Raw genomic sequence first — 111,432 nt, 5'->3', positions numbered from 1 at the left:
TGGAACGGGGGAGCAGTGGTCTGGGTGGCGTTGTGTGGATGTGGGGGGGTTTGCGGAGGGGGGGAGTTGAGGTACCGGTGCGGGCACTACCGCCCGCACCGCCGCCGGACAAGCACTGGTCTGCGAGGACGGCACCTGGGCGTTATGGGTCTCCTGAATCGAGTCCACGACGGACGCCGCCGGCACGCGCCGAGTCCGCCCGGGTCGGGAACGGCCACCGCTGATGAGGCCCACCTGTGGATTTACCGTGGTCTCTCCGGGAGGGCCCGCGCGCGGCTACCCGGCTGGATCCGCGTGCAGCTGTCCGGCCGGGCCTGTCCGTGACCCACCCGCGCGGGGCTGGTCCGTGAGCGACTACCGGCTGGACGTGTCTGTGGCCTACCCGGCTGGACGTGCCCGCGGCTAGTAGGACGTGGACTATCCGGCCGGATCCGGTTTGCGGGCGCGGCTGGGCTGGACCCGCGGTGGTTCGTTCGGCATCTTCGGGTACTGCGGCGGCCACGGCGCGTCCATGAGCCCGCTCGCCAGATCGCGTTCGGACCATTCCAGCAGCGGTTCGATGGATTGCGGCGGGCGTTCGGCCCACGGATCGCCGGTGTCGGCGAGCCGCGCCGGCACGGCCGCGATCGTCAGCTCCTCGGGCACGACGGTATCCAGTTCGGACCAGTGCAGCGGGGTCGACACCTGCGCACCGACCTTCGGCCGCACACACCACGCCCCGAATACAGTTTTGTGCGGGGCATTCTGGTTGTAGTCCACGAAAACCCGCCGGCCACGTTCCTCTTTCCACCAGTGGGCGGTGATCTCGTCCGGATACCGGCGTTCCAGTTCCCGCGCCAGCGCCACGGCGGCGGCCCGCACCTGGTAGCCGTCCCAGCGCGGTTGTAGCGCGATATACAGGTGTAACCCGCGGGAACCCGAGGTCTTCACCCATGTCTCGATACCGAGCTCGGTACACAGTTCACGGGTACGCAGCGCCGCGGAACGCAGTTCGTGGAAGCCGATACCGGGTGAGGGATCGAGATCGATCCGGAGCTCGTCGGCGATGCCCAGCTCCGCGGCCCGATTGGGCCAGACGTGGAAGCCCAGGCAGCCCTGGTTCACCGCCCACAGCACATGCGCCATATCGTGGGCCACCAGCGCATCGCTGGTGGTGCCGTTCGGCGTGGAAACCTCGACAGTGTGCAGCCAGTCCGGCGCCGATTTCGGCACCCGCTTCTGGAACCAGGATTTCCCCGACGCACCGTCGGGATAGCGTTCCAGCAGCAGCGGCCGTCCGCCGTTCACGCGCAGGAATGCCTCGGCGACGCTTTGGTAGTAGCGCACCAGATCGAGTTTGGTCTCGCCGCGGCGGGAGAAATACACCTTGCCGGGGTTACTGATGGTCAGCACCCGCCCCGCGACCTCGATATCGACGGATTCGCTCATTTCGCCACCGGGGTCCCGAAGATTTCGTGCAGTTCGGCGGGGGCCACTTCCTCGAGCTGAGCGTAGGTACACGATTCGGGGGTGCGGTCGGCGCGGAAACGCACCAGGCGGCCGCCGTGCCGGAATCGGCCGGACTGCACATGTTCGTACCGGACCTCGGCCACCAGTTCGGTACGCAGCGGTTCCCAGGACAGGTCCTTACCGGCACTCCACCGGCTGATCCCGCCCGGCATCGAACCACCGGATGCGGCCTGCGCCGCGGCATCGGCCCAGTCACGCCACGGGTGGTTGTCCAGCGCGCGCTCCCGGTAGGGCGCGAGTTCGTCGACCAGTTCTTTGCGGCGGGCGGCGGTGAAACTACTGGCGACCCCGACGTGATGCAGACCGCCCTTGTCGTCGAAGAGGCCGAGCAGCAGTGATCCGACTCCCGCGCCGTCCTTGTGCCAGCGGAATCCGGCGACCACACAGTCGGCCGTGCGCTCGTGCTTGACCTTGAGCATCACCCGTTTGTTCTGCTGATAGGGCTGGTCGTCGGCCTTCACCATCACCCCGTCGAAACCGGCGCCCTCGAACCGGGTGAACCAGTCCCGGGCCAGCGCCGGATCACCGGTGAGCGGGGTGAGGTGAACCCGGCCCGGCGCGGTATCCAGGATCGATTCGAGTAGTCCGCGGCGTTCGGTGAACGGCGCGCCGGTGAGATCACGGTCGCCGAGTGCGAGCAGGTCGAACGCGACGAAACTCGCGGGTGTCTCGGCGGCCAGTTTGGTGACGCGCGACGCCGCCGGATGCAGGCGCTGCTGCAGAACATCGAAATCGAGCCCGTGCTCGGTGACGACCACGATTTCCCCGTCCACCACGCACCGCTGGGGCAACGCCGCCTTCAACAGTTCGGCGACCTCGGGAAAATACCTGGTCAGTGGCCGGTCGTTACGGGATCCGAGTTCGATGTCGTCGCCGTCGCGGAAGACCACGCAGCGGAACCCGTCCCATTTGGGTTCATAGCTGAGCCCGGGGCCGGGCGGGATCTCGGGCGCGGTTTTGGCCAGCATGGGCCGGACGGGCGGCATCACCGGTAGATCCACGCGGTCCTCCTGGGGTCGATCCTCACCCGTATCGACGTCGCGGCCGACGCCGATTCATCGCCCCCGAGCATAAGAGTTCCCGCCGACAAGTCGGCGGATCCGCGCGTCAGTCCGTGATCCAGCCCTGAACTCCGGCGAAATCGGTGAGTCGTTCGCGGATCACGACGATCTCCCCGGCGGTGAGCGCCGGGGAGGCGTCGAGCAGCAGTTCGGTGACCAGCCGCGTGTATTCGCCGGCGGTGAGCGGGGAGCCGCCGGCACCGGCGGGTTCGGGGCGGGGCCCGGCTGCCCGCGGCGACCGGAGATTGACCGCCTTCGGCCCGCGGTCGCCCTCGGTGACCTCGAATTCGAAGATCCGTCCCTGACGCAGTTCGTCCTCGCCGAGGCCGATATCGTTGACGTGGACGAATACATCGGGACCACCGTCTTCGGGCCGGATGAAACCGAATCCCCGCGATCCGTCGAACGACACCAATTTCCCGCTGGCCACCACACGCTCCTCGCCGCAGTTACGCGGTCACTCTATATCCCGCTTTTCCTCATCGTCGGTTATCAGCGCCTTTTGCAGGGAGTTGAACACGGTGAGCCCCTGCCCGACCATGCCGTTGAGCAGTTCGCCCACCCCGTCGGGCCCGTTGAGCACGGTCAGATTCGCATTCGACAGCCCGCGCGCGGCCTGTTCCACGATCAGCGGCAGCTGTTCGATCAGCATCTGGTCGAGCGCGATCCGGTTGTTCGACGCCGCGGCCTCGGCCTGGATCCGGGTCCGGTTCGCCTCGGCCTCGGCCAGGATCCGGACCCGGTCGGCCTCGGCCTGTGCGGGTTTGACCACTTCGGCCTGCAACTGCTGTTCGCGCAGGTCGGCTTCCTTGCGGGCCTGCGCGGCCTGCGCGCTGAGCACTTCCTGCTGGGCCAACGCCGCGGCCAGCGGACCGGCCGCGGCCGCTTCCGCCTCGGCCTTGTCGATATCGCGCTGGTAGCTCGCCTTGAGGATCGAGGTCTCACGCGAGTATTCGGCCTGTTTGCGCAGCGATTCCTGCTCGGCTTCGGCCGACCGCTGAGCCGCCTGCGATTTGGCGATCTGGGCGTCGCGGTGCACGGCGGCATTGTGCGGTGCGGCCAGGGCGGAGATATAGCCGAGGTCGCCGTCGTCGATGGACTGGATCTGGAAGGAATCGACCCACAGGCCGATATTGCTCATCTCCACCTTGGAGGCCACCAGCACTTCATCGGCGAGACGCTGGCGTTCGCGGATGATCTCCTCGACCGTCATCGACCCGACGATCGACCGCAGATGCCCGGAGAAGATCCGCCCGGTGAGCACCGACATCTCCTGCTCCTGCTCGGAGAGGAAACGTTGCGCGGCATTCACGATCGAGGCGGTGTCGTTGGCGACCTTGAAGGCGATCACTGCCCGCACCTGCAGTTGAATGGCCTGTTTGGTGACGCAGCGTTCGGAGATCTCGGCCTCGAACATCGCCAGCGACAGATACCGGACCTTGCGGAAGAACGGTACAACCCAGGAACCGCGGCCGATGATCACCCGGAACGGTGCCGCATCGCTGCTCTTGGCGCCGCTGACCAGCATCGCCTCGTCGGGATCCGGGACGTGATAACCCAGCACGGTATGACTCCTCGCGTTCGCCTACTCGGATGCCGGGTCCGCGGCGAGGGGTATCCAGGGCACCACATCGGCGATACGGCCGGAATCGACCGCGATGACCAGCACGGTGCTCCCGGCCGCAATGGCTTCGGTCGCCCGCGCGATGTAGCCTTCGGTTCCCCCTCGGACGGCGACCAGGACCTCACCCAGCATCCCGGGGCCGCGGATCGGCGAGATCAGCTTACCCGTCGACCCGACCACTTCGTCTTGCAATTTCCCCGAACCTCCAAGCCGTGCGGCGGATTCCGCCTCCGTGAGGTTACTGGTAGAGCGTGCGGTAGGCGCCGAGCATCGCGACAAGGTGATCGACGATCTCTTCGCGCGTCGCCCGCAGCGAACCGTTCAACCAGGCCGAGAACATCCCGGCGTTTCCGCTGGCCATGGTGACGGCCGCGAGCCGGCGCCGTACGGGGTCGTCGATCCGGGCGAAGAGGTGGTCCTGGATGAGCCGGGTGAAGGCGGGCATCACCGAGATGGTGGTCTGGCCGAGGCCGGTGCTGGAATAGGGTTCGACCAGGAACAGGCGGGATTTGCGGGGGTCGTCGAGTACCTTGTTCACCAGTGCCTCCGACAGCGCCCGATCGCGAGAGGAATCGTCGGCCACCGCGAACGCGGTCATCGGTTCCAGGAAATCCTCGGCCGTCTGCCGGTAGAGCACATCGAGCAATTCGTCGCGGCTGGCGAAACTTTCGTAGAAGTACCGGTCGGTGAGGTTGGCGCGGCGGCACACCGCCCGCATGGTGACCCCGCCCGCACCGGCCTCACCGATCAGATCGAGCGCCGCCTCGAGCAGCGCACTGCGCCGTGCCTGCCGGCGCTCCGAAAGCGTGGTGCCGCCCCAGATCCGGGGCCCGCTGTCGTCCGATCGCTGGTCTGCATGCACCCGTCCACAGTAATCTGCCGCCGCACGCTGCCCGGCCGGGTGGTCGCGGGCGGCGACCGGCACACGAACTGCGAGCGGTCGGTCAGGTATTCGCGGCTTCCCTGGGCGGCCGGGCGATCAGTACGGCGTGACTCTGGTCGAGGTCGATCAGATCCCGCGGCGGTGCACCGTCGCTGTGGTCCTCGCGCAGCATGGACTGCGCCGCCCGCTGGTCCAGTTCCTGGCGTTTGCTGCCGTACCAGAAGGCCGTGATCTCCTCGACCCCTGCCGCCGCGAGGCGGGTGGAGGTATGCCCGGCCGGCGCGCGCCCGGTTTTCGGGAACCGGGTGTAGACCCAGCGGACCGCTGCCGCCGCACCCAGCAGCATCATGACACCCGGAGCACCGAGGAAGAGGAGTTCCTTGAGTTCACGATAGACGCCGTCCGCGCTGTCCGCCGGGTGCGGCAGCCCACCCTGCGGTGGGCCGGGGAGCGGCCCTGGCCCACCGTGTCCGCTTTGCGGCAAATGTCCAGCAGCTATCGTGAAATACATGGTCTTGTTCGCTGTGCTGCTGCTCGCCGCATTCGCCGCGTTGACCGGTTCGGTGCTCTCCGGGGCCGTGACCGGGGTCGATACGGCGATACACGAGTGGTTCCTCGGCTTACGGGACGACCCTCTGACCACCGGCGCGGTGGCGATCACGCACGCCGGTGGGTCGGCGGTCATGTGGATGCTGGCCCTGGCGGCCTGCGCGGGGTTGCTGTGGCGTGGCCGGCGAACGGATGCGGCGCTTGTGGCAGGTGTGGGCGCGGCGGCCGCCGTCCTGGTGCCGGTGTCCAAGAATCTGATCGGCCGGGACCGTCCACCTCTCGACGGCAGGCTGGTCACCGTCGACAGCCCGGCGTTCCCGTCCGGGCACAGCACCGGTGTGGCGGCGGTGATCGGTGTGCTGGCGGTGCTGGGCTACCTACGGTTCGGACATCGGATCGCGGCGCGGATCACCGTGGTGCTTGCCGCGATATTCGTGGGCCTGGTCGGCTTGTCCCGTGTCTATCTGGGTGTGCACTGGGCGACCGATGTCCTGGCCGGCTGGTCGCTCGGCGCGCTGCTGGTACTGCTCGGTGTGCTGATACATCGTCGTACCGGCCGATCCGCGCGCCCCGGTGACACCGTCGCCGCGGACCGGGCCGCCTCCCGGCCGACGGCCGCCACCGGTACCGCGGCCTGAGACCCCGGATCACCCGCGTTCCAGCTCGAAACCGGCCGCCCGCCAGCCCGCGATCCCACCGTCGAGGCTGTAGGCGAGATGCCCCGTCTGCTGCGCGGTGGCGGCGAACTGCCGGGAGATATCGCCGGTGGGGCAGGTGAACACCACCGGATGTGCCCGGGAGAACGGCGTGCCGTGTGTGAACAGGTCGGTGAGCCGGTCGTCGGGGATATTGATCGCGCCCGGTATATGCGCGATGCGGTAGGCCATCGCGCCGCGGGTATCGACCACCACGGTGTGCTGCGCCCGGGTCATCTCGGCGAGCTCGGCGGGTCCGAGTACCGCCACCGCGGCGATCTCCGCGGCCCCGGGGGCGCGGCGCCCGGTATCGCGGCCGAACAGTTCCGGGCGCCGCTGCCGGATATAGGACAGGTACGGTTCGAGCCGATCGCACACGATGACCACGGCGACCACGGACCCACCGCGGGCGGGGCGCGCGAGGACCTCGCGGGCGGCGGCGTAGGCCGCGCCACTGGTGGGTCCGGCGAGGATGCCGTAGCCGGCGGCGAGTTCCAGGGTGCCCTCGATGGCGGGTCCGGATTCGACGGTGACGATTTCGTCGTAGAAATCGGGCTGGAACAGCCCCACCTCCCACATCTCCCGTTCCGACCGGATACCGGGAATGAAATCGGCGCGGTCGGACACCACGGCCACCGTCCGCAGCTCGGGATGCGATGTGCGCAGATAGCTTCCCGCGCCCCGGCTCGATCCGGTGGTGCCCAGGCCGCCGATCAGGTAGTCGATGCGGTCGATACCGGCGGCGGCGAGATCCTCGTGGATTTCCCGGCCGGTACCGTCGTGATGCGCGGCGATGTTCTTTTCGCTCGTGTACTGCGACAGATGCCGGAATCGCTCCGGTTCCGCCGCCATGGCGTTCTCGATCGCGGAATAGACGTCGTCGGGGGTGGTGGGGTCCGGGCATTCGGACAGCCCGGGTAGTTCGACGATATCGGTGCCGAGAAGCCGGAGCAGATCGCGTACCTCGCCGACCTTGATCCGGTTGGTCATGGCCCGCAGCCCGATACCGTGCACCGCTCCCAGGACGCGCAGTGCCTTGGCGGTGTTTCCGCTGGAGGCCTCGATCAGGGTCCGGCCCTCGGCGCGTACGGTGTCGAGCTCATCGCGCAGCATCGCCCAGGCGACCCGGTCCTTCACCGAACCGAACGGATTATGCGATTCGAGTTTCGCGTAGAGGTCGACGCCGTCGAGCCGGTGCACGGCCGGGTCGAGGCGCAACAGGGGAGTGTCACCGATCAGTTCGGTGATGTGCTGATAGATCGTCACGAGTCCTCGGGAGATAGGGGTTCGCCGCCCGGTGGTGTCGGGCGGAACTCGGCATCCGGCGTGGCGCGGAAAGTACCGTCCCGCCACTCGATCGCTACCTTGTGCGCCGGGGGATGCATGGCCGCGGCGGCGGCCGACAGATCGGAGTGGTAGGCGGCCGTATTGGGGAATACGACGAGATCGCCCGGCCGGGGCAGCCACGGCAGCCATATCTTGTGTGCCGTGACGAGGTCGCGCTCCAGGCACAGCCGTCCCGCCAGATAGACACCCACCGGGGTCGTGGCCGGCGCCGGTGGATATCGGGGCAACAGCAGCGGGTCGGCCATCACCTCCTGATCCGCCGGTGTCACCGAATCCCGGCTCAGATCGAGGTGGACGAGCACACTGCCGTCGGCGGACTCCTTGACGAATTCGACCCGGGCCAGCGTGATTCCGGCGAGATCGGCGAGGGCTTTCCCCGGTTCGAGCCAGATCTCCAGCAGGTTGTCCGCCGCGACCCGGCCGATTCCGCGCCCACCGTGCCCTTCGAGCGGTGCGGCCAGCAGGTCGGCGAGCATTTCTTCGGCCGCGACGGTATTGGCGTATTTGTGGAAGACCGGCGTACCACGCACCGAGGTACCGTCCACCTGGTATCCGAACGTAGTGGCGCCCCAGCTCATCCGGGGCCCGCGACCGCTCAGCCCGTCGCGCAGGCGGTGCACGTACTCGTCGAACCGGCGCTCGTCGGCCGTGAAAACCTGACGCAGGCCGCCGCCGATATTCAGCACCGACGGCAGCAGATCCCGTGCGTACGCCTGTTCGAGCAGACCGAAACAGGTCTCCGCGGCCCGCAGCCGTTCCGCGATATCGCCGGTATCGAGATGGAAGGCGAGCCCGCGGAAATCGAGCCGATCACCACTGGCCCTGAGCACATCGAGGGCACGGTCCACGGAATCCACCGGTATGCCGAACCGGCTCGGGCGGGAGTCGGGGAATCCACTGATCCGCAGCAGCACCGGGACGGGCGCCGTCGGACGGGCGAGGCCGGCGAGGGTCTCGAGTTCCCACTGGTTGTCGATATTGACCGTGACCCCGCTGCCCGCCAGGGTCCGCAGGAACACCTCGCCTTTCGGTCCGGTGACCTCTATCCGATCCGGTGTGAACCCCGCCTGCCGCGCCGATTCCAGCTCCCCGGCCGACGCCACATCCACGGAAGTGCGCAGTGCCGCGGCGGTGCGCACCAGGGTGGCCGAACGATTCACCTTGTGCGCGTAGCAGATCCGGTACCCCACCGCCGCGGCGTCGAGTACCTCCGTCAAGCGGGCGAGGTTATCGGTGAACACCTGAGGGAAGAGCAGGTGCAGCGGAGTCCCGAACCGTTCGATCACCCGGTCGAGCGCCGCCCGGTCGGCCAGGAAATCCTGTACCAGCGAATCCCAGCGTGCCGGTAATGCAGGCGGCCGGGCACTCCCGGCCGTGGTCCCGGTGGCGGGATCCGGCGTGGTCGGTCGCACGGTCACCGTCCGGGTTTCGCCGGTGCCGTGCCGTCCCGCCGGTCCACCGGGTTGTATCCGCCGTCGCGCAGCGCTTCGAACGCCCGGGCCCGGTTGCGCGGGCTGCGGAATTCGGCGATCACCCGTTTACTGTCGAGGTCGATATCCACGACCTGGATATCCATCGATTCCAAGACACCGCCGATGGTTCGCACACAGTGTTTACAGGTCATATCGGGTACATAGAAGACCCGGTCCTCGGCGGCCACGGGCATATCCTCGGGTGCGTCGGCGGCAGTCGGCGCCGCCACCGGTTCGCACCGGACCACGAGGTCGCCGAACACTTCCACGAAACGCCGGGCGACGAGTGGAAGCAGGCTGTAGTTCTCCCCGCCGGCGCGGTGGGGGACCGCCGCCAGGCATACCGGATGTTCGTCCGCCGGTAGCAGCGCGTACTGGCGGGAGATGAGGTCGAGATCGTCGTGATAGCGGGCGATGGCTTCGCCCACGGACAGTCCCTCTTCCGTGGTGGCCCGGCGCATCACGCGGTGGGCGTCGCCGATGGTCGCGTCCTTCATCGCCCGCAAGGTCGCGACCGTCTGCTCCGGATAGCGGAGCGTGCCGTCGGCGGTGACCCGCAGCTGCACCGGGATCATGCCGCGCCGGTAGGTCGAGGCCTGGAGTTCCCAGAACCAGCGGGTCGCGACCGCGGTGAAGATCCCGGAATCGAGGAGCCCGCGCGCGAACTCGGCCGCGGACGGGTACGGGGTCCGGCCTGCGAGCAGCGCATGCTGGGCGAGCGCTCGCCCCGCGGATTCGACGCCGACCCGGAAGATATCGATCGGTTCGTGATCGGTGGTGGTGGCCGCCAGCACATCCCGCGCCGCGGCCCCGAGCGCGGCGATACGCTCGGCCAGCGCATCCTCGGCGTCGATCTGTTCCCAGAGCACGAGCACCGCCTCCCGGGCGGCGATGGGGACCTGCGGCCCGAACCCGTCGTCGCGATAGAAGCCGGTGTTGGGTATGCCGGCGCTGTCGGTCCAGGTCATCCGGTGGGTCGCCGACGTGACCTCGCCGGCGGTGCACGGCCGCATGAACCGTTGCAGGTACAGCCGTTGCGAGAAGGTGAGGTGGCTGCCCGGTTCGGGCTGTAGGTCGGTCGCGGTGTATTCGAAACGCCGTGCGGGACGCGTCGCGGTGGGACCGAAGAGCCCGGGCCGGGCGAGCCCGGACAGGATCTGCGCGGCGGTACGCCGGTGGTAGCGGGCCGCCGTCTCGGTACTACCGGTGGATGTACCGGTCTCGATGGTCATGCAATCTCCTCGGCCAGGGCGCGGACACGGTCGGTGAAGCGGTCGATATCGTCGGGACCGGTGTAGATCTGGGTGCTGACCCGTACGCCGTCACCGGCGGCGCCACCCGGGACGCAGTGCGCGCCGGTGCGGACCAGGAAGCCGTACTCGGCGAGCACGAAACCCAGATCGGCCGCGGAGATACCGTCGAGGGTGAACGAGACGATGCCGTGGCCGCTCCCGTGCCCGCCGTACGCCGGGCCGGGCAGGAAATCCACTCCGCGGACCGCACGCAGACCGGTCAGCAATCGATGCGTCAACGCGGTGTTGTGGGCCGCGACCGCGTCCATCCCGTACGACTCGAGGACCTCGAGGGCGGTGCCGAGGGCGAGGATGCCCGGAATGTTCGGGGTGCCGCCCTCGAGCAGCCCCGGCATCCGCCCGGATTCGAATCCGCCGGCGGTGAGCCGCACGTCTGTGGTTCCGCCGGGCAGGAACGGGCGCAGTTCCGGGTGGACCCGGCGGTGGCAGTACAGGACGCCGGTGCCGGGCGCGGCGAACATCTTGTGTGCCGCGAACACCGCGAAATCGGCCGCGAGTGCGGTGACATCGACCGGGAGATGACCGCCGCTCTGGCTGCAGTCGTAGCACAGCAGCACCCGCTCGGGCAGTAGCGCACGGATATCACCCAGGACGGTGGCGCTGCCGAACACATGGTGCAGATGGGTGACGGTGACCAGCCGGGTGCGCGGCCCGGCCTTCGCGGCGATATCGGCGAGGTCGGCGGCGCCTGTTGCGGTCAGCCGGTAGGGCACGAGCTCGATCTGCCGCCCGAAGCGGGCGAGGGTGTCGCGCAGGAGATGCCAGGGGTGGACGTTGGCGGCGTGGTCGCGGGGACTGTAGAGGATCTCGTCTCCGTCGCGGAGGGCGGTGAGCCCCCAGCAGAGCGCGACGGCGTTGAGGGCAGCGGTCGCGCCGCCGGTGAAGACGATCTCGTCGGGGTGGGCGGCGCCGACGAACCGGGCGGTATGTACCCGGACCTCGGCGATCCGCTGGGTCAGCGCGGTTGCCCACGGATAGGTTCCGCGGGCGGCGTTGGCCGTCGCGGACGCGTGATACTTCCGCACGGTCTCGATGACGGCGTGCGGTTTCTGCGTGGTGGCCGCACTGTCGAGGTATACCTCGCCGGCCTCTGCCAGGGCGGGAAAAGATTCCCGTACGTGCGGCGGGAGCAGTGTCCCGGCCGAGGCTGGGCGGGTGTGGGCCGGATGATCCCGGCCGGGCAGGGAGGACTGCATCCTGCTCGCTCCCTCCGCCGGTTCGCCGGACTGCCACAACGATACCGATCACAGCAGGCCACGCCCAGTGCCTTTGGCAGGCAATCGGTTTCGGTGGCCGGCAAGCGGGCTGTCGTCGCCTCCTCGGTTTTGTCGGTGGCGCGCGTTAGGGTGCGCGTATGCCCCTGACTTCCGAAGAACGACAGTCGTTCCTGGCCGAACCACATATCGGTGCCCTGTCGGTATCCGCCGGTGCGGATCGGGGGCCGCTGACGGTCCCGATCTGGTACCAGTACACGCCGGGCGAAGACCTGTGGGTGATCACCGGTCCGGAATCGGTGAAGATGCGCCACATCCGCGCCGCGGGCCGGTTCAGCCTGATGGTGCAGCGGGTGCAGCCGTCGGTCCGCTATGTGAGCGTGGAAGGACCCGTCACTGCCGTGGAGCCGATGCCGGATGCCCGGCACCGCGAAATGGTGGCGCGTTACCTTCCGCCGGATCAGGTGGAGGGCTACCTGGCCTTTGCCGAGGCCGAGCTGGGCGAGCACGTCATCGTCCGGATGCGGCCGGAGCGCTGGCTTTCCGGGGATCTCGGCTGAGGCGAGTCAGTACCCGCCCTGCAGGTATCCGACGAGCTGTTCCCGCTCGGTCGTGAGCTCGGACAGCGCGCTCTTGACGACATCGCCGATACTGACGATGCCGGTGAGCCGGCCCTGGTCGACCACGGGGAGATGGCGCACCCGGTGATCGGTCATGATTCCCCGGAGCCCGTCGACGCGGTCATCGGGGCTGCAGGTCCGGACCTCGGTGGTCATGATCCGGGTGACGGGGAATTCCAGCAGCGCCGTGCCGTATCGGTGGAGGCCGCGTACGACATCGCGCTCGGAGACGATCCCGGCGATCCGGTTGCCGTCCGGGGAGACGACGGCGGCGCCGATGTTCTGTTCGGCGAGCAGTGCCAGTAACGCGCGGATATCCGTATCGGGCCGGACGGTCGCTACGGCGCTGCCCTTGGTGTTGAGGATTTCGGCGATACGCATGGTCACCATCCACATGAGCGCGGGATTTCTACAATCCCGCGGCTTGGGGAGGAATACCAGCACGAATCGGCATCGACCGGACGCCGTCGTATCGGCTGGGGAAAGAAACGGCAGCCCCGCGGGGTTATTCGTCGTCCAGCCCCGCCGACAGGTAGGCCGCGGCGGCCAGCCATTGCCGGCACTGGGGGCCGTGGACATCGTGGATGCGCAGGATGGCGCGGGCCTGCCGGTAGGTGAGTACCGGTGGTTCGGCGCTGCAGTCGGCGCCGGCCTCGGGGGCGAAGTGGCGCAGGGGTTCCGGATTGTGCCCCAGAGTGTGCGTACCGGGAACGCTTCCGACAGCGTTCCGGTGGGGACTTCGGAATGGCTGGATCATTCGGTTGCCCCTCACGTGCGATGGTGCGGGGGCGACATTCCGGTCCGGCGAAGCGACCGGAAGATGCTGCGTATCGCCCTCTTGGTGGTGCGAGTCTATGCCGCCGTCGCTTACAAATGCAAGTACATCTGCAAACAACATACGAAAAATCATCCGGGCGCGATCGGCCCCCTTCGGCGGGCCATCGGTCCAGTGGCACTGCACTTCTCGCCGACTGTGGCCCGGGGCGGCTCTCGCCCGGTTACGGTTTGCGGGCCACACCCCCGTACGCCGGGAGCGGCCGGTCGTCGCCGGCCGCCGGGTCTCCGGGGTACCACCGGGCCACCGGGGTGAATCCCGGGTGGACCAGCTCGAGACCATCGAAGAGCGCACGGATTTCGGACTGCGAGCGCGGCACATAGGGCTCACCGCCGATATCGGCGGACGCGGCGCACAGTCGCACGTAGGCGTCATCGTCATCGGTGCCGTCCCACAGTGCGAGGTAGCTGCCGGCGGTGGTCGATTCGAGCACGGTGTGCACGATGCGGCGCATCTCCACGGCGCTGTGGGTGTGGCCGAGGACGCCCATGAACATCACCGCCACCGGCCGGGTGAGGTCCAGAATGTGGCGGGCGTCGGCCACGACGATCTCTGGGTGGTGGTAGTCGGTGTCGATATAGGTGGTGACCCCCTCGTCGGTGGTGCTGGTCAGCAGGGCTCGGGCGTGGGCCAGGACCACCGGGTCGTTGTCCACGTACACAATCCTGGATTCCGGTGCCACGCGCTGTGCGACCTCATGGGTGTTCTGCATGGTGGGCAGTCCGGTGCCGATATCGAGGAACTGGCGAATTCCCTTCTCGGCGGCCAGGTATCGCACGGCGCGGACGAGGAACTCGCGTGACTCCGTCGCCAGTGTCGTGATCCCGGGGTAGACGGCGCTGCCCGCGTCCGCGGCGATCCGGTCCACCTCGTAGTAGTCGCTGCCGCCCATCCAGTAGTTCCAGATCCGGGCGGGATGCGGGATATCGGTTCGGATGGCGCGCTGGTGCTCGTCGGACATGGCGGACTCCTCGGCGATACGGGCCGCAAGCGTGCCGGAGGATGCGCCGCGGCCGGCTCTCGGGGCTGGTGGAACCGGTGTCGGTTTGCGACAGTACAAGGCTCGTCGGTGGGCTCGGAGCAGGCGCGCGGCCCTACAGGATCGTGCGGTGCTCGCCTACGGTGCGGCCGGTTCGGGCGCCGTCGGCAGTGTCGCGCTGGGGTGGTGGAGGGCGCCCGGAGGCTCGTGGGGGCGCGTCGGCGAACTTCGTGCTATCGTCCTGATGTCGGTGCAGATGCAAGAACACTTGCGAGTGCATCTGTAAGGACCGGCGGTATGCGACGAGTGGTGTCAGCAACCATGAGCAAGGAGTAGGTCCTATGTCGGAAGTAACCAATCGGGTGGTCGGAGCTTGGCGCAAGAGCACCTTCAGCAATCCGAGCGGGAACTGTGTCGAGTTCGCCGAAGCGGCCGGCGACCTGGTGGCCGTGCGTAATTCGCGTTTCCCCGACGGCGGTGTGCTCTTCTATACCCGCCCGGAGATCGAGGCGTTCCTGCAGGGCGCGAAAGCCGGAGAGTTCGACGATCTGGCTGTATGAGAGGTAGCATGGGCCGTCGGCGTGGTGCGCCGGGGATTGCACTGTGGCGCACCGTGGGTTAACCCGAAAGCGGAGACGACTCCATGATCGCAGAGCCCGGGAATCGTGGCGGCAAGCAACCCGTCGAGGCGGAGCGTGGCCCCACGGTCCTACGCATCGCTCTGGGCGGCCAGCTACGGAAACTGCGTGAGAGCAAGAAAATCACCCGCGAGGCCGCGGGTGAGGCGATCCGCGGCTCTCATGCCAAGATCAGCCGGCTCGAGCTGGGCCGGTCGAGTTTCAAAGAACGCGATATCCGGGACCTGCTGACGCTGTACGGCATCACCGATCCCGAAGAGCGCGAGAGCTTTCTCGATCTCGCGCGCAAGGCCAACGAACCGGGATGGTGGCATCGCTACGGCGATCTGCTGCCGTCCTGGTTCGGGCAATATCTGGGTCTGGAACAGTCCGCGAGCAAGATCCGCACCTACGAATCACATTTGGTACCGGGGCTTTTGCAGACCCCGGATTATGCGCGTGCGGTCGTAACCCTCGGTTACGAGGACGCCGATACCGATCGGCGGGTGGCTTTCCGGCAGCGCCGGCAGGAGATTCTGCACCGGAACGATCCGCCGGTTGTCTGGGCGGTGATCGACGAGGCGGCCCTGCACCGCCCTGTCGGCGGTCCCGTGGTACACCGGGCGCAGATGGAACATCTGCTCGAACTGACCCGGTTGCCGAATGTGACCATTCAGGTCGTCCCGTTTTCCGCCGGTGAACATCCCGCGGCGGGAAGCTCTTTCACCATTCTGCGTTTCGCCGAGCCGGATCTGCCCGATATCGTCTATCTGGAGCAGTTGACGAGCGCGCTGTATCTGGACCGGCGCGAGGACTTGGCACTGTACCTCTCGGTGATGGACCGATTGAGTGTGCAGGCCGCGACGCCGGAGAATTCCCGGGCGATTATCGCCGAATATACGAAAGGCCTGTAATACCAGGCGAATAGCCGGCGGGGGCAGGGCGGAATCCGGACCGCCCCGGCGCCGAGCCGCCGAGACGGTGGATTACGCGTGTCCGTCAGGCCCGGATGAACGTGGACGCCACGCGCCAGAAGGTATCCGGCTGCAGCGACCGGAAATCCCAGTCGTCGGACAGGGCGTGAACCGTGGTGACGATCTGGTCGATATCGAAATCGTCACGTGTCGCTGCGCCGGTGGATTCGATTGCGTCGATTACGAACTCGACGGCGGTCTCCCGGGACGAACCGGCGCGGAGACTGCCGTCGCGGACGCCGAATGTGCTCATATCAATACCGTTCGCCGGCTTGCTTATCGGGACAGGATCCATTCGGGTTGTGCTGCTACCGAATCGGTTCGGACCCGCTGGGCTGTCCCGCAGCTGTGGCAGTAAACCACTGGCGAATGTTGTCGTCGGCTCACTCACGCGGCCTCCCCTTGTTTTCCCCTGTATAGCGGTGTGGGATGAGTCTAGGTCGGTAGTGCTTTCAAATGCAAGTACATCTGCACGATCGATTCATTGTGTCGTAAGGGTTTTCGGATGATCTTGTCAGTCCGCCAGGGCGGCGACCGCCGCCTCGATCGGGGTGTCACCGGAGACCAGTTCCAGCGTAAGACCGGCCGTATGCCCGGCATCGAGTAATGCGACGACGACATCGGCGACATCGGCACGGGAAATATCACCGCGGCCGATTCGGGGTGGCGCGAGGGTGACCGAACCCGTGCCGGGGCCGTCGGTGAGGCGGCCCGGGCGCAGAACGGTCCAATCCAGGTCGCGGCTGCGTAGATCGTCCTCGGCCTGTGTTTTCGCCTCGATATAGGCGGCCCACACTTCATCGGTGCCCGGTGCCGGCGCAAGACCGGTTCCCATGGCCGAGATCTGCACGAACCGCCGGGTGCCCACTCGTTCGGCGGCTTCGGCGAGCAGAATCGAGCCATCCCGGTCCACGGTGTATTTGCGGGCCGCGCTACTGCCCGGCCCGGCGCCGGCGGCGAACACCGTCGCGTCGGCGCCCTGCAGGGTCGCGGCGAGATCGGTCACCACTGCCTGTTCGAGATCCAGGACCACCGGTTCGGCGCCTGTGGCGTAGACCTCGGAGGCGTGCGCCGGGTTGCGGATCAATGCGATCGCGCTGTGTCCGCGGCCGGTGAGCCGTTCGGCGAGCAGTAGGGCGATCTTGCCGTGTCCGCCGGCGATGACGATGCGCATACCGGGCTCCTCTCTCTTATCTCAGCGTTCGGGCCCGCCGGGATTGCAGGCGGCGCCGACGGTCTCGTCGTAGCCCACCGGCGGCCGCCAGGGTTCCAGATTCCAGCTGGGCTTATCGGGCGCGATGAGCCGCGCCCACTCCCAATGGCAGCGGAACTGATCCCACATTCCGGGGGTATCCGCGGCCGGGTCGAGCGTATCGATTTCCTGCCAGGCGCGTTGCGCGGCGCCGGGAAAGGTGGTGTCGCGGCCGGCTCGGGTCGGGTAGACCATGAGGCGGGGACCATCGATGTTCGCGGTCCATTCCAGCCGGTCGATCAACGGCATCCCGGCGTACGGGTCGACGGCCGGAATCGGAGTGCGTGCGACGGTCGCCGCCGGTGACCCGGTCGGACGCGCGGTAGTCGGTAACGCAGTCGTGGTTTCGGCTGCCGCGATATCTCCCGGCTCCGGTGAGTCCGGAGAACCGCAGCCGGTGAGCAGCGCCGCGCACAGGAGAGCGAACGAACCGGCCACACGGGAGGTGGGGTCGGTCGGCATGGACGCTCCTGCGGTCGGTTCCGGCGGTTCGTCGCGCCGGTGCTTCCGAGCTTAGAGGCCGGGGCCGTGGTTATGGGGGGATGCCGCCGAGTGCGCCGCGGGTTTCCGGGCTGTACGGGAGTGTGGTTCGCAGCAGATCAGCGCCACAGGGTGTGGCACGGTAGCCGCCGCAGGCCGGGCCTGATCTTGCTGTCCACGGTGACCGTGAGCCCCGCATGGACGGCCGCGGAGGTGAACTCCCAGGCCTCGGCATTGGTTGCCGCATATTCCAGGACGAGGGCATTGTCGGGTGCCGGGCCGTCGAAGTAGACCGTCACTCGGCGGGTGAGGTGGTCGCGACTGTTGTTGTCGCGTTCGGCCGTGGCCGGTGCCGTAGCGTCCACGATTCACGCCTCCTTCCGGGCAGCGTCACCGTCGACGCCGTTGTGTGTAACTCTAAGTCCCGACCATGGGTGAGAACATGTTCCGGAATCGGGTCTGGGTGATTCACAGCATGTGCCGGGTCACCTCGGGCGGAGTCACCAAGTGCCCCGCGAACCGGCTGAACTGTTACGGCAGCCGGTGGTGGCCGCGATCCGGCCGGAGCCCGATATGAGTGGTATCGCTGGGGTGCTGTCACTGTGCTGCCGCTGAACTGCCCGGCGCCCGAATGTCGTTTCCTCCACGGGAGTTTCGTTTGGTCTCCGGCACCGCTCCCATGCGAAACTCGAATAATGGGTGCTTCTGGGATGCGATCGGCGTTGGAGACGGCTGCCTCGACCGGATCGGGGGCCACGGCGCGTGCCGCGGTGGACGGCGGGCCCACTGTGCTGCGCATGGTGCTCGGGGGGCGGTTGCGGCGGTTGCGGGAAGCCAGCGGGCTGTCCAGGGAGCAGGCCGGTGATCACATCCGCGGGTCGGATTCCAAGATAAGCCGCCTCGAGCTGGGCCGGACAAGTATCCGGGAGCGTGATCTGGTGGATCTGCTCCAGCTCTACGGGATCACCGACGCCGAGGAGTTGGCGGCGTTCCAGGAATTGGCCCGCCAGGCCAATACCTCCGGCTGGTGGCACCGCGACAACGACTGGCTCCCGAAGTGGTTCGATATGTACCTGGGCCTGGAGCAGGCGGCGCAGGTGATCCGGTGTTACGAACCGCGTGCGGTGCCCGAACTGCTGCAGACCCCGGATTATGCGCGGGCCTTGCTCACGCTCGCGCATCCGGGGGAGACGACCGAAGCCATCGAACGGCGGGTGGCATTGCGGATCCGCCGGCAGCATATTCTGAACCGGCCCCACCCGCCGCATCTGTGGCTGATCGTCGAGGAGGCGGCGCTGATCCGCCGGATCGGCGGGTCCCGGACCTGGTCGGCCCAGATCGATCGATTACTGGCCGCTGCCAAACAGCCGCATGTCACCGTGCAGGTACTGGCCGACCATGTCGGCGGCCCGGCGATGACCGACGGCGCGTTCACCTATCTACGGTTCGCCGAGGCCGATCTGCCCGATATCGTGTACCTGCAGCAGCTCACCGGCGCGTTGTACCTGGACAAACAGGCCGATCTGGACGCCTACCGGTCGGTCGCCAACCAGTTGTCGGTGCATGCCGCACCCCCAGAGCACACTCCCGGGCTGCTGGCGGCCCTGCGGCGCCGGCAGCCGCGGATCCTGGACCAGCCGGTGCGCCGGGAAGCCGGCCGCGGCCACTGAATCCGGCGGAACGGTTCGCCTCCGGCGCGGGGAAGCGCGCGCACCGCCCCGTTCTCCGCGCCGTTACCTTTTTGTGACCGAACCCAATCCGCGGTCGCTCCCCTGATGAACTCTCCGGACTGATGCCGGATGCGGCCACTGCACCCCAGTCCGTGGTTACTGTCCAGTAGTTATGGTGGGCAGTAAGGCAGCCGGCTCCGGAAACGCAGATCTGGAAGCCGAACTCGTAGCGCATTTCCGGTCTCCGGAACCGGAAATGGACGCGGCCGATATGGTCACCACCATCCGGCACTGTCTGGCCGCCGCGGCACACGACCTCGGTGCTCGCCCCGCCGCGGCGGCGACGATCACCACCGCGGCCGCCCGCTGGGCCCGTGAAGGGGTCTCCCTGGAGTCGGTGCTCACGACCTGCCACGACTGTGCGCGCAGCGGTTTCGAATTCCTCGCCGCGCGGATGGCGGAGGCCACCGCGGGCGGGCAGCCCATGGCCGATGCCGCCCGTCTGCTGGTTCGGGTCGTCGAGGTGGTGACCACCGCGGCCGCCACCGCGTACCTGGACGAGCACCGGATCGTGGCGCGCGAGCACCAGACCTCGGCGCAGACGATGGTCGCGGCCCTGCTCGCCGGCCACGGGGTGAGTGCGCTCGCGCGCAGGTCGGGTTTCCGTGTCGCGTCCGCCTATCAGGTGGTGGCCCTGGCGATCCCGCCGAACGCCGAGGAACGGGCCGGCGGTCCCGGCGCGGTGTCGGCGGCCCGCCGCAAGCTCCGCCGGGTCCAGGCAGCCCTGGGGGCCCCGCTGGGTTCGCGTTCCCTGCCGCTGCTGCACGCCGACGGCGGCACCGTGCTGATTCCACTGGAAGCGGCGCACGACACCGGCGCCGGCCCGGTGACGGCGGGGGTGATGAGCGCCGAGGTGCTGCAGCTGGTGGCCGAGGCCGCGGAGGTCGCGCCGACCGCGACCGTAGCCGTCGGCGCCACCGAACAGATACCGGAACTGGCCGGTCGCACCCATGAACTCCTGGACCGGTTGTGTGCCGGCGGCCGGCCACCGGGTCTGTACCGGATCGCGGAAGGCACGGCCGTGGAGCCGGATTCGGTGGTGGACGCGCGCCGGTTGCGCCGGCTGCCGCGCGTCGCATCCGGTGCGTCCAACCGGCCGGGCAAACCGGGGGCGGCGTGACAGGGGGTCCGGATGACGAGTGGTACCGCGAGGTGTGAGATGAGATCCCGTTCGACGGTTCTGGCCGCACTGGCAGTGATGAGTATCGCTGCTACCGCTACCCCCGCGACCGGTGTCCCGCCGGTGGAGTCGCCCGGCGCGCCGCCGGGCCCCGCCACCGCGACCGAACAACCGGGCCCGCAGTTGTTGCGCGTCGAGGTGCTGAGCGATCACCGGATCCGATTGCACATCCGCTCGGTGGCGATGCGCCGGGAGATCGCGATCGACACCCTGATCGGTACCGGCCCGGCGCCGCGGCCCACGCTGTACCTGCTGGACGGGGTGGACGGCGGTCCCACCTCGGGCTGGCTGACCGAAGGTGGCGCCGCGGAATTCTTCGCCGACAAACCCGTCGATGTCGTGCTCACCACCGGCGGAACCGCGAGTTTGTACGCGGACTGGGTCCGGGTGGATGCCGCGCTCGGCCTGAATCGGTGGGAAACCTTCCTCACCGAGGAGCTCCCGCCGATCGTCGAGAAGTACCTGGGATCCAACGGTGTCCGCGCCATCGCCGGTGTGTCCATGGGCGCGCAGGCGGCGATGATGCTGACCCAGCGCCATCCGGGTTTCTACCGGGGCGTCGCCGGGTTGAGCGGCTGCTATTCCACCGCCGATCAGCTCGGGCGCGCGGTCACGGTGATGACGGTGGCCTCCCGGGGCGGTAATCCGGAGAATCTGTTCGGCCCACCCGGCTCGCCGGAATGGCGGGCCCACGACAGCCTGCTCGGCGCGGAGAAATTGCGCGGTACCGAGATCTATCTGTCGGTGGCCAATGGAACGCCGAGCGGGGCGGCCTTGATGTCGATCGGGAACAGTCCGGAGATCCTGGCGGTACTGCTGGGCGGCGGCTCCTTATTGGAACAAGGCGCCCGTCTGTGCACCGAACGCCTGGCCGCCCGTCTGGACGAACTCCATATTCCCGCAGTTGTCGATTTCCTGCCCGAAGGTATGCATTCCTGGCCGGATTTCGAGGTCCAATTGCATCGAAGCTGGCCCACTCTCGTCCGTGCCCTGGAGATCACCGGACGGCCGTGACGAGCGGCCGGTATTTCCGGTGCGGTGAAGTAACAGTAATTCCGTCCGGGATGAAATGTTCGCCGCACCGGCTTCGGTTTTCACGGTCCCCATACCGCGATGAATTCCGGAATCTGGCCGGGCGTGAGGGTAGCCGCGACGGGTACACCCGCCGCGGTGAAACTATCCGTCGCGCGGCCGATATGGTTCTCCGACGTCACCACCACCGCATCGTGTGCCCCGAGCGCGTGGATGAGCTGTGCGCTGCGCTGTGCGTTCTGCACGGTCGTGGTGGCCGCCGGCTCCTGGTGGACGCGATACGCCGGCAATCCGTGACGGACGAGCCAGCCGGCCATGGCGGCGGCCTCGGTGACTCCGTTGCGCGGGTTTCCACCCGTGACTATCACCGGCGACTGCGGCGCGAGCAGGGCTTGAATGTACCCGGCCCGCAACCGATCCACCAGTTCCGGTCGCATGGTGCCGTCGGGTAGCAGGCCGTAACCGAGTATGACGATCGCGGTTCCGGGCCCGTGGACACGGGTCAGCGGGCCGGTCAGCAGATCGCCGATCCCGGCCGGTAGCCCGCCCGGGGGAGTGGGGGTGGCGCCGGCCGGTCCGCAGAGGCCCGCGGTGATGGCGGCGGCAGCGAGGGCGGTGGTCAGCCCCGCCCGGAGTGAGCGGGCGCGGCGGCTTCGGCGGGTATCGGGCATCGGGAACTCCGAAATGACGGGGCCGGAACAGGCCGTGTATCGGAATGTGGTGACTACATTTTCGGCTGATCGGACGTGATCGATTCGTGATCTGGTGCGTTATTGGATAATCCACGGAATAATGTCACGTTTCTTAGGGCTCGCAACGGTACCCACCGGCGAGTCCCCGGCGGTTTTGCTGAATTCGCTGCCGAAAACCGTCTGTGACCCGCACCAAACCGGTTCGAATGCTTTGGTGAGCTATCCAATTCCACCACCGGAAACATTGGAGAACCGATCCACCGGCCGTACTGTCGGCGCAGCTTCTCTGCCGCGAAATATCTGCGCGGCAAGGGAATCGGACGACGATGTTCTCGGCAGAAAGGGTCCTGATGATTCGACCTACCTCCGGCCGGCTGCGCGCCGCGGCGCTGTGTGCCGCCACCGCACTCGTTTTCGGGTTCACCGGCGCGAGCGCGAACGCGGACCCGCCGGCGGCTCCCACGGAACAGGACCTGGCCGGCTACATCGCGGCCGGCCGGACCGCCGGACCGGTGGCCGATTCCGGCAGCGCCAGCGGTTCGGCCTGCAACTCGGGCAGCGGCGCCGGGTCGGGCAACGGCTCCGGGGACTGCTACGGCGGTTCGGGTAGCAGTTCGGGGCTGTCGGGCGGGTACGCCTCCGATACCGTCGGCCACGGCCCCGCGCAGACGGCGTTCCTGCCTGCGTTCGCGCACGGCCTGTTCAACGCCGATGTCGCGCCCCCGGGGGCCAACGACTGGAACTGCAAACCCACCGCCGAACATCCGCGGCCCGTGCTGCTGATCCACGGCACCTGGATGAACGCCTACAACGGTTTCGCGTTCATGGGGCAGCCGATCAAGGATGCGGGTTTCTGCACCTTCACCTTCAACTACGGGCGGGCAAACCTCGTCCAGGGCGGTGGGCTCGGTTCGGTGCTACCGGGCACGATGGGCACCGGGTACATCCAGGATTCGGCAAAGCAGCTGGCTGTTTTCGTGGACCGGGTGCTCGACGCCACCGGCGCCGCCGAGGTGGATATCATCGCGCATTCCCAGGGCGGCTCGATGTCGAACTGGTACACCAAGTTCGAGGGCGGTGCCGACAAGGTCGCCAAACTGATCACCTACGGAGCGACCCACCACGGCACCACACTGGACGGGATCGGGGCGCTGGGCCGGGCCATCAACAACTTCGGTATCGATATCCTCGGGTTCATCGAGATCTTCGTGGGCCACTCCGGGATCCAGCAGACCGTGGGCTCGGATTTCGTGAATCAGCTCAACGCCAGCGGCGATACGGTGCCCGGTGTGGACTACACCGTCGTCGGCACCCGCTACGACGAGGTGACCACCCCGTTCGACCTCACCTTCCTGAAACCCGGGCCGGACGCGCCCGTCCGCAACATCACCCTGCAGGACGGCTGCGAACAGGATCTGTCGGACCACCTCACCATGATGTATTCGCCGCGCGCGCTGTCCATCGCCCTGCAGGCCCTGGACCCGGTGCAGTTCCCGGCGCTGCAGTGCACCTTCAACCCGTGGCTCATCGGCGGCGGCGGCAAGCTGTGATCCGCCGGTAAGACGGTGCGCACCGGCGGGACTGCCCGACTCCACAGTTCCGTTCGGTGCGCACACGACCGCCGTTTCCGGTTCGGGCGGGTCCGGGTGCCTCCGGTCCTGCCACGAACCGGTGCGGCGGCCGCGAGCCCACCGGTGACGTCACCGCATATGCGCCATCGGTGGGTTCGCCGGGAGCGGGCAGTGCCCCCGCGGAACTGCCGGCCCCCGTACCGCGTCCGGGCCGGCAGTTCCGCACTTCAGGAGCGGGTCAGGAACTCGGCGGCCTGGGCGCCGATGAACACGCTGGGCGCGTGGGTGTGGCCGCGCACCAGGACCGGCATGATCGAGGCATCCGCCACCCGCAGCCCCTGGACTCCTCGCACGCGCAGTTGCGGGTCCACCACGCTCGTATCGTCCGACCCCATCCGGCAGGTGCCGGCGGGATGGTAGAGCGTATGCGCGTACTGCTCGAGCGATTCTGTCCGGGTTTCCTCCGCCATTCCGCTGGTGGCGTCCGGCGGATAGCACAGGTCGCCGAGTACCCCTTTCATGGCGTCGGTATCGGCGATTTCGGCGCAGTGCCGTAATCCGGCCATCAGCGCGGCCCGGTCGGCGCCGTCGGGATCGGACAGGTACTTCGGGTCGATCACGGCCTTGGCGAGTGGGTCGCTCGAGGCCAGGGCGATGGTTCCGCGGCTGCGCGGCCGCAACAGCACGGTGGCCAGGATGACACCGTGCGCGGTCGGATCGATCAGGCCTTCGTGATAGAACGGCGCGGGCGCGTACACGAGTTCCAGATCGGGATACTCCAGTCCCGGGTCGCTGCGCACGAAACCGTAGGCCTCACCGACGTTCGAGGTGAGCATGCCGCGGTGGCGCACCAGGTAATTGACCAGCTGTCCGGGTTTTTCGGCGCCGAACAGCGAATCGGCGGTCACCGAGTAGCCGAGCCCCGCGACCAGATGGTCCTGCAGATTGGCGCCCACCTCGGGAGCATGCCGGCGGACGTCGATCCCGTGCCGCTCGAGCTCGGCCCGATCACCGATTCCGGACAGCATGAGCAACTGCGGGCTGTTGATCGCCCCGCCGCACAGGATCACCTCTCGGCCGGCCCGCACCTGCTCGAGGCGCCCGGACCGGGAGAACTCGACCCCCACGGCGCGGTCACCGTCGAACAGCACCCGGGTTGCGGTGGCTTCCGGGAGCACCGTGAGGTTGCGGCGTTTCATGGCCGGCCGCAGGTAGGCGTCCGCGGTGCTCCAGCGCCGGCCCCGGTACTGGGTGACCATGGTCTGGGTGAACCCTTGGGGTTCGGGCAGATTCGCGGTTTCGACGGGAAACCCGCGTTCGGCCACGGCCCGCAGGTAGGCGGCCGTGGACGGGCGCGGACTGCGCTGGTGGGAGATGTGCAGGGGTCCGCCGGTGCCGTGATCGTCACCGGCGGGCCCTTCGACATCCTCGATGGTGCGGAACTGTTCGACCGCCTTGTCGAATCCCCAGTCCGGGCCGGCGGCCGCGGCCCATTCGTCGTAGTCGGCGCGGAATCCGCGGACCCACATCTGGGCGTTGAGCGAGGACGAACCGCCGAAGGTTTTCCCGCGCGGCCAGTAGATCTGCCGGTTGCCGAGTTGCGGTTGCGGTTCGGTGAGATAGTCCCAGTCGTAGGGGCTGCGGAAGAGTTTCGAGAAGCCGGCCGGGATCCGGATGAACTTGTCCTTGTCGGCCGGTCCGGCCTCGAGCACGATCACCGACCGTCCCGGATCAGCGCTGAGCCGGTCCGCGAGCACCGCGCCCGCCGAACCCGACCCGACAATCACATAGTCCGCACTGACTTCTGTCACCTTCGCACCTTTCGACATCGTGTAGGGCAAACATACGAGAGTCGGCCCGGGTGTGGGGCCGGATCGCGCCGGTGTCCCGGACACCGGCGGTTGTGGGTATCCGGATACCTCCGATTCGTGCTGCCCGACGTTCCCGCGCGGGGTATAACCGGCCCATGAGTTACCCGGTGGACCTCGGGGTGCTGCAGGCCGGTGCGATCGTCGTGATCATCGCCGGTGTGGCCCTGGTGATTTCGGCGCTGACAGCGCTGCGCGGGAAGGGGCCCCGCATATCGCTCCTGCGTGGTGGGAGCGGGCTACTGCTCCTGGCGGCTGCGGCGCTGGTGCTGTGGACGGCGACGCTCGTGCAGACGTATCTGGGGCTGACGGGTGAGGTTCGCGCCGCCCACGTGGTGGTGACCCCGGTTGCCGATGCGGAGCACCGCCTCGAGGTCGAATTGACCCTGTACGACGAGGAAGGCGGTACGACCGGACGTAGCACTCACCACGTGGAGGGGGATCTATGGGTACTGCAGGCGCAGATCGTCGAACTGGAGCCGTGGGTGAATACGCTCGGTTTCCATTCCGGCTACAAGGTGTCCCGCCTGTACGGGCAACGCCTCGACGGCATCGCAACCGGCCAGGACCATATCCTGCTCAACGGCGGTGACCGCGATTTCTTCCGCGAGATGACCGAGGACCGCTGGTTCACCGCACCGTTCGTACGTTCCGCCTATGGCAACGCGGTGATCGCGATGCCGGGGGAGTACGACGTCTACATCTCGCGGGATGCGATCAAGACCCGCCCGGCCGAATAACCGGTGATCCGGCGCCCGCGCCGACCGCCGACAGGCACAGCACGTTCAGCTCCTCGACCACGGTATCGAGCGCGGCGGGGTCGCGTTCGGTGCGTGCCACGATCAGGGCACCTTCCAAGGCGCTGACCACCAGCACGGCGACCGACCGGGCGCGCCCCGGCGGCGCGCCGTCGCGGACGAGTTTCCCGGCGATCAGATCACGCCAGGTGTCGAAGGTGGCCCCCGCGGCGGCCACCGCATCCGGCTCGTTGCCCAGCGCGGCCGCGGCGATCGGACAGCCGACGGCGTAATCGCCGCGGTCGAGTCCACGCGCGAGGGTTTCGGCGAGTTCGCGCAGCGCGGCGGCGGTTTCGGGCGTATCCAGTACCCGGGTGAGTTCGGCGGTGACCCGCGCCCCGGCCACCTCGGTCGCCTCCGTGACCAATTGCGCCTTCCCGCCGGGGAAGTGGTGGTAGACCGATCCGCGGGGCGCGCCGCTGGCGTTCAGGACATCGGCGAACGATACCGCCGCGACTCCACGCCGCCGGATGAGTGAGATCGCGCTGCGGATCATTGCCGCCCGGGGCCCGTCCGGATCCTTACGTCGTGGCATCACACCGCTCCCTGTTGCCTCCCATTCCTATGTATGTTGTCATACTTATATTCGGCCCACCACCCGACTATCGCCACTATCCCCAGGAGGACCCCGTGACCGGGATCGATGCGCCGCCCCATCCCTTCGATACCGCGGTCGCCACCGAGCACCTCGGCGGGCACCGGATCTCCGGCCGGACCTGCCCCGACTACGCGAATATGGTCGGCCCGTTCGGTGGAGTCACCGCGGCGGCGCTGCTACGCGCGATCGAAGGACACCCCGACCGGATAGGTGACCCACTGTCGCTGACGGTGAACTACGCGGGCCCGATCGCCGACGGCGACTTCGAGATCAGTGCCCGCCCGGTCCGCACCAACCGCACGAATCAGCACTGGCAGCTCGAGCTCTCCCAGGCCGGCGCGATCACGACCACCGCGACCGCGGTATTCGGTATCCGCCGCGATACCTGGTCGGATATGGAACTCACCATGCCGTCGGTACCGGGCCCCGACGAGGCCGAACCGCAGGAGTTCCCGGAGTTCATCGCCTGGGGCCGCAACTACGATCTGCGTTTCGTCACCGGCGCCGTTCCCGAACCGGCCCCCTCCGACGCACAGCCGGGAAACCCCGATTCGGTGAGCACGCTCTGGCTGCGCGACCGGCCGGCCCGCCCGCTCGATTTCGCCTCACTCACGGCGATGTCGGATGCGTTCTACCCGCGGGTGTTCCTGCGCCGCGGCCAGTACCTCCCCGCCGGAACGATCTCACTCACCGTCTACTACCACGCAACCGCCGCCGAACTGGCCGCCCAGGGCACGGAACACCTGCTGGGCACCGCCCGCGCCCACCGTTTCGCGCACGGCCATTTCGATCAGAACGCCCACCTGTGGGGGCACGACGGTACGTTGCTGGCAACCAGCCATCAGCTGGTCTACTTCAAGGGCTGAACCCGGCTGGCGTTCAGCCCGCCGCAGGATCGGTGACGGGCGTAATCGGCAACCGCAGTGCGCCCGGCGCCGATTCCGGCACCACCGGCGCAATCGGTGCCACCGGTGCGATCCGGCGATACCCGTCGCCCTGGGTCGGCCGGGTGTCCCGCTCGCCCTTGTTCGGCCAGTACGCGGCGGCCCGCTCGGCCTGTGCGGTAATGGTCAGCGACGGGTTCACTCCCAGGTTCGCCGAGACCGCCGCACCGTCGACCACGCTCAGTGTCGGATATCCGAAAACCCGGTGGTAGGCGTCGATCACCCCGGCCTCCCGGTCCGCGCCGATGGCGGCGCCGCCGAGGAAATGCGCCGTGAGCGGGATATTGAACACTTCGCCCCAGGTTCCGCCCGCGGTTCCGCCGATCTGTTCGGCCACCCGCCGGGTCGCCTCGTTACCCGCGGGGATCCAGGTCGGGTTGGGCTGTCCGTGCCCTTGCCGGCTGGTCAGTTTCCGCCCGAACAGACCGCGTTTGGTGTAGGTGGTGATGGAGTTGTCCAGATGCTGCATCACCAGCGAGATGATGGTGCGTTCACTCCAGTTGCGGACACTGAGGAAACTGATCAGCAGCAGCGGATGCCGCAGCGCGATCCCCAGGAACCGCAGCCACCGCGGGAGCCGGCCGCCGCCGTCGACCATGAGTGTCTGCAACAGGCCCATCGCGTTCGAACCCTTCCCGTAGCGCACGGGTTCGATATGGGTGTCGGGGGTCGGGTGGATCGACGAGGTGATCGCGACGCCCCGGGTGAAATCCTGGCCGGGCGCGAGTTTCTTGGTGGCGGCGCCGACGATGGATTCGGAGTTGGTGCGGGTGAGCAGGCCGAGCCGGTCGGAGAGGTCGGGCAGGATCCGGCGGTCGCGCATATCGTGCAGCAGCCGCTGGGTGCCCAGGGTGCCGGCGGCGACCACGACCTGCCGCGCGGTATAGGTGGTGCGCTGTGTGCGAATCCATGCGCCGGTACGTTCCGCCGCGACGACCCAGCTGCCGTCGGCCTGCGGCCGCAGTTCGGTGACCGTGGTCATCGGCACGACCCGCGCCCCGGCCTGTTCGGCGAGATACAGATAGTTCTTGACCAGCGTGTTCTTCGCGCCGTACTTGCAGCCGACCATGCAGTCGCCGCATTCGACACAGCCCGTGCGGGCGGGGCCGACACCACCGAAGTAGGGATCGTCGACGGTTTCCCCCGGTTCGCCGAAGAACACCCCGACCGGTGTCTGAACGAAGGTGTCACCGACGCCCATATCCTCGGCGACCTGGCGGAACACCTCGTCCGCCGGGGTCATATGCGGATTCTGCACCACGCCCAGCATGCGTTTCGCCTGCTCGTAGTAGGGCGTGAGCTCGGCCCGCCAGTCGGTGATATCGCGCCACTGCGCGTCCTGGAAGAACGGCTCCGGCGGAACATAGAGCGTGTTGGCGTAGTTCAGGGAGCCGCCACCGACCCCGGCGCCGCCGAGGATGAGTACATTGCGCAGTGGATGGATGCGCTGGATTCCGTAGCAGCCCAATTTCGGTGCCCACAGGAATTTGCGCAGGTCCCAGCTGGTCTTCGGCAGTTCGTCGTCCGGGTAACGACGGCCGGCCTCGAGCACGCCGACGCTGTAGCCCTTTTCCACCAGTCGCAGCGCGGTGACACTGCCACCGAAGCCGGACCCGACGACGAGTACATCGAAATCCGTGGTCGCCTCGGCCATGGACTACTCCTTGCTTGGGAAGGGTCAGCAGTGACTGGCGGTAACGTTAACACAATGGACTGGGAGCGCTGATCACTTTTGTTGACACCGCTCTCCGAAATGGTCAGGCTGGTGCGGGTGACCACCCCTCGTGCCCGGGCCCGCGCCCAGACCATGTCGGATATCCTGCGCATCGCGCGCGAACATCTTGCCACCGGCGGCGCCTCGGCCCTGTCGTTGCGCGCCGTGGCCCGCGATCTCGGAGTGGTCTCCTCGGCGGTCTACCGCTACGTCCGCAGTCGCGACGAACTGCTGACCCTGCTCGTGGTCGACGGCTACGACGCCCTCGGCGATGCCGTCGACGCCGCGCTCGCCGACGCCGGCGACGACCCCGTCGAACGCCTGCGGATCACCGCGCGCGCCGTCCGCGCCTGGGCGCTGGCCGAACCGGCGTGGTACGGGCTGCTGTTCGGCACCCCGGTCCCCGGCTACACCGCACCGGCCGACCGCACGGTCATCCCGGGAACACGGGTGATTCTCACGCTGGTCCGGATCATCGCGGAGGCCCACGCCCGGCAGCTGTTGACCCGCCCGGCTGTTGACCCGCCCGTCCCGAGCGCCCTGTCCCGCGATTTCACCCGCATCCGTGACGAGTTCGGCATGGATCTACCCGACTGGGCACTCGCCCGCGCGCTCACCGTCTGGTGCACCCTGTTCGGGGCCGTGAGTTTCGACGTCTTCGATATGTACGGCGGCGATACCTTCACCGACCGGGGGCAGGTGTTCGACCTGCATATCGCGGCGCTGGAAGCACTGCTCGGCGCCTGAACCGGCTACGCCTTCTCAGCGGCCCCGGCATCGTCGACCGGCACCGGCTCTTCCGATACCTCCGCACCGCCACCGGACCGGGCGACCTTCACGTCGACCTGTTCGCTGATATAGCGGATGACCACCGCCACCACGGCCACCACGGGAACCGCCAGGAACGCCCCGGTGATCCCGTACAGCGTGCCGCCCCCGGTAACGGCCAGCAACACCACGACCGCATGCAGTTTCATGGTCCGGCTCTGCAACACCGGCTGCAACACATTGCCCTCGAGCTGCTGCACCGCGATGATGATCACCAGCACGATCAACGCCGTGGTGAATCCGTTGCCCACCAGCGCCACCAGCACCGCGAGCGCACCCGCGACGAACGCGCCCACCATCGGGATGAATCCGCCGAGGAAGGTCAGCGCCGTCAGCACACCCCACAGCGGCACCCCGAGAATCACCAGGCCCAGCCCGATGAAGAAGGCGTCGATAAAACTGACCAGCGCCTGCGTGCGGATGAACCCACCGAGCACCTGCCACACCCGGACCAGCACTTCTTCGAAATGCCGCCCACTGCGACCACCGAGGAATTTGTGCATCCACGGCAGGAATTTCGGCCCGTCCTTGATGAAGAAGAACGACAGCACCAGCACGAGGAAGATGGTGACCAGCACCGAGGTCGCGGTGCTGACCCCGGTGAACACCCCGGACGCGATCTGTTCGGCACTGGACTGCACCCGCTCGACGACCGCGTCGACCGCCGAATCCAGCTGTTCGTCGCGGATGTTCAGCGGCGGCCCCTGGAGCCAGTCCCGGACGGTGTTGATCCCGCCGGTGGCCTTGTCGGAGAGCTCGGGCATCTGATCGACCACCGACGGCACGATCAGCGCGATCCCGCCCGCGAGTACCCCGATGAACCCCACCAGCGTGAGCGATGCCGCGGCTGCCGGCGGCAGTCCGGCCCGCATCAGCAGCCCGGTCGGCGGCCACAGCACGGTGGCGATCACGATCGCCAGCAGCACCGGTAACAGCACCACCCACAGTTTCGCCGCGACGAACCCGAGCACCCAGGCCCCGGCCGCGATCGCCACGATGCACAATGCCCATTTCGCCAGCCACAGCACCCCGGAACCGAGCACGTCCCCCCGGTCGAGCCGGGTGCCGGCGGACGCGCCGGTGCTGTCGTCGCGGATTTCCTTCTCCCCGTTCACCCGGTCAGTCTCGCACGACCGGCCGGGCCGGGTAGTGCACCACCTCGGCGGCGCGGTGGACGCCGGGTCAGCGCGGCACGGTCACCTGATCGGCACAACTGGACACACCGTCCACGATCGAGCAGGCCGCCGGAGCCCGGGTCGGTCGGCAGTCGCCGGGCACACCACCCTGCCCGGTGATTGCGGTGTAGGCGGCGACCGCATCGGTGGGGCGGCGGGTGAGTGCCGGATCGCCGAGGACATCAACGGTGTAGAGCCCGAACCGCGGCGTGTAGGAACCCCACTCGTAGTTGTCGGTGAGGCTCCAGTAGTTGTATCCCATGAGGTTCATCCCGTCGGCGGCTGCACGTTGCAGCCAGTAGACGGTGTCGCGGAGCAGATCTGCCCGGGTGTAACCGTCGGCGCGGGGCCTGCCGTTCTCGGTCGGCATACCGTTCTCCACAATGTAGAGCGGTTTACCGGGGAACCGCCGCGCGTAATGATCGAGTGCGTAGTAGATGCCCTCGGCCTGCAGCGACAGCGTCCACAGTTTCCCGGGGTCCGGGAACTGGGTGAGCAGGCTGTGCGGGGAGAACCCGTAGTAGTAGTCGATCCCGATGTAGTCCAGCCGCGCACCGATCCGGTCCACGAACGCTCCGTTGATCACATCGTCGGCGGCCGGGATGTAGGCGACATTGCTGCTGACCATCGCCCCCGGCTGCACACGGTGGATATGGTCGTAGGCGGCGTCGTGCGCGAGGGCCATCCGTTCCTGCATCACCGGGATATCGCCGACGCCGATCCCGCCGTACCGCACCTCGTTCATGAGATAGGCCGCGGGTTCGTTGAAGGTGATCCACAGTGGGTCGGCCGCCGCATACCGGTCGACGGCGGTCCGGGCGTTGGCCAGCCAGTCGTCGACCATGCCCGCGCGCCGCCATCCGCCGCGCTCGGCCTGCCACCCCGGATACACCCAGTGATCGAGGGTGAGCATCGGCCGCATACCCGCCGCGCGAATGGCGCCGACGACCTCGTCGTAGAACCGGAAACCGGCCTCGTCCCATTCGCCGGGCTGCGGTTGCACCCGGGCCCATTCGATTCCGATCCGGTACACCCGCACACCCAGTTCCGCCGCGAGCGCGATATCGGACCGGAACCGCGAGTAGAAGTCGACGGAATCGCGGTAGGGGTCCTCGGTTTTCCCGGCCGCGATATAGCGGGTCCAGTTGCTGTCCGGTGCATGCCCCTCGGACTGGAAACCCGACGAGGCCACACCCCACAGGAATTCGGGTCCCAATGGTGCGACCTCCAGCGGGGGAGCGGGGCGCGCCGCCACCGGTCCCGTACCCAGTGCGAGCATCCCGGCGGCCAGCGCCCCGGTGGTGAGAAATCGGCGACGGTTCCATGGATCCATCGAATCGGCCTCCTCTTCTGCACCCCGCCCGGTGCTGATCCCGACGCCACAGCCTAACGGCCACAGCCGAACCGATCCGTCGTTTCGCCGACCAGAGTTCATATCCAACAAACCTAGATACGCAGATATGCGCATCTAACTATGTGTACGCCTACTGGCCGATCCTCTCGTTCGAAAACCCCACGCTCCGAACCGACACCGAGACAGGGGAGTGATCAGTCGTCACGAAACCCGACCTCACGCACCGGGAAACAGGAGGCACAGCGCCGGTTCCCACCGCTCCGTGTACTGCGGAAAGCAGCGCCCCAGCAGTTCCCGCATGATCGCCGGGGCGGTGGATGCCCCTGGTGAAGCCCCGAGCAGGCCGGCAAGCGTGCCGTCGGCTGCGGTGACCAGCTCCGTACCGAAGGTCAGAACCCCGACCTTGTGCGGATCCGGTAGCACGAGCTGGGCGCGTTGCCCGGCCTGGATCGGATACCAGTCCGCCGGGTCCGCCTCCGGATAGAAACGCCGCAGCTGCGCGAACTTCCGGCGCCGAGTGGCGAGTAGCTGTCCGGCCAAGTACCGGACCAGCCCGAGGTTCTGCAGGCCCGCGGCGACCAGAACGGGAAGATTCGCCCAGCGCAGTGTCGCGAAAAGCTCGGTCGGGCGACCGTATTTGAGCAGCCGGGTACTGAATGTTGCGTAGGGCCCGAACAGCAGCGCTTCGCGACCTTCAACGATGCGTTTGTCCAGATGGGGTACCGACATCGGGGGAGCGCCGAGGGCTGCCCGCCCGTAGACCTTGGCGTCGTGACGGTCGACGACTGCGGGTCGGTCGGTACGCAGGAACTGGGCGCCGAACGGGAAAACGGCATAGCCGCGAACCTCCGGGATACGGGCCTTCTGCAGCAGCCGCAGGGTCTGCCCGCCGGCGCCGGCGAAGACGAACCGCGCTCGAATCACCCGGCGCGCCCCGGTGTTCCGGTCGCGCACCACCAGCCGCCAGATTCCGTCGGAGTCCCGCCGCAAGCCGGTCACCTCGTGGCCGAGCAGCACCTGCGCTCCGTTTCCGGTTGCGACTTCGGTGAGCGCCGTGGTCAAGGCACCGAAGTCGATATCTGTGCCGGCTGGGTGTCTCGTGGCGGCCAGTGGTTCGCCCGGTCGACGCCCGGCCATGATCAGCGGCACCCATCCGCCGATGGTGGCGGGGTCCTCGCTGTACTCCATCCCGGAGAACAGCGGCAGCGACCGCAACGTTTCGTACCGCCGCCGCAGGTAGGCGATATCGCGCTCGCCGAAGGCAATGGTCAGATGCGGCGCCGGGTTGAGGAACGAGGCCGGGCGGGGGAGGGAGCCGTCGTCCAGCAGGGCCTCCCAGAATTGCCGCGAGAGACGGAACAGCCGGCCGATATTCGCGGCTTTCTCCGGGTCGGCGGGATCGGGCATATAGTTCGGTTCGCAGAGCCCGGAATGGCCGGTGCCGGCGTTGTTCCAGGGGCCCGAACTTTCCCCGGCGAGCTCGTCGAGGCGTTCGATCAGTACCGTCGACCAATCCGGTTGCAGTTTCGCCAGCATCGCGCCGAGTGTCGCGGGCATGATGCCGCCGCCGATCAACGCCACATCGAGCACATCTTCTCTTGCTTCCACCGTTCGGGAGATGCCGTCTGATCTGCGGAATTTCATGATGCTGCCTCCTGGAGAGCTGGTGCAGACATCGTCGCGCCGCCGGAAGTAATCCGTCTACGACCAATAATGCTCGAATACGATCCAAATATGGATGAAATGCTCGCGCCACAGGTGGAGCAGCTGGTTCCGCTGCTGGCCGCGTTTGCTACCACTGCCGATGAGGGCCATATCACCCGGGCCGCACAGCGGCTGGGTGTCCCGCAGTCCTCCCTGAGCCGGCGGCTGAAAGCGGTCGAGCGGTCGGTCGGTGTGCCGCTTTTCCAGCCGGTGGGCCGCGGTATCGCACTCACCGCCGCGGGTCGCGAACTGTTCGATCGCACCCGGGATCTGGTCGGTGCCCTGGACGACGCGGTTACGGTGGTGCGCAGCCACGCCGACCCCGACAGCGGCCTGGTACGCTTCGGGTTCCCACTCACCCTCGGTCCGGTGAGCATCCCGTCGCTGCTCGCGGATTTCCACGGCAGTGCACCACGGATCCGGCTACATCTCGTCCAAGCCCACGGTGAGGCCTTGGCGGAGATGATCCGCGACGGCCGACTGGACCTCGCGGTGATGATCCCCGCTCCCACAGACCTGCCCGCGATCACCCTGGGACACCAGCGGATCCACCTCTACGTCGGCCGCGATCACCGGCTGGCCGGGCACGGAACCGCCGAACTCTCCGCTCTCGCCGGGGAATCGTTCATCGCGAACCCACCGACTTACCACCTACGGCACCTACTCGATACGCAGTGTGCCGCGGCGGGATTCACCCCCGAGGTGGTCTTCGAGATCACCGAATTCGACACCCTACGCGCCCTCGTCGCCCGGAATCTCGGTATCGCGTTACTTCCCGAGCCCGAAACGCCGCACCCGGACCTGCACCGCATCGCGCTGAGCATCCCGGTCGAGCGAAGTATCGGCCTGGTGTCCGGACACCACCGCCCCACCCCGGCTGTGGCCCGCCTCCGCGATTTCGTCTCCCGCCATACGTCTCGGGCGTAGCTGTGGGGTGGGGTCCATGGGTGAGGCGGTGATGGCGTCGACGCTCTACCCCACCATGGCCGCTATTGCGCCGCATATGACCGACTTCGGATCCGTGGCGGAGTTCGAGCGGCTGCTCGACAGCGTGTTCGGCGGACTGCGGGTTCCGGGCCGCCTGCCCTCAGCCGGGCTCCCGGTGGTACGCCCTATACCGGTGGCTGGAAGCCTCCGATCTTCTGTTCGAGGAGTTCGGCCAGCCGCAGTGGGGTGCGGTCTTCGAACATCGGACCGATGAGCTGTACGCCCACCGGAAGCCCCTCGGGGGACCGGCCCGTGGGGATGGCGGTGGCGGGCAGGCCGGGCATGGTGGCCACACCGGCCCAGACGAGTTGGTCGTAGTACGGGTACGCGGCGCCGTCGATATCGATGCGGCGGTTCTCCAGGCCTCCGTGGTGGTCGTGTGGGAAGGCGGGGGTGGGGGTGATGGGGCACACCACGGCATCGAACTCGGTGAAGAGTCGCCGCCAGGCGTGGCGGTGGAGTTCGCGGCGGTTGTTCGCGTCGACCCAGTCGCGGTGGCTCAGCACCATGCCGCGTAGGCGCGCCGCATCGAGGCTCCGGTCGTCCGCGCTCAGGGCGGCGGCGTTGGTCTGCAACTGTTCGTACACGTCGGCGGGCAGGCTTGCGGCGGCGTTCGACATCATCAGCAGCATGTAGAGCGTCGCCGCTTCGGCCGGATCGGGTAGCAGCGGACTGTGTCGTTCGACGCGGGCGCCTTCGTCGATGAGCGCCTCGGCAACCCGGTGCACGCCGGCCCGCACCGCCGATCCCGTCGGAATGAGCGGGTGGTCTTCGATGATCAGGACTCGGAAGTCCGACAGCCGCTCGTGCCGCGCGGGCGGCAGTGCGATGTCGTAGGCGATGCCGTGTGTGAGCGGGTCCGGTCCGGCCATCACGTCGAGCAGCAGCGTGAGGTCGCGGGCGGTGCGCGCCATCGGGCCGGCGACGGCGAGGTCGAGATCGATCGGCAGGGCTGGTGCGGGCGGTGCGACCATGCCGCGGGTCGGCACCAGTCCGAGTGTCGGCTTGTGCGCGTAGATACCGCAGAAATGCGCGGGGGTGCGTAGTGAACCGGCGAGGTCGGTGCCGATGGAGAGTGCACCGAACCCGGCGGCCAGGGCCGCCGCCGAACCGCCGGACGACCCACCCGATGTGCGCTCGTGGTTCCACGGGTTGCTGGTGGTGCCGTAGATCTCGTTGAAGCTCTGGATATCACGCAGCATCACCGGCACATTGGTCTTTCCGAGCACCACCGCGCCGGCTGCCTTCAATCGCGACACCTGTACCGCGTCCTCGGCCGGCACATGGTCCCGCTGTGCCGGCATGCCCCAGGTCGTGGGCAGCCCGGCGATGTTGTAGTTCTCCTTGACCGTCACCGGGATACCGAGCAACGGACGATTCTCGCCGCGGGCGCGTGCCTGGTCGGCGTCGCGTGCGGCGGCCCGCGCACGTTCGAAGTCCGGTACACAGATGGCGTTGATCACCTTGTCGTCGCGCTCGATACGCGCGATCGCCTCGTCGGTCAGTTCCAACGATGTCACCGCACCGGCACGTAAGGCGGCCGCGAGTTCTTCAGCCGACTGCACATTCCACTCCATGAATCCGACGCTATTGGCCTGCCGCGGGGGCCATAAAATAGCGCTTCGCACAACGGGAAAGCCGAACGCATCAGCTGCATCGGTGAAGTGACGCACCCGCCGTGCGATCCGGAACGGCCGACTGCAGGTCACAGGGTCGGCGGTGGGCCGACTACCTCAGTGCAGGGCATGAAATGCCCACTTCGCACAACAGGACAGATGTCTCAATTCTCTCTGTACTCTTGCGCCGCACGGTGGACCGATGGCGGCAGGCGGGGCAGGGGAGTAGACCCCCCGTGGAGAGGGCAATGGACAGCATCCAGCTGACGCGCAGACCTCCAGACCCTGTAGGCCAGGCTTTCCGGAACGACACTGACCGGTGGAGTCCTCGAGAGAACGAGAATCGAGATTGATATAGAACGCTACGCTGATATGCGCATCTATACATGCTTATTCCATCCTTATCTCTCACCGACAAGGTCAACTCACTCCAACACAAAGAGGGGAGGAGGTTCCAACCTCACTCGGAGTCAGTGCCGGTAGCGGTCATCTCGGCGACTCGTTCGACGATATTCGGGTACCGCATCGTATGCGCACCGCCGTTGAGGTCGATCGCCGCGCCGGTCATCCAACCGGCGTCGCCGGAGGTGAGGAATGTGATCGTGCGGGCGACGTCTTCCGGTGTGCCGGCGCGGCCCAGCGGTGTGTTTTCGATGTATTCGTCGACCAGTCCCGGTACGAGCGTCGCACCGTAGGTGAGGGGTGTGTGGACGAACCCGGGGTTGACCGCGTTCACGCGGATGCCGCGGGGTGCGAGTTCCATGGCGGCGACTTCGGTGAGCATGAGGACTCCGGCCTTGGCCGAGCAGTATGCGCCCATCCCTACGCCCGGCTGCCGGCCGTTGAGCGAGGCGACGAGCACGATCGATCCCCCGTCCCGCACTGTGTGAGCGGCGTTCTTGACGGTGAGGAAGGCTCCGGTGAGGCAGACGTCGACGGTGGCTTTCCAGTCGGCGAGGGAGAGGTCCGCGATCGTTCCGGGGTGGGAGATTCCGGCGCAGTCGACGACGGTGCCGATCGGTCCGTGTTCGGCGGCGACGGTGTCGAAGAGGGTGCGCATTCCTTGTTCGTCGGTGACGTCGACCTGGTGCCCGGTCACGTTCCCGCCGAGTTCGGTGGCCCGGGTACCGGCGGCGGCGCCGTCGAGGTCGGCGATGATCACGGTGTCGCCGCGGGCGGCGAGGACTTGGGCGGTGGCCCAGCCGATTCCGGAGGCGCCGCCGATGATGATCGCGATCTGCCCGTGTGTGCTCATAGCGGTTCCTCCGTGTCGATGCCGGGTCGAGCGTGCGCCGCGCCGGTGGTCGGACATATATCTATACAGCTGTCTAGCAGCTCGCCCGGGGTTTGGCTAGCATGCAGCCATGTCCACGGGTGAACTTCGTACGGTGCGTGTCGGTGATTTCGATTTCGAGGTGCGGGTCCACCCGGGCGAGCCGGCACACGACGCGGACGTGCTGCTCCTGCACGGGTTTCCGCAGAGCGCGGCGTCCTGGGATTTCGTTTCCGAACACCTCAGCTCCCGCGGAGTCCGTTCCTATGCGCCGGAACAGCGCGGCTATTCACCCGGAGCCCGTCCCACTGATATCGCGTCCTACCGTCTTTCCGAACTCCGCGCCGATATCGTCGGCCTCTGCGATGCACTGGGCCTGCGGCGAGTTCACCTGGTCGGCCACGATTGGGGCGCGATCGTCGCCTGGGATGTGGCGGCCCGGCATCCGGAACGGGTGGTTTCGCTGACCGCGGTGTCGGTACCGCACCCGGCGGCATTCGCCCGGGCCCGCGTAACCGATCCGGTGCAGGCCGAAAAATCCGGGTACATGGCCTTTTTCCAGCAACCGGACGCGCCCGAAGAACTGCTGCTGGCGAATGATTGCGCGGGTTTGCGTGCCGGTTTCGGGGATCAGGTTCCGGCGGTACAGTCGGCGCAGCATATTGCCCGGCTCCGGGAACCGGGGGCGATGACGGCGGCCCTGAACTGGTATCGCGCGTCGGGTGATTCCTGGAATGCGGTTCCCGCGGTGGGCGTTGCGACGACTTTCGTGTGGAGTGACGCCGATCTGGCTGTGGCGCGGTCCGGTGTGGACGCGACAGCGGAGTATGTGGATGCGGAGTACCGCTTGGAGGTGTTGGAAGGGGTGGGCCACTGGATCCCCGAGGAGGCACCTGATCCGCTCTCCGGAATAATCCTGGACCGTATCGGCGGCTCGCGATAATCCTGCGGTCGGTGTCGCTGCGCCGGGGCCGTGAATTCTCTGCCATGCTCGGCTATATGCCCGGCCGGTAGACGTCGACCGAGACACGCGGCAATTATCAAAAGCGCAATTGTGAGCTGCGTCGGTTATCCGCACCGGAATCCACGACTGGTCCGCCCGGTCCGCGGACGGGGCGGGGCCCGGTGGAATCACCGGGCCCCGCGAAGGCATACAGGGCTGCTGCCCTGCGGTTGCCCGGTGTGCACTACATCTGCCGAACCTGCTGGCGCATCTGGTGCATCTGCAGTTCCCACTGCATTGCGCGGTCCTGGGCCCGGGTGGACTGTTCCTCGGCCTGCTGGGCGAGGTAGGCAGCCTGGTCGGCCTGGTCCTGCGCCGACTGACAGCGCTGGTTGGCCTGGTTGGCGTCGGCCTGGGCCTGCTGGGCCTGGCTCTGCGACCGGTCGGCTTCGCTCTGCGCCTGCTGTGCTTGGTTCTGTGCCTGCTGAGCCTGCTGGCGGGCCTGCTGGGCCTGCTGCGCGGCCTGGTTGGCCTGGCTCTGCGCGATCTGGGATTGGTGCTGTACCTGCCGGGCCTGCTGTTGCACCTGGCGGGCGAGGTTCTGCGCCTGCTGGGCGTACTGCCGCGCACTCTGGGATTCCTGCCGGATTTCGTCCAGGCCCATGCGCAGCATTTCCAGGCTCTGGACTTGCTGACCACTGCCGTTGCTGGTGCTGGTGCGGGTGGCAGCGGTACTGGTGTCTTGCGCCATCTGAGCATCCTTCCAAAGGGGGGTTTTGAAACGGACTGACTCGTGGAGCGCTCAATATCCTCGCACAGCAGCGCCCTGTGGCAACCCTGCGATTCCACCCCGAACACACTGCATACCCGCTGGTGACGCGCCCGCTCGCGGTTATCGGACGTGACGGTGGCAGCACGGCGGCGAATATGCGCACCCCCGTGGCGGGGCGATGCCCGATCGAGACCACACCGACATGATCTGCACGTACCTCAGCGCCGGATGAGGCCGAGGTCGGTGGCCGCGGCGACCGCGGCGGTGCGGGAGTCGACACCGAGTTTGGTGTAGATGCGGGCGAGATGAGATTTGACGGTGCCTTCGGTGAGGTGGAGGCGGTGGCCGATGGCCTGGTTGGACAGGCCGCCGGCGACGAGGGTCAGAACTTCGGTTTCGCGCCGGGTGAGGGCGGTGCCGGGTGTGCGCAGCCGGTTCATGAGCCGGTCGGCGACGCTGGGCGCCAGTGTGGTCCGGCCGGCGGCCGCGGTGCGGACGGCGGCGGCGAGGTCCTCGGGTGGGGCGTCTTTGAGGAGGTATCCGGTGGCGCCGGCTTCGATGGCGGGCAGGGTGTCGGCGTCGGAGTCGTAGGTGGTGACGATCAGTACGCGGGGTGCGCCGGGCCGGGCGGTGATCCGGGCGGTGGCTTCGGCGCCGCCCATGCCTCTGCCGAACTGCAGGTCCATGAGGACGACGTCGATATCGCCTGCGGCGGCCCGGTCGACGGCGCCCTGCGCGGTGGCGGTTTCGGCGACGACGAGCAGGCCTGGTTCGGTTTCGAGTACGGCGCGCAGCCCGGCTCGGACCACGGGGTGGTCGTCGGCGAGGAGGAGTCGGATGGTCACGGGCGGACCTCGGGTTCGGTCGCTGGGGTGCGGGGTATGCGGGCGGCGAGTGCGGTGCCGTGGCCGGGTGCGGATTCGAGGGTGAGGGAGCCACCGAGGGCGTGTACGCGGGCGCGCATGGCTGCGAGACCGAATCCGCCGTGTTCGGGTTCGGGTGCGGGGAGGCGGGTGGGGTCGAAACCGCGGCCGTTGTCGGTGATGTCGAGGGTTATGTGGTCGTCGAGGTATCCGAGGGTGATGTCGGCGGTGGTGGCGCCGGCGTGGCGGACGGTGTTGGCGAGCGCGGATTGGGCGATGCGCAGGAGTGCGACCTCGTCGGCGGTGGCCAGTGGGCCCGGGTTGCCGGTGCGGTGGAATGTCACGTCGAGGCGGTGGCGGGCGCCGGTGGTGTCGCAGAGTCGTTCGAGTGCGTCGGCCAGTGTGGTGTTTTCCAGTGCGGGCGGGGTGAGGGCGGCGACGAAGCGGCGTGCTTCGGCGAGGTTGTCCTGGGCGGCTTGGCGGGCTTGGTCGACGTGGCGGGCGGCGGTGCCGGGCCGGTCGGGTAGGGCGCGTTCGGCGGCGCGCAGCAGGAGTTGGATGCTGGACAGTCCTTGGGCGAGGGTGTCGTGGATTTCGCGGGCGAGGCGTTCGCGTTCGGCGAGCATTCCGGCGGTGCGCTGAGCTCGGGCGAGGTCGGCGCGGGTGGCGGTGAGTTCGTCGATGAGGCGTCTGCGTTGTTCGCTTTCCCGGTACAGGGCTTGGTAGCCGCGGACGACGGCGACGGCGACGGCGGCGCCGAGTGCGGGACCGATCGCCATGGCGGGGGCGAAGGAGTGCTGGTGGGCGGCGAACCCGGTGATGGCCGCGGCGGCGGTGGCGGTGACGGCGAGGTGTCCGGTGCGGCGGGGTAGCAGGTGGAGTTGGAGGAAGTACAGCGGGAACGCGACCCATACGGCGTCCGGGGACAGGATCAGCAGTGCGAGCCATACGGCGCCTACCGTGGTGAGCCACCAGGTGGCGGCGGGCCGGGAGCGGCGGATGCGGGGCAGGAGCGGTCCGGCGGCGTAGACGAGTGCGCAGAGCGTGGCGGTAGCGGTGGTCGCTGCGGCGTGGGCTTGGTGCTGGGTGATCGCGCGGACCGCGGTGAGTGTGAGCAGGCCGAGGATCAGCAGGTGCAGGCACCAGGCGAGGGCCTGGGTGGTGGGGGTCGGGTCGGGTGCGGTGGTGTTCACGGTGCTTTCCAGGCTACGGAGCCCGGCCTTTCAGTGGCCTCTGTCGAAAGTTGGAATTCGGGTGGTGTCTTCCGGCTGGTGAAGTGCCGTCGGGCGCGGGATGTGCGGGGCGGGCCGGGCGGCGAGGGTGGAGTCGTACCGTTTTTCCACCGTCGGAGAGGACAGGCCGAGGTCGTGTTTGTTGCCTGGAGAGATCTGAAGTTCGCCAAGGGGCGTTTCGCCCTGATGGGGACTGTTATCGTGCTGATCACCTTGCTGGTCGGGTTGTTGTCCGGGCTCATGGCTGGGCTGGGCCGGCAGAATATTTCGGCGATCACGTCGCTACCTGCGGACTCGATTGTTTTTTCGGCCCCGGGCGAGGGCCAGGATGTGTCGTATACCGGTTCTTCGGTCACTGACCGGCAATGGCAGGAGTGGGCCGGGGCCCCTGGTGTGGAGGACGCCGAACCGCTGGGTATCACCACCACCCGGGCCGTGACCGATACCGGCAGTGCCGGTGTGTCTGTGTTCGGTGTGCGTCCCGGGTCCGGCCTGGCCCCGGGCAGCGGCAGTGTCGGTGACGGTTCTGTGGTGTTGTCCACGCCGGCGGCGTCGGATCTCGGTGTGGGAGCCGGTGATTTCGTCACGGTGGCCGGGCAGCGGCTGCGGGTGACTACTGTCGAGGGCGATGCCTATTTCAGCCATACCCCGGTGGTGTGGACGGGCCTGGACTTCTGGCGGGAGGTCGCGCCGCCGGCGGGGCCGGGTGCGGAGTCGGCGGCTTCGGTTGTCGCCGTGAACACCACGTCCGGGGTGGATGTGGCGGCCATCGATCAGCGGGCGGGCACGAGGACGGTCGGTGTCGGTGATTCGTTGTCGGCGATCGGGTCCTATGCCTCCGAGAACGGATCCTTGCAGTTGATGCGCGGGTTCCTGTTCGTGATCTCGGCTCTGGTGGTCGGTGCGTTCTTCACGGTGTGGACGGTGCAGCGTAGCGGCGATATCGCGGTGCTGAAGGCGTTGGGCGCGACCACGTCCGGGCTGTTGGTGGATGCGCTCGCTCAGGCTGTGCTGCTGCTGGTGGGTGGCACAGTGCTCGGTACAGCTCTCGCTGCCGCGCTGGGAGTGTTCATCGCGGGCTCGGCCGTCCCGTTCCATCTCACTGCGGCCACTGTCCTGGTTCCGGCGGTGGTGATGGTTGTGGTGGGTGCCGTCGGTGCCGCTGTTTCCGTCCGCCGCATCACTTCTGTCGACCCGTTGACTGCTTTGGGGAGCGCCCGATGAGCCTGAATCTGATCGATATCACTCTCACCTATCCGGACGGCGACAACCGTCTGACGGCTTTGGACCGGGTCGATGTGGAAGTTCCCCGGGGCAGTCTGACAGCGGTGGTCGGCCCGTCCGGTTCCGGTAAGTCCAGTCTGCTCGCTGTCGCCGCCACCCTGATCACTCCCGACGCCGGGACTGTGGTCGTCGACGGTACGTCGACCAGCGGCCTGCGCCGCAGTGAGCTGACCGATCTGCGCCGCAGCACGATCGGGATCGTGTTCCAGCAGCCCAATCTCATCGCCTCGCTGACCGCTGTCGAACAGCTGCAGGTGATGGCCCATATCGATGGCCGTAAACCGGGTGCCGTACGTGTCCGGGCGATGGAGCTGCTGGATGCGGTCGGCCTGGTGGAGGTGGCGGGGCGTCGCCCGCACCAGCTTTCGGGTGGCCAGCGGCAGCGTGTCGGTATTGCGCGGGCGTTGATGAACGAGCCCACGGTGCTGCTGGTCGACGAGCCCACCAGCGCCCTCGATCACGACCGCGGCGCCGCGGTCCTGGATTTGATCGCCCGTCTGACCCATCAGCGGTCCAGCGCCACGGTTCTGGTCACCCATGATCGCGCCCATCTGGCTGTCGCCGACCAGGTCGCCGAGGTGTACGACGGCCGGTTGCGGCTGCCGGCGGCGGCTCACGGTTTTCGCTGAGCCGGACACCGCGGTCCGGCTTTTGTGTGAACCGGTCGAATTTCGGGGTTGGCAGTCGCGTCGGTTTGCCGGTGACGGCACCCACAGCGGTGCGGGTGTCGTCGTATCGCCAGTAGCTTGTCGAGTATGGATATCGAGGGACCGAGCCGGACAGCGCTGGTGACTGCCTACGCCCGTGCTTATCATCAGGTTTTCGACCGGCCGAGGATTCTTGCCGATCCACTGGCGGCGCGTCTGCTGGGTGTTTCGGTGGACGAGCTGGCCGAATTGGGTCGCCCTGCGGGTAGCGGTGGTGGCGTGGATATCCTGCGGCTGGGTGTCGGTGATCGGCCGCGTCGCCTGTTCTTTGCTGCTCGTGCCCGTTTCGCCGAAGATCGGGTGGCGGAGGCCGCTGTTGCCGGCGTGGGCCAGGTCGTGATCCTCGGGGCGGGCCTGGATACCTTCGCCTACCGCAACCGGCATCCTGGTGTGCGGGTATTCGAGGTCGACCACCCTGCTACCCAAGCGTGGAAACAGCAGCGTCTCACCGCATCCGGTGTCGAGGTGCCCGAGGGGGTGACTTTCGTGCCGGTCGACTTCGAAACCGACACACTCGCACAACGATTGGCGGCCGCCGGATTCGGCCGGGCCTATCCGGCGGTCTTCGTGTGGCTCGGTGTCGTCTTCTATCTGACTCCGGACGCCGTCCGCGCGACCCTCGAATACATTGCCGGCCACTCCGAGCCGGTAGAGGTGATATTCGACTACCTGCAGTCGGCACATACCGGCGAGGAACGCGCACAGCTGCAGGCGCGCGCACATCGAGCGGCCGCGGTCGGCGAACCCTGGTTCAGCTACTTCACTCCTGACGACGTCGCCGCGCAGTTGCGTGCGCTCGGCTTCACCGATATCGAAGACCGCTCTGCCGCGGAGCTCATCGCCGGGTATCTGGACGGATCCGCGGAATTCGCGGGTGAGCCGCCGGAGGCGCTGCGCCCGGTTCGTGTACTGCGGGCGAGCCGCTGAGGATCCCCTCGCCCGGGTCCAGTTGCTTCGGTGCCCAGGTCAGAGCCCGAGTTTGGTGACGGCGTTGTCGGCGAGGGGGTCGGCGGTTCGGATGTAGCGGTGGACGGTGCGGGGGTTGCTCCAGCGGCCTTGGCGCATGATTTCGCGGTCGGCGGCGCCGCCGAGGGCGGCTTGGGTGGCGAAGCCGGCGCGCAGGGAGTGGCCGGAGAAGAGGGTGGGGTCGAGTCCGGCGCGGGCGGCGTAGCGTTTGACGATTTCGGCGACGGCGCGGCCGGAGAGTGCGGTGGCGCCGATTCCGCCGTGGCGGTTGACGGCGGGGAACAGGGGTTGTGCGGGGGTGAGGCGGGGGTCGGGGTGGTAGCTGTGGCAGCGGTGGATGTGGGGTTCGCCGAGGGGGTTTTCGTCGATCCAGGTGTGGACGCCGGGGGGGTTTTCGGTGTGGGCGGCGAGTAGGCGTAGCCAGTCGGTGCAGGCGCAGATGGGGCAGGTGTGTGCTTGGCTGCCGCGGGGCAGGGCGACGTGTTGTTCGGTGATGCCGGTGGGGTCGGTTTTGGTGGTGGGCAGGTGGATCAGTAGGAGTGGTTCGCCCGTGGTGTGGTCGGTGCCGAAGTGGATATCGGCGATGCGGAGGGCGGCGAGTTCGCTGCGGCGCAGGGCGCCGGCGAAGCCGAGGAGTAGGAGCAGGGTGTCGCGGCGGCGGGCGGGTTCACCGGGCCGGCCGGGTTCGGGGAGGCCGGTGAGGAGTTCGCCGAGGGTGTGCAGCAGGATCGGGCGTTTGCGGGTGGGCCGGGTGCGGCGGGTGCGGCGGATTCCGCGGAGGGTGAGGCGGACGACGTCGCTGCGGGTGGGTGCGGGTAGTCCGTTGGCGGCGTGGACGGCGGCGATGGCGGCGGATTTTCGTTCGAGGGTGGCGGGGCTGTAGGCGTGGCGGCCGTTCGCGGTGCGGGCGTCGGCGGCGGCGGCGAGGTAGACGGCGACGTCGAGGGGGTCGGCGGGGAGGGCGGTGCGGTTTTCGCGGGTGCACCAGGCTGCCCAGGCGATCCAGTCGGTGCGGTAGGCGCGCAGTGTGTTGGGGGATTGGGAGGCGGTGAGGTAGCGGCCGAGTGCGGTGGCTTGTTCGGTGTCGAAGCGTTCGCGGACGTTGCGTAGTGCGGTGGTGTCGACGAGGACGCTGGTGACGCCGCGGCGGAGTTCGGTGCGCACGGTGTCGGGTAGGTCGACGGCTGTTTCGGTCACTGTTCTCCTCGCCGGTAATTGCGTCACACAATACGTTTCGTTTGTGCGAACGTAACGAAACGTATTGATCGGGAATGAATCCCCCGCAACTCTACCCGCCTAACCTCCGATAATGTTCACTTATCGGAGGTTAAAACCGAACGAGCCTCCACCGGCCCTTTCACGCCTACTTCGAGTTTCGTTTCGTGTCATATCGTTTGATTCGACGAAATCAACGCTACGATTCCCGGGTGCCGACAACCTGCAACTATCCCGGCTGCACCCAGCCGATCCCACGCCCCTCCGGCCCCGGCCGCCCCTCGGAATACTGCGACCGCCCCGAGCACACTCGATGGCGCGCCTGGCGCGAAAGGCAACGGCTACAACAGGAGACCGACCCCCAGCCCGGTTCCGTCACTGTGACGCAAACCGGGCCGGTCACCGCCGCCCGGCTCCGCGCCGACGAACTACTCACCCAATTCCGCAACCTGGCCGAACAACTCGGCACCACCCTCAACGCCGCAGTAACCGAAATGTCGACACTGGCCGACCCCTCGGCAGCCGAAGCTCAGGTGCAGGCCGTACAAGCCGATGCCGCGCACCGCATCGCCGAAGCCGAAATGGCCGCAGCCGCCGCCGAACAGGCACGCCGCGACGCCCAGCAGGCCCGGCTCCGCGCGGAAGAAGCGGCCGAGGACGCAGCAGCCACCGCAGATACCGCCGAAACCCGCATCGCGGAAGCGCGATCACAGACCGCGGCCGCCGAAGCCGCCCGCGACGACGCACTCCACGAGGTGGAGGCCGTTACCACCCGCGCCGCCGACGACGTTTTCGCGGCCCGCTGCGCGGCGGACGAAGATATCCGGGCCGCGCGGAACGAGGCCGCCGCGGAGATAGAGCGAGCCCGGGCCGAATGCGCCACGGAAATCGAGCGCGCCCGCCGCGCCGCCGACGCCGATATCGAACGCGCGGACCGGGAGAACACCCAGAAGGTGAAGGCGGCCACCGCCGACCGGGATCTGGCCGTACAGCGGGCCGCCGATACCGAGCGCGCCCTGGAACGGGCCGAACGGTCGGCCACCGAACGTGAGGAAGCGGCCCGGGAAGCGCGCACCGAATTGCAGCGGCTACGCGCCGAATACGACACCGTCCGGCAGGACCTCGCCGATGTCCGTCGCGCCGCGGCCGCGGATCTGGCCGCGGCCCGTGCCGAGACCGCGACCGCCGTCGAGCAGGTGCGCACGGAGTCCGCGCAGCGTATCGAGGCACTCGATCAGGCGCGTACCCAAACTTTGGCGCGCGCGGAACGGGCGGAACGTCAACTCGATACGCTGATCTCCGAACGTGCGGCGGCCCGAACGGAACCCGAACCGGACGAAGTGCCGTCGAGAAGCATATGACCCCGCACCGATGCGAGCCCGAGGGTGCTGGGCACTGTCTTCATGATTCGAACTCGCGATCGTGGACACGAGCATGGGGCAGCTCGTTGTCGAGTGACTCACGGTAAGCCACACAGCCACGCATGAAGCGCGGCCACGGCGGGACAGCAACCTCGGGCTCGACACGCTCGGGCAATAGGTCCCACAGCTGAGGATGGTGCCAGCAGAGGTCGTGTCCGGAGCTGTCGCGGTGAGCGCGGATACCGGCGCGCAGCCGCCGTACCTCGGCAATCAGCTCCTGTCGACCCAGCTGGTCGAGATCAGTGTCGGCATCCATATTCCGAACGCTACGCTGACCTCATGGCCGAGGACCCGCTGCCACGCCTGCGCCGGCTGTGCACCGCGCTGCCGGACACCGCCGAGCGGCTCAGCCACGGCGAACCCACCTGGTTCGTGCGCGGGAAGAAAACGTTCGTCACCTACGCCGATCACCATCACGACGACCGGCTGGGTTTCTGGTGTGCGGCCCCGCCGGGCGCGCAGGAGGCGCTGGTGGCGGCGGAGCCGCAGCGGTTTTTCCGGCCACCGTATGTGGGGCATCGCGGATGGCTCGGCGTGTATTTGGATGTCCCGGTGGAGTGGGCGGAGATCGCCGAAATCGTCACCGACGCCTACCGGGTGGTGGCGCCGAAATCGCTGGTGGCTCTCCTCGAGGAGCTGTAGCCCGGTTCTACGGGGTTGCGCTGCCGGTAGCGGGCGCCGCCGGGTCCTGCGCGGTACTGCGGCCGCCGAGGTGGCGGGCGAAATGCTGTTCGATCGCGCGGTACAGCATGACCTGGTTTTCCGGGTTGTCGAAACCGTGTCCCTCGTCCTCGGCGACCAGGTACTCCACCGGGACACCGCGTTCACGCAACCGGGCCACGATATTGTCCGATTCGGCCCGCACGACGCGGACATCGTTGGCGCCCTGGGCGACCAGCAGCGGGGTGCGGATTTCGTCGACCATGGTGATCGGCGAGCGGGCCAGCATATCGGCTTCCTGTTCCGGGATCTCCGGGTCGCCGACGTAGCGGTACCAGTTGTTGACGCTGTAGGCGCGGGTGAACGGTGGCAGGGTGCGCAGGAAGTTGGCGAGATCGGAGATACCGACGTAGTCGACGGCGGCGGCGAAGCGGTCCGGGGTGACGGTGACACCGACAAGGGCGGCGTATCCCCCGTAGGAGCCGCCGTAGATTCCGATGCGGGCGGGATCGGCGTAACCCTCGGCGACGGCCCAGTCGACGGCGTCGATCAGGTCGTCGTGCATCGCGCGGGCGAATTCGCCGATCGCGGCGGTGACGTGCCGTTTCCCGTAGCCGAGCGAGCCGCGGAAGTTCACCTGCAGTACCGCGTAGCCGCGGTTGGCGAGGAACTGCACATCGTTGCTGTATCCCCACGAGTCGTGGTACCAGGGCCCACCGTGCACCACCAGTACCAGTGGGAGGTCGCGCGGTGCCACACCGACCGGGAGGGTGAGGTAGCCGTGCAGGGGTAGCCCGTCGCGGGCCGGGAAGTCGACGGGTTGCATGGGGGCCATGGCGCCGGGGTCGCGGTCCGGGTAGGACCGGAACAGTCGGCGGGCTTCGCCGGTGGTGTGGTCGTAGAACCAGGTGACACCGGGGTCGCGGTCGTGGACGAAGGTGGCGATCCAGCGTTGCCCGGAGTCGTCGCAGGTCAGGGTGCCGAGCACGCCGTCGGACAGTTTCTGCAGCTGGACGTGGATTTCGGCGAAGTGGGGGTCGAGGATCTCGAGATGGGGGCGGTCGGCCACGAAGCGGGCGGCGAGGATTTCGCCGGTGCGCCGATGGGTGTGGACCGGGGGCGGCAGCACACCGGGCAGCATCATCCCGCTGAGATCGAGGTCGTGACCGTCGACCGCGGCGACCACGGTGTCCGCCCCGGTCTCGTGGTCGATGCAGACCAGCCGGAGGTCGTCGCCGTCCTGGAAGGATCCGACGAGCAGGCCTTTCCCGTCGGCGGTGACCTGCTGGGGGTGCACACTCATCGGGTGTTCGGCGCCACCGAGCCGGCGCAGTGGCCGCGTCTCCCCGGTGGGGTCGATCGCGGAGATCTCGACGGCGCCGTCCGCGGTGAGCTCGGTGCGGAACACGGGCGCACCGGCGCGGTCGAGCAGCACGGTGGCCGTCGGATCGTCCTGTTCGAGATGCAGGGTCGTCTCGCCGGTGGCGACGTCGATGCGGAAGATGTCGAAGAACAGCGGGCGCCGGTTCATCGTGACCAGCACGCTGCCGGGTATCGACGGCAGGTCCTCGGCGCCCGCCACTCGTGAGCCGGGGTCCATCGGGGTGAGGTCGACCGCGGGCGCGCCGGGGTCGTCGAGGTCGGCGCGGTACAGGTGCCAGTCTTCGTTTCCGTCGGTGTCCTGCAGGTAGAGCAGCCAGCGGGGGTCGTCGTTCCAGTAGTAGGTGGTGATTCCGCGGCGGGTGTCGTGGGTGACGGGGACCGCGTCGTCGTGGCTCGAGTCGATACCGCGGACCCAGACGTTGCGGCGGCCGCGGTGCGGGGCGAGGTAGGCGATGCGGGTTCCGTCGGGGGAGATCGAGGGGTTCGCGAACTGCGGGTCGGCGAAGAAGGTTTCGATATCGATCAGGGCGGGCCGCTGGTCGGTCGGCTCTCCGGTCATGGTCACTGTGCACTCCGCTCTGTTCCGGATCACGCTGTCATCACCGACTCAACACCGTGACGTAACGGCATACTCAACCCTGTCGCGCCGTGTTCCCGGCCACGTTGTCACACCTGGGCGGTAGTCCGGGAACCCCGGTTGTGGCTTACATGCGCAGTGGGAGCCCGGCTTCGATCCGTGCGATACGGTCGGCGTGCACGAGATGTGCCCGTTCGAGCAGCGCGACGAGTTCGGTTTCGCCTTCGCGGATCCGCCGCCGGTATTTGGCGGGTAGGCCGGCGAGGGTTTTCTCTTCGCCGAGCATCTTGTTGTAGGTGCGTTCCCGCAGTTCCTGGTCGGCTTCGTAGCCGAGGTCGAGGTAGCGGGTGGCGTGGCGGCGGGCGTTACCGACGGCGGTTTGTGCGCGTCCGGCGGGGCTGAGCAGGGACGCGACCACGGTGACTATCAGTATCAGCACGATGAGGGCCAGCGACAGGCCGGTGGAGATCTCGGTGACCGGTACCGGTTCGCCGTGATTGATGAACGGGACATTGTTTTCGTGCAGGGCGTGCAGGACCAGTTTGGCGCCGATGAGGGCCAGGACCGCGGCGAGACCGAAGCCGAGGTAGATCAGGCGGTCCAGCAGCCCTTCGAGCAGGAAGAACAGTTGCCGCAGGCCGAGCAGGGAGAACGCGGTGGCGGTGAAGACGATGAACACGTTCTGAGTGAGCCCGAAGATGGCGGGTATGGAGTCGAGGGCGAACAGGACGTCGGTGCCGCCGATGGCGACCATCGCGAGCACCATCGGGGTCATATGGCGGCGGCCGTCGACGGTGGTGAACAGTTTGTCGCCGTCGTAGGTGTCGCTGGTGCGCAGGAAGCGTCGTGCCAGCCGCAGGACGATATTGTCGCCGGCGTGGCTGTCCTCCCCTTCGGGGCGGAGCATATTGCCGGCGGTGAGCAGCAGGGCTGCGCCGAACAGGTAGAACACCCACGCGAACCGGTTGATGAGGGTGGCGCCGACGAAGATGAACCCGGTGCGCACCACGAGGGAGAACACGATTCCGACGAGCAGCACCTTCTGCTGGGCGGCGCTGGGTACGCGGAAGGTGGTCATGATGATGAGGAACACGAACAGGTTGTCCACCGAGAGCGCTTTCTCGGTGATGTAACCGGCGAAGTACTCCAGGCCCATATCGGATCCGCCGAACCCCCACACCGCGAACCCGAACGCCACCGCGACACCGATATAGGCGGCCGACCACACCGCGGCTTCGGTGAGCGACGGGGTGTGGGCGCTGCGGACGTGGAAGAAGAAGTCGAACAGCAACAGTCCGGCGATCAGTGCGAGGGTGCACCCCCATACCAGCGCGGGAACGGTCACGACGGCCTCCTGACTGGTGCCCTCGATACGTGTCTCGCTGCGACTGTAGTGCCCGGACCGGGCGGGTGTTGCGGTTTACCGCGCGGTGTCGCCGGAGTCGGCGCCGTCGGTTCGGCCTCGTACGGTGACCCGGTTCGTGCCGGGGTCGTAGGCGAGCGGCGGCGCACCGTCGGTTTCGTCCTCGCGGTACATCAGACTGTGGTTGCGCTGCTCGAATTCGATGTGCTTGGCCCCTTGGAACAGTGCCGACACTTCTTCGAACCCGGTGGCGGCGGCGGGTGCGCGGCGTCCACGGTTCCAGGGCAGCGCGCGGCCGCCGGTGATACGGCCGATGAGGACTTCGGCGAAGGCAAGGCCGATGAGCAGGCACACCAGGGCGGGCAATGTCATTGCCCACACGATTCCCACCGGACGATTCTACGGCGGCGCAGCGGCCCGGCCGGGCGGTCTGCGACAGGCGGGTAACGGCAACCGCTGGGCAATCCGGGTGAACGGCCCATATCATTCAGCTATGCCGACCTACGAGGAAGCGGGGGCCGCTCCGGTGTTCGGTCGCGGTGTACGTCAGACGGTGCTGGCGATGGGGGTGTGCTCGGTGGTGATCGGGGTCGCGACCGTGGTGTGGCCCGATAAATCGCTGGGCGCGGTGGGGAATCTGTTCATGTTCTCGCTGCTGTGCGGCACGGTGTCGTTGGCGACGGTGGCGTTCGGTAGCACACTGGGCCGTTTTCCGCGGACCCTGCTGTTCTTGGCGGCGGTGGTGTCGCTGGTGACGGCGACGCTGTGTTTCCGGGCGGGGAACTGGACGTTGCTGCTGGCGATGTGGCTGGGGTTGGCGTGGTCGGTGCGGGGGATCGCGCATGCCGTGGCGGGGGTGTGGGACGACGACGAGGTGACCGGGCAGGGGAAACAGGAACTGTTCGGTTTGGTGACGTTGGCGGCGGGTCTGGTGATCGCGGTGGCCCCGTTCGACAGTATCGAGGTGCTGGCCGCGGTCGCGGGTTGCTGTATGACGGCGTTCGGTGCGCTGGAGGTGTGGACGGCGCTGCGTTCCCCGCTGGCGGTGCGGTCGCCGGAGTCGGACTCGTTGACACCGGAGCAGCATCTGACGTCGGTGATCGCGAGCGCGGGAGGTTCGGGGGGACGCGCCTCGGACTGAACCGCCGGATCGGTCCGGGTTTCGCTACTCTTTCCTGCTATGGCGATCATTGCGAGCCATCGGATCATGCGCCTGCGTGCTCTTATCGAGCACCCCAACACCGGGGCCGACGAGCGGGCGACCGCGCAGCGGATGCTGGATCGGCTGCTGGCCCGCAATGGTGGCGCGCCGGTCGGTGACCGCACCTACGGCGACCGTCACCACCGGGTCGGCAAACATGCGGATCTGCCGGCGGTGGCGGAGATGATCCGGGCCGATATCGCGCTCGGGCGGATCATGTTCGCACCGCAGACCCGGGTCGGTGAGCCCGCGATCCGTGACCCGCTCGGCGATGCGCCGGTGCAGATCGAGATCACCGTGGATCTGCCGCATCATGCGTGCATCGATATCACCATCGACAGGGTGCCGCGGGAATGGGGCTGGGTCGTCGAGGACGGTATCGAGCGGGTCGGTCCGCAGTTGCAGGAGCTGGCGACCGAGCTGGCCGACATCATGAACGGCTACAACTTCGACGGCAGCGATATCGCGAAACGGTTCTTCGGCCGGGTCCGTATCCCGGAACTCACTTTGGTTTGGTAGATGCCGCGGCGCCTGCCCGGTCGGTAGCTGCGCTGCGCCGGGGAGAGCTCCATGCCGCCGCGGACCGGGTCTCGCCGGTAGTCCGGATCACCCGCCGGCAACTTCCACTCGCGGGGTGTGGCTCACCGGGAAGTTCACCGAGGCCGCGATGAAGCATTTGGTGGCGGCGTCGCCGTGCAGGTCACGGGCCCGGTCGACCATATCGGCGGCGGCGACCGTCACCACCGGCCGCAGTTCCACGCCGGTGAAATGCCCGCCGCCGTCGGCGGTCTCCGCCATCGTCGCGAGCGCTTCGTCGTGGTATTCCAGCACTGTCACCCCGCTGACGGCGCACAGGTGCAAGTACCACAGCAGGTGGCATTGGCTCAGCGCGGCGACGAGCAGCAGTTCCGGGTTCCAGCGGGTGTCGTCGCCGCGGAACGCCGGGTCGGCGGAGCCGTGCAGATCGGGTCGGCCGGGAGACCGTGTCACATAGGACCGTTCGTAGGAGCGGTAGTCGACGGTTCCGGTCGTGCCCGCCCCGGTCCAGTCGGTGCGGCATTCGTAGTGGTGGGTCCGTGCCATATCCGCGATCCTGCCGGGCCGGCGCGGGTTCGTCGACTCGATGTTCGTGCAAATACCACGCCCCGCGGCGGATAGGCTCATTTGTTCCGGTGGTCGGAAGCCCGGGCGATCTCTTGATATGCGGCGGTCAGTTCGGCCAGCACGCCGTTCTCGGTTGCCGGTCGCCGGTGCAGGTGGATGTCGCGGAGTTCGTTCATGAAACGTTGCCCGAGTTCTGGTCCGCCGTCGGCGAGCAGGCGGGCGCGGATGGCGAGTTCGGGTGTGGTGGGTAGCCGGCGGGCGCCCCAGGCGCCGAGTTCGGTGATCAGGGGGACGAGTTCGATGGCGGCTTCGGTGAGGTGGTATTCGACTTTCTGGCGGTGGCTGGGGTCGTCGTCGCGGGTGAGGAGTCCGGCGTCGACGAGTTTGGCGAGGCGGGCGGCGAGGGTGTTGGAGGCGATTCCTTCCATTGAGGCGCCGAGCAGTTCCCGGAAGTGGGTGTTGGTGCTGAACATGAGGTCGCGCAGCACGATGAGGCTCCATCGATCGCCGAGCAGTTCCATGGTCATGTTTATCGGGCATCCGGATTTGCCGGGCGCCACGGGCAACACCTCCGGAGAAACTGGTTGCGTCATGAGATCAGTCTAGACTAGGTTCACAACTGGTTGCATAGTGAAATCAGAAGGAGTCCTCGATGAGCCCACTCGTCCGTGTGCAGAATTTCACCGTCTCCGCCGACGGCTACGGAGCCGGTACCGACCAGAGCCTGGAACGACCGTTCGGGCACGCCGACCCCGGCGCCATGATGGCGTGGGCCGGCGCCACCGCCCACTGGCCCAACCGCACCGACCCCGGCGGCACCCGCGGCCTCGACGACTACTTCACCCGCGATTTCGCCCGCAATATCGGCGCGGAGATCATGGGCCGCAACAAGTTCGGCCCCCAGCGCGGCCCGTGGGAGAACTACGACTGGCAGGGCTGGTGGGGTGAGGAACCCCCGTTCCACACCCCCGTGTTCGTCCTGACCCACCACCCGCGCCCGTCGTTCACCCTGTCCGATACCACCTTCCACTTCCTCGACACCACCCCGGAAGAAGCGTTGAAGCAGGCCTTCGCCGCCGCGGACGGAAAAGATGTGCGTATCGGCGGTGGAGTGGCGACCGTCCGCGAATTCCTGGCCGCAGACCTGATCGACACCCTGCACGTCGCCGTCACACCCAGCGAACTCGGCGCAGGCGAACGCCTGTGGGAACGACCCGAGGAACTGCTCGACCGGTTCCACCTGGAGAAGGTCCCGAGCCCCAGCGGGGTCGTGCACCACCTGTTCTGGCGCCGCTGAACAACACTGTGCCCCGGGCATCCGAAGACACCCGGGGCACATTGTCCGGCTACCCGGCGAACCGGGGACGGGATCAGGCCAGGTCGAACCGGTCCGCGTTCATCACCTTGTTCCAGGCGGCGACGAAATCGTGCACGAACTTCTCCTTGGCGTCGTCGGCCGCATACACCTCGGCGACGGCGCGCAGTTCGGAATTGGAGCCGAACACCAGGTCGTAGCGGGTGCCCGTCCATTTGACCGCGCCGGTCGCGGCGTCACGCGCCTCGAAGGTCTCCTGGGTTTCGTCGGTGGATTTCCATTCCACACCCATATCGAGCAGGTTGACGAAGAAATCGTTGCTCAGGGCGCCGACGTTGTCGGTGAGCACCCCCTGCTTCGACTGCTTGTAGTTGGTGCCCAGCACGCGCAGGCCGCCGACCAGCACGGTCATTTCCGGTGCCGTGACACCGAGCAGGTTCGCGCGGTCGATCAGCAGATGCTCCAGCGGCAGCCGGTGCCCCTTGCCGATGTAGTTGCGGAATCCGTCGGTGCGCGGTTCGAGCACCGCGAACGAATCCACATCGGTCTGCTCCTGCAGGGCATCGTTACGGCCCGGGGTGACCGGGACGGTGACCTGCACACCGGCTTCCTTGGCTGCCTGCTCGACACCGGCAGCGCCGGCGATCACGATCAGATCGGCAAGCGATACCTTCTTGCCGCCGGTCTGGGCGGCGTTGAAGGATTCCTGGATCTTCTCCAGCGCACCCAGCACCGTGCCCAGCTGCTCCGGCTCGTTGACATCCCAGCTCTTCTGCGGTTCCAGCCGGATACGGGCACCGTTGGCGCCGCCGCGCTTATCGCTGGAGCGGAAGGTCGACGCCGACGCCCACGCGGTGGACACCAGCTGCGGTGCGGTCAGGCCGGCGGCCAGGACCTGCTCCTTGAGCGCCGCGATATCGGCGCCGTCGACGACCTCGAAGTCCACGGCGGGGACGGGGTCCTGCCAGATCTGGATCTCGGCGGGGACCTCGGGGCCGAGGTAGCGTTCGATCGGGCCCATATCGCGGTGGGTCAGCTTGTACCAGGCGCGGGCGAACGCGTCGGCGAACTGCTCCGGGTTGTCCTTGAAGCGGCGCGAGATCGGCTCGAATTCGGGGTCGAAGCGCAGCGACAGGTCCGTCGTCAGCATCATCGGCTTCTTCTTCTTACCCGGGTCGTGGGCGTCGGGGATGATCTCCTCGGCGTCCTTGGCGACCCACTGGTTGGCGCCCGCAGGACTCTGGGTGAGTTCCCATTCGTAGCCGAACAGGATCTCGAAGAAGTCGTTGGTCCACTGCGCGGGTTTGGTGGTCCAGGTGACCTCCAGGCCACTGGTGATGGCGTCACCGGCCTTACCGGAGGCGTGGGCGCTCTTCCAGCCCAGGCCCATCTGCTCGATGGATCCGGCCTCGGGTTCGGCGCCGACCAGGTCGGCGTCACCGGCGCCGTGGGTTTTACCGAAGGTGTGTCCGCCGGCGATGAGCGCGACGGTTTCCTCGGCGTCCATCGCCATCCGGCCGAAGGTTTCCTTGATGTCCACGGCCGCGGCCAGCGGGTCCGGGTTGCCGTTCGGGCCTTCCGGGTTGACGTAGATCAGGCCCATCTGGACCGCGCCCAGCGGGTTCTCCAGATCGCGTTCACCGCTGTAGCGTTCGTCGTCGAGCCAGGTGGATTCGGGGCCCCAGTAGACGTCCTCGTCGGGTTCCCACACATCGGCGCGGCCACCGGCGAAACCGAACGGCTGCAAGCCCATGGTTTCCAGGGCGACGTTGCCGGCGAAGATCATCAGGTCGGCCCAGGACAGTTTCTTGCCGTACTTCTTCTTCACCGGCCACAGCAGCCGGCGGGCCTTGTCCAGGTTGCCGTTGTCGGGCCAGCTGTTCAGCGGCGCGAACCGCTGCTGGCCGCCGCCACCGCCGCCGCGGCCGTCGATGGTGCGGTAGGTGCCGGCGGAGTGCCAGGCCATCCGGATCATCAGTGGGCCGTAGTGGCCGAAGTCGGCGGGCCACCAGTCCTGCGAGGTGGTCAGGATCTGGGCGATATCCTTGCGGACCTCGCCGAGGTCGAGAGTCTTGAACGCCGCGGCGTAGTCGAAATCGGGTTCCATCGGATCCGAGGCGGGCGCGTTCTTGCGCAGGATCTTCAGGTTGAGCTGGTTGGGCCACCAGTCACGGTTGCCGGCACCCGTGGTGGGGTGTTTGGCCGCGAACGGGCACTGGCCTGTGGTGGTCTCGGACACTGCTTTCCTTCCGGTTGACAAGGGGTCGTTACGGGCTGGACGACGTGGAACAGGTGGGGCACAGGCCCCAATAGATGACCTCGGCTTCGTCGATGGTGAAACCGTGACTGTCGGCGGCGGTCAGGCAAGGCGCCGCGCCGGTGGCGCAATCGACGTCGGTGATGGCGCCGCAGGACCGGCAGACGAGGTGGTGGTGGTTGTCGGCGACCCGGGTTTCGTAGCGGGCCACCGAACCGGTGGGCTGGATACGGCGCAGCAGACCGGCGACCGTCAGCGCCCGCAGCACGTCGTAGACGGCTTGCTGGGAGACGGCGCCCAGGGTGCTGCGGACCTGCCCGACGATCGTGTCGGTATCGGAATGAGGGTTGTCGTGTACGGCGTTCAGCACCGCGAGTCGCGGGGCGGTCACACGCAGCGCGGCGTCACGCAGCATGTTCTCGAACTCCGCGGTCGTGGGCACGGCAGGAAGCTTACCGCTTTTCTGGAACCAATCAAGTATCAGTATCTATCCAGAAAGGGCCGCGCGATCCGGGTCCGGCGGCTATCATGCGCGCATAACCGACGACGTGCGCGGGGGAGCCCGCCCCACTCAGGAGGTGGACGATAATGCGTCTCCCGGCTCGCCGCAGGACAATCGCCACACTGGGCGTTCTCGCCGTTCTGGCCGCGCCCGCATTCGCCTCCGGCGCGGCCGCCGCGCAGCCGTCCTACTACGCCCCCGAGATCACCCCGTGCGACCACCTGTTCCGCACCCCCCTGGACGCCCCCCGACCCGGCACCGCGGTCTACTGGAGCCCGTTCGGCGCCACCGGCATCGTCTGCTACGACAACGGGACGGGGATGGCCGACTACTACCAGCGCGACCCGTCCGGCGCCTGGCACGATATGAACGAACTGGTTCCCGGCCACTTCTTCTTCAGCGTTTTCACCACCGGCATCCCCGACGCCGCGCACTGGCGCTGATCCCGCATTCCGCGACGACCCGTCCGGCACGCGCACGCCGTAAGAGCCCCCAACCCCCGCACAGAGCGCAGAAATTAAATACCCATTGCGCCCCTCCTCGAAACTTGCTTATCATTGCCTTCTCAAGCTGGTCGTCAGAACGCGAGTGCGCTCCGGCGACTGCCGGACCGGAAATCGTCACCGACCGGTCGGGCGATACCGATGAATCCTCCAATTGTCGGGGTTGCGGGGAATCCATAGCGCGAATTCGACGACAGTGCGGTCGCCGAATTCTGCTGGAACAAACTGGTACATAGGCACGCCACTTCCGAGAAGGCGATCCAGTGCAGCCAATGAATTCCACTACGGTCCGCTTCCTGCTCGCCGCACCCCACTCGGGGCCGAGACACCGCTGTGACCTGCAGTCCTATCGCCCGCCTGGCGTGGGTTGCCAGAGCGCGCCACCAACGCGCGCCAGGTCCGCCGGGAGTCCGCCCCGAAACGGCGGGGTTCGCCGGAAACGCCTCGTCCCGGGATTCACGGCCGCCCGTACCGATGACTGTCCGGTCATCGGGTGCGACGACTCGCGACCCGGCCGCCGATAATTCACGACGGCCTCTACACGAATCCGATAACCGTCAGGTCTCAATACTCGAAGGTGATTCATCACGGGTTGACCACAAATTATCCGGCTATTGCCGAATGCCGTATTAATCACGAATCAATTCCGCACCGGGCGGCATTCGGTGCCATTTCGATGAAATTCGCTTCGCATTTCCGGAGTGATTGACGTTTTTTGCGGTGCGGGGGCGGTCTCGACCTGCCGACCGGCCCTCGAAACGACGAAATTCATGGAGGTCAGGTGACCCAGTCCAAGCGCAACCTCGACAGCAGCCGGGACCGGTCGGTTTCCGCGCCGGGCAGCGCGACGGAGTTCCCCGGCCCGGTTCCCGGCAACGGCGCGCACTCACACAACGGCAACGGCAGCAACCACGGTGCCGGGCCGGGCCCGCGTCCCGGCGAGGCGCTACGCCTGTCCGCGGCGCAGCGCGGGATCTGGTTCGCCCAGCATCTGGCGGGGTCGTCCCCGATTTCGGTGGCGCAGTATGTCGAGATCGCCGGCCCGATCGACGTCGATGTACTGGTCGCGGCCTGCGACACCGCCGGGCGCGAATTCGGTTCCGCCTATGTGCGGCTGATCGAGGAGGACGGCGAACCGTATCAGATCGTCGACGAAGGACTGCCCTCACCGGTATCGGTGCTGGATCTGCGTGGATACGACGACCCGGTGGCGGCCGCGCACGATCTGATGGTCCGCGACTATTCCGCCCCGCTGGACCTGCGCAGCGACCGCCTGATGAAATGTGTTGTCTTCCAGGTCGGTTCGGACCACTACCTGTGGTATCAGCGCGCCCACCATATTGTGCTCGACGGTTTCGCCGCGGTGACGATGCTGCAGCGGATCACCGAGCTGTACAACGCGTGGGTGACGGGGGAGCAGGCGCCGGCGTCCACAGCGAAGGACCTCAGCGAAATCGTGGACCAGGACCTGTCCTACCGGGGGTCGGCACGGTTCGACAACGACCGCAACTATTGGACCGAACACTTGGACGGCGCCCCACCCGTGGTCAGCCTCGCAGGCCGCGTCGGCAAACCCACCATTCACCCGACCCTGGTCAGCGCCGGCCTCCCGGACGACACCGCCCAGCTGCTGGACCGGGTCGTCGCCGACCGCGGAACCAGCGTCACACCCGTGATCGTCGCCGCGTTCGCCGCCTACCTCGCCCGGCTGACCGGCAGCGACGAAGTGTTGCTCAGCCTGCCGGTGTCGGGCCGCCATTCCGCGGTGCTGCGCCGGTCCGGCGGAATGGTCGCCAATGTGGTCCCGTTGCGGGTTCCCGTCGCCGGCCGCGGCACCGGCGCGGTGATCGACGCCGTACAGGGCGAGCTGACCAGCGCCCTGCGGCGCCAGCGATACCGGCAGGAGGACATCTTCCACGATATGGGCATCGCCCGCGACGAAACCGCGTCGTTCGGCCCGGCGGTCAACCTCATGATGGTGGACAACGAGATCGTGCTCGGCGCCACCACCGGCCGGTTGCATGTGCTGACCTCGGGCCCCACCGCGGACCTGTTCGTCAATCTCTATCCCGGTGCCGGCCGCGACAGCACCCAGATCGATTTCCAGGGCAACCCGGGCGCCTACAGCAGCGACGAACTCGCCGCCCACCACACCCGCTTCCTGATGTTCCTGCACGCATTCCTCGCCGGCGGACCGGACCACCCGGTCAGCACCCTGCCGCTGCTGGAACCGGCGGAACGCGCCGCGCTGCTGCCCGTCCGCGGACCGGAAAGCACCGGCGACCGGCTGCTGCCCGATATCCTCACCGCCGGCGCCCACCGCGACCCCGCCGCGACCGCGATCGCCACAACCACCGAAACACTCACCTACCACGACCTCGACACCCGCTCCTCGCAGCTCGCGCGGTACCTGATCGGCCGCGGCTGCGGACCGGGGACGGCGGTGGCGATCGTGCTCCGCCGCTCCGCCGAAACGATCGTCGCGGCGTGGGCGGCCGCGAAATGCGGTGCCGCGATCGTGCAGGTCGACCCGGACTATCCGGCGAAACGTATCGAGCACATGATCACCGACAGCGACGCCCGGGTGGTGCTCACCCTCGACGCCCTCCGGGACCGGCTACCGAGCGCCGCGCCGGCGCTGATCCTCGACGACCCCGCGACCCGGCAGGCCTGCGCGGCCGGCGATCCCGGCCCGGTCACCGACGCCGACCGCGCCCGCCCGCTGCACACCGCCGACCTCGCCTACATCACCTACACCTCCGGTTCCACCGGTGTGCCCAAAGGCGTGCAGGTCACCCACCGCGGCCTCGCGAACCTCGTCGCCGACCGCACCGACACCTACGGGATGACGTCGCGGTCGCGGGTGTCCTATGCCCTCTCACCGGCTTTCGACGCCTCCTTCGAACAGTTCCTCACCTGTTTCGCAGGTGGCGCCGCACTGGTGGTGGTGCCGCCGGAGGTGATCGGCGGCGACCACCTCACCCGGCTGCTGGCCGACCAGCACATCACCCATCTGACGTTGACACCGGCGATGCTGGCGACCGTGGACCCGCAGCCACTCACCGATCTGCGGGTAGTGGTGGTCGGGGGCGACGTATGCCCGCCGCATGTGATCGAACGGTGGTCGCGGCATTGCGCGATGTTCAACGAATACGGGCCCACCGAAACCACGGTCACCGCCGCGGGCGCCCGGATCCGGCCCGGCCGCGACCTCACCGCCGGCGGCCCGGTCCGCGGTGTGGCGGCGATGGTGCTGGACCGGGCACTGCAACCGGTACCGGCCGGCACGGCCGGGGAACTGTATCTGGCCGGTCCCGGCCTGGCCCGCGGCTACAACCGGCGGTTCCCCGATACCGCGACCCGGTTCGTCGCCGACCCCTACAGCGGCCCGGGGCAGCGCATGTACCGCACCGGCGACCTCGCCCGCTGGACCGTCGAGGATTCGCGGGTATCACTGGAACTGCTGGGCCGCAGTGATTTCCAGGTGAAGATCCGCGGCTACCGGATCGAACCCGCCGAAATCGATGCCGCCCTCACCGCCCACCCGGATATCGACCTGTCGGTCACCGTCCCGGTGCACAACAACGCCGGAGCCACCGTCCTGGCCTCCTACGTCGTCCCCGTCGACGACCACCGCGCCGACCCGGAGCAGCTGCAACGGTTCGCCCGTGAATCTCTGCCACCGCATATGGTGCCGGCGGTGATCGTGCCGCTGGACCGGCTGCCGGTGAACGCCTTCGGCAAACTGGATCGCGCCGCGCTACCGGAACCGGAATTCGGGGCGGCCGCCGCCGGGCGCGCCCCGGAAACCGCCCGCGAAATCCTGATGGCCGGCCTGTTCAGCGAGGTGCTCGGTGTCCCGCAGGCCGGCGCCGACGACAGTTTCTTCGCCCTCGGCGGCGACAGTATTCTGTCGATCCAGCTGGTATCGCGCGCCAAAGCCGTGGGCCTCGGATTCTCCACCCAGGACGTGTTCGAGCACAAAACGGTCGCGGCCCTGGCCGCCATGGCCACCGAAGCCGGTGGCGCCCCGCAGCTGCGGGAACTACCGGGCGGCGGCACCGGCCCGATCCCGTTGTCGCCGATCGTGCACGCCATGCTCGGCCGCGGCCACTACGACCGCTTCGCCCAAGCCACTCTCGTCGAACTACCCGAGCGCCTCGACCCCACCCATCTCGTGCGCGCCCTGCAAACCCTGCTGGACCGCCACGACATGCTGCGCGCGACCCTGCACGTCACCGCCGCCGGCGAGCACCGTCTCGACGTCCCGGCCCCCGGATCCGTCGACGCCGCCACCGTTCTCACCGACCGCACGCTGCGTGACCGCGACGCAGGCGAAATCGACCGGCACCTGCAGGCGGCCGCGGACCGCCTCGACCCCGCCACCGGTGTGCTGGTGCAGGCCGTCCGCATGCAGGACGACACCGGCGCGGGCCCCGACCTGCTGTGGCTGGTGATCCACCATCTCGCCGTCGACGCGGTGTCGTGGCGGATCCTGCTCGCCGACCTCGCCCATACCTGGTTGCAGGTGTCGACGGGCGAGGACCCGCAGCCCGGCGCCGGCACCACGTCGGTGCGGCGCTGGGTCCACGGCCTCACCGAACAGGCCTCCGCGCGACGTCCCGCGGAACTGGCCCGCTGGACAGAGGTACTCGCCAGCGGTCACCGGCTGCTGGGGTCGCGGCCACTGGATCCCGCACGCGATGTCATGGCCACCGCCGACCGGATCCGGTTGCGTATCCCGGCAGATATCACCGAAGCGGTGCTCACCACCCTCCCGGCCCGGTTCCACGGCAGCGCCAACGACCCCCTGCTCGCCGCGCTCGCACTGGCGTTGGCGCAATGGCGCGCCCGCCGCGGCACCCCCGCCGCCACGGAACTCATCTCGCTGGAGGGCCACGGACGTGAAGAGCAGGCGGTGCCGGGCGCGGATCTCAGCGCCACCGCCGGCTGGTTCACCACCCGGTTCCCGGTGCGGCTCGAAATGTCCGGCGTCGATCTCGACGACGCCTTCGCCGGCGGCCCCGCCGCGGGGTCGGCGATCAAACAGGTGAAGGAACGGTTGCGCGCGGTCCCGGACAACGGGATCGGCTACGGGATGCTGCGTTATCTCGATCCCGTGGGTAGCGCCGAACTCGGGAGCGCGCCGGAACCCCAGATCAGTTTCAACTATCTGGGGCGGGTGGGTGTCCGCGACCACTCGGGGGCGTGGACACCCACCACCGAATTCACGTCGCTGACCGCCACCACCGATCCGCGGATGGCGCTGCCCGCGGTAGTGGATGTGAACGCGATCGCCGAACCCGGCCCCGACGGCCTCGAACTCGACGCCACCTGGGAGTTCGCGCGCAACATCGTGGACGCCGACGCGATGGCCGAGCTCGCCGACCTGTGGGTGCAGGCCCTGCACGGCCTGGCCGCGCATCTGCACACCGATTCCGCCGGCGGTTACACACCCTCCGATTTCCCGCTGGTCGAGGTCTCGCAGGCCGATATCGACGGCTGGTCGCGGGATTTCCCGGCGATGACCGATGTGTGGCCGCTGACCGCGCTGCAAACCGGGCTGCTGTTCCACACCCTCTACGACCGCGACGGCGACGACAGCTACATCGTGCAGGCCACACTGACCCTGGCCGGTGAGGTCGACGCGCAGCGGATGCGTCACGCCGCGCAAACACTGATCGACCGGCACGACAGCCTGCGCACCGCCTTCGTCGAAACAGCCGACGGTCCCCGCCAGATCGTCCTGCAGAACGTCAAGGCCGACTGGCGCGACACCGATCTCACCGGCCACGACCCCGCCGGCCGCGACCGCGAACTCCGCCGCCTCACCACCGAAGCGGCGGCACCGTTCGACCCCACCCGGCCGCCGCTGCTGCGCTTCCAGCTGCTACGCACCGGCACCACCGAATACCGGCTGCTGATCACCGACCACCACCTCGTCCTGGACGGCTGGTCGATGCCGCTGCTGATCCACCAACTGCTCGTCCTGTACACCAACGGCGGTGAGGCGGGTGATCTCGCGGCCCCACGATCGTTCCGCGACTACCTGCAGTGGCTGCACACCCAGGACGACGACGCCGCCACCACGGCCTGGCAGCGGATGCTGGACGGGGTGGACACCCCGACCCGGGTCACCGGCCGCCCGGACCGGGCGGGCAGCGCACCCAGCGGTGAAGCCGGAATCGACCTCGACGCCGCGACCACCGCCGCGGTCCTCGACCTGAGCCGCTCCCACGGTGTCACCGCCGGCACCACCGTGCAGGTGGCGTGGGCGATGCTGCTCACCGCCCTCACCGGACGATCCGATGTGGTGTTCGGTAACACGGTCTCGCACCGGCCGCCGCACATCCTCGGCATCGAACACATGGTGGGCCTGTTCATCAACACCCTGCCGGTGCGAGTCCGGTTCGACCCCCGAGAAACTGTCGCCGACCTGCTGATCCGGGTGCAGTCCGAACAGGCCGCGATGCTCGACTACCGCCATATCGGTTTGTCGGAACTACAGCACGCCACCGGGGTCGCCGATATGTTCGACACCGTCACGGTGCTGGAATCGTATCCACTGGACCGGGAAGGCCTGGCCCGCGACCTCGACGCCGCCGGACTGCAGCTGATCGATCTCGACGCCCAGGACGCCACCCCCTACCCGCTGAGCCTGCAGGTCACCCCGCCGCGCCCCACCGGCGAGGACGCCGGCACCTACACGATCACCCTGCGCTACGCCACCGACCGGTTCGACGCGGAACAGGCCACGACACTGCTCACCCGATTCGAACAGATCCTCACCCAGCTCGTCACCGCCCCCGCCACCCACACCGCCGCCGTCACCCCCGGCCGCGCCCCCGAAACCGCACCGCTACCGGTCACCGGGGCGCCCGCCGTCCCCGAACGCACCCTGCACGACATTCTCACCGCCACCGCCCACCGGTACCCGGACGCGGCCGCCGTACGCTCCGGCGACACCACCCTCACCTACCGTGCCCTGCAGCAGCACGCCGACGACCTCGCCGCTCTGCTCACCGGCCGCGGCGCCCGCCCCGAAACGTTCGTCGCTCTGGCACTCCCACGATCGATCGACCTCGTTGTCGCGATCTGGGCGGTCGCGAAAACCGGCGCCGCGTTCCTCCCCCTCGATCCCACCAACCCCGGGGACCGGATCGCCGGGATGCTGGCGGATTCGGGCACCGCCCTCGGTGTCACCACTGCCCCCGTCGCCGCGCACCTCCCCGGCACCGTCGACTGGCTGACCCTCGACGACACCACCCACACCCGGCACCCGGCGCCGGCCCCCGCCCGCCCGGCGACACCCGGGAACACCGCGTACCTCATCTTCACCTCCGGGTCGACCGGCACCCCGAAAGCGGTGCAGGTGACCCACCGCGGTCTGGCCGGCCTCACCGCCGCCCACACCGAAGCCTTCGCCGCGGACACCACCTCCACGGTGCTGCAGGTCGCCTCACCCGGTTTCGACGCCAGCGTCTCCGAACTGCTACTGGCCCACGGCAACGGCGCCTGCCTGCTGATCGCACCCCCCGACGTGTACGGCGGCACGGACCTCACCGAACTGCTACGCACCGGGCACGTCACCCACGCCATCATCACCCCGTCCGTGCTGAACACCCTCGACCCGGCTCGGCTACCGGACCTCACCACCGTCGCGGTCGTCGGGGAAGCCACCGGCGCGGACACCGTGAAACGGTGGGCGCCCGGCCGGCGCCTGATGAACCATTACGGACCGACCGAAACCACCATCTGGGCCACCGGCTCCGGCGCCCTGCACCCCGGGGAACCGGTGACCGTCGGCGGCCCCGTCCACGGCGTCTCGGTCGCGGTCCTCGATATGTGGCTGCGGCCGGTACCGGCCGGGGTCGCGGGGGAGCTGTACCTCGGCGGGCCCGGCCTGGCGCGCGGCTATTTCGGCCGGCCCGCCACCACCGCGTCCCGTTTCGTCGCCGACCCCCGCTCCGGCCGCGGTGAACGCCTCTACCGCACCGGCGATTCCGTGCGCTGGATCCACGGCCGCACCGGATTCGAACTGGAATATCTGGGCCGCACCGATCAACAGGTCAAAATCCACGGCCTGCGCATCGAACCGGGCGAGATCGACACCCAGCTCACCCGCCATCCCGCGGTCGCCAGCGCCGCCACCGTCACCCGCACCGGCCCCACCGGTGAACCGATCCTGGTGTCCTACATCGTCCCCGCCCCCGGAGCCACCCTGGACACGACGGCACTCCACGACCACCTCGACCGCACCCTCGCCCACTACATGAACCCCGCGGCGATCATCGAACTCGGCGAAATGCCCGTCACCGCCACCGGCAAAATCGACCGGAAAGCGCTACAACACCACGAACTCACGACACCCGACCTCGCGGGCCGCGCCCCCGCCACCCCCGACGAACACACCATGGCGGACCTGTTCGCGCAGGTCCTGAACCTGGACAACGTATCCGCCGACAGCAACTTCTTCACCCTCGGCGGCGACAGTATCGTCTCCATGCGCCTGGTCGCCCTGGCCAAAGCCGCCGGCCTCGCCCTCACACCCCGCGAAGTGTTCGAAGGGAAAACGGTGGCCGCGCTCGCCGCCACCGCCCGCCACGACCTGCCCGCCACCGGCACCGACGACGCACACCACCCGCTCGTCATACTCGGCGAACCCGAAATCGACGCACTACGGCAGCGGTATCCCGGCCTCGCCGACATATGGCCCCTGTCACCGATGCAATCCGGTATCCACTTCCACTCCACCTTCACCGGCGAGGACACCGCCACCACCGACAACTACACCGTCCAGACCACCATCGGCTTCACCGGCGCTATCGACACCGACCGGCTGCGCCGCGCCGCCCAGGCACTGATCGACCGCCACGACATCCTGCGCGCCGGATTCGTCGAAACCGCCGCCGGACCACACCAGATCGTCCTCGGACACACCGACACCGTCTTCCGGGATATCGACCTGACCCGAGGCGATCCGCGCACCGCCACCGAGATCGCCGCCGCCGACGCCGCAGCCGGTTTCGACCTGTCCGCGCCGCCGCTGATCCGGTTCACCCTGCTCCACCTCGAACCCGGCGTGCACCGGCTCCTGGTCACCAACCATCACGTCATCCTCGACGGCTGGTCCATGCCGCTGCTCATGGGCGAACTCCTCGAAAACTACGGCACACCGGAACGCATCGGCGCCACCGAACCCGCGCCGTCCTACCGCGACTACCTGACCTGGCTGCAACACCAGAACCCCGCCGCTTCCAAAGCCGCGTGGGCGCACGAATACGCGAACGTGGATTCCCCGACCCGCGTCGCCCGCACCACGTCCGCCGCGAGCACCGCCGCCGAAGTGAACGCCGACCTGCCCGCCGACCTGTACGGCGCGCTCCGCGACGTCGCCGCCGACACGGCCGTCACCGTCAACACCGCCGTCGCCGCGGCCTGGGCGTTGAACCTGCGCGTCCTCACCGGCGACACCGACATCATCTTCGGTTCCGCGGTATCGGGCCGCCCACCGGAACTACCGGACGTGGACCGCACCCTCGGCATGTTCCTCAACACCATCCCGCTGCGGGTCCGGCTCGACCCCGCACACACACTGCGTGACCTGCTGACCCGCATCCAGGACCAGCACGCCCGTATGCTCGACCACCACTACATCGGGCTACCCGAAATCCATCGCGCCGCGGGCGTCACCGAACTGTTCGACACCGCGATCGCCTTCCAATCGTTCCCCGTCGACCGTCCCGCCCTGCAGCGACTCGTCGAATCCGCGGGCCTGCACATCGGTGAGATCAGCGGCGTCGACGCCACCCCGTTCCCGTTGAGCCTCGTCGTCGCCCCCACCCGCGACGGCTCACCCGGACTGCGGATCACCCTCCGCTTCCTGGAGGACGACTTCGACAGCACCCGCGCCCACCACATCCTCACCCGGTTCGTGGACACCCTGACCCGCATAGCCCGCGATCCCGCCACGAGGCTCGGCGCGCTCGCACTACCCGACGTACCCGCGCCCGAGCACCCCGACACCGCCCACCACACCCCCGAAACCCTCGCCGCCATCCTCACCGCCACGGCCGCCACCACACCCGCCGCGGTCGCCGCACGCTACGGCGCCACCACCCTCACCTACCGGGAACTCGACGAACAATCCAACCGCCTCGCCCGCACCCTGCTCCGCCGCGGCGCCCGCCCCGGCCGGATCACCGCCTTCGCACTACCGCGGTCCCTCGCCGGTGTCGTCGCCCTGTGGGCGGCCGCCAAAGCGGGCACCGCGTTCGTCCCGATCGACCCGAACCTGCCCGCCGGGCGCATCGAATTCCTGCTCTCGGATTCGGCGGCCCACCTCGGTATCACCGATACCGCCACCGCACCGAACCTGCCCGCCGGAACCGACTGGCTGATCATCGACAACGAACCCACCCACCGCGCCGTCGCCGCCGAATCACCGGAACCGATCACCGACAGCGAACGCGGCACACCCCTGCACCCCGACCGCAGCGCCTACGTCATCTACACCTCCGGTTCCACCGGCACCCCCAAAGGCGTGCGGGTCGGGCACCGCGCCCTCACCGATGTGGTCGCCGCACAACACCGCACACTGCGCGTCGGCGAACAGTCCACGGTCCTGCAGGTCGCGTCACCCAGTTTCGACGCCAACCTGTTCGAACTGCTCATGGCACACGGCGCCGGCGCACGCCTGGTCATCGCACCCCCCGACGTGTACGGCGGCCGCGAACTCGCCGACCTCATCCGCCGCGAACACATCACCCACGCCGTGATCACCCCGTCCGCCCTGTCCACCGTCCCCGCCGACGACCTCACCGGCCTGCGTGTCCTGGCCACCGCCGGCGAACCCATCGGACGGGAACTGGTCGAACGGTGGGCACCGGGCCGCACCATGATCAACCTCTACGGCCCCAGCGAAACCACCATCTGGGCCACCGCCGGCGAACTGACCGCCGCCACGCCGATCGGTATCGGCCGCCCCGTCGGCCCCGTCACCACCGCCGTCCTCGACACCTGGCTGCGGCCCGTCCCGCAGGGCGTGGCCGGCGAACTCTACCTGTTCGGGCCGGGACTGGCCGAAGGCTATATCGACCGGCCCGGACTGACCGCCGCCCGATTCATCGCCTGCCCGTTCGACACTGGCGGTGCCCGCATGTACCGCACCGGCGATATCGTGCGCCGCAACACCGAAGGCGACCTCGAATTCGTGGGACGCAACGACTTCCAGGTGAAAGTCCGCGGCTCCCGCGTCGAACTCGGCGAAATCGACGCCGTCCTCTCCGCCCGCCCCGACATCACCTTCGCCACCACCCTCGCCCACCACGGCGACGGGGGACAGGCACGACTGGTGTCCTATGTGGTGCCCGCACCGGAAGTGAACGTCTCGATCGACACCCTCACCGCCGCACTCGCCGACGCGCTCCCCACCTACATGGTGCCCGCCGCGATCATGATCCTCGACGACGTACCGCTCACCGCCCACGGCAAACTCGACCGCGACCGCCTCCCCGAACCCGAATTCACCGCCCGCGCATACCGGGCCCCCGCCACCTGGCCGGAAGAACTGGTCGCCGACACCTACGCCCAAGTCCTCGAACTGCCCCGGGTCGGCGCCGACGACGACTTCTTCGCCCTCGGCGGCGATTCCCTCAGCGCCTCCCTGGTGGTGGCCCGCATCGGCGCCGCCCTCGGCGTCCGCGTACCGGTCCGGGCCCTGTTCGAAGCGCCCACCGTCGCCGCCCTCGCCCGCCACACCACCACCCTGCGCGGCGGTGACCGGGTACCACTCACCACCCGCCCCCACCCCGAACCCGTACCGCTGTCGCTGGCCCAGCAACGCATGTGGTTCCTCAACCGGTTCGAACCCGAATCCGCCGCCTACAACATTCCCGTGATGCTGCGCCTCACCGGCCACCTCGACACCGACGCCCTGCACCACGCCCTCACCGACGTCACCGCCCGCCACGAAGTACTCCGCACCATCTACCCCGAAACCGCCGGCGAACCCCGCCAACAGGTCCTGACCGACCCCGCACCGGCCCTGCACATCGTCCCCGCCGACCCCGCAACCCTGACCGACACCGTCACCACGTTCGTACGCACCGGTTTCGACGTCACCACCGAAGTCCCGCTCCGTATCGGCTTGTTCGACCTCGGCACCGGCGACTACATGCTCGTCCTCGTCGTCCACCACATCGCCGGCGACGGACAATCCATGGGACCACTGGCCCGCGACGTCGTCACCGCCTACGCGGCCCGCGCCGGCGGCCACGCCCCCCACTGGCAGCCCCTGCCCGTCCAATACGCCGACTACGCGATATGGCAGCGCGAAGTCCTCGGCGCAGCCGACGACCCCGAATCACTCCTGTCGGCGCAGCTGCGGTTCTGGCGCGACACCCTCACCGACGCCCCCGACCGCCTCGACCTGCCCACCGACCGCCCCCGCCCACCGGTCGCCTCCCTCACCGGCGGCCGCATCCCCGTCGAAATCGGAGCCGCCCTGCACACCAGGCTGCTCGACCTCGCCCACACCCGCGGCTCCTCCCTGTTCATGGCGATCCACGCCGCCCTCGCCGCCGTACTCGGCCGCCTCAGTGGCAGCGACGATATCGTCATCGGCACACCCGTCGCCGGACGCGGCGAACCCGGACTCGACGACCTCGTCGGCATGTTCGTCAACACCCTCGCCCTGCGCACCCCCGTCGACACCGGCGAATCGTTCACCGACCACCTCACCCGCACCCGCGACACCGACCTCGCCGCCTTCGAACACGCCGACGTCCCGTTCGAACGGGTCGTGGAAGAACTCAACCCGCAACGCGCCGCCGACCGGCACCCCCTGTTCCAGGTGATGCTCGCCTTCCAGAACCTCACGGGCACCGACGTCGAACTCCCCGGCGTCACCGTCACCCGCGCCGACGTCGACACCGGACTGTCCCAATTCGACCTGCAACTGATCCTCGCCGACACCTACGACAACGGGGGAGCGGGCCGCGGACTCTCCGGAACCCTCACCTACGCCCGCGACCTGTTCGACGACACCACCGCACACGAATTCGTCGCGCGCCTGCTGCGCATCCTGGAAGCCGTCACCACCGACCCCGCGGTCGCCGTCGGCGATATCGACTGGCTCGACCCCACCGAACACCACAACCTGCTCACCCGGATCGGGCCCCGACCCGCCGGCCCGCAGCCCCCCACGCTGCTACCGGACGTATTCGCCGCCGCCGTCCACGCCAACCCCACCGGCACCGCCCTCCTCGCCGGCGATACCGAACTCACCTACCGCGACCTCGACACCCGATCCAACCAGCTGGCGCGGCTGCTGATCCGCCGCGGCGCCGGACCCGAACACCCCGTCCTCGTCGCCACCGGCCGCACCGCCGAAGCGATCGTCGCCTGGTGGGCCGTCGTCAAAACCGGCGCCCCCTACGTCCCCGTCGACCCCCGCTATCCCACCGGCCGCATAGAACAAATGGTCACCGACTCCCACGCCCACCTCGGTGTCACCCTCACCGCCGCGCGACCCCAACTGCCCGGCAGCGTCGACTGGATCCTGCTCGACTCACCGGCCGATACCTCGCAACTCGACACCGAATCCGCTGAACCCGTCACCGACACCGACCGGCTCCGGCCACTACGACCCCACAACACCGCCTACATCGTGTTCACCTCCGGCTCCACCGGCCGCCCCAAAGGCGTCGCCGTCACCCACACCGGAATCGCCGACTTCGTCACCGCGCAACGCAGCGCCACCCCACCGGACACCACCGACCGCGTCCTGCACTTCGCCTCCCCGTCCTTCGACGCCTCCCTGCTGGAAATCCTGCTCGCCGCCGGCCGCGCCGCCACCCTCGTCATCGCCCCCACCGGCATCTACGGCGGCGACGAACTCGCCGAATTCCTCCGCACCCACCGCATCACCCACGCCTTCGTCACCCCCGCCGCCCTCGCCTCCGTCGACCCCACCGGACTCGACGACCTCCACACCGTCATGTCCGGCGGCGACGAAGTCCCCGCCGACCTCATCAACCGGTGGGCCGGCACCGACCGCGCCGGCACCCGCCGATTCCGGGTCCTGTACGGGCCCACCGAAACCACCATGGTCGCCACCGCCACCGACCCCGTACACCCCGGCGAACGACCCACCATCGGCACCCCACTACCCGGAATGCAGGCACTCGTCCTCGACAACAGGCTGCGCCCCGCCCCGACCGGCGTCACCGGCGAACTGTATCTCGCCGGCCCCGCCCTCGCCCGCGGCTACCTGCAGCGCGCCGCCACCAACTCCACCCGATTCACCGCCTGCCCCTACGCCGAACCCGGCAGCCGCATGTACCGCACCGGCGACCTCGTCCGCTGGAACAGCCACGGCGACCTCGAATTCATGGGACGCAACGACTTCCAGGTGAAAATCCGCGGCTACCGCGTCGAACTCGGCGAAATCGACACCGCACTCGGCGCCCGCCCCGATATCGCCTACGCCGTCACCATCCCACGCCGCGACGGCACCGGACCCGCCACCCTCGTCTCCTACGTCGTCTCCGCCCCCGGCGCCGACCTCTCCGCCGACACCCTCACCACCGCACTCACCGACACCCTCCCCGCCTACATGGTGCCCGCCGCGATCATGATCCTCGACCGGATCCCGCTCTCACCCAACGGCAAACTCGACCGCAAAGCCCTCCCCGAACCCGTCCTGCAGGCCAAACAATTCCGGGCCCCCACCTCACCGGTCGAAGAGATCGTCGCCGGAGTCTTCGCCGACGTCCTCGGCCTCGACCGCGCCGTCGGCGCCGACGACGACTTCTTCGAACTCGGCGGCAACAGCCTCGTCGCCACCCGCGTCGCCGCCCGCATCGGCGCCGCCCTCGACGCCACCGTCCCCGTCGCGATGATCTTCGACGCACCCACCGTCGCCAAACTCGCCGCCCGCGCCGAATCCCACGCCGACACCGGACGCGTAGCCCTCACCCCGCAAACCCGGCCCCCGCATATCCCGCTGTCCTACGCACAGCAGCGCATGTGGTTCCTCAACCGGTTCGAACCCGACTCCGCCGCCTACAGCATCCCCATCATCATCCGCCTCACCGGCCACCTCGACACCGACGCCCTGCACCACGCCCTCACCGACGTCATCGACCGGCACGAAGTGCTGCGCACCTACTACCCGCACACCGACGGCGAACCCGCACAGGTCGTCCTGCCCGCCGACCACACCACACCACCCCTGCACCCCACCCCGATCGACGACACCGGCCTACCCGCCGCGCTCGCCGCATTCGTCGCCACCGCCTTCGACGTCACCAGCGAAGTACCGTTACGCGCCCGCCTCTACAGCACCGGCCCCGACACCTGGGTCCTGGCCGTCGTCCTCCACCACATCTGCGGCGACGGATCCTCCCTCGCCCCACTGGCCCGCGACATGATGACCGCCTACCAGGCCCGAGTGAACAGCCGCCCACCCAGCTGGACACCACTACCGGTCCAATACGCCGACTACACCATCTGGCAACACACCGTCCTGGGCTCCGAACACGACCCCCACTCGCTGCTCCGCGCCCAAATCGACTACTGGACCACCCAACTCGACGACCTGCCGCCCCTGCTCGAACTCCCCGCCGACCGGCCGCGACCCGCGATCCAGACCTACACCGGCGCCGACATCCCACTCACCGTCGACGCCGACCTCCACGCCGGCCTGGACACCATCGCACGCACCCACAACACCACCCTGTTCATGGTGTTCCACGCCGCCCTCGCCGCCACCCTCGGCCGCCTCGCCGCCACCGACGATATCGCCATCGGCACCCCCTACGCCGGACGCGGCGAACCCGAACTCGACGACCTCGTCGGCATGTTCGTCAACACCCTCGTCCTGCGCACCCGCCTCACCGGCCGGATGACCTTCACCGACCTCCTCGACCACGTCCGCGACACCGACCTCGCCGCATTCGGCCACGCCGACGTACCGTTCGAACGCCTCGTCCAAGAACTCAACCCCGTCCGCTCCCACGCCCACCACCCCCTGTTCCAGGTGATGCTCGCCTTCCAGAACCAGACCGGCACCGAATTCGAACTCCCCGGACTCACTGCCACCGCCGTCGAAGCCGACACCGCGACCTCCCTGTTCGACCTCCAGATCACCGTCTCCGACACCTACGACCCCACCGGCGCACCCACCGGAATCACCGGCGGCCTCACCTACGCCACCGACCTGTTCGACCCCGCCACCGCCACCGCACTCGCCGACCGCCTGCACCGCATGCTGCGCGCACTCGCCGCCGACCCCACCCAGCACATCCACGACATCGAACTCCTCGACACCGCGGAAAAAGACGCTGTCCTGCACCGGTGGAACGCCACCGCACACCCACTGGACCCGGACGAAACCCTCCCCGGCCTGTTCACCCGCGCCGCCACGGCCCACGCCGACCGGCCCGCCGTCGAATCGGGCCCCCACACCCTCACCTACGCCGAATTCGCCGCCCACGTCAACCGCCTCGCCCGCTGGCTCATCACCCGCGGCGTCGGACCCGACACCCTGGTCGCACTCCGCATGCCCCGATCCCTCGACCAGATCACCGCCATGTACGCCGTGCACGCCGCCGGCGGGGGATACGTACCCATCGACCCCACCCACCCCGCCGACCGCATCGACTACATGCGCACCACCGCCGCCCCCGTCGTCGAACTCACCACACTCGACGGCATCGACCTCACCGGCTACGACGACACCCCCGTCACCGACAGCGACCGCCACACCCCACTACGACCCCACAACACCGCCTACGTCCTGTTCACCTCCGGCTCCACCGGCCGCCCCAAAGGCGTCGCCGTCCCGCACAGCGCCGCCCTCAACCAACTGCACTGGATCATCGGCACCTACCGGCTCACCGCAGCCGATACCGTCCTGCAGAAAACCCCCGCCACCTTCGACGTCTCGGTATGGGAACTGTTCGCCACCCTCGCCGTCGGCGCCCGCCTCGTCATCGCCCGCCCCGACGGGCACACCGACCCCGCCTACCTCGCCGACACCATCGACGACCGGCAGATCACCCTCACCTCCTTCGTCCCGTCCATGCTCGCCGCATTCGCCGACGCCGCACCCGCACAATCCCTCACCTCACTGCGCGCGCTACTCGTCGGCGGCGAAGCATTCGGCGCCGACGTGGTCGCCACCGCACGCCGCGCCATGCCCCACACCGAACTGCACAACCTCTACGGCCCCACCGAATTCACCCTGCACGCCACCTCCCACCACGTCACCGAAACCGACGACGGCAGCGTCCCCATGGGCACACCGGTCTGGAACGTCCGCGCCCACGTCTTCGACAGCCGCCTGCGCCCCGTCCCACCCGGCGTAGCGGGAGACCTGTACCTCGCCGGCAACCAGATCGCCCGCGGATACCACGCCCGGCCCGGCCTCACCGCCGAACGCTTCGTCCCCGACCCCTTCACCGACGGTGAACGCATGTACCGCACCGGCGACCGCGCGCGGCGCCTGCGCACCGGCGAACTCGAATACCTGGGCCGCACCGACTTCCAGGTCAAACTCCGCGGCCTGCGCATCGAACTCGGCGAAATCGAAGCCGTCCTCGCCGAACACCCCACCGTCGCCCGCGCCATCGCCGCCGTCCACACCTCCGGCACCGGCGACCGGCTCATCACCTACCTGCTCCCCGCGGCCGGCGCCGCCGTCGACACCGACGCCGTCCTCGCCCACGCCACCACCGAACTACCCGACTACATGGTGCCCACCACCGTCATGGTGCTCGACACCGTACCGTTCACCGCCTCCGGCAAACTCGACCGCAAACACCTACCCGAACCCGTATTCGCGGTAGGGGAGTTCCGGGAACCCGAATCCTGGCTGGAAGGAGAAGTCGCCCGAGCCTACGGACACGTCCTCGGCGTGGACCGCGTCGGCGCCGACGACGACTTCTACGCCCTCGGCGGCAACTCCCTGAAATCGGTACAGGTGGTCAGCGAACTCCGCAAGGAACTCCACTACGAGGTCCCCGTCAGCTGGATCCTGTCCGACCCACGCCCCGCCGAACTCGCCAAACGCATCGAAACCGGGATGCGCGACGGACACATCACCACCGAACCCACCGCACCCGGCTTCGATGTCCTGCTACCGATCCGCACCACCGGCACGAAACCCCCGCTGTTCTGCATCCACCCCGCCTCGGGCCTGGCCTGGAGCTACCGCCCCCTCGGCGAATACCTCACCGGCGACCGCGCGATCTACGGGATCCAGGCACCGCAACTCAGCGGCGCCGAAGCGGGACCCGCCACCATCGAAGACACGGCCCGCCGCTACCTCGACGAAATCCGCACCCTCCAGCCACACGGTCCCTACCACCTGCTCGGCTGGTCACTCGGCGGCCAGATCGCCCACGCGATCGCCGTCGAAATGCGCGCCGCCGGGGAAGAAGTGGCCCTTTTGGCCCTGCTGGACGCCGAAGCCGAAGGATTCGACCGATCAGCCGTCACCACCGTGACCGCCGGCGAACTCGTCGCCAACCTCGGTCCCGTCATGGGTATCGATTTCGTCCCCACCGACGCCACCGCCGAGGAAGCCGCCGCCCTGATCCGGCAGAACCTGGGGGAGGAGTTCGGTATCGACGCCACCCTCATCCAACGCATGACCGACGCCTACAACCAGTCGATCCGCGCCGCCGCCGCCTGGCAACCCCAGATCCTCGACAGCGACATGCTGTATTTCACCGCCACCGGTGAGCGCCGCGCCGATGCCACCGGCCACCGCGGGTGGGAGCCGCACGTCCGAGGCCACATCACCGATATCGACATCGACGCCACCCACCTGGCGATGACCGAACCCGCAGTCCTGGCCCGTATTGCCCACGTCCTGAACGAACAACTCGACCGAGAAGCCGCCGGACAGAGCGGATGACCGCGCGCACGTGTGTGAGGTCTGGATAGAGTCACCCAGGCCTCCACACCACGACCACCGAGTTGAGAACAGGGGGGTGCTGACGGAAGTCGGCAGGCGAGGGCTAGTTGACATAATGTAGATTATCGGCAATCTTCGGCGGGCTGGGTCCAGGCCTGTCGCCACGAATGCCCGCCGCTACGAATCGCTCACGGCGGCTGTGTGTGCAGTCCGTCCCCGGACCGGACGTTCCGCAAACCGATAGCGAAGCTCGCCGGAAACACGGAACGAAACTCGGCGTCGTTGCGGGCCTGCGCCGCACGCATTATGTCAACTCGGAGTGCGTCCGTTTCCGGTGCGCGATCGACTCGCAGGCGGGACTCGAGCAAACCTCACGCGCGATCACGGCAGCCGGTCGACCCGTTCGGCGGCAATCGCTTCGGCATCGCACCGCGACGGGTGGCACCGCTCCCCTCGCGCCCCACCCACGAAGCCCGATTTCGTCACAGTGACATATTACGGTGGCTGTCGGCTGCCCTCGCACCGACAGACCGGGGCACGTTCGGGACCGGCATGCGAGTCACTCTGCGGCCACTCGGGCCTCTCGGCGGTCGGTCGCGGACTCGCCCCGGGTAGCCATGATGGTCATGAGCAGCCCGCACACGGTTACGCCCGCCGCCACGAGGTAGATGGACCTGGGACCCGCCGCCGAGTCGGCGATCAGGCCGCCGAGCAGACCGGCGCAGGCGGCAGCGACCTGGTATCCGGAAGCGTTGACGGCCATTGCCAGCGTCGGAGCTTGGGCGGCGGTCGTCATCACGCGTGCTTGCATGCCGGGGATCACCGCGAAGCCGAGCAGGCCGATCGCCGCGACGACCACCACAGTGAACGTCGTAGAGGCCGCGACGAACCAGCTCCCCGCCAGGACAGCGGCCAGCAGACCGAGCAGGGCAGGCTGGAACAGCCGCGGATTGCGGTCATAGAGCATGCCGCCGACGAGGTTGCCGATCGTCGCACCGACGCCGTAGGTGAGCAGCAGGATCGGCAGCCGGCTATCGGGATGTCCGCCCAGTTCCGTGAGCAGCGGGGCAACATAGCTGAACACCATGAGCACTCCGGCGTTACCGACCGCGGTGATGGCCAGCGCCGCCAGAACCGGGACCCGCCGCAGCACCCGCAATTCCGAGACCGCTGCGGTCCGGCGCTCCTGACGAGGCACGGTGAGCTGCCAGAACACCAGGACCGATCCGAGCATGCACGCTACGGAAATCGCCGCGAACGTCGCGCGCCAACCCCACAGACCGGCGATCTGGGTGCCGATCGGCGCACCGAGGATCATGGCCAGGTTCATCCCGAACGCCAGCCGGGAAACCATGGTTCCGGCTCGCTCGGGTGGCGCGGACTGCACCGCGATCACGATCGCCTGGGCGAAGAAGGTCGAGGTCACCAGCGCCGTGATCACCCGCGCCGCCAGCAGGAGGGAGAATTCGGGGGCCGATGCGGAAACTGCGTTGCCCACCACAGCGACAGCCAGCAGTGACAGCATCAGCCGCTTGCGGTCGATCCCGGCTGTCACCGCGGTGAGCACCGGACCACCGATAATCATGCCGACGGCGTATGCGGTGACCAGCAATCCAGCGGTGCCGACGGTGATTCCGAGGTCGGCGGCGACTTCGGGCAGAATTCCGGCCACCACGAATTCACCGGTGGTGATGCTGAAGACGCAGAACATCAGGAGGAGAAGGCGAAGCATGCCGGCACGGTAAACTCTCACGCCGACGTGAGAGTCAAGTCGAACGGCGAAGGGAATCCCGGTGCAGATCGGTGAGCTGGCAGACCGGACCGGAGTCAGCGTGCGAGCGTTGCGCTACTACGAGGAAAAGGGCGTCTTGCGGCCGGACCGGACCCCCGGCGGATACCGGGTCTTCGCCGACTCCGACATCCGCACCGTGGCGCATATCCAGACCCTTCTCACCGCGGGTCTCGGCATGGACCTCATCGCCGAGATCTTGTCCTGTCTCTCCGGCGAATCCTTACTGCTCGACGGCTGCCGCGAACGGCTCGAAGCGCAGCGCCGCCGGATCACCGGCGACATCGACCAACTCGTGCACACCCGATCGATGCTGGACGAGCTGCTCGCCACTACACGCGCCCCGGCTGGTAGAGACACCGCAGAGCCATCCCTCGCGTAGTGACGATCCCTACTGCCGCGCGGGCCCCGGCCGTCCGCGCCGAGGACGACCGGCTCCCCCACTCGCACAATGCGTTCCGCATTCTGCAATCACGGGCTGAGGGACATGGGCCTGGTCCATGGGTCAGCGTCCTGCCGTGTTGTGCAGGATTTCTCCCGAACCGGCGTCGACGGTGACCTCGCGCTTCGTCTGGGAGCTGTCGATCACGTCGGCTTCCCAGACGGTAGTTCCGTTGTTGCCGTCGATGTTCAGCTCGGTGATGGTGCCGTTCGGTACTTCGGTGAGCACCGCGTCCGCCGCGGCCCGGTAATCCAGACGTGCGGCTTGTATACGGTCCCGGTGCTTGGTCTTGTCGTCTTCGTCCTCGTTCTTCGACGTGGGGCCCATCGTCACCGTGGCGCCGTCGCCGGATATATCCATTTCGTGCTCGGTGCCGTCGGGAGTGACGACTTGGACTTCCCAACGACCGTCACGCTCTGTCTCGATGGAGATGAGTGTGGAGTCGGGAACAGCACCGGTGGCGGTTTCTCCGGCCCTGTTCAGCGCATCGATCCCGGCGCCCGCCGGAGCGGCCGAGGTCGCCGCAGGCGCCGGTGGCGTGCCTGCCGCGTCTGCGCCGTCGTCATCGCTATCGGCGCACCCGGCGGATACGGCGATCAGCACACCGGCGATCACCGAGTACGCGATATGGCGCCGCTTGCGTCGAGGTGAATTGCTCATCGATCCTCCTTGGTGTTTGCCGATGCCGTCACCGGGAATGCCCACCGTGCCGAAGCTAAACCTGAGCCGTGCGTATTCGGTCCCGAGGCGGGCTGCTCACCGGGAGGTGGCGCACGAACCGACGTCGCGATACGGCGGCGTAGCTTCCGGCATCGCGCTCGGCGAGACCGTCCGATACCTCACGGCCGCGCGGCATCGACACCGCTGGGTAACGTGAGGCTAAACTAACCCACGGCGGTGGCAGCGATCTCCCGGCCACCACACCGCAGCGTTGCCGACCGCGAGGATGTATCCGCTGTGCCCCCAGCCACCACGACCGCGCCGCGCACGGCACTGTCGCGGTCGACCGTATTGCTGCTGCTGATCGCACTTCTCGTGGCGCTCCTGCTCGGCGGGCTGTTCGTCGGCAGCGGCGATTTCACAGCCACCGAGGCTTGGCGCGCCCTGTTCGGCGAAGGCAGCCCCACCGCCGTCGGTGTCATCCGGGAACAGCGAATACCCCGCACACTGCTGGCCGCGCTGGTCGGTGCGGCGCTCGGGCTCGCAGGCGCGGTAATGCAGGGATTGACCCGTAACCCACTGGCCGACCCCGGCATTCTCGGGGTGAACTCCGGCGCGTACTTCGCCATGGTGCTCGGCTCGGTCGCCGTCGGCGCGGCCGGCACCGACTACGTGTGGTGGGCGCTCGGTGGCGCGTTCGCCGCGTCGGTACTGGTGTATTTCGTCGGTTCCCGCGGGGTCGGCGGGGCGAGCCCGGCCAAACTGGTTCTCACCGGCGTGGCGATCGCGTCGATGCTCAGCGGGCTCGCGTTCGGCCTCACCATGATCCATCCACGGACCTTCGATGCGATCCGCGGATTGCTGATCGGCACTCTCGACGGCCGCGGGTGGCCACAACTGTCGGCCACCTGGCTACTGGTACTGATCGGAGTGGTGGGGGCGGCTGCGCTGGCGGGCTACCTGAATGCGCTCGCCCTCGGCGACGACCGCGCCCACGCGCTGGGAGTCCCGGTGACGGCGGTGCGCGCGGGCGGATTCGTGGTCGTGACAGTGCTGTGCGGGGCGGCCACCGCCGCAGTCGGCCCCATCAGTTTCGTCGGGTTGATGGTGCCGCATGCGGTGCGGATGGCGGTCGGCCCGGACCATCGCTGGATGATTCCGCTGTGCCTGCTGGTCGGTCCCATCGTGCTGGTGGGCTCCGACCTCGTCGCCCGGATCGCCACGGCGAGCGAACTGCCGGTGGGGATGGTGACCGCGTTCCTCGGGGCGCCGGTGCTGATCTGGTTGGCGCGCCGCGAGACAGGGTCGCAGTGGTGAGCCCCGCGGCACCGGCCGCCTGGCCCCGCCGCGTACGGTTCCTGCGGATCCACCGGCTGGGGATCGGTGTGCGCGTCGATCTCGTCTCGGCGGCGATCACCGCGGCGCTGGTGCTGGTCACCGCCGTGGTCGGTGTCCGGTCGCTGGGTGCGAGCACCACCGACACCCCGGGCCTGGGGTTCGTGGAGGTCCTGCGGGTACTCGCCGGCCAGGTCGGTGGTTCGGCCGCCGATCACGTTGCCGGCTGGCTGCCGGTGGTGGTCACGGCGATACTCGGCGGGGCGTCGCTGGCATTGTCGGGCGCCATCTTCCAGACCCTCACCCGCAACCCGCTGGGCAGCCCGGACATCATCGGTTTCACCACCGGCGCCAATACCGGTGCACTGGTGGCGATGCTGGTTCTCGGGCTCGGTTCGGGCGGCGCCACAGTCGGCGCCCTGCTCGGCTGCCTGGGCACCGCGCTGGTCGTGTATTTCCTCGGGATGCGCGGCGGCACCGGGAACTACCGGTTCATCATCGTGGGTATCGGTGTTTCGGCGATGCTGCTGTCGTTCAACGGCTACCTGGTCGCGACCGCCGATGCGCAGAACGCGGGCGCGGCGGCCGCATGGGGTATGGGCAATCTGCGTGATCTGTCGATGGCGGATACGGTGCCGGTGTTCGTGACCCTGGCGGTGCTGGTTCCGGCGTTGATGGTGGTTGCGCCGCGGATGCGGATGTTCGAGCTGGGCACGGATTCCGCGGCGAGCAAGGGTGTCGATACCGAGCGCACGCAGATGATGCTGCTGGTGATCGGGGTGGGGTTCGCGGCGGCGACGACCGCGATCGCCGGCCCGATCGCCTTCGTCGCGCTGGTGGCCCCGCAGGTGGCGGCGCGGATCACCCCGAGTCCGGGGATCCCGCTGGTCACCTCCGCGGCGGTGGGCGCCACTCTCCTGGTTTCCAGCGAGGTGGTGGCGCGCACGATCCTCGCGCCGCAAACGCAGCTGCCGGTCGGCGTGGTCACCACCTCGCTGGGTGGTGTGTACCTGTTGTTCCTTCTGCTGGCGCAGTCCCGAAAGGCCCGACCGTGACCCATGCTTCGCTGCCCGGTGCGCTGCCGGGCCGGTTGACCGGCACCGATCTGCGGGTCGGTTACGGCGAGCGCACCGTGCTCGCCGATCTGGATGTCGTGGTGCCCGACGGTTCGTTCACGGTGATCGTCGGGCCGAACGCGTGCGGTAAATCGACGTTGCTGCGGACGCTGTCGCGGCTGCTGCGGCCGCAACACGGCGCGGTGCTGCTCGACGGGCGGGATGTGGCCGGGTACAGCGGTAAAGAGTTCGCGCGGGAGGTGGGGTTGCTGCCGCAGCAGTCGATCGCGCCGGACGGGATCACCATCATCGACCTGGTGGCGCGCGGCCGGTTCCCGTATCAGAAACTGTTCCGGCAGTGGACCGAGGCCGATCAGCGGGCGGTCGATTTCGCGCTGCAGGTCACCCGGTTGACGGAGTTGTCGACGCGGCCGGTGGAGGCGCTGTCGGGTGGGCAGCGGCAGCGCGTGTGGATCGCGATGGCGCTGGCGCAGCAGACACCGATCCTGCTGCTGGACGAGCCGACGACCTTTCTCGATCTCGGGCATCAGATCGAGGTGCTCGATCTGTGTGTGGACCTCAACCGGCGCGGCACCACATTGGTCGCGGTCCTGCACGACCTCAACCAGGCCGCCCGCTACGCCTCCCACATCATCGCGATGCGCGACGGCGAGATCGTGGCCGTGGGTCCACCGCGCGACATCATCACCGCCGAGCTGGTCGACCGGGTTTTCGGCGTGTATGCGCAGGTGATCGACGATCCGCAGACCGGGACTCCGCTGGTGGTGCCGCTGGCGGAGGGCGCGGTCCGGGCCGACAGCGTGTGAACCGTGCCCGCCGGGCACACAACCGGAAGGAGAACCATGGCGAGGCGGCGTATCGGTGTGGTCGTGGCGGGGTTGGTGAGTGTGCTGCTGGCTGCGACGGCGTGTGTGCAGTCCGATAACACGACCTATGAGGTGTTCGACGATCCCGAGGGGGCGCCCGGTTATTCGCTGCCGGACAATCCGCGGGTGGTGGCGCTCGGCTGGTCGGACGGCGCGATCGCGGTGGAATTGGGGGTGCGGCCGGTCGCCATCTACGACTGGATGAGTTTCGGTGCGGATACCAAAGGGGTCGGTGAATGGGATGCGGCGGCGTTCGGGGACAGCACGCCCGAGCTGATCTCGGCGCAGAGCGCCGGGGAGTTCAATATGCAGCAGATTTCCGAACTCGATCCGGACCTGATCCTGAATGTGCGTGCGAAGGCGGACAGCGCTGTCACCGAGGAGCTCCGGGAGATCGCGCCGGTGGTCACCGCGCCGGAGGGTACGGGTGATTTCGCGGTGAACTGGCAGACGCAGGCCGAGCTCATCGGCGCTGCGCTGAGCAAACGCGCCGAGGCGGACAGGATCGTCTCGGAGACCACGGCCCGGCAGCAGGCTGTGGCGGACGAGCATCCGGAATTCGCCGGTAAGACGTTCGTGTACGCCGCGAAGTTCGGCACCGCCTACGGCGCCTACCTTGCCGGGGACGCCCGGTTCGATTTCTTCGCCGACCTCGGGTTCGTGCAGAACCCGCCGGTCACCCGGTTACAGAGTTCGGGTTTCTTCGCACAGGTCCCGGCGGAGCGGGTCGGCGATCTCGACGCGCAGGTCGCCGTGTTCACCACGATCGGTGTGCCGTTCGCCGACTTGGAGAATGATTCGTTGATCAATTCACTGCCTGTTGTGCGGGCGGGGCACGCGGTGCTTTTGCCGGAGAACGATCCGGCGGTGCTCGCATTGTCCGCGGGCACACCGGCATCGTTGCGGTTCGCACTGGACAGGATCACTCCGCAGCTGGCGGCCGCAGCGCGGTAGTCAGGGTGCCGTGGTGGCGCGGCTGTCGAGGGTGCGCAGGGTGGTGAGCAGGCACCACAGCGCGACGGTGAGCGCGCAGCCGCCCGCGCCGTACACCAGGAACACCGAACGCGCCGGGACCGCGCTCGACACGATGCCCGCGACGACAGCGCCCAGGGAGAGGGCGATGGTGAGTTGCGCGGTCCACAGGCCGGAGACGCGGCCGCGGAACTCCTCGGGGGTGGCGGCCTGGACGACGGCGAAGCGCGCGATATCGCTCACCACCCGGCCCGCACCGTGGGCGGCGAGACCCGCGAACACGATCGCAGTGGCGCCGAGGAGGCCCGCGCCGGCGAGCCCGGCAGCCGAGACGAAGGTGGCCGCGAAGATCACCTGACCGCTGCGGCGGATGGATCCGGTCCAGCCCGAGGTGAGGGAACCGAGGACGGCGCCGACCGCGGGCGCGGCGAACAGCAGGCCCGCGGTGGCGTCACCGGCGTGCAGTACTTCGGTGACGTATTCCGGGATCAGGACATTCCAGCCGGACAGCAGCATGGTGATACAGCCGACGAGCAGTGTGGCGCCGATGACCCGGTGGCGTGCGGCGAAACGGAACCCGGACAGCGCGGCCCGTACCGGTGACTCGTCGTGCCCGCGTTCGGCGGTCATGGGGCCGAGGCGGGCGAGGAGCAGTGTCGTCACCAGGCTCGCCGCGGCCGCGAACCAGTAGTTGGCGGCGACGTCGAGCCAGGCGATCAGCACGCCGGCGAGGGCAGGTGCCGACATATGACCGAGGTCGGCCGTCAATGCCATCAGCGCGGCTCCCGCCGCCAGTTTGCCGGGCGGTATCAACGCGGGCATCACCGCGACCAGCGCTGTTTCGGAGATACCGCCGGTGACGCCGTCGATCACGGCGCAGAGGAAGATCACCCACAGTTTCGGTTCGGGCAGCATCGCGTTCACCGCGAGCAGGGCGAAACCGAGGGTGGCGGCGGCGCGGGAACCGACGATTACGAGCCGGCGGTCGTAGTGGTCGGCGGCGGTACCGCCGATCAGGGTGCCCGCGAAGGCCGAGAGTCCAATGGTCGTGGCGACGGCGGCGACCATGGCGGTGGAACCGGTGAGCGCGAAAACCTGGATGGGCAGGGCGACCACCAGGAAGCCGATACCGAATACCGAGATCGTGCGGGCGGTGAACACGGTCCGGAACTCGCGGCCGGCGCGCAGTGGGGTGATGTCGATTGTGAAGCGGCGGGCGGATACCGCCCGCAGGCCGGTACGGCGGGCGCGGTTGTCCCCGGGCATGGGCGACTCCTCTCCTCTGCTGTCCGGCTGGTTGCTGCGCGGCGGGTCGAGGGTACCGGGCAGAAGGAACGACGACCTCAGCCGTATCAGGCCTGCTCCCCCAGCGCGTACAGAAACCGGGCGACCGCTGACCTGTACGTCGAGTTCTTGTGCAATGTGCCCCTTCCTTTGTCTTTTTTCTTCTGTGGTTGGTGGAAGTAGCAGGACACTCCAATTGATGGAACACATGGTGTGATGCGCATATCGTCGTATGACGATTATTTCTGTCCGGCGAGAGACAGAGGTTTCGGCTGTTCCCGGATCGCGGCCGAGTTCCGCGGCGCCGGGTTCGCCCATATCCCGGGGTGGGGACCTGGCGGGGCTTCATCCCGGCTCATCTCCCCTCTGTGACCGGCTCCGCCTACGGTCAAGCGCCGGAGCGGGTCACCGAACCTGCGCGCTCCCCCACCACCGCGTGTGCTCCCCCGAACAGACGGTGCACGAGCCCGGATTCGAAGCCTCGGGCCATCCCGTGGGCCACGCCGACGCATTACTGCGTGGAAGTCGGCGACCGCATCGCCACGGCCCCCGAACGACCTGGAGTCGGCTCACCACCTCGAGGACGATAGTTTCGACAGTATCGGCGATTTCGTACCGGCCGCCCCGGTTACTTCGGTGTTCCGCGCCCCGAACGCTCGGGAAGCCGGCCGCGCAGCGCACGGTCGACGGTGTCGTCGCCGCACACCTTCCGGGCGAGGATTTCGAGGTCGGCCGCGCGGCGCAGATGGTTACCGCCTTCGACCGGGAGGACGGCGCCGGTCACCCAGGAGGATTCCGGGCCGGCGAGATAGCGGACGGCCTCGGCGATATCGTCCGCCGTCCCCACCCGGGCCAGTGGTTTCTCCCGCAGTACCCGCGCGCGCTGAGTTTCGTCGGCAGCGATCAGGCCCGGTTTCGCCGCGTCGGTGGGGACCAGCCCCGGGCGGATCGCATTGACCCGGACATCGAGCGCACCGAGTTCGTCGGCCGCTACCCGGACGAGTGCTTCCAGCGCGGCTTTGGCGATGGAGTAGGAACCCATGAACGGGAAGGAGCCGCCACCGGCCGTGGAGGACAGGCAGATAACGGATCCGCCGTCGCGGGCCAGGCGGGCGGCGGCCGATCGGCCGAAACCGCCTCCACCGCCGGTGATCAGCGCGCCGAAGCCGGCGAGGGGTCGGGACATGAGAGGGACCGCCTGTCGTCGTAGCGGTGGATGGGTTCGTCGTCGCGAGAGCGCCGCGACCCCGGCCGGGGTGCATGGGTGGGGCGCCGGCCGAGTGTCAGCGCGATCTCCCGGGCGGCGGCCGCCACCAGAGGGGCTGCCCGCTCGAACGGTGCAGTGTCGGCGGGGCCGCAGACCGATAGTGCGGCGAGGGGGCCGCGGGTGCCGCGGATGGCGGCACCCGCGCAGGCCAGGCCCGGGAAGGCCTCACTCCAGTCGAAGGCGAGGCCGCGGCGCCGGACGAGGTTGAGTTCCCGGTGCAGTGCGGTGATCTCACCGATCGTGTGTTCGGTGCACCGGTGCAGTTGCTGCCCGTACAGGCCGTCCACCCATTCGGGCGCGAGGAATGCGAGCATGGATTTTCCGCAGGCCGTCGCATAGGCGGGTCCGCGGCCACCGATCCGTGACGGCAATGTGGAGGCGTCCCGGCCACCTACTTTGTCGAGGTAGACGTTTTCGCCTCCCTCCAGCACGGCGAGGTGGACGACCATCCCGGTCTGCATGTGCAGGTCCTGCAGTACAGGGGCGGCCGCGGCGCGGATCGCGCTGTAGCCTTCGGAGATTCCGCCCATGCGCAGCGCGCGGCGCCCGATGGTGTAGCCGAAGGGGGTGTGCTCGACCCAGTGGAGCCGGACCAGCTGTTTCAGGATCCGGTGCACGGTCGAACGTGGCAGTTGTGACCGGCGACTGATCTCCTCCAGGGTGAGGCGGGAGGTGCGGTCGTCGAAGACATCGAGGATTACGGTGATCCGTTCGATCATTGCCATGATGTGTTCCGCGGCCGGGGTCAGCGCCGCGCGCTACGGGGGACGGGTACGGGGATGGCTGCCAGTAGTTTCTGCGTGTACTCCTCCTGGGGGTTGTGGTAGATCTCCTCGACGGTGCCCGATTCGACGACTCTTCCGCCTGCCATCACCAGGACCCGGTCGGCGATCACTTCGATCAGTGCGAGGTCGTGGCAGACGAAGAGATAGGCCAATCCGAGTTCGTCCTGGAGGTCGCGCAGCAGGTTGAGTACTTGCGACCGGACGGAGACGTCGAGGGCGGCGACGGGTTCGTCGCAGACGATCATTTTGGGTTTCAGGGTGAGTGCGCGGGCGATCGCGACGCGTTGCAGTTGCCCACCGGACAGTTCGGCCGGGTACCGGGCGAGGTAGCGGTCGCCGATGCCGACCTTGTCCAGCAGGGTTCGCACGGTGGCGGTGCGAGACTTGCGATCGAGATCGGTGTGGACGACGAGTGGTTCGGCGACCGCGTCGAGGATGCTCATCCGCGGGTCGAGTGAGCTGTGCGGGTCCTGGAAGATCATCTGCATACCGCGGCGCAGGGCGCGGAGCCGGCCGGGGGTGGCGGCGCGGACGTCCTGTCCGTCGAAGACGATGCTGCCGGTGTCGGGTTCGATCAGTCGCAGCACGATTCGGCCGACGGTCGATTTCCCGGCACCGGATTCGCCGACCACGGCGAGGCATTCGCCGGTACCGAGCTGGAAGGAGACGTTCTGGACGGCGTGGGTCCAGCCGGAGCGGCGGCCGAGGAAATCGCGGCCTGTCGGGAACGACTTCGAAATATCGGATACCTCGAGCAGGCTCATGGTTGCGGCACTCCTTGTAGTTCGAGCTCGGTGGTGCGCAGGCACCGCGCAGTGCTCCGGTCCCCGGTGGGGGTGGTCGCCGGGTGGGTGGTGTCGCACAGGCCGGGCCGGGCGTGTGGGCAGCGTTCCCGGAATCGGCAGCCGGGCGGCCATTCGCCCGCGACCGGTACCCGGCCTTCGATGGCGGTGAGGCGCCGGTCGCGGTTGCGGCCCGGATGCGGGATGGAGGCGAGCAGGCCGGCGGTGTACGGGTGGCGGGGTGTGTAGAACAGGTTTTCGGCGTCGGCTTCTTCGATCACTTCGCCCGCGTACATGACGACCACGCGGCGGCACAGTTCGGCGACCACGGCGAGGTCGTGGGTGATGAACAGCAGCCCGATACCGGTTTGTTCCTGCAGGTCCCGTAGGAGTTGGAGGATGGTTTCCTGCACTGTGACGTCGAGTGCGGTGGTGGGTTCGTCGGCGATGAGCAGGCGCGGGTTGCAGGCCATGACCATGGCGATCATGACGCGCTGGCACATACCGCCGCTGAAGGCGTGCGGATATTCGCGGACCCGTTCGGCGGCGCGGGGGACCTGGACCAGCTCGAGCATTTCCACCGCGCGGGCCATGGCGGCGCGGCGGTCGAGGCCGAGGTGTCTGCGGACCGATTCGGCGATCTGGTCGCCCACCGTGTAGGCGGGGTTGAGGCTGCGGATGGGCTGCTGGAAGATCATGCCCATTCCGGTGCCGCGCAGTGTGCGCCATTCGCGCGGCGGGAGCGCGGTGAGGTCGCGGCCTTCGAATTCCACGGTGCCGCCGGACATACGGCCGCCGGTGTGCGCGGTCAAGCCCATGACCGCCAGGGAGGAAACGGTTTTCCCGGAGCCGGATTCGCCGACGAGGGCCACGGATTCGCCGGCGCCGACGTCGAAGGAGGCGCCGTCGACGACGGTGGTCCAGCGGCCGCGGCCGGCGGGGAATTGCACGGTGAGGTCGCGTACTCGCAGCAGGGTGTCGCCGGCCGCGCCGGGAGCGGTGTCCGGCAGGTGGAGTCCGTTAGTTGCTACTGCCATTGCGGCTCCTCGTCAGGGCTCGGCGCACACCGTCACCGAGGTAGGTGAATGCGAGTACGGTCAGGAAGATCATCACGCCCGGTGGCCACACCAGGTGCGGGGCGAGTTGCATATTCGAGGCGGCGGTGCTGAGCATCGATCCCCAGCTCGCGGCTGGGGCTTTCGCGCCGAGTCCCAGGAAGCTCAGGCTTGCTTCGGCGGCGACGGCGGTGCCGAGGGAGACGGAGATGACCAGGACGATCGGGGGCATCACATTCGGCAGGATGTGCCGGATGATCGTCCGGGCGGGCGTGCAACCCAATGCGACGGATGCCTCGATATAGGTGTCGCCGCGGACGTCCATGGTGGAGGCCCGGGCGACGCGGAAGAACCGGGGCGCCATCACGAGGCCGACCGCGAACATGGCGTTGGTGATTCCGGAGCCGAGGACCGCGACGATCGTGATCGCCAGTACCAGCGACGGCGCGCTCATGAGGGCTTCCATCAGCCGGGTGAGCAGGGTGTCGGTCCAGCCGCCGCGGTAGCCGGCGACCACGCCGAGCGGTAGTCCGAGGATCAGTGCCAGCGCCACCGCCTGCAGGGCGGCCGTCAGTGAGATGCGGGCGCCGAAGATCAACCGGCTCAGCGCGTCGCGGCCGTAATCGTCGGTGCCCAGCAGATGCTCGGCGTCGGGGGGCTGCAACCGGTTCAGCAGGTCCTGGGCGTACGGGTCGTGGGGGGCGATCCAGGGCGCGAAGAGCGCGAGGAGTATCAGCAGGGCGACGAACAGCGCCGCGGTCGCGGTGACGGGGCGGCGGCGCAGGAAGCCGAATACTCTGCGGCCCACGCCGGGCCGGATGCCGGCGTCGGCCGGTGTGGTCGCGGTCATGAACGCACCTTCGGGTTGAAGTAGCCGTAGGAGATATCGACGAGCAGGTTGACGAGGATGACGACGACCGTGGTGAACAGGACGAATCCGAGGAGTACCGGGACGTCGTGGTTCTGGACGCTGTTGACCGCCAGACTGCCCAGGCCGGGCATGTTGTAGATGATCTCGATGGTGACCGCGCCGCCGAGTACTTCGGAGACCCGGAAACCGAGCACGGTCACCACGGGGATGCAGGCGTTCTTGAGTCCGTGTTTGCCGATCACGCTCGCCCGGGACAGTCCGCGGGCTTCGGCGTTGAGGATGTAGTCACTGCCGAGGACCTGGCCGAGTGCGGACCGCAATTGCAGTGTCACCTCGGCGGCGGGCAGCAGTGCCAACGCGACACCGGGCAGCACCAGATGCTGGAACCACGGCACGACGCCCTCCGATATCGGCACATAGCCGAACGCGGGAAATATCTGGTGCGTGACCGCGAACAGCAGGACCAGGACCAGTCCGAACCAGAAGGCGGGGATGGCGATCGCCACCGAGGCCAGGGCGTTGATCCCCCGGTCGACGACACCGCCGGGCCGCAGTGCGCCCAGGATGCCCAGGACCACGCCGATGGTCACGGCCAGCACGATCGCGAACAACACCAGCGACAGGGTCGTGGCCATCCGCCGCAGCAGCAGTTCGGCCACCGTCTGGTTCGACCACAGCGACATACCGAGGTCGCCGCGTACCGCCGACCCGACCCAGTCCAGGTATCGCACGAAGACGTTCTCGTCGAGGTTGAGGTTCTCGCGTAGTTCCCGCAACCGTTTCGGTGTCGCGTTCTCCCCTGCCAGTACGACCGCCGGATCGCCCGGAGCCAGATCCATCAACAGAAATATCAACAGCGGAACGATCAGCAGCAGCGGGATCGCCGCCAGTAACCGCTGCCCGGCATAACGCAGCACAGGATCTCCTCAGAATTCCGGCGGACTATTCGGTCATTGCCACATGGCGGAGGTCGAAGATTCCGAGATCCGCCCATGGGATGTCTTGTGCGCCGACGACCTGGCTGGTGTACAGCGTGGCGTTGGTCTGATTGCAGATCGGGACGAACATGGCTTCTTTCAGCGTGAGGTCCCACGCCTGGTGGTACAGCGGTGCGCGCTGTTTCTCGGTGAGGGTGGGGTCGGCGGCCCGGGTGACCAGGTCCCGGATCTGCTGGTTACCGTTGGCGAGGGCGTAGGCACCGAACAGGAAGGTGTTCACGGTTTCCGCGGGATCGACCTTGGCGTTGAAACTGTTGGCCACCATCGAGGGGAAGTCGCCGGCGATATAGCGGGGTTCGTTCTGGGTGTTGGGCACCGGGTTGAGGTCGGTGTCGATACCGGCTTGCGACAGGGTCGATTGCAGGACGTTCGCGGTGTTCTCGGTGTTGGTGCCGGCGGCGAAGGTCAGTGCGATCTGCGCGCCGCCGGCCGCCTCCACCAGAGCCTTTGCCTTGGCCGGGTCGTAGGGATAGGGGTATTCGTAGTTTTCGTCCGCGGGCCAGCTACCGGCGGGATACAGCTGCCGGTGGGGTGTGCATGTTCCGGAGAACAGTGCGCTGACGGCTTCGGGGTCGATGGCGGCGGCCACGGCCTGCCGGACCTCCGGTTTCGCGAGGTCACCGTCGGGCCGCATGTACAGGCCGAGCACATTGCGGAAGACGACCTCGTCGACGCCCACGGTCCGGTTGCGTCCCAGCGTCTGGGCTTCGATGACTTCGTTGGCGGAACTGACCCAGCTCAGATCGGTCATCCCCGTTTTCATTCCGTTCAACCGGGTCCGGGCGTCGGGGATCCATTCGAATTCGATCCCGGCGAGCTGCCCGGCCTTCGGATCCCAGTTGGGGCCGCCGTCGGCGCGTACCAGCGACAGCGATTCCTCGGGGACGTATTCGGTGACCACATACCCGCCGGAGCCGGCGAGGCCGGGATCGTTGCGGAGATCGGTGCCCGCGGCAATCGTTTTCGGGCTGACCATCATTCCGACGTTGGTGCTGAACACGCCCGGCAGTTCCACCCCTGTGCCGGGCTTCAGATGCAGGCGGACGGTGTGGTCGTCGACTTCCTCGACCGAGGTGATGTTCTGCAGGGCGTCGGCGACCGTGCTGCCTTCCATGTTCTGGCCGCGGTGGATATTCGCGGCCACGGCCGCGGCGTCGAAGACCGCGCCGTCGTGGAAGGAGACATCGGTGCGGAGTTTCAACTCCAGGTATGAGCCGTCCCGGGCGAACTGCCATGAGTTCGCCAGACCGGGAACCAGTTTCCCGTCTTTGTCGACGGTGGTGAGCCGGTCGAAGATCACGGTCAGGTACCCCCAGCCGCCGTAGCTGGTCTGCAGGTGGGGGTCGAGGTTCCTGGTCGGTGAGCTGCTGGTGACCCGCAGTATGGCGTCCGGATCGATATCGCCGACCGGGCCACCGAAGCCGCCGTCGATGGGGCCGCCCCCGCAACCGGCCACGACCAGCGTCGCCACGGCTGCGGCCAGCAGATGCCGGGCACGGCGAAACCTTCTGCGGTTCATGGAGTTCCTTTCACGCACGATATGAGCAACGGGTCGGGCTGCCGGTCGGTGCGAACTGCGCGCACCTCGGAAACCGCCCGATCACGTGGGGTATGTCGTTGTGCGACTGCCGGGGTGAGGTGTCCGGCCGGTTGGTCCGGGGCGGTGGGTTGCCGAACGTTTCGGGGTCGGTGCCGGCGCGGATACGGATGTGCGGACCGGGTGCCGGTTCGCGCCGGTCGCCGGGTTCCGGCGGTGGCCGCCCTGGGCGGCGGTCCGGTTTGCTACCCGAGGTTGTTCACTGATGTGCCTGCGGACCGGGTTTCCGGGTATCGCGGCGCCGAAGGCCGCTCACGACGATTCCGGCTGCGGCCGGACGGGTACGGGTCGGTCGTCGTTGTGTCGTTGTGTCGACGGGGGAACCGGCGGAATCGCCGCATCGAATGAACCGAGACCCATGCTCTCTCCTTGCATGCTGCTTGGTTATCAGCGGTCACCACGGAACCAAGCAATGTTAGGGCGCTCCAAAGCAATCGCTTGCTTGGAACGTTAGATGGATCACAGCGGCCTGTCAACGGTTTGCCGGAATCTCCCTCACCGGGGGCACGAAGCACGCCGTACCGCAGGAGCCAACTGCGGCAACTCAACCCATGCTCTGTCATGGCAACTAGCTATTACTCAGCCTGGATGTGCTCGGCCGGACTGCCCCGCAGACGACGTTTCGCCAGGCCCGCACGTGTGCGGGCAGGCAGGTCCACGCGGTCGTGTAGCCTTCGAATCGAGCAAATGCTTGATCGGGAACCGGACAACATCGGCACACGAGGAGACGCCAGGTGTCACCCACTCGGAAAGAGGCCATCCTGTTCCACGCCGCGAAACTGTTCAGCGAACGCGGCGTCGCCCGCACCACCGTGCGCGATATCGCGGATGAAGTCGGAATCCTTTCGGGCAGCCTCTATCACCACTTCGCCTCCAAACACGCGATCGTCTTCGAAATCGTCACCACCTTCATCGACGACCTCAACGACCGTTACGAAGCCGCACTCGTCCCCGGCGAAACCGCGCGCGAGCGGCTCGACCGGATGGTCGCGGTCTCCTTCGAATCGGCCACCGATCACCCCTACGCGACGGAGATCTACCAGAACGAGAGCACACTCTCGTCCCAGCCCGCCGACAGCCGCATCGCCACCGCCGTACGCCGCGCCAACCAGTACTGGGCCGACGCGATCGCCCACGGTATCGACACCGGGGAATTCCGGACCGATGTGGACCAGCACCATTTCCATCGGATGCTGCGTGAATCGGTCTGGTTCACCGTTCGATTCCACCGGGACTCCCTGGCGAGGACCGCCGACCGGCTCCGCCACGATCTGATCGCGGTCTTCCTCGACGGTTTCGCCACCGGGAGTGCGGCCCTGGGGCCGGCCGTACCCACCCCTGAGATTGTGGCCGTTCAACCCGCGACCGCGAAGACCGGCGGCGAGCCCGCGCTCATCGATCTGCAGCGAAATATCCGCGAACTCGAGGAAGCCGTCCGGGAGCTACGCCTGCAGCGAGGCTGACGAACTGCCGGACACCGGCTCTCCGGCCGCGCGGGGCCGCGGAACGGTTTTATCGATGAACAAGCCCTCCGCGGAGACACACAGCTCACCCTCCGCAGTGTGGATCGCACCGACGGAATTGATCTTGTTGCCGTTCTGCGACACCAGCCGGCCGCTCACGGTGAGCGGCACGAACAACGGTGTCGGGCGGTGGTACCGCACATTCAATTGCGCGGTGGGACCATTACAGCCCGCCCACGTGTTGGCGACACCGAGCGTGTGATCGAGCAGCTGAGCCGACACTCCCCCGTGCACATGCCCCGGCGGGCCCTGGTACGGGATGGTCAGGGTGACCACACCGCCGACCGATCCGTCGGCGCGGCCGGTGAGCACCAGCGGCGGCGCGATCGCGTTCTCCGGGCCGGTCACCGGGTCATGACGTGTGACACCCTCACCGTGCCACATATCCACCAGTCGTTCGGCCACCTCCGGAGCGTGCTGCTCCAGATGATCGGCGATACTGTCCAGTTCCTCGGCTACCCGATCGAGGTTCGCGTTCGTGCGGTCGGTGCGCAGCAATGCGTCGATCACCCGCCGCGCCGCCGCCGTCGCACGGTCGACCGGGGTGTCCCGGGGGGCCGAGGTCAGCACAGTGCCGTCGGCCGCGGTGCGGACAGTGGGCCGGGCGGGTGGGTCGTAACTCATCGGGGTCTCCCGGGGGTGAATGAGCGAGATGGGTGCTTACTGTGCCTACGCTTCTCGCCCTGCGCCGTCACGGCGTCTCTCGGCGAGTGGGAACGCAATTCGGCGGGGGCCGGGCCGCGACAGGCTTGCGACCCTCATGCGACACCGAGCACCAGCCCACTCGTCGGCACCGCGGTTCCGGCAGTGACCAGTACGTTCTCCACACCGGCGGGCTGGTTCGCCGACGTACCGCGCAGCAGTCGCACGGCCTCCGCGATCCCGTTGACGCCGTGCAGGTAGGCCTCCCCGACCTGACCGCCGTGGGTGTTGGCGGGCAGGCGGCCCCCAAGTTCGAGGTTGCCGTCGGCGATGAAATCCTTCGCCTCGCCGGGCGCGCAGAAACCGAGTTCTTCGAGTTGCGGGAGCACCAGGGGCGTGAAGTGGTCGTAGAGGATCGCGGCGTCGATATCGGCGGGTTGCAGGCCGCTCTGGCCGTAGAGTTGCCGGCCGACCAGCCCCATCTCGGGGATACGGGTGATATCGGGCCGGTAGTAGCTCGTCATCATGTGCTGGTCCCTACCGCTGCCCTGCGCGGCGCCCTTGATCAGCGCCGGGGTGTGAGTCAGGGTGCGGGCGCGTTCGGCGGAGACTACGACGAGAGCTTGACCGCCGTCGGTTTCCTGGCAGCAGTCCAGCAGATGCAGTGGTTCGGCGATCCAGCGGGAGTTCTGGTGATCGGCGAGCGTGATCGGGCGCCGGTAGAACCAGGCGGCCGGGTTGTTCGCGGCGAAGGCGCGGGCGGCCACGGCGACCCGGCCGAAATCCTCGCTGGTGGCGCCGTACTGATGCATATACCGCCGGGCGAACATCGCCACCCATTGGGCAGGAGTGGACAGTCCCTGCGGGGTCAGCCAGGCGTACGCCGCGCGGTCGGCGGTGCTGTCCATCGGCCGGTCGTGCTGGCCGAGACCGTAACGGAGGCCGGACCGTTCGTTGAACGCCCGATAGCAGACGACGACCTCCGCGACCCCGGTGGCCACGGCCATCGCCGCCTGCTGCACCGTGGCGCAGGCGGCGCCGCCGCCGTATCCGACGCGGGAGAAGAATTTCAGCTCCCCGAGCCCGCAGTTGCGGGCGACGAGGACCTCACCGTTCGTTTCGGCGGTGTAGGTGGCGAGGCCGTCCACCTCGGAAGGGTCGATACCGGCGTCGGCGAGCGCCGCAACGATCGCCTCGCAGGCCAGTTGCAGTTCGCTGCGGCCGGAGTTCTTCGAGAACTCGGTCGCGCCGATACCGACCACGGCGGCCGCGCCGGACAGTGCGCCTACAGTCATCGGGCGTCTCCTTCCACGAAGGAGACGGTGACGACGCCGCGCACATGATCGCCCAGGCTGTTGGCGCCACGGACCTGCACCGACACCACACCATCGGCGATACCGGTCACCTCGCCGGTCAGCGTCATCGTGTCGCCGGGATAGTTGGGGGCGCCCAGCCGGATGGCGACCTTACGCAGCGAGGCCCGCGGCCCCGCCCAATCGGTGACGTAGCGGCCCACCAGCCCATTGCTGGTGAGGATATTCATGAACACATCCCTGGAGCCACGTTCCACCGCCAGATCCGGGTCGTGGTGCACGTCCTGATAGTCGCGGCTCGCGATGGCCGTCGACACGATCAGGGTGCGGGTGAGCGGGATGGCGAGTTCCGGGAGAACCTCGCCCACCGTGATATCGGCCGCCGCTCTCATACCGCCACCTCCGGGCGGGCGAGCAGATCGCCGAGGCGGGCGAGATCCGCGCTCGCCGCGCCGAGGGTCGCGGCGATCTGTTTACCCCACAGCAGGTACCGGTGCACGGGGTAGTCGATATCCACCCCGATCCCGCCGTGCAGATGCTGGACGCGATGCACCACGCGTTGCCCGCCGTCGGTGGCCCACCATTTGGCCACCAGCACCGCTGTACCGGGGTCGTCGCCGTTGCCGAGCAGCCATGCCGCCTGCCACAATGTGACCTGCATCGCCTCGAGATCGATATAGCAGTCGGCCAGTTGATGGCTCACGGCCTGGAAGGTCGACAGGGGGCGCCCGAACTGGTGGCGCTCGTTGAGGTAGGTCACCGCCTGCGCTGTCGCGGCGGCACCCACCCCGGCCTGCAGTGCCGCCAGCGCTACCTCGGCCCGGGAGACCAGCCACTGCACGGAATCCCCCTCGGCGAGGTATTCGGCGGGGGCGTTGTCGAAGGTCAGGTTCGCGGCGAGCGCGCGGGTGGTGGTTTCGTTGGTCTCGGCCCGGATGCCCGCGCCGGCGGGGTCGACCAGGAACAGTCCGGTACCGGTCGCTGTCGCGGCGGAAACGACGACCCGGGTGGCGATATGTGCCGCCGGGACCACCGCTTTCGCGCCGGTCAGAACCCAGGTTCCGTCGGTGGATCGGTGTGCCGACGTCTCGGGGGCCGCCGCGTCGGCGGGGCCGAACTCTTCGAGCCCGACGGTGAGGAACAGCTCCCCGTCTGCCGCGGGAGCCACATAGTTGCGCTGCTGCTCGGGTGTGCCGAATTCGGCGACGGCGGCCGAGGCGAGCGCGGTCTCCCATAACGGGACGGGGGCGACGCTGCGGCCCTGCTGTTCGAGCAGCACACAGAGTTCGGTGAAACCGAGCCCGCCGCCGCCGGATTCGGCGGGTAGGGCGATCCCCACCAGGCCGGCGCGGGCGAGCTCGCGCCACAGGCCCCGGTCGATCCGATCGTCAGAGGCTTCGACGGCCTGGACGCGGTCCGGGCCCGATTTGCCGGTGAAGATATCGGCGGCCAGGTCGCGGATCGCGGTCTGCTCTTCGGTGAAGGCGAAATCCATCAGTTCTCCTCGCGTATGACCGGACGGAACGCGGGCAGCGTCAGCTCCGGGTCGGCGTCGATCCAGTCCAGTTCCACCGGCATATCGACCCGTACCTCGCCGGGTTCGGCACCGATCATGTTCGCGACCAACCGGGTCCCCTCCTCCAGTTCGATGACCGCGACGATCAGCGGATAGTCGAACGCGTCGAGCCGCGGATGGTGGTTGACGACGAAGCTGTAGACGACGCCGCGGCCGCAGGCGTCGACGGTGTCCCAGTCCGATGATCGGCAGTGCCCGCACATCGGTCCGGTCGGATGCCGCAGTGTCCCGCAGGACACGCAGCGCTGAATCACCAGGCGATGCTCCTTGGCCGCCGCGAACCAGAAGGCATTGTCCTGGTTGATCGCCGGGCGTGGCCGTAGCTCGCGGGGGGTTTCTTTCGCCGCGGGCCGGAACCGCAGGATGCGCCACCGCTGGGTGGCGACGACCGCGCCGTCGTCGTCCCGGTACGTTTTGACGGTTGTCACGAAATGCCCGGGCCCGAGCGCGGTGTTCTTCTCCGGGGAGATCGATTCGATCACCTCGGTGACATTGACCCGGGTGCCGGGACGCAGTTCGGCGAAATACTCCTGTTCGGAATCCGTGGCGACCACCGAGGTGAACCCGGCGTCGGCCAGGGTGTCCAGCAGCTGGGTGGCGACCTCGGAGGCAGTGTTGCCGGCGGCGGTTGCCGCGTATCCCCGCATCGTCCACGCCTGGACCATCGTGGGTGGTGCGATGAGGCCGTCGCGGCCGGCGGCGCGGGCGGCGTCGTCGTCGAGGTAGATCGGGTTGGTATCGCCCATGGCTTCCACCCAGTGGCGGATCATGGCGGTGTTCACCGGGTCCGGCGCCCAGGTGGTGGGTTGCAGTTCGCGGCCGACCAGCGTGTTGAGGGTGTCGAGTACGTTCATCGGCTGCGGCCCGCCTTGACCGTGCCCAATCCCAGGGTGGCGACCATATCGCGCAGCACCTCGTTGACTCCGCCGCCGAAGGTGTTGACCACCCCTTGCCGGGAGATCTGCTCGATCTGCCCGGCCAGAATCGCGCCCGGGCTTCCGGGGCGGATCCGGCCGGCGGCCCCGAGGATGCCGAGCAGTGTGCGGTACACGTCGATATGGGTTTCGGTGCCGAACACCTTCGTGGCGCCCGCGTCCGCGCCGGAGAGAGTATCGGCCGCGACGGCGGCGGTCATCTTCCAGTTCATCAACCGCATCGCCACCAGCTTCGCGTGGGTGCGCGCGAATTCCTGCCGCACCCACGGGATGTCGATCGCGCCCGTCTCGCGGGCCCAAGCCAGAACCTGATGCCACAGGCCCTCGGTGCGCCCGCCCAGCGCGGCCAGCCCGATACGTTCGTGGTTGAGCTGCGCAGTGATCAGCCGCCATCCGCCGTGCGGCTCACCCACCACGGCATCCGCACCGACGCGGATTCCCGAGTAGTAGGTGGAGGTGACCGTCAGACCGCCGACGGTATGGATCGGCGACCAGGAGAAACCCGGAGCATCGGTCGGCACGATGAGAATCGAGATGCCCCGGTGTTTCGGGGCTTCCGGATCGGTGCGGCAGGCCAGCCAGACGTAGTCGGCGGTATTCGCGCCGGAGGTGAAGATCTTGTTGCCGTCCACCACCCAGTCGTCGCCGTCACGCACCGCACGGGTTTCCAGCGACGCCAGATCGGTGCCGGCGCCGGGTTCGGTATAGCCGATGGCGAAGACGATATCGCCGGCCAGAATCCCGGGCAGGAACTTCGCCTTCTGCTCATCGGTGCCGTATTTCATCAGGGTCGGGCCCACCGTGTTGACGGTGACGAACGGGAACGGCAGCCCCGCACGCTGGACCTCGTCGAAGAAAACGAACTGCTCCTCGATGGAACGGCCCTGACCGCCGTACTCCACCGGCCAGCCGATCCCCAGCCAGCCGTCCGCGCCGAGCATTGTGACGATCTCGCGGAACCGGTCGCCGCCCACACCCTGCTCGCCGGCCGCGCGGCGTTCGTCCGCGGGCAGCAGCTTCGCGAAATAGGCACGCAATTCCCGCCTGAGCTCCTGGTGCTCGGGTGACTCCCGCAAATCCATCGTGGTTCTCCTATGCCGTGCACGGCTGTCGCGACGTCGGTCCGGACGCTAATCCGCGAACCGGTTGCGGGCCTGCCGAGGTCTCACCCAACGGAAAGACCGGTTCCCTCCCGGGCCCGGCCGGGCTGAGATGAGGCCATGGATATCGGGCTCAACCTTCTCGGCGCCGAGGCACTGTTCGGTGGTGATATCAGTGCTGTCCCCGATCTGGCGGCAGAGGCAGATCGACGCGGAATCGACCTGATCTCCACCGGCGACCACCTCGGTTTCGCCGCGGACGCCCACGCCCAGCGCGTGCGGGACAACAACTTCCCGTTCCCGCTCGACCACCCGTGGTACGAACCGATCTCCCTGCTGTCGGCCGTCGCCGCCGTCACCGAACGGGCCGAGCTCGGGGTGTCGGTGCTCATCGCCACCGTCCGCCCCGCCGCCTTGCTGGCCAAACAGATCGCGACCCTCGACCGCCTCTCCCGCGGACGGGTCACCATGGGGTTCGGTGTGGGCTGGCAGGAAGCCGAATACACCGCCACCGGGATGCCGTTCGACGCCCGGTTCGGCCGGATGGAGGACACCGTGCGCGCGTGCCGGGAACTGTGGACCCGGGCACCGGCACAGTTCACGGGACGCGATTACGCCTTCGCGAACTTCCACAGCCTGCCGTTCCCCGTGCAGGACCGGGTTCCGATCCTGTTCGGACTCGGCCCGAGCCCCCGCAACTTCGACCGAATCGCCCGCGTCGCCGACGGCTGGTCGGTCAACCCCACCGATCTGCCCGGATTCACCGACAGTGTCGCGCTGCTGCGGGACAGGTTCGCGGCGCACGGCCGCGATCCCGGCACCCTCCGCATCCAGGTATCCCTCACGCCGGTGCGGCGCCCGGACGGCAGCGCCGATCTGGACGCCACCGCGCGGGCGGTACAGCAGTTCCGGCGCAACGGGGCCACAGCCGTCGTCTTCCGCCCGACCGTATTCGGCCGGGACACCGATCGGCTGCCCGAACTGCTCGACTGGATGGTCGGGCTCGGGCACGACTGACAGAAGGAGCAACCCCGGTGACCGACGCATTACAGGAACTACTGCACAAACAGGCCATCTACGAGGTGGTGCTGCGCTACTGCCGCGGTATCGACCGCCTCGACTTCGATCTGGTCCGCGACGCCTACCACCCCGACGGGATCGACCACCACACCGGATTCGACGGCACCGTGGACGAATTCATCGAATGGGTGCGCCCGAAACTGCGCACGCTCGGCGGCACCATGCATCACATCGGCAACCACCTCGTGGAACTGCACGGCGACCGCGCCATCAGCGAGTCATATTCCACGGCGGCCCACTGGGGCGCGCCCGGCCGGGACGATTTCACCAGCGGCTGCCGCTACGTGGACCTGATGGAACTGCGCGACGGCAGATGGGCCATCGCCGAGCGGTGGGCGGTACGCGAATGGACCCGCTCCGACGCCGGTAGGCTCACCGACCCCGAAGGGCACGGACCCCGCGGCCGCCGCGACACATCGGATCCGCTCAACCAGCTGCGCGCACGAATCGGCGAAGGCCCTGTGCCGACCTGAGTGCGGCGTCGACCCCAGTGCGGGCGGCGCGAAGCAGCCGCCCGCACTCAGGTCGTGTGTGCGATATACCGATTCGCCGGCTCGAGCGCGCGCCGTTTTCGTTCAGTCGGCCCCGCCCGCGTACGCCTGGATCACGTCGAGTCGTTTGACCTTGCCGGTGGCGTTGCGGGGCAGCGGTTCGGTCGTGATCTCCCATCGCGTGGGCACTTTGTAGCGCGCGATCCGTTCGGTGACGAACGCGCTCAGTTCCGCGGCACCCACCGCGTCCGCCGCCGTGGTGACCACCACCGCGCACACCTCTTGACCGAGGTCCGCGTGTGCGACGCCGAGCACGGCGCATTCCCGTACCGCGGGGTGTTCGCTCAACGCGTTCTCGACCTCGATCGGGTACACGTTCTCCCCGCCGCGCAGGATGAGATCGGACCGGCGGCTACTCACCCACAGGTAGCCGCCGTTCATCGTGCCCAGATCGCCGGTGTGCATCCAGCCGTCCGCGGCGATCGTGGCGGCGGTGGCCTCCGGATTGTTCCAGTAGCCGAGCATCACCAGCGGGCCGCGCAGGCAGATCTCGCCTTCGGTCCCGTCGGGCACCGGCGCACCGTGTTCGTCGCGGATCTGCACACTCATCGTCGGCACCGGGGTGCCGACGGTTTCGGGGCGTGCCTGCAGGTCGGCCGCGGTCGCGAAGGTTGCCGCCGTGGAGGATTCGGTGAGTCCGTAACTGGTCCCCAGCGATTTCGCGGCGACCGGGAGCACCGCCCGTAGCCGTTCCTTGAACGACGCGGAGGAGGGCGCGCTGTTCACCGAGATCATCCGCAGCGACGACAGATCGTATCCCGACAGGTCGCCGTGTTCCAGGAGCCGGTGCAGCATGGTCGGTACCGCACCCCAGTTCGTGACGCGTTCGGTGTCGATGAGCCGCAGCACCCGGTCGATATCGAAGCGGCCGGTGTGGATCACCGCGGTATCGCCGAACGCGAGTCGTGGGACGGCGAGATTGTGCAGTGCCGCGATATGGAACAGCGGGGTGGCGAGCAGGAACCGCCGTGCGCCCGGGGCGCTGCCCATTTCGGTGGCGACGGCATCGTTCAACCGGTAGAAGTCGACCGCGGCGATCATGTTCCGATGCGAATGCACGGCGCCTTTGGGGCGTCCGGTGGTGCCGCTGGTGTAGAGGATGACCGCTGGATCGTCCTCGTCGATCTCGGTTTCGGGCAGCGGCGTCCCCGGCGCGGCCGTGGCCAGCCGCGGAATATCCGCCTCGATCGACAGCACGGGGGCCTCGACCTCGCCCAGCAGGGCCCGGCGCGCTTCGTCGGCGACGACGAGATCCGGGGTGGAATGCTCGATCCCGTAGGCGATTTCCCGCGCGGACCACATCGAGTTCATTCCGACGGTGATGGCGCCGAGCGAGGTCGTCGCCCAGAACGTGAGAATCCATTCGGCGCAGTTGGCGGCGAGGATCGCCACCCGGTCGCCCTTACCTATCCCGTAGGTGGTGCGCAGCGCGTCGCTCAGCGATGCCACGCGGTCCAGATGTTCGGCGAAGCTCCAGCGGGTTTCGCCGCTGACGAGGTATTCGCTGTCGCCGTAGCGGGCCGATTCGATCAGTAGCTCCGGCAGGGCGCGCCTGCGGTGGCGGAACACCGGCATCGAGATTCCCCGGACCGGCTCCTGGCTGATTTCGAGCTCGGCGCCGGGCGCGGTGAGGCGCGCCGTGACGGCCGCGCGGGGGTCGGGTGTCGATCGATCGGACATGGGGAAGAACCCTTTCCTCGGAAACCGCACGCAGGGCGGTGAACGTACTACGGCGGATCGGTCAGCGAACGGTCAGCTGACCACCGTCGACATTCCAGGATTGGCCGGTGACCCAGCCCGCTTGTTCGCTGGCGAGAAATACCACCGCCCAGGCGACTTCACGCGCGTCCCCGACCCGCTGCAGCGGCAGATTCGCCTCGACATAGCTCTGCCACGCCGCCGCCGACAGGTCGTCGAGACGGCTGGTCCCGGTCACCCCGGGGCAGACCGCGTTCACCCGGACCCCGGCGGGACCCAGTTCTTTCGCCATCGAGGAGGTCAACGCCTGAATACCGGCCTTGGACGCGGCGTAGGCGGCGGTGTTCGCGCCACCGAGTTTTCCGGCGATCGAGGAGATATTGACGATACTGCCGCCGGCGCCGCGCTCGACCATGGCGCGGGCGAACGCGCGGCTCACCAGGAAGGTGCCCCGCAGGTTGACCCGCATCACCGCATCCCACGCCTCGGTGGGCAGGTCGAGCACCGGAACCCGGTCCCCGGCGCGTGCGGCGGCGGCATTGTTGACGACGATATCCACCCGCCCGTAGTCGTCCAGCACCTGCCGCACCAGGGCATCCACTGCCTGTTCGTCGGCGATATCGCAGACCACCGCACCGGCGCGCCGCCCCAGTTCGCGGATCTCGCCGGCGACCGAATCGATATCGCGCCAGCCGGCGGCGCGTTCTTCTTCGGTGTACCGGTCCGGTGTGCGTCCGGTGCCCGTGACGACGACATCGCAGCCGGCGCGGGCCAGCGCCAGCGCGGTTTCCCGGCCGATGGACCGTCGCCGGCCGGCGCCGGTGACCACGGCTACCTTGCCCTCGAACCCGGTGAGCTGCATGGTGTCAGACCCTTTCGATGATGGCACCGGAGACCATCGCGCCACCGGCGCAGACGGCGACGAGGGCGTGTGCGGCGTCGCGGCGTTCGAGCTCGTCGATCGCCGCGCCGACCAGCCGGACCCCTGAGGACCCCACCGGATGTCCCAGGGCGATCGCTCCGCCGTTGACGTTCAGCCGGTCCTCGTCGATTCCGTGTGTGCGCGCGGCGGACAGGGCGACGGCCGCGAAGGCTTCGTTGACCTCGACGATATCGATATCGCCGAGCGACATCCCGGTGCGTGCCAGCAGATGCTCGATCGCCAGGACCGGGCCGTCGAGCAGATAGGGGACCTCACTGCCGAGCAGGCACTGCCGGACGATGCGGGCGCGCGGCCGCAGCCCCAGTGACCGCGCGAGGTCTTCGTCCATGAGTACGGCGGCCGCCGCACCGTCGGAGATCTGAGATGCCGTCCCGGCGGTGTGCAGGCCGCCCTCCAGAACGGGAGCCAGCGCGGCGAGCGCCTCCAGCGAAGTATCCCGCAGCCCCTGGTCGCGGGATACCGTGGTGGCCTCGGTCCCGTCGCTGCCCGGTACCTCGACGGGAATGATCTGACGGTCGAACCGGCCCTCCTGCCAGGCCAGCGCGGCGCGCTGCTGGGAGCGCAGCCCGAATTCGTCGAGATCGGCGCGGGTGAAACCGCGGCGGTGCGCGATACGGTCGGCGCCGACGAACTGCGTGGGCAGATCCAGCGACCAATCGTCGGGGCGGGGCCGGCCGACGTTATCGGGGATATTCGACAGCAGCGGTACCCGCGACATCGCCTCGACCCCGCACGCCATACCCGCGTCGATCACTCCGGCGGCGATCTGGGCCGCCACGATATTCACCGATTGCTGACCGGATCCGCATTGGGCGTCGATGGTGGTGGCGCCGGTGCGTTCGGGTAGTCCCGAATGCAGCCATGCCGTGCGGGTGATGTTCGACGCCTGCTCACCGGCTTGGGTGACGCAGCCACCGACGACCTGTTCGATCAGCGCGGGGTCCAGCTCCAGCCGGTTCAGGATGCCCTGCTGCACCGCCCCGAGCAGTTCGGCGGCGTGCAGGCCCGACAACCATCCGCCGCGGCGGCCGATCGGTGAGCGCGCGGTATCGACGATGACCGGATTGCCCATAGGTGTCCTCCTTGACCGAAAAACGAAGGTGCTGCCCTCTCGATCGATAAGGACTGCTGAAACGCGATTCTATCCAACCAAGCACTTGTTTGGTAGCCGGTTCACGGAAGATCTCCGCCGATTCCCACCGTGAACCGGCCCCAAAACCGTGCGCTTACTCCCGTAACGACAGAATCTGCTGTTCCAGCTCCGGATCGTCACGTAGTTCCGCCCGGACCGCCGCCTCCCAGAATCCGTGGAACCCGTTCCCGTCGCTGCGGCGCTGCCGATCCATCCACCAATCGGGTAGTGCGGACTTATCCGGCCCGCGCGCCGCCCGCACCATCCAGGCATTCTTCGCCCGCTGTTCCAGCGCCACCGCCCGCAGGAACACCGCCCGTGCGGTACTGCCGATCACCAGGACACCGTGCCCACCGAGCAGCGCCAGATCGGCGTCACCCACCGCCGCGATCGCCGCGGTGGCGGCCTGCGCGCTGTTCACCGCACCGGCGTACTCGTCGACCAGTACCAGCTCCCCGCCACCGAGGCTCGAACTCTGGTCGTAGGCCGGTGGCACTTCGGCGAGATCGCCCCAGATGGTCCCGAATTCGGGATGGTTGTGCACCACGAACTGCACATCGGGCCGGGCGCGGTGCAGGGCGAGATGCAGTGGAATACCCAGCGGTACCGGCCACTCCCCTTCGAGCAGGGTCCCGTCCAGATCGATCCGGAGTACGTCGGCGGGGCCGAATTCCGGCCAGGTCAGCAGCCACGGATTGCACAGCAGTGTGCCGTCACCCATATTGCGGGTGATATGGCCGGCCAGGTGGTCGCGATATCCCTCGCGCCACAGGGTGCGCGCCAGCAGCACTATCTCCTCGGCGGGAGTCAGCTCGGGAACGAGCCGGTCGGCGCTCGGGCGGAAAGCCATCCGATCCCCCTCAGTCCCGCGGCAGCACGATATCGGGCAGCGGATGGCGGTAGAGCTCTGCCGCGTTCTCGCTGCACATCTTGCGGAGTTCGGGAGCGGGGATACCGGCCCAGTACTGTGCGATCACGTCCTGGGTATGCGGCCATGTGCCGTCACCGTGCGGGTAGTCGGTTTCCAGCATGATGTGGTCGACGCCGATCACCTCGCGCAGCGCGATCGTGGACGGATCGTCGAGCGTGCAGAACCAGAAGTTGCGGCGCAGGATATCGGCCGGGCGTTCATCCCAGCCGAGACCGTAACCGGAGCGGTCGATAATGTTGTTCAACCGGTCGATCAGCATCGGCACCCAGCCGATACCGCCTTCGCTCATCGCGATTTTCAGCGTCGGATTGTCCTTCGGATATCCCGACCACAACCATTCGCTGCACGCCCCGAGCGAGAGCTGGCCGAACATCGTGGCGCCCAGCTGGAGCCCCGGCGCACCCTGCGGGTAGGCGTACATTCCCGAACTGCCCACGTGCAACGAGATCACGGTGTCCGTTTCGACGCAGGCCCGGATGATCGGATCCCAGTATTCGCGCTCCCACAGCGACGGCAGCCCGATCGCGTGGGGTCGTTCGGGGAGGGTGACCGAGGTGAATCCGCGCGCGGCATTGCGCTCGATTTCGGCGACGGCCTCCACCGGGTCGCCCAGGTAGGTGATACCGCCGGGGATCACCCGGGACGGATAGGCCAGGTACCACTCGTTGTAGAGCCAGTCGTTCCACGCGCGCACGGCCGCCTTGCCGACTTCACGATCGGCGGCGAAGGCGAACACCCGGCCACAGAAACCGGTGATCTGCGACGGGAAATTCAGCATCGCCCAGATTCCGCCGAGATCCATATCTTTCACCCGGGCATGGATGTCGTAGCAGCCGGGGCGCATCTGCTCGAAGCGGAACGGTTCGTACTTCACCGATTCCGAACGCCGCCCCGCCACCGCGTTCATACCCACCTGGGAGTAGGTCTTGCCCTCGAACTCCCAGATCTGGGCGCCTTCCGCCGTCTCCCGGATCTGCGGTCCGCGCTCCCGCAGCGCGGCCGGCATCCAGGTTTCGAACAGATGCGGTGGTTCGACCACATGATCGTCGACCGAGATCACGGTGTAGCGGACCTCTGCGGGTTCGGGTTCCGGATCGAACAATTCGGGATCGAGTTGCTGCTGCGGTGCTGCCACGGCGTTCTCCTCCACACAGCGGTGCGCTACCGGAAACGGCACACACCTTGACTCAAGTATCTCTATGCGATACCTTGATATCTCTTATTGATACCAAGGTAGGGGTGATCCATATTCCGGTCAAGACTCTGAGCGGCCTGCTGCGCGGCCTGCAGGTGGTCGAAGCGATCGCCGCGGACCAGCCCGCCGGGCTGACCGAGCTGTGCCGGGCGCTCGGTGAGGACAAGAGCGCGATGCAGCGCGTCCTGGCGACCCTCCATGAAGCCGGATGGATCCGGCCGCTTCCCGATTCCCCACCGCGATGGGAACTCTCGGCGAAAATCGTCACGATGGCGGGACAGGCGCACAGCACGTCCTCGCTGCTCACCCGCGCGCGTCCCGTACTGGCCGCACTGCGCGACACCACCGGGGAGACCACTCACCTCGCGCTCCTCGAAGGCGGCAAGCTCGTAGTCGCGACCGTCGCCGACGGCACCCATACAGTGCGCACCGCCCTGCCGATCGGCCAGATCCACCCGCCGGAGACGAGCGCCGCCGGGCGCGCGATCTTCGCGCACCTCACCCCCGCCGAACGCACCGACCGCGCCGAAACGCCCGAAGCGCTGCCCTCCGCCGCGGAATACGACCGGATCCGGACCCGCGGCTGGTCGCTGTGCGAGGGCGCGGTACAGCACGGTTCGACCAGTATCGGCGCGGCGATCTTCGATATCGGCGGGGCACCCCAGGGAGCGCTCGTGGTGAGCGCGCCCGACACCCGGCTCACGCCCGACCGGTACGCGCGGACCGGGGAACTCGTCCGGGATGCCGCGCGCCGGTTGAGCGGCTCGGCTCAGGCGTAGTCCGCGAGGACGAGACGGATCACGTCCTCCACATTGCGGAGCGCCTCCGCGAAACTGATCCGCCCCGACGTCCACGAGGTGAGCGAGGTGAACATGGTGCCGCCGATGGCGAGCGAGGCCACCCGCGCTGTTTCCGGGGGCACCCCCTCGAGGAGGTCGAACAGCGCGCCGCGGTTGGCGGTGGCGCGCTGGTCCAGGGTCTCGATCACGTATTCGTCCGTGGACGAGAACAGCTCGATCTCCAGCCGGGCGAAATGCGGGCCTCGCTGGAACGCCCGCATCTCCCGCCGGTACAGGCCCAGCACGCGTTCGCAGATACTGCCGTCCTTCGGGCCGGGCGCGCGGCGTTCGGCTTGCAGTTTCTCCGACAACCGGTTGTTCCAACCGAGCATCGCCGCCGCCAGCAACTGCTGTTTGGCGGGAAAATAGCGGTACAGGGTGCCCAGCGCCACTCCGGAGCGTTCGGAAACCTCCCGCATCTGAATACGATCGGGCTCCATCTCGTGCAGCATCTCGATCACCGTGTCGGCCAACCGGCTGCGGCGTCCCAGCTGGCCCGCAGTCATCGATTCGGTGGTCATCGGCAACTCGGCCCCGCGGGAGGTCACGGCGGTGATACTAGCCGGACGGGTGGCACCCGCCGTCACTGCGTCCGCTCCCGCGGTAGTCCGAGGATGCGCTCACCGATGATGTTGAGCTGGATCTCCGCGGTACCGCCGCCGATCAGCATCGCCGGTGTCGAAAGGTACGCCGCGAGTGTGCGTCCGCCCTCCCCGGATGCCTGCGCCGCGTCGGGACCGGCCCATTCGATCATGGTGCGGGACAGCTCGACCTGATGCTGCGCCGACAGGTATTTCAAGACATTGCCTTCCGCGCCGGGTTCCAGGCCGGAGATCCGTTTGCGCAGCCCCCGGCGGCCGAGCGCGTCCAGCGCACCCGAGGTCGCCGTCACCGTGCCGAGGACAGGCAGCGCGGCGGCCCGCGCCTCGGCCGGCAGCGCGGCCACCGCGGCGACCGGGTCGAGCCGGATCCGGGCACCCACCGCACCGGACCCCATCGCGATCCGTTCGTTGCCCAATGTGGTGCGCGCCAGCCGCCAGCCGTCGCCCGGCGCGCCGACCAGGCAATCGTCCGGTACGAAGACATCGTCGAGGAACACCTCGTTGAACATCGACTCGCCGTTGGCTTCCCGCAACGGCCGCACCTCGATACCGGGTGTGCTCATATCGACCAGGAAGTAACTGATCCCGGCCCGCTTCGACGCAGTGCGGTCGGTGCGGGCGAGACACACCGCCCAGTGCGCCTCCCGGGCATGCGATGTCCACACCTTCTGGCCGTTGAGACACCAGCCGCCGCCGACCTTTTCCGCGAAGGTCCGCACCGCGGCGAGATCCGATCCGGCGCCCGGCTCGCTGAACAGCTGACACCATTCGATTTCACCGCGCAGGGTCGGGCCCACCAGCCGTTCCCGCTGGGCATCTGTGCCGTGCTGCAGGATCGTCGGCAGCGCCCACTCCCCGATCACCGTGGTGGGTTGCGCCATCCCGGCCCGCCGGAATTCCTCGGCGATGATCACCTGGGCGGTGGCGTCGGCGGCGCGACCGTAGGGTGGCGGGTAATGCGGTGCCACCAGGCCGTGACCGGCCAGGATCCGGCGCACAGTCTCCTCGTCGGCGCTCTCCGGCCCCGTCGCTTCCGCGATCGCCGCCGCGACCTCGGCCCGCAACTCGGGTCGATCCTCGACCCCCACGGCCGGTGCCCGCTCGGTGTTCAGGGCCAGCTCACCCGCGCGATGCGACCAGTTCCCGTGCGGGCCGAGCAGTGTGAACAGGCCGGTGGCGCGCCGCCAGTACAGGTGCAGGTCGTGGTCCCAGGTATTGCCGATACCGCCCAGCACGGTGAGCGCATCCAAGGCGATACCGGCGGCCTCGGGCAAACACTGCACCGCGGCCCGCGCCGCGGCGAGCGCGCTCTGCGGCCCGTCCGGTCCGTCCTCGTCGGCCGCGCACGCGCCGTCCCATGCCGCCGCGGCCACTAGTTCCACCCGCAGGAACAGCTGGGCACATTTGTGTTTGACGGCTTGGAACGAGCCGATCGGCCGGCCGAACTGTTCTCGCACCTTCGCATACGCCACGGCGGTGTCCAGGCACCAGCGGGCGATACCGACGGCCTCGGCGCTGAACAGGACGGCCGCCAGGTCGCGGACGTGGTGGGTGGAGCAGGACAGGACATGGTCGTCCGGTACCACCACGCCGTCCAGCTCGAGCCGCCCGAGATCGCGGGTGAGGTCGGCACCCGAAACCTGCACCCGGGTGATACCGGGGGAATCCGGCGGGACGACGAACCATACGGGGCCGTCGGGGCCGGATGCCCCCAGGACGAGAATATCCGCGCCCATGCCACCGAGAATCGGGCCGGTGAGACCCGAGACCCGCAGGCCACCACCACTCGTCGTGGCCACCGGACCCGTCGCGTCGAGCGCGCAGGCTCCGGTGGCACCGGCGACGAACCGGGCGAGCAGATCGTCGCGGACTGCGGAGGAGCCATGCCGGTCCACGAGCGCACCGGCCGTCAC

Annotated in this window: 94 protein-coding genes (1 of these 94 only partly in view); 32 read left to right on the top strand and 62 right to left on the bottom strand. The window is 68.1% G+C overall.

The genetic code is table 11. The annotated features are described in order from the left end of the window. Positions 1-417 precede the first annotated feature (417 nt). The 7 genes from ligD to ACFWPH_RS18465 form a co-directional block, all read right to left on the bottom strand. A complete protein-coding gene (ligD, locus tag ACFWPH_RS18495) occupies positions 418-1,428 on the bottom strand; it encodes a non-homologous end-joining DNA ligase (protein WP_378752486.1) in 1,011 nt (336 codons plus the stop codon). Beyond that, positions 1,425-2,510, bottom strand: coding sequence for an ATP-dependent DNA ligase (locus tag ACFWPH_RS18490; RefSeq protein ID WP_378752484.1), 1,086 nt, complete (start codon positions 2,508-2,510; stop codon positions 1,425-1,427). The genes ligD and ACFWPH_RS18490 overlap by 4 nt, the downstream gene beginning before the upstream one ends. 106 nt (positions 2,511-2,616) lie before the next feature. Next, on the bottom strand, positions 2,617-3,003 hold the full coding sequence (locus tag ACFWPH_RS18485; RefSeq protein ID WP_378752482.1) for a cold shock domain-containing protein: 387 nt from the start codon (positions 3,001-3,003) through the stop codon (positions 2,617-2,619). 24 nt (positions 3,004-3,027) lie between these two features. Then, on the bottom strand, positions 3,028-4,134 hold the full coding sequence (locus tag ACFWPH_RS18480) for an SPFH domain-containing protein (protein WP_378752480.1): 1,107 nt from the start codon (positions 4,132-4,134) through the stop codon (positions 3,028-3,030). Between the two features lie 21 nt (positions 4,135-4,155). Beyond that, positions 4,156-4,386 (bottom strand): hypothetical protein, encoded by a 231-nt coding sequence (locus tag ACFWPH_RS18475; protein WP_280417412.1) that lies wholly within the window; start codon positions 4,384-4,386, stop codon positions 4,156-4,158. A gap of 46 nt (positions 4,387-4,432) precedes the next feature. Then, the gene (locus tag ACFWPH_RS18470) at positions 4,433-5,056 is read right to left on the bottom strand and encodes a TetR/AcrR family transcriptional regulator (RefSeq protein WP_378752478.1); all 624 of its coding nucleotides are present in this window, start codon (positions 5,054-5,056) and stop codon (positions 4,433-4,435) included. An 82-nt stretch (positions 5,057-5,138) separates the two neighbouring features. Then, positions 5,139-5,561, bottom strand: coding sequence for a DUF6191 domain-containing protein (locus ACFWPH_RS18465; RefSeq protein ID WP_378752476.1), 423 nt, complete (start codon positions 5,559-5,561; stop codon positions 5,139-5,141). Positions 5,562-5,586: 25 nt separating this feature from the next. On the opposite strand from ACFWPH_RS18465, the gene ACFWPH_RS18460 reads away from it, so the two are divergent. Continuing rightward, the gene (locus ACFWPH_RS18460) at positions 5,587-6,264 is read left to right on the top strand and encodes a phosphatase PAP2 family protein (protein ID WP_378752474.1); all 678 of its coding nucleotides are present in this window, start codon (positions 5,587-5,589) and stop codon (positions 6,262-6,264) included. 9 nt (positions 6,265-6,273) lie between these two features. Here the strand turns inward: ACFWPH_RS18460 and ACFWPH_RS18455 are convergent, their stop codons facing one another. Genes ACFWPH_RS18455 through ACFWPH_RS18440 form a run of 4 tightly spaced genes read right to left on the bottom strand, consistent with a single transcriptional unit; the run spans position 6,274 to position 11,649 of the window. Further along, complete coding sequence (locus tag ACFWPH_RS18455) at positions 6,274-7,587, bottom strand: pyridoxal-phosphate dependent enzyme (RefSeq protein ID WP_378752472.1); 1,314 nt, start codon at positions 7,585-7,587, stop codon at positions 6,274-6,276. After that, positions 7,584-9,086, bottom strand: coding sequence for a decarboxylase (locus ACFWPH_RS18450; protein ID WP_378752470.1), 1,503 nt, complete (start codon positions 9,084-9,086; stop codon positions 7,584-7,586). The genes ACFWPH_RS18455 and ACFWPH_RS18450 overlap by 4 nt, the downstream gene beginning before the upstream one ends. Continuing rightward, complete coding sequence (locus tag ACFWPH_RS18445) at positions 9,083-10,372, bottom strand: heavy-metal-associated domain-containing protein (RefSeq protein ID WP_378752468.1); 1,290 nt, start codon at positions 10,370-10,372, stop codon at positions 9,083-9,085. Before ACFWPH_RS18445 ends, ACFWPH_RS18450 begins: the two co-directional genes overlap by 4 nt. After that, complete coding sequence (locus ACFWPH_RS18440; RefSeq protein ID WP_378752466.1) at positions 10,369-11,649, bottom strand: aminotransferase class V-fold PLP-dependent enzyme; 1,281 nt, start codon at positions 11,647-11,649, stop codon at positions 10,369-10,371. Before ACFWPH_RS18440 ends, ACFWPH_RS18445 begins: the two co-directional genes overlap by 4 nt. Positions 11,650-11,807: 158 nt before the next feature. Between ACFWPH_RS18440 and ACFWPH_RS18435 the strand changes: the two genes are divergently transcribed. Then, a complete protein-coding gene (locus tag ACFWPH_RS18435) occupies positions 11,808-12,227 on the top strand; it encodes a pyridoxamine 5'-phosphate oxidase family protein (protein ID WP_378752464.1) in 420 nt (139 codons plus the stop codon). 6 nt (positions 12,228-12,233) lie between these two features. On the opposite strand, the gene ACFWPH_RS18430 is transcribed toward ACFWPH_RS18435, so the two are convergent. From ACFWPH_RS18430 to ACFWPH_RS18420, 3 genes are all read right to left on the bottom strand, one after another. Next, a complete protein-coding gene (locus ACFWPH_RS18430; RefSeq protein WP_378752462.1) occupies positions 12,234-12,668 on the bottom strand; it encodes a CBS domain-containing protein in 435 nt (144 codons plus the stop codon). Between the two features lie 124 nt (positions 12,669-12,792). Further along, entirely contained in the window at positions 12,793-13,044 is a 252-nt protein-coding gene (locus ACFWPH_RS18425; protein WP_033242855.1) for a hypothetical protein, read from the bottom strand. Between the two features lie 241 nt (positions 13,045-13,285). Beyond that, entirely contained in the window at positions 13,286-14,083 is a 798-nt protein-coding gene (locus tag ACFWPH_RS18420; protein WP_378752460.1) for an SAM-dependent methyltransferase, read from the bottom strand. A gap of 359 nt (positions 14,084-14,442) precedes the next feature. On the opposite strand from ACFWPH_RS18420, the gene ACFWPH_RS18415 reads away from it, so the two are divergent. Together ACFWPH_RS18415 and ACFWPH_RS18410 are read left to right on the top strand one after the other, a co-directional pair. Further along, positions 14,443-14,661, top strand: coding sequence for a DUF397 domain-containing protein (locus ACFWPH_RS18415; protein WP_062970557.1), 219 nt, complete (start codon positions 14,443-14,445; stop codon positions 14,659-14,661). An 83-nt stretch (positions 14,662-14,744) separates the two neighbouring features. Next, positions 14,745-15,632 carry a helix-turn-helix domain-containing protein gene (locus ACFWPH_RS18410; protein ID WP_378752457.1) on the top strand — a complete coding sequence of 296 codons (888 nt, stop codon included), beginning with the start codon at positions 14,745-14,747 and terminating at the stop codon, positions 15,630-15,632. Positions 15,633-15,717: 85 nt separating this feature from the next. Here the strand turns inward: ACFWPH_RS18410 and ACFWPH_RS18405 are convergent, their stop codons facing one another. The 4 genes from ACFWPH_RS18405 to ACFWPH_RS18390 form a co-directional block, all read right to left on the bottom strand. Further along, on the bottom strand, positions 15,718-15,945 hold the full coding sequence (locus tag ACFWPH_RS18405; RefSeq protein ID WP_033243110.1) for a hypothetical protein: 228 nt from the start codon (positions 15,943-15,945) through the stop codon (positions 15,718-15,720). Positions 15,946-16,206: 261 nt separating this feature from the next. Beyond that, positions 16,207-16,866 (bottom strand): SDR family oxidoreductase, encoded by a 660-nt coding sequence (locus tag ACFWPH_RS18400; protein WP_378752455.1) that lies wholly within the window; start codon positions 16,864-16,866, stop codon positions 16,207-16,209. 21 nt (positions 16,867-16,887) lie between these two features. Next, on the bottom strand, positions 16,888-17,406 hold the full coding sequence (locus ACFWPH_RS18395) for a DUF2599 domain-containing protein (RefSeq protein ID WP_378752453.1): 519 nt from the start codon (positions 17,404-17,406) through the stop codon (positions 16,888-16,890). A gap of 137 nt (positions 17,407-17,543) precedes the next feature. Beyond that, positions 17,544-17,789 carry a hypothetical protein gene (locus ACFWPH_RS18390; RefSeq protein ID WP_280417427.1) on the bottom strand — a complete coding sequence of 82 codons (246 nt, stop codon included), beginning with the start codon at positions 17,787-17,789 and terminating at the stop codon, positions 17,544-17,546. A 432-nt stretch (positions 17,790-18,221) separates the two neighbouring features. Between ACFWPH_RS18390 and ACFWPH_RS18385 the strand changes: the two genes are divergently transcribed. The 3 genes from ACFWPH_RS18385 to ACFWPH_RS18375 all read left to right on the top strand — a co-directional run bounded on the left by ACFWPH_RS18385 (position 18,222) and on the right by ACFWPH_RS18375 (position 21,348). After that, positions 18,222-19,094, top strand: a complete 873-nt coding sequence (locus tag ACFWPH_RS18385) for a helix-turn-helix domain-containing protein (RefSeq protein WP_378752678.1) — start codon at positions 18,222-18,224, stop codon at positions 19,092-19,094. A gap of 172 nt (positions 19,095-19,266) precedes the next feature. Continuing rightward, the gene (locus ACFWPH_RS18380; RefSeq protein WP_378752451.1) at positions 19,267-20,274 is read left to right on the top strand and encodes a transcriptional regulator; all 1,008 of its coding nucleotides are present in this window, start codon (positions 19,267-19,269) and stop codon (positions 20,272-20,274) included. A 39-nt stretch (positions 20,275-20,313) separates the two neighbouring features. Further along, positions 20,314-21,348 carry an alpha/beta hydrolase gene (locus ACFWPH_RS18375; protein ID WP_378752450.1) on the top strand — a complete coding sequence of 345 codons (1,035 nt, stop codon included), beginning with the start codon at positions 20,314-20,316 and terminating at the stop codon, positions 21,346-21,348. 80 nt (positions 21,349-21,428) lie between these two features. Here ACFWPH_RS18375 and ACFWPH_RS18370 read toward each other — a convergent pair whose 3' ends face one another. Further along, positions 21,429-22,037, bottom strand: coding sequence for a YdcF family protein (locus ACFWPH_RS18370; protein WP_378752449.1), 609 nt, complete (start codon positions 22,035-22,037; stop codon positions 21,429-21,431). A gap of 371 nt (positions 22,038-22,408) precedes the next feature. On the opposite strand from ACFWPH_RS18370, the gene ACFWPH_RS18365 reads away from it, so the two are divergent. Further along, positions 22,409-23,608, top strand: a complete 1,200-nt coding sequence (locus ACFWPH_RS18365; protein WP_378752447.1) for an esterase/lipase family protein — start codon at positions 22,409-22,411, stop codon at positions 23,606-23,608. Positions 23,609-23,856: 248 nt separating this feature from the next. Here the strand turns inward: ACFWPH_RS18365 and ACFWPH_RS18360 are convergent, their stop codons facing one another. Further along, a complete protein-coding gene (locus tag ACFWPH_RS18360; protein WP_378752676.1) occupies positions 23,857-25,458 on the bottom strand; it encodes a GMC family oxidoreductase in 1,602 nt (533 codons plus the stop codon). A 137-nt stretch (positions 25,459-25,595) separates the two neighbouring features. On the opposite strand from ACFWPH_RS18360, the gene ACFWPH_RS18355 reads away from it, so the two are divergent. Then, the gene (locus tag ACFWPH_RS18355; protein WP_378752445.1) at positions 25,596-26,237 is read left to right on the top strand and encodes a hypothetical protein; all 642 of its coding nucleotides are present in this window, start codon (positions 25,596-25,598) and stop codon (positions 26,235-26,237) included. Here the strand turns inward: ACFWPH_RS18355 and ACFWPH_RS18350 are convergent. Continuing rightward, complete coding sequence (locus tag ACFWPH_RS18350) at positions 26,215-26,829, bottom strand: TetR/AcrR family transcriptional regulator (protein ID WP_378752443.1); 615 nt, start codon at positions 26,827-26,829, stop codon at positions 26,215-26,217. The two genes, ACFWPH_RS18355 and ACFWPH_RS18350, sit on opposite strands and share 23 nt — an antisense overlap. Before the next feature lie 95 nt (positions 26,830-26,924). Here ACFWPH_RS18350 and ACFWPH_RS18345 point away from each other — a divergent pair, with 95 nt between their 5' ends. Continuing rightward, a complete protein-coding gene (locus ACFWPH_RS18345; RefSeq protein ID WP_378752441.1) occupies positions 26,925-27,758 on the top strand; it encodes an acyl-CoA thioesterase in 834 nt (277 codons plus the stop codon). A 13-nt stretch (positions 27,759-27,771) separates the two neighbouring features. Here the strand turns inward: ACFWPH_RS18345 and ACFWPH_RS18340 are convergent, their stop codons facing one another. Then, a complete protein-coding gene (locus ACFWPH_RS18340) occupies positions 27,772-29,490 on the bottom strand; it encodes a GMC family oxidoreductase N-terminal domain-containing protein (protein WP_378752439.1) in 1,719 nt (572 codons plus the stop codon). A gap of 99 nt (positions 29,491-29,589) precedes the next feature. Here ACFWPH_RS18340 and ACFWPH_RS18335 point away from each other — a divergent pair, with 99 nt between their 5' ends. Further along, a complete protein-coding gene (locus ACFWPH_RS18335) occupies positions 29,590-30,297 on the top strand; it encodes a TetR/AcrR family transcriptional regulator (protein ID WP_378752437.1) in 708 nt (235 codons plus the stop codon). Between the two features lie 5 nt (positions 30,298-30,302). On the opposite strand, the gene ACFWPH_RS18330 is transcribed toward ACFWPH_RS18335, so the two are convergent. The 3 genes from ACFWPH_RS18330 to mqo form a co-directional block, all read right to left on the bottom strand. Further along, on the bottom strand, positions 30,303-31,493 hold the full coding sequence (locus ACFWPH_RS18330; RefSeq protein ID WP_378752435.1) for an AI-2E family transporter: 1,191 nt from the start codon (positions 31,491-31,493) through the stop codon (positions 30,303-30,305). 67 nt (positions 31,494-31,560) lie between these two features. Continuing rightward, positions 31,561-32,886, bottom strand: a complete 1,326-nt coding sequence (locus ACFWPH_RS18325; protein WP_378752433.1) for a family 1 glycosylhydrolase — start codon at positions 32,884-32,886, stop codon at positions 31,561-31,563. A 237-nt stretch (positions 32,887-33,123) separates the two neighbouring features. After that, positions 33,124-34,551: a malate dehydrogenase (quinone) gene (gene mqo, locus ACFWPH_RS18320; RefSeq protein WP_378752431.1), complete on the bottom strand. Its 1,428-nt coding sequence runs from the start codon at positions 34,549-34,551 to the stop codon at positions 33,124-33,126. Positions 34,552-34,641: 90 nt separating this feature from the next. Between mqo and ACFWPH_RS18315 the strand changes: the two genes are divergently transcribed. Next, positions 34,642-35,538 carry a LysR substrate-binding domain-containing protein gene (locus tag ACFWPH_RS18315; protein ID WP_378752429.1) on the top strand — a complete coding sequence of 299 codons (897 nt, stop codon included), beginning with the start codon at positions 34,642-34,644 and terminating at the stop codon, positions 35,536-35,538. 185 nt (positions 35,539-35,723) lie between these two features. On the opposite strand, the gene ACFWPH_RS18310 is transcribed toward ACFWPH_RS18315, so the two are convergent. Together ACFWPH_RS18310 and ACFWPH_RS18305 are read right to left on the bottom strand one after the other, a co-directional pair. Further along, positions 35,724-37,175, bottom strand: a complete 1,452-nt coding sequence (locus tag ACFWPH_RS18310) for an amidase (protein WP_378752427.1) — start codon at positions 37,173-37,175, stop codon at positions 35,724-35,726. 499 nt (positions 37,176-37,674) lie between these two features. After that, on the bottom strand, positions 37,675-38,469 hold the full coding sequence (locus tag ACFWPH_RS18305) for an SDR family NAD(P)-dependent oxidoreductase (protein WP_378752425.1): 795 nt from the start codon (positions 38,467-38,469) through the stop codon (positions 37,675-37,677). A 109-nt stretch (positions 38,470-38,578) separates the two neighbouring features. Between ACFWPH_RS18305 and ACFWPH_RS18300 the strand changes: the two genes are divergently transcribed. Beyond that, positions 38,579-39,430 carry an alpha/beta fold hydrolase gene (locus tag ACFWPH_RS18300; protein ID WP_378752423.1) on the top strand — a complete coding sequence of 284 codons (852 nt, stop codon included), beginning with the start codon at positions 38,579-38,581 and terminating at the stop codon, positions 39,428-39,430. Between the two features lie 244 nt (positions 39,431-39,674). Here the strand turns inward: ACFWPH_RS18300 and ACFWPH_RS18295 are convergent, their stop codons facing one another. The 3 genes from ACFWPH_RS18295 to ACFWPH_RS18285 form a co-directional block, all read right to left on the bottom strand. Further along, on the bottom strand, positions 39,675-40,181 hold the full coding sequence (locus tag ACFWPH_RS18295; RefSeq protein WP_157116113.1) for a hypothetical protein: 507 nt from the start codon (positions 40,179-40,181) through the stop codon (positions 39,675-39,677). Positions 40,182-40,420: 239 nt separating this feature from the next. Beyond that, positions 40,421-41,047, bottom strand: a complete 627-nt coding sequence (locus ACFWPH_RS18290; RefSeq protein WP_378752420.1) for a response regulator — start codon at positions 41,045-41,047, stop codon at positions 40,421-40,423. Next, entirely contained in the window at positions 41,044-42,258 is a 1,215-nt protein-coding gene (locus ACFWPH_RS18285) for a sensor histidine kinase (protein ID WP_378752418.1), read from the bottom strand. The genes ACFWPH_RS18290 and ACFWPH_RS18285 overlap by 4 nt, the downstream gene beginning before the upstream one ends. 174 nt (positions 42,259-42,432) lie before the next feature. On the opposite strand from ACFWPH_RS18285, the gene ACFWPH_RS18280 reads away from it, so the two are divergent. The 3 genes from ACFWPH_RS18280 to ACFWPH_RS18270 all read left to right on the top strand — a co-directional run bounded on the left by ACFWPH_RS18280 (position 42,433) and on the right by ACFWPH_RS18270 (position 45,215). Further along, positions 42,433-43,521, top strand: a complete 1,089-nt coding sequence (locus ACFWPH_RS18280; protein WP_378752416.1) for an ABC transporter permease — start codon at positions 42,433-42,435, stop codon at positions 43,519-43,521. Beyond that, the gene (locus ACFWPH_RS18275) at positions 43,518-44,210 is read left to right on the top strand and encodes an ABC transporter ATP-binding protein (protein ID WP_378752414.1); all 693 of its coding nucleotides are present in this window, start codon (positions 43,518-43,520) and stop codon (positions 44,208-44,210) included. Before ACFWPH_RS18280 ends, ACFWPH_RS18275 begins: the two co-directional genes overlap by 4 nt. A gap of 126 nt (positions 44,211-44,336) precedes the next feature. Next, complete coding sequence (locus tag ACFWPH_RS18270) at positions 44,337-45,215, top strand: class I SAM-dependent methyltransferase (RefSeq protein ID WP_378752412.1); 879 nt, start codon at positions 44,337-44,339, stop codon at positions 45,213-45,215. Positions 45,216-45,254: 39 nt separating this feature from the next. On the opposite strand, the gene ACFWPH_RS18265 is transcribed toward ACFWPH_RS18270, so the two are convergent. Continuing rightward, the gene (locus tag ACFWPH_RS18265) at positions 45,255-46,451 is read right to left on the bottom strand and encodes a site-specific integrase (RefSeq protein WP_378752410.1); all 1,197 of its coding nucleotides are present in this window, start codon (positions 46,449-46,451) and stop codon (positions 45,255-45,257) included. Between the two features lie 230 nt (positions 46,452-46,681). Here ACFWPH_RS18265 and ACFWPH_RS18260 point away from each other — a divergent pair, with 230 nt between their 5' ends. Next, positions 46,682-47,830 (top strand): hypothetical protein, encoded by a 1,149-nt coding sequence (locus tag ACFWPH_RS18260; RefSeq protein WP_378752408.1) that lies wholly within the window; start codon positions 46,682-46,684, stop codon positions 47,828-47,830. A gap of 40 nt (positions 47,831-47,870) precedes the next feature. Here the strand turns inward: ACFWPH_RS18260 and ACFWPH_RS18255 are convergent, their stop codons facing one another. Further along, complete coding sequence (locus tag ACFWPH_RS18255; RefSeq protein WP_378752406.1) at positions 47,871-48,146, bottom strand: hypothetical protein; 276 nt, start codon at positions 48,144-48,146, stop codon at positions 47,871-47,873. 23 nt (positions 48,147-48,169) lie between these two features. On the opposite strand from ACFWPH_RS18255, the gene ACFWPH_RS18250 reads away from it, so the two are divergent. Then, entirely contained in the window at positions 48,170-48,532 is a 363-nt protein-coding gene (locus ACFWPH_RS18250; protein WP_378752404.1) for an MmcQ/YjbR family DNA-binding protein, read from the top strand. A 7-nt stretch (positions 48,533-48,539) separates the two neighbouring features. Here the strand turns inward: ACFWPH_RS18250 and ACFWPH_RS18245 are convergent, their stop codons facing one another. From ACFWPH_RS18245 to ACFWPH_RS18235, 3 genes are all read right to left on the bottom strand, one after another. Then, positions 48,540-50,492 carry a S9 family peptidase gene (locus ACFWPH_RS18245; RefSeq protein WP_378752674.1) on the bottom strand — a complete coding sequence of 651 codons (1,953 nt, stop codon included), beginning with the start codon at positions 50,490-50,492 and terminating at the stop codon, positions 48,540-48,542. A gap of 145 nt (positions 50,493-50,637) precedes the next feature. After that, entirely contained in the window at positions 50,638-51,855 is a 1,218-nt protein-coding gene (locus tag ACFWPH_RS18240) for a TerC family protein (protein WP_378752402.1), read from the bottom strand. Between the two features lie 75 nt (positions 51,856-51,930). Further along, positions 51,931-52,263, bottom strand: coding sequence for a DUF6191 domain-containing protein (locus ACFWPH_RS18235; protein WP_378752400.1), 333 nt, complete (start codon positions 52,261-52,263; stop codon positions 51,931-51,933). Positions 52,264-52,366: 103 nt separating this feature from the next. Between ACFWPH_RS18235 and ACFWPH_RS18230 the strand changes: the two genes are divergently transcribed. After that, positions 52,367-53,014 carry an HdeD family acid-resistance protein gene (locus ACFWPH_RS18230; RefSeq protein WP_378752399.1) on the top strand — a complete coding sequence of 216 codons (648 nt, stop codon included), beginning with the start codon at positions 52,367-52,369 and terminating at the stop codon, positions 53,012-53,014. 39 nt (positions 53,015-53,053) lie between these two features. Further along, the gene (locus ACFWPH_RS18225; RefSeq protein WP_378752397.1) at positions 53,054-53,593 is read left to right on the top strand and encodes a hypothetical protein; all 540 of its coding nucleotides are present in this window, start codon (positions 53,054-53,056) and stop codon (positions 53,591-53,593) included. An 87-nt stretch (positions 53,594-53,680) separates the two neighbouring features. Here ACFWPH_RS18225 and ACFWPH_RS18220 read toward each other — a convergent pair whose 3' ends face one another. Both ACFWPH_RS18220 and ACFWPH_RS18215 read right to left on the bottom strand, forming a co-directional pair. Beyond that, positions 53,681-54,157 carry an OsmC family protein gene (locus ACFWPH_RS18220; protein ID WP_378752395.1) on the bottom strand — a complete coding sequence of 159 codons (477 nt, stop codon included), beginning with the start codon at positions 54,155-54,157 and terminating at the stop codon, positions 53,681-53,683. A 77-nt stretch (positions 54,158-54,234) separates the two neighbouring features. Further along, on the bottom strand, positions 54,235-54,771 hold the full coding sequence (locus ACFWPH_RS18215; protein WP_378752393.1) for a winged helix-turn-helix transcriptional regulator: 537 nt from the start codon (positions 54,769-54,771) through the stop codon (positions 54,235-54,237). 59 nt (positions 54,772-54,830) lie between these two features. Between ACFWPH_RS18215 and ACFWPH_RS18210 the strand changes: the two genes are divergently transcribed. Continuing rightward, positions 54,831-55,475 (top strand): dihydrofolate reductase family protein, encoded by a 645-nt coding sequence (locus tag ACFWPH_RS18210; protein WP_378752391.1) that lies wholly within the window; start codon positions 54,831-54,833, stop codon positions 55,473-55,475. 73 nt (positions 55,476-55,548) lie between these two features. Here the strand turns inward: ACFWPH_RS18210 and katG are convergent, their stop codons facing one another. Together katG and ACFWPH_RS18200 are read right to left on the bottom strand one after the other, a co-directional pair. Next, positions 55,549-57,732 (bottom strand): catalase/peroxidase HPI, encoded by a 2,184-nt coding sequence (gene katG / locus ACFWPH_RS18205; protein WP_378752389.1) that lies wholly within the window; start codon positions 57,730-57,732, stop codon positions 55,549-55,551. Between the two features lie 28 nt (positions 57,733-57,760). Further along, on the bottom strand, positions 57,761-58,192 hold the full coding sequence (locus tag ACFWPH_RS18200) for a Fur family transcriptional regulator (RefSeq protein WP_378752387.1): 432 nt from the start codon (positions 58,190-58,192) through the stop codon (positions 57,761-57,763). A 146-nt stretch (positions 58,193-58,338) separates the two neighbouring features. Between ACFWPH_RS18200 and ACFWPH_RS18195 the strand changes: the two genes are divergently transcribed. After that, positions 58,339-58,695 carry a hypothetical protein gene (locus tag ACFWPH_RS18195; RefSeq protein WP_378752385.1) on the top strand — a complete coding sequence of 119 codons (357 nt, stop codon included), beginning with the start codon at positions 58,339-58,341 and terminating at the stop codon, positions 58,693-58,695. Positions 58,696-59,536: 841 nt separating this feature from the next. Continuing rightward, on the top strand, positions 59,537-77,680 hold the full coding sequence (locus ACFWPH_RS18190) for an amino acid adenylation domain-containing protein (protein WP_378752383.1): 18,144 nt from the start codon (positions 59,537-59,539) through the stop codon (positions 77,678-77,680). A 559-nt stretch (positions 77,681-78,239) separates the two neighbouring features. On the opposite strand, the gene ACFWPH_RS18185 is transcribed toward ACFWPH_RS18190, so the two are convergent. Then, complete coding sequence (locus tag ACFWPH_RS18185; RefSeq protein ID WP_378752381.1) at positions 78,240-79,412, bottom strand: MFS transporter; 1,173 nt, start codon at positions 79,410-79,412, stop codon at positions 78,240-78,242. Positions 79,413-79,473: 61 nt separating this feature from the next. Between ACFWPH_RS18185 and ACFWPH_RS18180 the strand changes: the two genes are divergently transcribed. Beyond that, positions 79,474-79,851: a MerR family transcriptional regulator gene (locus ACFWPH_RS18180; RefSeq protein ID WP_378752379.1), complete on the top strand. Its 378-nt coding sequence runs from the start codon at positions 79,474-79,476 to the stop codon at positions 79,849-79,851. A 123-nt stretch (positions 79,852-79,974) separates the two neighbouring features. Here the strand turns inward: ACFWPH_RS18180 and ACFWPH_RS18175 are convergent, their stop codons facing one another. Beyond that, on the bottom strand, positions 79,975-80,571 hold the full coding sequence (locus ACFWPH_RS18175; protein WP_378752377.1) for a PepSY domain-containing protein: 597 nt from the start codon (positions 80,569-80,571) through the stop codon (positions 79,975-79,977). Between the two features lie 297 nt (positions 80,572-80,868). Here ACFWPH_RS18175 and ACFWPH_RS18170 point away from each other — a divergent pair, with 297 nt between their 5' ends. The 4 genes from ACFWPH_RS18170 to ACFWPH_RS18155 are packed head-to-tail and all read left to right on the top strand — an operon-like array spanning position 80,869 to position 84,802. After that, positions 80,869-81,888 (top strand): FecCD family ABC transporter permease, encoded by a 1,020-nt coding sequence (locus ACFWPH_RS18170; RefSeq protein ID WP_378752375.1) that lies wholly within the window; start codon positions 80,869-80,871, stop codon positions 81,886-81,888. Then, positions 81,885-82,961: a FecCD family ABC transporter permease gene (locus ACFWPH_RS18165; protein WP_378752373.1), complete on the top strand. Its 1,077-nt coding sequence runs from the start codon at positions 81,885-81,887 to the stop codon at positions 82,959-82,961. Before ACFWPH_RS18170 ends, ACFWPH_RS18165 begins: the two co-directional genes overlap by 4 nt. Continuing rightward, positions 82,958-83,788: an ABC transporter ATP-binding protein gene (locus ACFWPH_RS18160; protein ID WP_378752371.1), complete on the top strand. Its 831-nt coding sequence runs from the start codon at positions 82,958-82,960 to the stop codon at positions 83,786-83,788. Before ACFWPH_RS18165 ends, ACFWPH_RS18160 begins: the two co-directional genes overlap by 4 nt. Positions 83,789-83,824: 36 nt before the next feature. Next, positions 83,825-84,802, top strand: a complete 978-nt coding sequence (locus tag ACFWPH_RS18155) for an ABC transporter substrate-binding protein (RefSeq protein WP_378752369.1) — start codon at positions 83,825-83,827, stop codon at positions 84,800-84,802. Here ACFWPH_RS18155 and entS read toward each other — a convergent pair whose 3' ends face one another. From entS to ACFWPH_RS18115, 8 genes are all read right to left on the bottom strand, one after another. Next, complete coding sequence (gene entS, locus ACFWPH_RS18150) at positions 84,803-86,086, bottom strand: enterobactin transporter EntS (RefSeq protein ID WP_378752367.1); 1,284 nt, start codon at positions 86,084-86,086, stop codon at positions 84,803-84,805. It lies immediately after the preceding gene. A 646-nt stretch (positions 86,087-86,732) separates the two neighbouring features. Next, positions 86,733-87,290, bottom strand: a complete 558-nt coding sequence (locus ACFWPH_RS18145; protein ID WP_378752365.1) for an SDR family oxidoreductase — start codon at positions 87,288-87,290, stop codon at positions 86,733-86,735. Continuing rightward, entirely contained in the window at positions 87,257-88,096 is an 840-nt protein-coding gene (locus ACFWPH_RS18140) for an IclR family transcriptional regulator (RefSeq protein ID WP_378752363.1), read from the bottom strand. Before ACFWPH_RS18140 ends, ACFWPH_RS18145 begins: the two co-directional genes overlap by 34 nt. A 20-nt stretch (positions 88,097-88,116) precedes the next feature. Next, positions 88,117-88,920 (bottom strand): ATP-binding cassette domain-containing protein, encoded by an 804-nt coding sequence (locus ACFWPH_RS18135; protein ID WP_378752361.1) that lies wholly within the window; start codon positions 88,918-88,920, stop codon positions 88,117-88,119. Then, complete coding sequence (locus tag ACFWPH_RS18130) at positions 88,917-89,975, bottom strand: ABC transporter ATP-binding protein (RefSeq protein WP_378752359.1); 1,059 nt, start codon at positions 89,973-89,975, stop codon at positions 88,917-88,919. Before ACFWPH_RS18130 ends, ACFWPH_RS18135 begins: the two co-directional genes overlap by 4 nt. Beyond that, the gene (locus ACFWPH_RS18125; protein ID WP_378752357.1) at positions 89,959-90,843 is read right to left on the bottom strand and encodes an ABC transporter permease; all 885 of its coding nucleotides are present in this window, start codon (positions 90,841-90,843) and stop codon (positions 89,959-89,961) included. The genes ACFWPH_RS18130 and ACFWPH_RS18125 overlap by 17 nt, the downstream gene beginning before the upstream one ends. Further along, positions 90,840-91,781 (bottom strand): ABC transporter permease, encoded by a 942-nt coding sequence (locus tag ACFWPH_RS18120; protein WP_378752355.1) that lies wholly within the window; start codon positions 91,779-91,781, stop codon positions 90,840-90,842. Before ACFWPH_RS18120 ends, ACFWPH_RS18125 begins: the two co-directional genes overlap by 4 nt. 25 nt (positions 91,782-91,806) lie before the next feature. Then, the gene (locus ACFWPH_RS18115) at positions 91,807-93,381 is read right to left on the bottom strand and encodes an ABC transporter substrate-binding protein (protein WP_378752353.1); all 1,575 of its coding nucleotides are present in this window, start codon (positions 93,379-93,381) and stop codon (positions 91,807-91,809) included. Between the two features lie 812 nt (positions 93,382-94,193). Between ACFWPH_RS18115 and ACFWPH_RS18110 the strand changes: the two genes are divergently transcribed. Further along, positions 94,194-94,922 (top strand): TetR/AcrR family transcriptional regulator, encoded by a 729-nt coding sequence (locus ACFWPH_RS18110; RefSeq protein ID WP_378752351.1) that lies wholly within the window; start codon positions 94,194-94,196, stop codon positions 94,920-94,922. On the opposite strand, the gene ACFWPH_RS18105 is transcribed toward ACFWPH_RS18110, so the two are convergent. The 6 genes from ACFWPH_RS18105 to ACFWPH_RS18080 form a co-directional block, all read right to left on the bottom strand. Further along, positions 94,902-95,606: a hotdog domain-containing protein gene (locus tag ACFWPH_RS18105; RefSeq protein ID WP_378752349.1), complete on the bottom strand. Its 705-nt coding sequence runs from the start codon at positions 95,604-95,606 to the stop codon at positions 94,902-94,904. The genes ACFWPH_RS18110 and ACFWPH_RS18105 overlap by 21 nt on opposite strands. 134 nt (positions 95,607-95,740) lie before the next feature. Beyond that, positions 95,741-96,919, bottom strand: coding sequence for a lipid-transfer protein (locus tag ACFWPH_RS18100; protein WP_378752347.1), 1,179 nt, complete (start codon positions 96,917-96,919; stop codon positions 95,741-95,743). Then, a complete protein-coding gene (locus ACFWPH_RS18095; protein WP_378752345.1) occupies positions 96,916-97,329 on the bottom strand; it encodes a MaoC family dehydratase in 414 nt (137 codons plus the stop codon). Before ACFWPH_RS18095 ends, ACFWPH_RS18100 begins: the two co-directional genes overlap by 4 nt. Further along, entirely contained in the window at positions 97,326-98,432 is a 1,107-nt protein-coding gene (locus tag ACFWPH_RS18090; protein ID WP_378752343.1) for an acyl-CoA dehydrogenase family protein, read from the bottom strand. The genes ACFWPH_RS18095 and ACFWPH_RS18090 overlap by 4 nt, the downstream gene beginning before the upstream one ends. Beyond that, positions 98,432-99,367: a bifunctional MaoC family dehydratase N-terminal/OB-fold nucleic acid binding domain-containing protein gene (locus ACFWPH_RS18085; RefSeq protein ID WP_378752341.1), complete on the bottom strand. Its 936-nt coding sequence runs from the start codon at positions 99,365-99,367 to the stop codon at positions 98,432-98,434. Before ACFWPH_RS18085 ends, ACFWPH_RS18090 begins: the two co-directional genes overlap by 1 nt. Continuing rightward, the gene (locus ACFWPH_RS18080; protein WP_378752339.1) at positions 99,364-100,530 is read right to left on the bottom strand and encodes an acyl-CoA dehydrogenase family protein; all 1,167 of its coding nucleotides are present in this window, start codon (positions 100,528-100,530) and stop codon (positions 99,364-99,366) included. Before ACFWPH_RS18080 ends, ACFWPH_RS18085 begins: the two co-directional genes overlap by 4 nt. Positions 100,531-100,668: 138 nt before the next feature. On the opposite strand from ACFWPH_RS18080, the gene ACFWPH_RS18075 reads away from it, so the two are divergent. Together ACFWPH_RS18075 and ACFWPH_RS18070 are read left to right on the top strand one after the other, a co-directional pair. Further along, entirely contained in the window at positions 100,669-101,565 is an 897-nt protein-coding gene (locus ACFWPH_RS18075) for a TIGR03619 family F420-dependent LLM class oxidoreductase (protein ID WP_378752337.1), read from the top strand. A 17-nt stretch (positions 101,566-101,582) separates the two neighbouring features. Beyond that, a complete protein-coding gene (locus ACFWPH_RS18070) occupies positions 101,583-102,101 on the top strand; it encodes a nuclear transport factor 2 family protein (protein WP_378752335.1) in 519 nt (172 codons plus the stop codon). Between the two features lie 102 nt (positions 102,102-102,203). Here ACFWPH_RS18070 and ACFWPH_RS18065 read toward each other — a convergent pair whose 3' ends face one another. The 5 genes from ACFWPH_RS18065 to ACFWPH_RS18045 all read right to left on the bottom strand — a co-directional run bounded on the left by ACFWPH_RS18065 (position 102,204) and on the right by ACFWPH_RS18045 (position 108,018). Then, positions 102,204-103,859, bottom strand: coding sequence for a class I adenylate-forming enzyme family protein (locus tag ACFWPH_RS18065; RefSeq protein ID WP_378752333.1), 1,656 nt, complete (start codon positions 103,857-103,859; stop codon positions 102,204-102,206). 61 nt (positions 103,860-103,920) lie between these two features. Further along, positions 103,921-104,739 carry an SDR family NAD(P)-dependent oxidoreductase gene (locus ACFWPH_RS18060; RefSeq protein ID WP_378752331.1) on the bottom strand — a complete coding sequence of 273 codons (819 nt, stop codon included), beginning with the start codon at positions 104,737-104,739 and terminating at the stop codon, positions 103,921-103,923. Between the two features lie 4 nt (positions 104,740-104,743). Continuing rightward, a complete protein-coding gene (locus ACFWPH_RS18055) occupies positions 104,744-105,892 on the bottom strand; it encodes a steroid 3-ketoacyl-CoA thiolase (protein ID WP_378752329.1) in 1,149 nt (382 codons plus the stop codon). A 154-nt stretch (positions 105,893-106,046) separates the two neighbouring features. Continuing rightward, positions 106,047-106,802: a class II aldolase/adducin family protein gene (locus ACFWPH_RS18050; protein ID WP_378752327.1), complete on the bottom strand. Its 756-nt coding sequence runs from the start codon at positions 106,800-106,802 to the stop codon at positions 106,047-106,049. Positions 106,803-106,812: 10 nt separating this feature from the next. Next, the gene (locus ACFWPH_RS18045; RefSeq protein WP_378752325.1) at positions 106,813-108,018 is read right to left on the bottom strand and encodes an amidohydrolase family protein; all 1,206 of its coding nucleotides are present in this window, start codon (positions 108,016-108,018) and stop codon (positions 106,813-106,815) included. 104 nt (positions 108,019-108,122) lie between these two features. On the opposite strand from ACFWPH_RS18045, the gene ACFWPH_RS18040 reads away from it, so the two are divergent. Continuing rightward, on the top strand, positions 108,123-108,857 hold the full coding sequence (locus tag ACFWPH_RS18040; protein WP_378752323.1) for an IclR family transcriptional regulator: 735 nt from the start codon (positions 108,123-108,125) through the stop codon (positions 108,855-108,857). Here ACFWPH_RS18040 and ACFWPH_RS18035 read toward each other — a convergent pair. After that, entirely contained in the window at positions 108,848-109,438 is a 591-nt protein-coding gene (locus ACFWPH_RS18035) for a TetR family transcriptional regulator (protein ID WP_378752672.1), read from the bottom strand. The two genes, ACFWPH_RS18040 and ACFWPH_RS18035, sit on opposite strands and share 10 nt — an antisense overlap. Positions 109,439-109,500: 62 nt before the next feature. Continuing rightward, positions 109,501-111,432, bottom strand: the 3' portion of a protein-coding gene (locus ACFWPH_RS18030; RefSeq protein WP_378752321.1) for an acyl-CoA dehydrogenase. It continues 267 nt past the right edge of the window; only the last 1,932 of its 2,199 coding nucleotides appear in the window; its start codon lies off the right edge, out of view — the gene reads right to left on this strand; the stop codon is at positions 109,501-109,503.

The sequence above is a fragment of the Nocardia sp. NPDC058499 genome (genome assembly GCF_042719915.1).
Classification (GTDB): domain Bacteria; phylum Actinomycetota; class Actinomycetes; order Mycobacteriales; family Mycobacteriaceae; genus Nocardia.
Note: the sequence above shows the minus strand (reverse complement) of the source record. Positions and strands in the feature narration are given on the sequence as shown.

Coding starts and splice junctions, on each gene's coding strand:
- ACFWPH_RS18350 (WP_378752443.1), bottom strand. CDS start 26,829: ATGCCACGACGTAAGGATCCGGACGGGCCCCGGGCGGCAATGATCCGC.
- ACFWPH_RS18220 (WP_378752395.1), bottom strand. CDS start 54,157: ATGGCACGGACCCACCACTACGAATGCCGCACCGACTGGACCGGGGCG.
- ACFWPH_RS18095 (WP_378752345.1), bottom strand. CDS start 97,329: ATGAGAGCGGCGGCCGATATCACGGTGGGCGAGGTTCTCCCGGAACTC.
- ACFWPH_RS18395 (WP_378752453.1), bottom strand. CDS start 17,406: ATGCCGACCGACCCCACCTCCCGTGTGGCCGGTTCGTTCGCTCTCCTG.
- ACFWPH_RS18370 (WP_378752449.1), bottom strand. CDS start 22,037: ATGCCCGATACCCGCCGAAGCCGCCGCGCCCGCTCACTCCGGGCGGGG.
- ACFWPH_RS18355 (WP_378752445.1), top strand. CDS start 25,596: ATGAGTTACCCGGTGGACCTCGGGGTGCTGCAGGCCGGTGCGATCGTC.
- ACFWPH_RS18130 (WP_378752359.1), bottom strand. CDS start 89,975: ATGGCAGTAGCAACTAACGGACTCCACCTGCCGGACACCGCTCCCGGC.
- ACFWPH_RS18065 (WP_378752333.1), bottom strand. CDS start 103,859: ATGTCCGATCGATCGACACCCGACCCCCGCGCGGCCGTCACGGCGCGC.
- ACFWPH_RS18405 (WP_033243110.1), bottom strand. CDS start 15,945: ATGAGCACATTCGGCGTCCGCGACGGCAGTCTCCGCGCCGGTTCGTCC.
- ACFWPH_RS18400 (WP_378752455.1), bottom strand. CDS start 16,866: ATGCGCATCGTCATCGCCGGCGGACACGGCAAGATCGCCCTACTGCTC.
- ACFWPH_RS18060 (WP_378752331.1), bottom strand. CDS start 104,739: ATGCAGCTCACCGGGTTCGAGGGCAAGGTAGCCGTGGTCACCGGCGCC.
- ACFWPH_RS18445 (WP_378752468.1), bottom strand. CDS start 10,372: ATGACCATCGAGACCGGTACATCCACCGGTAGTACCGAGACGGCGGCC.
- ACFWPH_RS18310 (WP_378752427.1), bottom strand. CDS start 37,175: ATGGAGTGGAATGTGCAGTCGGCTGAAGAACTCGCGGCCGCCTTACGT.
- ACFWPH_RS18135 (WP_378752361.1), bottom strand. CDS start 88,920: ATGAGCCTGCTCGAGGTATCCGATATTTCGAAGTCGTTCCCGACAGGC.
- ACFWPH_RS18115 (WP_378752353.1), bottom strand. CDS start 93,381: ATGAACCGCAGAAGGTTTCGCCGTGCCCGGCATCTGCTGGCCGCAGCC.
- ACFWPH_RS18340 (WP_378752439.1), bottom strand. CDS start 29,490: ATGGCCGAGGCGACCACGGATTTCGATGTACTCGTCGTCGGGTCCGGC.
- ACFWPH_RS18410 (WP_378752457.1), top strand. CDS start 14,745: ATGATCGCAGAGCCCGGGAATCGTGGCGGCAAGCAACCCGTCGAGGCG.
- ACFWPH_RS18125 (WP_378752357.1), bottom strand. CDS start 90,843: ATGACCGCGACCACACCGGCCGACGCCGGCATCCGGCCCGGCGTGGGC.
- ACFWPH_RS18430 (WP_378752462.1), bottom strand. CDS start 12,668: ATGCGTATCGCCGAAATCCTCAACACCAAGGGCAGCGCCGTAGCGACC.
- ACFWPH_RS18420 (WP_378752460.1), bottom strand. CDS start 14,083: ATGTCCGACGAGCACCAGCGCGCCATCCGAACCGATATCCCGCATCCC.
- ACFWPH_RS18365 (WP_378752447.1), top strand. CDS start 22,409: ATGATTCGACCTACCTCCGGCCGGCTGCGCGCCGCGGCGCTGTGTGCC.
- ACFWPH_RS18440 (WP_378752466.1), bottom strand. CDS start 11,649: ATGCAGTCCTCCCTGCCCGGCCGGGATCATCCGGCCCACACCCGCCCA.
- ACFWPH_RS18145 (WP_378752365.1), bottom strand. CDS start 87,290: ATGTCCCGACCCCTCGCCGGCTTCGGCGCGCTGATCACCGGCGGTGGA.
- ACFWPH_RS18270 (WP_378752412.1), top strand. CDS start 44,337: ATGGATATCGAGGGACCGAGCCGGACAGCGCTGGTGACTGCCTACGCC.
- ACFWPH_RS18435 (WP_378752464.1), top strand. CDS start 11,808: ATGCCCCTGACTTCCGAAGAACGACAGTCGTTCCTGGCCGAACCACAT.
- ACFWPH_RS18305 (WP_378752425.1), bottom strand. CDS start 38,469: ATGAGCACACACGGGCAGATCGCGATCATCATCGGCGGCGCCTCCGGA.
- ACFWPH_RS18140 (WP_378752363.1), bottom strand. CDS start 88,096: ATGGCAATGATCGAACGGATCACCGTAATCCTCGATGTCTTCGACGAC.
- ACFWPH_RS18185 (WP_378752381.1), bottom strand. CDS start 79,412: ATGCTTCGCCTTCTCCTCCTGATGTTCTGCGTCTTCAGCATCACCACC.
- ACFWPH_RS18055 (WP_378752329.1), bottom strand. CDS start 105,892: ATGGGCAATCCGGTCATCGTCGATACCGCGCGCTCACCGATCGGCCGC.
- ACFWPH_RS18035 (WP_378752672.1), bottom strand. CDS start 109,438: ATGACCACCGAATCGATGACTGCGGGCCAGCTGGGACGCCGCAGCCGG.
- ACFWPH_RS18385 (WP_378752678.1), top strand. CDS start 18,222: ATGGTGCTCGGGGGGCGGTTGCGGCGGTTGCGGGAAGCCAGCGGGCTG.
- ACFWPH_RS18075 (WP_378752337.1), top strand. CDS start 100,669: ATGGATATCGGGCTCAACCTTCTCGGCGCCGAGGCACTGTTCGGTGGT.
- ACFWPH_RS18195 (WP_378752385.1), top strand. CDS start 58,339: ATGCGTCTCCCGGCTCGCCGCAGGACAATCGCCACACTGGGCGTTCTC.
- ACFWPH_RS18105 (WP_378752349.1), bottom strand. CDS start 95,606: ATGAGTTACGACCCACCCGCCCGGCCCACTGTCCGCACCGCGGCCGAC.
- ACFWPH_RS18460 (WP_378752474.1), top strand. CDS start 5,587: ATGGTCTTGTTCGCTGTGCTGCTGCTCGCCGCATTCGCCGCGTTGACC.
- ACFWPH_RS18250 (WP_378752404.1), top strand. CDS start 48,170: ATGGCCGAGGACCCGCTGCCACGCCTGCGCCGGCTGTGCACCGCGCTG.
- ACFWPH_RS18225 (WP_378752397.1), top strand. CDS start 53,054: ATGGCGATCATTGCGAGCCATCGGATCATGCGCCTGCGTGCTCTTATC.
- ACFWPH_RS18325 (WP_378752433.1), bottom strand. CDS start 32,886: ATGGATCCATGGAACCGTCGCCGATTTCTCACCACCGGGGCGCTGGCC.
- ACFWPH_RS18085 (WP_378752341.1), bottom strand. CDS start 99,367: ATGAACGTACTCGACACCCTCAACACGCTGGTCGGCCGCGAACTGCAA.
- ACFWPH_RS18215 (WP_378752393.1), bottom strand. CDS start 54,771: ATGACGCAACCAGTTTCTCCGGAGGTGTTGCCCGTGGCGCCCGGCAAA.
- ACFWPH_RS18210 (WP_378752391.1), top strand. CDS start 54,831: ATGAGCCCACTCGTCCGTGTGCAGAATTTCACCGTCTCCGCCGACGGC.
- ACFWPH_RS18275 (WP_378752414.1), top strand. CDS start 43,518: ATGAGCCTGAATCTGATCGATATCACTCTCACCTATCCGGACGGCGAC.
- ACFWPH_RS18155 (WP_378752369.1), top strand. CDS start 83,825: ATGGCGAGGCGGCGTATCGGTGTGGTCGTGGCGGGGTTGGTGAGTGTG.
- ACFWPH_RS18100 (WP_378752347.1), bottom strand. CDS start 96,919: ATGACTGTAGGCGCACTGTCCGGCGCGGCCGCCGTGGTCGGTATCGGC.
- ACFWPH_RS18090 (WP_378752343.1), bottom strand. CDS start 98,432: ATGGATTTCGCCTTCACCGAAGAGCAGACCGCGATCCGCGACCTGGCC.
- ACFWPH_RS18245 (WP_378752674.1), bottom strand. CDS start 50,492: ATGACCGGAGAGCCGACCGACCAGCGGCCCGCCCTGATCGATATCGAA.
- ACFWPH_RS18230 (WP_378752399.1), top strand. CDS start 52,367: ATGCCGACCTACGAGGAAGCGGGGGCCGCTCCGGTGTTCGGTCGCGGT.
- ACFWPH_RS18255 (WP_378752406.1), bottom strand. CDS start 48,146: ATGGATGCCGACACTGATCTCGACCAGCTGGGTCGACAGGAGCTGATT.
- ACFWPH_RS18380 (WP_378752451.1), top strand. CDS start 19,267: ATGGTGGGCAGTAAGGCAGCCGGCTCCGGAAACGCAGATCTGGAAGCC.
- ACFWPH_RS18425 (WP_033242855.1), bottom strand. CDS start 13,044: ATGATCCAGCCATTCCGAAGTCCCCACCGGAACGCTGTCGGAAGCGTT.
- ACFWPH_RS18300 (WP_378752423.1), top strand. CDS start 38,579: ATGTCCACGGGTGAACTTCGTACGGTGCGTGTCGGTGATTTCGATTTC.
- ACFWPH_RS18360 (WP_378752676.1), bottom strand. CDS start 25,458: ATGTCGAAAGGTGCGAAGGTGACAGAAGTCAGTGCGGACTATGTGATT.
- ACFWPH_RS18080 (WP_378752339.1), bottom strand. CDS start 100,530: ATGGATTTGCGGGAGTCACCCGAGCACCAGGAGCTCAGGCGGGAATTG.
- entS (WP_378752367.1), bottom strand. CDS start 86,086: ATGCCCGGGGACAACCGCGCCCGCCGTACCGGCCTGCGGGCGGTATCC.
- ACFWPH_RS18315 (WP_378752429.1), top strand. CDS start 34,642: ATGGATGAAATGCTCGCGCCACAGGTGGAGCAGCTGGTTCCGCTGCTG.
- ACFWPH_RS18050 (WP_378752327.1), bottom strand. CDS start 106,802: ATGGCTTTCCGCCCGAGCGCCGACCGGCTCGTTCCCGAGCTGACTCCC.
- ligD (WP_378752486.1), bottom strand. CDS start 1,428: ATGAGCGAATCCGTCGATATCGAGGTCGCGGGGCGGGTGCTGACCATC.
- mqo (WP_378752431.1), bottom strand. CDS start 34,551: ATGAAATTCCGCAGATCAGACGGCATCTCCCGAACGGTGGAAGCAAGA.
- ACFWPH_RS18375 (WP_378752450.1), top strand. CDS start 20,314: ATGAGATCCCGTTCGACGGTTCTGGCCGCACTGGCAGTGATGAGTATC.
- ACFWPH_RS18175 (WP_378752377.1), bottom strand. CDS start 80,571: ATGAGCAATTCACCTCGACGCAAGCGGCGCCATATCGCGTACTCGGTG.
- ACFWPH_RS18295 (WP_157116113.1), bottom strand. CDS start 40,181: ATGGCGCAAGACACCAGTACCGCTGCCACCCGCACCAGCACCAGCAAC.
- ACFWPH_RS18415 (WP_062970557.1), top strand. CDS start 14,443: ATGTCGGAAGTAACCAATCGGGTGGTCGGAGCTTGGCGCAAGAGCACC.
- ACFWPH_RS18335 (WP_378752437.1), top strand. CDS start 29,590: ATGGTCAGGCTGGTGCGGGTGACCACCCCTCGTGCCCGGGCCCGCGCC.